Below are 111,698 nucleotides of genomic sequence, written 5' to 3'. Positions count from 1 at the left end.
CGTGCTGGGCTTCATGGGTATGACCCGTCGCATCAGCCAGGATATCGATCCTCAGTTCCACCCGATGCTGGTTGTTGCAGCCTGTGGTGCCGGTCTGATCGCCTGTGGCGTTATCTGCCAGGCCATTCAGTTCTACGTCTCCGTACGTGACCGTGAACTGAACCGTGACCTGACCGGTGACCCGTGGGGCGGCCGTACGCTGGAGTGGGCAACCTCTTCACCACCGCCGTTCTATAACTTTGCTATTGTCCCTGAAATCCAGGAACGTGATGCGTTCTGGGAAATGAAAGAGAAAGGCGAAGCGTATAAGAAACCTGCGCACTATGACGAAATTCATATGCCTAAGAACAGCGGCGCCGGTGTGGTGATTGGCTTCTTCTCGCTGGTATTTGGTTTCGCTGCGATCTGGCATATCTGGTGGCTGCTCGGTCTGTCCTTCGTGGCCATGATCGTATCCTGGATCGTTAAGAGCTTTGACGAAGACGTGGATTACTACGTTCCTGTTGCCGAGATCGAAAAAATCGAGAATCAGCACTTTGACGAAATTAGCAAAGCAGGCCTGAAAAATGTCAACTGAAACTCTGACTAAACACCACGACGCCCATGGGGACCATGGGCATCACGATGCAGGAGCCAACAAAGTCTTTGGCTTCTGGATCTACCTGATGAGCGACTGCATCATCTTCGCCACGCTGTTTGCTACCTATGGTGTAATGGTAAACAACGTCGCTGGCGGCCCGGCAGGGAAAGATATTTTTGAACTGCCGTTTGTACTGGTTGAAACCGCACTGCTTCTGTTGAGCTCCATTACCTATGGTTTTGCAGTCATCAACATGAACAACGAGAAGAAAGGTGCGGTGCTGGGCTGGCTGGCGCTGACCTTCCTGTTTGGTCTGGGCTTCATCGCGATGGAAATCTATGAATTCCATCACCTGATCAAAGAGGGCTTTGGTCCTGACCGCAGTGGCTTCCTGTCAGCCTTCTTCACGCTGGTAGGGACTCACGGTCTGCACGTGACTTCAGGTCTGATCTGGATGCTGGTGCTGATGTATCAGGTGTCTAAGCGTGGCCTGACCTCAACCAACCGTACCCGTATTATGTGCCTGAGCCTGTTCTGGCACTTCCTGGACGTGGTGTGGATCTGCGTATTCACCATTGTTTACCTGATGGGGGTGATGTAATGAGCCATTCTGCAACTGAGCATGGTGCATCTCACGGCAGCGTGAAGTCATACATGATCGGCTTTGTGCTGTCGATCATTCTGACCGGTATCCCCTTCTGGATGGTGATGGACGGTGGCGCTTCTAAAGCCACTATCCTGGCAGTGGTGCTGATCTGTGCAGTGGTTCAGGTGTTTGTTCACCTGAAGTACTTCCTGCACCTGGACAGCAAATCAGAAGGTGGCTGGAACATGGTCGCTATCGTCTTTGCTGCAATTATCATCCTGATTGTTGTTGTTGGCTCGCTATGGATCATGTGGAACCTCAACTACAATATGATGGCCCACTAACAGAGCTACTGTGATGATTAAGCAATACCTGCAAGTAACAAAACCAGGAATTATTTTCGGAAATTTAATTTCTGTTATCGGGGGATTCCTGCTGGCTTCGAAGGGCAGCATTGATTACTCCCTGTTTCTCTTCACCTTAGTCGGCGTCTCGCTGGTGGTCGCGTCAGGTTGTGTTTACAACAACTTCATCGACCGTGACATCGACAAAAAGATGGAGAGAACCAAGAATCGGGTGCTGGTTAAAGGCCTCATCTCTCCGAAATTAAGCCTGGTTTATGCAACCGTACTGGGTATTGCTGGCTTCGCGATGCTGTATTTCGGAGCAAACCCGCTGGCTATGTGGCTGGCGGTGATGGGCTTCGTGATTTATGTCGGCGTTTACAGCCTGTACATGAAGCGCAACTCCGTCTACGGCACCCTGATCGGCAGCCTGTCTGGCGCTGCACCGCCGGTGATCGGTTACTGTGCGGTGACCAACCAGTTCGATGCCGGTGCGCTGATCCTGCTGGCGATCTTTAGCCTGTGGCAGATGCCGCACTCGTACGCGATTGCGATCTTCCGCTTTAAAGATTACCAGGCTGCCAACATTCCGGTTCTGCCGGTGGTGAAAGGTATCTCTGTCGCCAAGAATCATATTACGCTCTATATCCTGGCGTTTATGATTGCCACGCTGATGCTGACCCTCGGTGGCTACGCCGGGTACAAGTATCTGGTGGTTGCGGCAGCGGTGAGCGTCTGGTGGCTGGGTATGGCACTGTCAGGTTACAAAACCTCAAACGATCGCGTTTGGGCACGTAAGCTGTTTGTGTTCTCAATCGTGGCTATCACCGCGCTCAGCGTGATGATGTCGGTCGACTTTATGACCCCGGCCTCGAATGACCTGCTGACTTACGTCTGGTAAGCGCAAGCTACATCACTGCTAAGGGCGCGATTTCGCGCCCTTTCTTTTTGTTACGACTAACTGGAAACTATTGTTTTACCCGCCCTCCCCCGCCACATAAAATAGACAAATCTGACCATTTGCTTACACAGGCAAGCCGTTTCAGGCAAGCCTTTATCCTGGTGCCTGCAGAGTAAGGCCTGGAAGAATTGAGGGTGTAATGAACGACAATAAAATGACGCCGGGCGAGCTGCGTGCCACCTGGGGTCTGGGGAGCGTTTTTTCCCTGAGAATGCTGGGCATGTTTATGGTCCTGCCGGTGCTGACCACCTACGGTATGGCACTGCAAGGTGCCAGCGAGGCGCTGATTGGCCTCGCCATTGGTATTTACGGCCTTGCACAGGCCGTTTTCCAGATCCCCTTCGGCCTGCTTTCCGACCGGATTGGCCGTAAGCCGCTGATCGTGTTTGGCCTGTTAGTCTTCGTGCTGGGCAGCATTATCGCCGCCACCACCACCTCAATCTGGGGGGTGATTCTCGGCCGTGCGCTCCAGGGTTCCGGCGCGATTGCCGCCGCCGTGATGGCGCTGCTTTCCGATCTGACCCGCGAACAGAACCGCACCAAGGCGATGGCGTTTATCGGCATCAGCTTTGGCATCACTTTTGCCATTGCCATGGTGCTGGGCCCGATTATCACCAACGCCCTCGGCCTGCACGCCCTGTTCTGGCTGATTGCGGCGCTGGCAACCGTGGGTATCGTAATCACGCTACTGGTGGTGCCTTCAGCCGCCAGCCACCAGCTGAACCGGGAATCCGGCATGGTGAAAGGCAGCATTCGTGACGTGCTGACCAACGGACGACTCATCAGGCTGAATTTCGGTATTCTCTGCCTGCACGTGCTGCTGATGTCGAGCTTTGTCGCTATGCCCGGCCAGTTTGAACAGGCTGGCTTCCCGCCGGCCGAGCACTGGAAGGTATATCTGTTCACCATGCTGATCGCCTTCGTCACCGTGCTGCCCTTTATCATCTACGCCGAAGTGAAGCGTAAGATGAAGCGGGTCTTTGTCGGTTGCGTGGCGCTGATGCTGGTGGCGGAAATCGTGCTGTGGGGTGCTGGCAACAACTTCTGGACGCTGGTTATCGGCGTCCAGCTGTTCTTTATCGGCTTTAACCTGATGGAAGCGATCCTGCCGTCACTGGTCAGCAAGGAGTCTCCGCCGGGTTATAAAGGCACGGCGATGGGCCTCTACTCCACCAGCCAGTTTATCGGTGTGGCGATCGGCGGCAGCATGGGCGGCTGGGTGTTTGGTCATATTGATGCGCAGAGCGTGTTCCTGGTCGGTGCCCTGCTGGCCGTTGTCTGGCTGGGTGTCAGCATGACCATGAAAGAGCCACCTTATGTCAGCAGCCTGCGCATCACGCTGGAGCACTGCGCCGCTGATAAAGCAGAACTTGAGCAGAAGCTGAAGGCCCATCCAGGCGTTGCCGCCGTATTTATTGTGCCGGAAGAGCAGAGTGCCTATGTCAAAATCGACAGTAAGGTCACCAGCCGCGCTGAACTTGAGATGCTAATTGCCGGACACCCGGCAGGTCAGATGGCCTGAGCATCCGGGCTTCCGGGCCGTCTGTCGCCCGGGAGCTGAAGGCCGGTCAAATCCGCCCGCACCTGAACCGCGCGGGCGGTTTGACCGCGAACAACAGAGCGTGGCAGCAGCGCAGACCGGCGGGCTGAGCATGCACACGCTGTCCGCAGAGAATCAGTCGCGGAAGTTCTTAAACTGGAACGGTTGCCCCAGCTCGCCTTTGCGCACCAGCGCCATTACGCCCTGTAGATCGTCGCGTGATTTGCCGGTGACGCGCAGTTCGTCGCCCTGAATCTGCGTCTGTACCTTCAGCTTGCTGTCTTTGATCAGCTTCACCAGCTTCTTCGCCACGTCGCTTTCAATACCTTTTTTCATTTTGGCTTCGACGCTCCAGCTCTTACCGCTGTGCTCGATCTCCTCCGGAATCTCCAGCGCCGCGCCTTCAATCCCGCGCTTGAGCAGCTTCTCACGCAGAATGTCCACCAGCTGCTTCACCTGAAAGTCAGACTCACTGAGCACCTTGATGGTCTCATTCTTCTGGTTCAGTTCAAAACTGGCCTGCACGTTGCGGAAATCGAAGCGGGTGGCCAGTTCACGGTTGGCGTTTTCCACCGCATTGAGCACTTCCTGCAAATCAATTTCGGAAACGATATCGAAAGATGGCATGATCTATTCTCCTGATACTAAAGTGACAGGCATAATACCTGCTTGCCACCGGTAAATAAAACCGCAGGCGCTGATAGCGATAATAATGAGCAGGCGGGCCGAGCGGTTAACAGCACCCGCACGCGGGAGGAATTATGAAAATTACCGTACTTGGATGCGGTGCTTTAGGGCAGCTGTGGCTGGCCGCTCTTGACCGCCAGGGCCATGAAGTGCAGGGCTGGCTGCGCGTGCCGCAGCCTTACTGTTCGGTAAACGTGATCGAGCCTGACGGAACCACGATCAACAAAACCTTTATCGCCAACGATCCGGCCTTTCTCGCCGGCAGCGATCTGCTGCTGGTAACGCTGAAGGCGTTTCAGGTCTCCGAGGCGGTAAAAAACCTGCAGTCGGTGCTGCCGGAGCAGGCGCCGGTGTTGCTGCTTCATAACGGCATGGGTACGCTGGCTGAGCTTAAGTCGCTGCCGCAGCCGCTGCTGCGCGGCGTCACCACCCATGCCGCGCGGCGTGACGGCACGGTGATCGTCCACGTCGCCTGCGGTATTACCCACATTGGCCCGATATCGCCGGCGGCGGTGGCGATGAGCGAGCTGGCGGAAATCCTGCACGCCGCGCTGCCTGACGTGGCCTGGCATAACAACGTCGCCTCAGCCGCCTGGCACAAGCTGGCGGTAAACTGTGTGATCAACCCGCTGACGGTATTTTACGACTGTACTAACGGCGAGCTGGCGCAATACCCGCAGGAGATTGCCGCCCTCAGTAACGAAGTCGCTGCCGTGATGGAGCGCGAAGGGCAACACGTGTCGCGGGAGTGGCTGATTGATTATGTCATGGAGGTGATCCGTACCACCTCCGGCAACGTCTCTTCGATGCTGCAGGATATCCGCGCCCTGCGCCGCACTGAAATCGACTATATCAACGGCTATGTGATTCGCCGCGCCCGCGCCCAGGGCCTGGCCACGCCGGAAAATAACCGTCTTTACGAATACATTAAAAGAAAGGAACAAGATTATGACCGCGAACGTATCGGTTCTGGTTTGCCTGGCGCCTGGCAGTGAAGAGACGGAGGCCGTCACCACCATCGATCTGCTGGTGCGCGCCGGCATCAACGTGGTCACCGCCAGCGTCACCAGCGACGGCAGCCGGGAAATCGTCTGCTCCCGCGGCGTGCGGCTGCTGGCCGATGCCACGCTGGTGACGGTGGCGGACGATGAGTTCGCGGCCATTGTGCTCCCCGGCGGGCTAAAGGGCGCGGAAAATTTCCGCGACAGCCCGCTGCTGATCGAGACCGTCCGTCAGTTTCACCTTTCCGGACGCATCGTCGCCGCGATCTGCGCCGCTCCCGGTACCGTGCTGATCCCACACGATCTGTTCCCGGTGGGCAATATGACCGGTTTTCCTGGCCTGAAAGAGACCATTCCGGAGGGTAAATGGATGGATCGACGCGTGGTATGGGATCGCCGGGTTAATCTGCTGACCAGCCAGGCACCGGGCACGACGATTGATTTTGCGCTGAAGCTGATCGACCTGCTGGTGGGCAGTGAAAAAGCCCGCGAAGTCGGCGAACAGCTGGTGCTGGCCGCCGGTATTTTCGACTATCGCGAGGCTTTTTAAGCGAGCGCGCGTCCGGGCCTTAACTCCTCGAAGGAGTGCGGGTACGGCCCCGGACACGGCATGATGCTGCGGCGGTGGTTCAGGGACGATAAACCTTAACGTTGGTAAAGCCCTGCTCATGCAGGTACAGCGCCTGCAGTTTGCTCATCACGCCACGCTCGCAGTACAGCAGCCAGGTTTTACTCTGATCCAGATCGGCAAACTGGGTCGCCAGCTTGTAGAACGGCAGCGCTTTAACCTCAACACCGTCAACGCTTAACGGGCTGGCATCCTGTTCATCAGCAGAACGGATATCCAGCACCGCGTCGTTAGCCGCACAGGAAGCGACGGTTTCAACTTCCACCACCTCTTCCTGAGTCTGTTCCGCAATCTCACGGATATCAACGTTGCTGGCTTCTTCCACCACCCGGTCGAGGATGGCAAAATCGAAGTTCTGCTCTTCCGCTTCGATCTTCGACTTCACCGCTTTCACCGTCGGGCTTTTTGAGATCACGCCACAGTATTCCGGCATGGTACGGGCGAAATCTTCCGTACCGATTTCACGGGCAATCTTGATGATGTGCTCTTTATCGTGCGAGATCAGCGGACGCAGGATTAGCGTGTCGCTGGCGTTGTCGATGACGCGCAGGTTGGTCAGGGTCTGACTGGAGACCTGACCCAGCGCTTCTCCGGTGACCAGCGCCTGTACGCCGTAGCGTTCGGCCATTTTCGACGCGGCGCGCACCATCATGCGCTTCAGCACCACGCCCATCTGACCATCATCAACTTTTTCCAGAATTTCACCGACCACCGGCTCAAAGTTGATCGCCACAAAGCGTACGCGGTGCGAGCTGCCAAAGCGTTTCCACAGGTAATGGGCCACCTGACGCACGCCGATTTCGTGCGCGGCACCGCCGAGATTAAAGAAGCAGTAGTGCACGCGGCAACCGCGGCGCATTAACATATAGCTGGATACGCCGGAGTCGAAGCCGCCAGAGATCAGCGACAGCACGTCCTCCTGGGTACCGATCGGGTAGCCGCCCAGCCCTTCGAAACGCGCGTTGACCAGCGTAAGGCGGTCATTGTCGATCTCCAGATTAACGGTCACTTCCGGTTTATCCAGCTGCACACGGGCGCTGGCAACGTGCTGATTCAGCCCGCCGCCTACATAGCGTTCAACGTCCTGCGAGCTGAATTCCTGCTTACCCCGGCGCTTCACGCGCACGCAGAATGACTTGCCTTCAATGCGTTCGCGGTTGGCTGCCAGCGTTTGCTCGAAGATGTCGTGCACATCGGTGTAGGCTCGATCTTCCACTTCGAGGATATGGTGGATCCCGGGCGTGCGGGTCAGTTGCCCGATAATCGCACCGCGCTGGCTTTCATCTTTCGCGCGAACTTCAACGTGATCCCAGTGACGGACCACGGCAAGGCTTTCATCGTAGTGTTTCAGTACGTTGCGAATGTTTCCGGTGAGGATTTTGATGAAACGCAGGCGGACGGACTGGCTTTTAATTGTAATTTCAGGGAATAACTTAATGATAAACTTCATGGCGGCACGGGTTCGTTAGGCAATTAAATGCTGAAAGGAAAAGCACTTAGTTGTAAAATCAGAGTCTTGCAATAAGGGGCTGGCCCCACTGCATCCAGGCGCGGGAGTATATCATCTTTGACCGCTGGCTGCTTATTCATCTGTCGATGAGGTAACCAGGCTGTAAAACCCTCTTTTTTCTGCACTGGCGCCCGCTTCTTAACGAAAGTTGCAGAGTATATTTTGCTAATCATTTCCAGTCGGATACCATGAGGGATTATCCGTAGATAAAATGATGATAAGTCAGGATCGATGATGCCGAAAAAAGCCGAACAGCCCGCCAGCTTTGAGAGCTCGCTGCAGCAGTTAGAGCAGATCGTCACCCGCCTTGAGAGCGGCAATCTGCCGCTGGAAGAGGCACTGAATGAGTTTGAACGCGGCGTACAGCTGGCCCGAGCCGGGCAGCAGACGCTGCAGCAGGCGGAACAGAGGGTGCAGATTTTACTGAGCGACGATAAAAACGCCGATCTGATGCCGTTTAACGCGGAAAACGAGTAATGAATTTCAACGTCCTGCTTGATGCGCACCACCAGCGCGTCAACGCTGCGCTAGAGCAGTTTATTATGGCCCTGCCGTTTCAGAGTTCTCCACTGGTTAACGCCATGGAGTACGGTGCATTATTGGGCGGTAAACGGCTGCGTCCTTTCCTGGTGTATGCCACCGGGCAGATGCTGCAGGCCGACGACGCGGCACTGGATGCTCCGGCAGCCGCCGTAGAGTGCATTCATGCCTATTCGCTGATTCATGACGACCTGCCAGCGATGGATGATGACAGCCTGCGGCGTGGCCAGCCCACCTGCCATATCCGCTTCGGCGAAGATACCGCAATCCTTGCCGGTGACGCCCTGCAAACGCTGGCCTTTTCAATCCTTGCCGACACGCCGATGCCCGGCGTTGACGCTAACACACGGGTAGCGATGTTATCGGAGCTGGCCAGGGCCAGCGGCGTAGCGGGGATGTGTGGCGGGCAGGCGCTCGATCTTGCTGCTGAGGGCAGGCAGGTCGATTTAGCCGCACTTGAGAAGATCCACCGCCACAAAACCGGCGCGCTGATTCGTTCAGCCGTACGTTTAGGCGCGCTGACCGCCGGAGAACGCGGACGCGCCGCGTTGCCGCAGCTTGATCGTTACGCCGCTGCGATCGGCCTGGCCTTCCAGGTGCAGGACGATATTCTGGACGTGATTGGTGACACTGCTGTACTGGGCAAACAGCAGGGGGCCGACCAGCAGCTGGGTAAAAGCACCTACCCGGCGCTGATGGGGCTGGAAAATGCGCGGGTAAAAGCCAGGGACCTGTACCTGGAATCACTCAGCGCACTGGATGAGTTGGCCGCACACTCTTACAACACTACGCCTCTGCGAGCGCTGGCCAGCTTCGTTATTGAGCGCGATAAATAACTTCCTAATGAGTCACTGATGAGTTTTGAACCTGCAAAATACCCGACCTTAGCCCTGGCAGGCTCGGTGCAAGAATTACGTTTGCTACCGAAAGAGAGCCTCCCTGCACTCTGCGATGAGCTGCGGCAGTATCTGCTCGACAGTGTCAGCCGCTCCAGCGGTCATTTTGCCTCGGGACTCGGCGTTGTTGAACTGACCGTTGCCCTGCACTACGTGTACAACACCCCGTTTGACCAGCTGGTGTGGGACGTGGGGCACCAGGCTTACCCACATAAAATTCTGACCGGCCGCCGCGATCGTATCGGCAGCATCCGGCAAAAAAATGGCCTGCACCCGTTCCCATGGCGCGATGAGAGCGAGTATGACGTGCTCAACGTCGGCCATTCTTCAACCTCGATCAGCGCCGGGCTGGGCATGGCCGTTGCCGCCGGGAAAGAGGGCAAAGGTCGCCGCACCGCCTGTATCATCGGCGACGGCGCGATCACCGCCGGCATGGCCTTCGAAGCAATGAACCACGCCGGAGATATCAAAGCGGACCTGCTGGTGGTGCTGAACGACAATGAGATGTCGATTTCTGAGAACGTTGGCGCGCTCAACAGCCGCCTGGCTCAGCTGCTGTCAGGTAAAACCTACGCCCGCCTGCGTGAAGGCGGCAAGAAAGTACTGACCGGGCTGCCACCGATAAAAGAGCTGGTCAAACGCACCGAAGAGCATCTGAAAGGGATGGTGGTACCGGGCACGCTGTTTGAAGAGCTGGGTTTTAACTATATCGGCCCGATTGATGGTCATGACGTGCTGGCGCTGGTGCAGACGCTGCGCAATATGCGCGACCTGAAAGGCCCGCAGTTCCTGCATATCATGACCAAAAAGGGTAAAGGCTACGCGCCGGCAGAGAAAGACCCTATCAGCTGGCATGCGGTACCGAAGTTTGACGTCGCCAGCGGGCAACTGCCGAAAAGCGTTGAGGGCCTGCCAAGCTATTCGCGTATCTTTGGCGACTGGCTGAGCGAAACGGCCGCGGATGATGCGAAGCTTATGGCGGTCACGCCGGCAATGCGTGAAGGTTCAGGCATGGTCAGCTTCTCCCGCGACTACCCGCAGCAGTACTTCGACGTGGCGATCGCCGAACAGCACGCGGTGACCTTTGCCGCCGGGCTGGCGATTGGCGGCTATAAGCCGGTAGTGGCGATCTACTCGACCTTCCTGCAGCGCGCTTACGATCAGGTGATCCACGACGTAGCAATCCAGAAGCTGCCGGTGCTGTTTGCCATCGACCGCGGCGGCATCGTCGGAGCGGACGGCCAGACGCATCAGGGTGCCTTCGATCTCGCCTTCCTGCGCTGCATCCCAAATATGGTAATTATGACCCCGAGCGATGAGAACGAGTGCCGTCAGATGCTCTATACCGGCTACCATTACGGTGAGGGTCCAAGCGCGGTGCGCTACCCGCGCGGTACCGGCACCGGTGCGCCGCTGCAACCTCTGGCCGCGCTGCCGTTGGGGAAAGGCGTGGTGAAACGCCAGGGCGAAGGGCTGGCAATCCTCAATTTTGGCACCCTGTTGCCAGAGGCTGCCGCCGCCGCGGAGGCGCTGAACGCCACGCTGGTGGATATGCGCTTTGTGAAGCCGCTGGATGCGTCGCTGGTGCTGGAGCTGGCCGCCACCCATGACAATCTGGTCACTCTGGAAGAAGGCGCGATCATGGGCGGGGCCGGCAGCGGCGTTAACGAACTGCTGATGGCGAAGCGTAAAGCGGTGCCGGTGCTGAACATTGGTCTGCCCGATGAGTTTATCCCGCAGGGCACTCAGGATGAGATCCGCGCGGATTACCAGCTGGACGCTACGGGTATCCGGCAGCAAATTGCCAACTGGCTGACGCTGTAGGATAACAGGCCGGTCAACCCTCAGGCACCCGTATTCAATCGGGTGCCTGACCTTTCAATTCTTCACCCTTTCTCTCGTCTGCCTGCATTATTTCACCGGATTTATGCGATATTAAAACCGCAATCTTTTATTAGACCATGCCATCTCTAATCTTAATTGGATAATTATCTATTTACTTAATACTCCAGAATTACTGATACTTCCCCTGTATTGACGTCAATTGTTGATATATACCTTAATTGAAAATAAAGAGTAAGGGAATGACATGAAAGAGTTAACTGTCGGTGAAGTTGAGCAGGTTAGCGGCGCAAGCCTGCAAAGTGTTTTTGATGGTGCTGTGACGGGTGCGGTCAGTTATGCTCTGGCTGGCGGAGTCGGAGGGGGCGCAAGCATTCTGAACCTCGGTATCGGTCAGGCCATTGGCGTGGCATTAGGGATAATCGTTGGCGGCGTGGGCGGTGGACTGTATGGCATTACGCACACCTCTGAGCAAACTGAAACTTTTTTCAAGGGCGTCATTGAAAGCATTTTCGGATAAACCATCCTCATAGTATTAAAGGAGTCATAAAGACTCCTTTTTTACTTTAATAACCAGAACACTGGATTTAATTACAGCAGCCAGTAGTTACCAATAACGTATATAATCGCAGCCGAAATAACGCCGGCAACAATATCGTCTACCATAATTCCCATACCGCCATGAACGTTGCGGTCAAACCAGCGGATCGGCCAGGGTTTCCAGATATCCAGCACGCGGAAAATGATAAAACCTGCCAGTATCCACTGCCAGCTGCTGACCGGAATGGCGATCAGCGTGATCCACATTCCGATAAACTCATCCCAGACGATGCTGCCGTGGTCGTGTACGCCCATATCTTTTGCCGTGCGGTGGCAGAGATAAACGCCAATACAGATCCCCAGCAGGATCGCCAGCGAGTAGAGGTCTCCCGGCAGGCGGTTGAGCAGAAACCAGAACGGGATCGCCGCAATGGAACCGGCGGTGCCCGGCATCCACGGGCTAAGTCCGCTGCCAAACCCGGTGGCCAGCAGATGCCACGGGTTGCTCATCTTCAGTCGGCTTTTCGCCACATCTTTTTCACGTGCCAAAGTGATCAAATCCTTTATGAGTGAAGGAGACCGGTTGGTTGTCCTCTAACAGGACCAGACCCTCCGACTGTGGGCCGATCTGGCCGATACACGTAAACGGCACGCCAAGATAGCCCAGCGCCACGTCCAGCGCGCCACGGTTAATTTCCGGTACGGTAAAGCACAGTTCGTAATCTTCACCGCCGCTCAGTGCCCACTGCAGCGCCTGCTGTCGATCAAAGTGCTGCTGCATCACCCCTGAGAGCGGCAGCGCATCAACATTCACCCGCGCCCCACAGCCGCTGGCGTCAAGGATATGGCCGAGATCGGCAAGCAGACCGTCAGAAATATCGATCGCCGAGCTGGCCAGATCGCGCAGCGCCTGGCCCTGCAGAATACGCGGCATTGGTCGCAGATGGCGCTTAATCAGCGCCTCATGGGCCACCGGGTCGTTGATTTTGACGTGGTGCTGCAGCAGTGCCAGGCCGGCCGCGCTGTCGCCGAGGGAGCCGGTAACGAAGATCCAGTCGCCGGGTTTCGCCCCACCCCGCTTCAGCGCGCGGCCGTGAGGGACCAGTCCATGAATACCCAGCGTCAGGCTCAATGGCCCGCGGGTGGTGTCACCGCCGATCAGCTGCATATCGTAATAATCCAGCAGCTCAAACAGGCTGTCGCTGAAGTCTTTCAGCCACGGCTCGCTGACCGACGGTAGCGTCAGCGCCAGCGTCAGCCAGGCCGGGTCAGCACCCATCGCCGCCAGATCGCTGAGGTTAACCGCCAGCGCTTTGTAGCCGAGATCGGCAGGATGAATATCACGCAGGAAGTGAACACCGGCCACCAGGGTGTCGGTGCTGATCGCCAGCGTCTGCTTTTCCGGCACGCTGAGCAGCGCGCAGTCGTCACCGATGCCTTTTTCCACATCGCGACGCGAGCTTGTTACGCGGTCAAAATAGCGCGCAATCAGTTCAAATTCGCCACAGGCCATAGTGCATTCCGGGATTTGATAAAGAAGAGGCCGGGTTAGCGGCCTCTGGAGGATTATTTGCGGTTAGGGCGGATCTGCGGAGCGGCTTTATCCAGCACGCCGTTGACAAACTTATGGCTGTCTTCAGCGCCAAACGTTTTGGCCAGCTCGATCCCTTCGTTAATCGCAACCTTGTAGGGAACGTCGGAACGCTTGCTCAGCTCAAACAGAGAGATGCGCAGAATCGCTTTCTCCACCTGGCCCAGCTCTTCCAGCTGGCGCGAGAGCCACGGTTTCATCAGGCCGTCGAGATAGGCACTGTTAGTGGCAACGCCGCCGACCAGCTCACGGAAATAAGCAATATCGACGTCTTTTACGTCCTGTTCCGCCAGAAACTGGTATTCGACATCAGCGATGTCGTTTTGGGAGATCTGCCACGAGTAGAGTGCCTGAACGGCACACTCACGGGCGCGGCGACGAGCAGCAGGTTTCACGAAATTCCCCTTAAAATCAGGCTTTGATGGCTTTCAATACGTTAATCATTTCCAGCGCGGTCAGAGCGGCTTCCGCCCCTTTGTTCCCCGCCTTGGTTCCGGCACGTTCAATGGCCTGCTCGATGTTTTCCGTCGTCAGCACGCCAAAAGTAACCGGGATATCGCTGTTCATTGCGACGCTGGCCAGACCGGAGCTGGCTTCGCCCGCCACGTACTCGAAGTGGGCGGTACCGCCACGGATCACCGTGCCCAGCGCCACGATCGCATCGTGTTTGCCAGCTTTCGCCAGCGTACGTGCGGTCAGTGGCAGTTCATAGGCGCCCGGCACCCATACCACGGTGATGTTCTCATCTTTCACCTGGCCGATCCGCTTCAGCGCATCGATGGCACCAGACAGCAGGCTGTCGTTGATGAAGTTGTTGAATCGCGCAATCACCAGGGCAATGCGCGCGTCAGGAGTCGCAACAGCAGCTTCGATAACGTTCATAATCTTCCTTTCAGGGTTCTGTTTGGCCCCGCAGGGGGGCGGATTCTATCATACTCTTTAGCGGTCTGCTTGTAATTGCGCAAACCTTGCGCCGCTCAGCCACGTGGCTCAGGCATAACGCGGCGTCAGCGTCAGGCGCAGGTCCGGCCCCACCTGGCGCACGTCACTGAAATCAAAGCCAGGGGCATCGGCCAGATGGGCCAGGCCCGGCAGCTGGCAGAGGCCTCGTCCGGCATCACCCAGCAGTTTCGGGGCGAGATAGACGATAAGTTCATCCACAACGCCAGCCTGCAGCAGCGCACCGGCAAACTGCGCGCCGGCCTCGACCCACAGGCTGTTAATCTGTTGTTTACCCAGCAGCATCATCATCACCACCAGGTCCAGCCGCTGATGATGCAGCGGCACGGTGAACTGGGTGACGTTATCCGGCCACGCCTGCGCGTCGCTCTGCGCGCGCGCCAGCCAGACGTCGCCGGATTGCGCAATAAGCCGGTGCTGCGGCGTGACGCGATTCTGGCTGTCGACGATAATCCGCAGCGGCTGGCGCAGCTGTTCCTGCGGATAGCAGGCACGGCTGGCGCTGTCCAGCTCGTCGTAGCGTACCGTCAGCGCCGGATCGTCCGCCAGCACGGTGGCGCTGGTGCTGAGAATGGCCGATGCCTGCGCGCGCAGGCGCTGCACGTCGCGCCGCGCCTCGGGCGAGGTGATCCACTGACTTTCGCCGCTGGCCATCGCGGTGCGGCCATCGAGCGACGCCCCCAGCTTCAGCTGCACAAACGGAAAACCGGTTCGCATGCGCTTCAGGAAGCCGCGGTTCAGCGCTTCGGCCTCTGCCATCATCAGCCCGTGGCTGACCTCAATTCCCGCCTGCTGCAGCCGGTACAGCCCGCGCCCGGCAACCTGCGGGTTTGGATCCTGCATCGCGGCCACCACCCGGCTGACGCCGGCAGCAATCAGCGCATCACAGCAAGGTGGCGTGCGCCCGTGGTGGCTGCAGGGCTCCAGCGTTACATAGGCAATGGCACCTCGCGCCTTCTCACCCGCCATTCTCAGCGCGTGGACCTCCGCATGAGGTTCCCCGGCGCGCAGATGATAGCCTTCGCCGACGATCTCGCCATTGCGCACGATCACACAACCGACGTTGGGGTTAGGCGTGGTGGTGAAACGTCCGCGGCGCGCCAGTTCCAGCGCCCGCGGCATGTAATGTTCATCTTGCATGCCGTTAATCCTGTAAGCGGGCGATCTCTTCGCCAAATTCGCGGATATCTTCAAAGCTGCGGTAGACCGAGGCGAAACGAATATAGGCGACCTTATCCAGTTTCTTCAGCTCATCCATCACCAGGCCGCCGATCTGCTTGCTGGCCACTTCCCGTTCCCCGGTGGCGCGCAGCTGGCTTTTAATATGGCTGAGCGCCGTCTCTACCGCATCGGAATTGACCGGCCGCTTCTCCAGCGCTTTCATCAGGCCGCTGCGCAGTTTGTCCTCGTTGAAGGGTTCACGCACGTCATTGCTCTTCACCACCCGCGGCATCACCAGCTCTGCCACCTCAAAGGTGGTAAAGCGCTCGTGGCAGACCAGGCACTGACGGCGGCGGCGTACCGACGTCCCTTCGCCAACCAGACGGGAGTCGATCACTTTAGTATCCACGGCGGAACAGAATGGGCAATACATGACGCGTCCTGAGATTGCTGGAAATTAAGCGTTAGTGTACCGCGATCGCGACGCTCTGCCAAAGCCGCGCCGCTAAAACCGTCACTGTTTATACACGGCGGCGCTGAAAAGAAGAGTTTAGCCGACAGGCGCTTAGCGTCGGTTTGCTCTAAGATAGAGGCAGACGTCTCCAGCACAAGGAAATGAACAATGACAACAGCTTATCTGCGGCTCTCGCTTCTCGCCTCGCTGCTGGCCCTGGCCGGTTGCGCCAGTAAGCCCGCACCGTCGCAGCTGCGCGAACTGCACCGTGAAGTGGGTAAACTCAGCCAGCAAATGCGCCAGCTGACCGATCAGGCCACCGCGCTGGAACAGCAGGGTCAGTTAAACGGCGGTTCTGCGCAAGGGGCGTGGCTGCTGCCGGCCGCCGCCACCGGCGTGATACTGAAGAGCCAGGCGGGTGAGCTGCAGCTGTCGCTGGGCCAGGTGGAAGCCGCGGCCAGCGGCAGTCGGGCGGTACTGCACATTCACAGCAAGGGTAATGCGCCGCTGCCGGCCTTCACCGCCAGCGTCGAGTGGGGTGAACTGGACGCTACCACCGGTAAACCTTTAACCGTGGACAGCCAGACGCAACAAATCGCGGTGCACGCCGCGCTGCTGCCGCGTAGCGAAGCCAGCATTCCCCTGCCGCTGAACAACCTGACGCCGCAGCAGCTCGGCTACGTTCGGGTGCATCAGGTGCTGCTGACCGATTCCGCACCGGGCGGCAACGCGCCCTGACCCTTACCCGGCGGCGCAGTGGGCTGCCGCATTAGTCACAAAAAAAGGGCCACTCGCTTGAGTGGCCCTTCTTCGTTACCGGGTTAGCATCACGGCAGGATTGAAGGCTGGTCTGCGCCCTCTTTCTCTACTTTCTGCTGGATCATATGTTCACGCTTCATGCCCAGCTTCAGCGCCAGGGCCGAAGAGACGTAAATCGATGAAATGGTACCGATGATGATACCGATCAGCATGGTCAGAGAGAAGCCCTGCAGCAGCGCGCCGCCGAACACGAACAGGATCAGCACCATCGCCAGGGTGGTACCCGAGGTGATGATGGTACGGCTCAGCGTCTGGGTCAGCGACACGTTGGTGATATCGTAAGAGGATCCGCGACGAATTTTACGGAAGTTCTCACGAATACGGTCTGACACCACGATCTTATCGTTCAGCGAGTAGCCGATCACCGACATCAGCGAGGCGACGATGGTCAGGTCAATCTCGATATGGAACAGCGAGAGCAGACCCATGGTGATGATCACGTCGTGCGCCAGCGCCAGCACCGTACCCAGCGCCAGGCGCCATTCGAAGCGGAAACCGATGTAAATCAGAATAGCGATCAGCGCCGAGAGCAGCGCCATGCCGCCCGCCGTTGCCAGGTCGCTACCCACGCTCGGGCCGACGAATTCGATACGCTTCACGGTGGCGTTCTGCTGGGTGGCCTCGTTGATGATGCCCACCACTTTCGTGCCCAGCCCGTCATTCGCATTACCCTCGTGCGGCGACATCCGCACCAGCACATCGCGGCTGCTGCCAAAGTTCTGCACCTGAGGTTCTGCGAAGCCCGCTTTCTCCAGGCTGCCACGCATCAGATCCAGATCGACGGCTTTCTCCAGGTTGATTTCAATCACCGTACCGCCGGTGAAATCCAGACCCCAGTTAAAGCCGCGCACGCCGATGATCGCCGCAGAGATGATAATCAACAGTGCGGAGATGGTGAACGCCAGCTTATCCCAGCGCATAAAGTCGATGACTTTACGCCCGTGATTCATTTGTTCAACACTATGTTCCTGTGCCACAACGCACTCCTCAGATAGACAACTTAGTAACGCGTTTGCCGCCGTACATCAGGTTCACGATGGCACGGGTACCGACAATGGCAGTAAACATCGAGGTGCCGATGCCGATAGCGGTAGTAATGGCAAAGCCTTTAATCGAGCCGGTGCCCACTGCGTACAGGATGATAACCTTGATCAGCGTGGTCACGTTGGCATCAACGATACTGGAAAACGCGCCTTTGTAACCCTCATGGATCGCCTGCTGCACGGAACGTCCGTTGCGCAGCTCTTCCTTGATACGTTCGTTGATCAGTACGTTAGCATCGACCGCGACCGCCAGCGTCAACACGATACCGGCAATACCCGGCATGGTTAGCGTGGCACCCGGCAGCAGCGACATGATACCGACGATCAGGATCAGGTTGGCGATCAGCGCACTGGTCGCTACCAGGCCCATTTTCTTATAGAACAGCACCATAAAGATGATTGAGGCAAGCAGGCCCCACAGGCAGGCTTCCAGACCCTGAGTGATATTCTGCGCACCCATGGTCGGGCCAATGGTACGCTCTTCAACAATCTGGATCGGCGCAATCAGCGCACCGGCACGCAGCAGCAGCGATAGCTGACGGGCTTCGTTCGGGTTGCCAATGCCGGTAATACGGAAGCTGTTACCCAGTCGCGACTGGATGTTAGCAACGTTAATCACCTCTTCCTGCTTCTCAAGGATCGCACGGCCGGTGGCGTCTTTCTTCCCGCTGTCTTTGTATTCAACAAACAGCGTGGCCATCGCTTTACCGACGTTATCTTTAGAGAAGTTGGACATGATATTACCGCCCGCGCTGTCCAGCGAGATATTCACCTGCGGCTGGCCGTATTCGTCGGTGCTGGAGGTTGAATCGGTAATATGGTCACCGGTCAGGATCACCCGCTTGTACAGCGCAATCGGCTGGCCATCACGGGTATCTTTCACTTCGGAATCGCCCGGCACGCGGCCGTTCGCCGCCGCAGTAGCGTCAACGTTGGTGTTCACCAGACGGAACTCGAGGGTGGCCGTCGCGCCCAGAATCTCTTTCGCGCGCGCGGTGTCCTGAATACCCGGCAGTTCAACCACAATGCGGTCAGCACCCTGGCGCTGAACTAAGGGTTCAGCCACGCCCAGCTGGTTGACACGGTTACGCAGGATGGTGATGTTCTGCTGAACCGCATATTCACGGGCTTCACGCAGGCGTTCATCGGTCATCACCGCCGTCAGCGCGTTGCTGCCGCTGCTGTTAATCACCATATCGCGATGCAGGCCGGTCAGATAAGTCACCGCATGGTTACGCGCGTCAGCGTCACGGAAACGAATTTCCAGACCCCAGTTATCGGTCTTGCGCACGTTAACGTAAGGAATGTTTTTATCGCGCAGCCCGCTGCGCAGGTTGTCGATGTTCTGCTCCTGGAGCTTGCCCAGAGCGGTATCCATATCGACTTCCATCAGGAAGTGCACGCCGCCACGCAGATCAAGGCCGAGTTTCATCGGTTCTGCGGACAGCAGGGTAAGCCAGGTTGGCGTCGCCGGAGCAAGGTTCAGCGCCACAACGTAGTTTTCACCGAGTGCTTTGGTAATCGCTTCACGGGCGCGCAGCTGCACGTCAGTGTTAGCAAAACGCGCCAGGATAGCACCGTTCTCCAGAGCGACAGATTTGCTCTGAATATTGTCTTCTTTTAATGCGTTCTGAATCTGACCCAGCGTTTGCTCACTGGCGGCGCTTCCGCGCGCGCCAGTGATCTGAACAGCCGGATCCTCACCATAAAGGTTGGGCAGCGCATACAGCAGGCCGACGAGTAATACGACGACCAGCATGATGTACTTCCACAAAGGATAACGGTTTAACACGGCAGTTCCCTTAGGGAAAACGGTAAAATTACAGCGCCTTCATCGAACCTTTCGGCAGAACGGCAGCTACGAAGTCACGTTTGACCACAACTTCAGTGGTCTCGTTCAGCGCGATAGCAACATAACCGGTTTCAGCAACTTTCGTTACACGGCCGACCAGGCCACCGGTGGTCAGCACTTCATCACCCTTGGAGATAGAGTCCATCAGTTTTTTGTGCTCTTTCGCACGCTTTTGCTGAGGGCGCAGGATCATGAAGTAGAAAATCAGACCAAATACGACCAGCATAATCACCAGAGAATACGGACTTCCCTGAGATGGAGCTGCAGCAGCCACGGCATCAGAAATGAACAAGCTCATTAAATTTCCCTCATTGTTTAATTATCAGACGTTAATGGCGGAACCGCCTTGCCCGTCCGTTGGTAGAATTCGGTAACAAAGTGCTCTAATTTACCCTCTTCAATGGCCTGACGTAAACCCGCCATTAAACGCTGGTAATAACGCAGATTGTGGATGGTGTTAAGACGCGCACCCAGAATTTCGTTACAGCGGTCAAGATGGTAAAGATAAGCACGGCTGTAATTGCGACAAGTGTAACAGTCACACTCGGCATCCAGCGGGGACGTGTCGTCTTTGTGTTTGGCGTTGCGGATTTTAACCACGCCATCGGTCACAAACAGGTGACCGTTACGCGCGTTGCGGGTTGGCATCACACAGTCAAACATATCGATACCGCGACGCACGCCTTCAACCAGATCTTCCGGCTTGCCCACGCCCATCAGGTAACGCGGCTTGTCCTGCGGCAGCTGCGGGCAGACATGCTCAAGGATCCGGTGCATATCGTCCTTCGGCTCACCCACTGCCAGGCCGCCAACAGCGTACCCATCAAAGCCGATGTCCACCAGCCCTTTCACCGAGACATCTCGTAAATCTTCGTAAACACTACCCTGAATAATGCCAAATAAGGCGTTTTTATTCCCCAGCGAGTCGTGACGGTCGCGGCTGCGCTGCGCCCAGCGTAACGACATCTCCATCGAGCGCTTGGCATAATCCCAGTCGGCCGGGTACGGGGTACATTCGTCAAAGATCATCACGATGTCAGAGCCGAGATCGAACTGGATCTCCATCGATTTTTCCGGGTCGAGGAAGATCGCATCACCGTTGATCGGATTGCGGAAGTGCACGCCCTTTTCGGTAATTTTACGAATATCGCCGAGGCTGAACACCTGGAAGCCGCCGGAATCGGTGAGGATTGGCCCTTTCCACTGCATAAAATCGTGCAGATCGCCGTGCAACTTCATGATCTCCTGGCCCGGGCGCAGCCACAGGTGGAAGGTGTTGCCGAGGATGATCTGTGCGCCGGTCTCCTGCACTTCTTCCGGGGTCATACCTTTGACGGTGCCGTAGGTGCCCACCGGCATAAAGGCCGGGGTTTCAACCACGCCACGGTCAAAGACCAGGCGGCCACGGCGCGCGCGGCCGTCGGTAGTGTCTAGTTCAAACTTCATGTTGCCTCCATCAGAGAAACAATCTGATGATTAAGTTAACCGGCGCGAATCGGGGTTCACACCGGTGGAATCAGAACCGGGCCAGCGCCCGGCTCTCAGGAAATGGGCTGACCGGGGATTTCGCTAAACGCCCGCTCGTTGCGGGTGATAAACATCGCGTCACCGTAGCTGAAGAAACGGTACTGTTCGGCGACTGCCTGCCGATAGGCGTGCATGGTGTTACGGTAACCGGCAAACGCGGAAACCAGCATAATCAGCGTTGACTCAGGCAGGTGGAAGTTAGTCACCAGCACGTCAATCACCTGATAGTGATAGCCCGGGTAGATAAAGATTTTGGTGTCGCCGAAGAACGGCGCAATCAGCGCATCGCCCGCCGCCTGCGCCGCGCTCTCCAGCGAACGTACCGAGGTGGTGCCGACGGCGATCACCCGGTTGCCGCGCGCTTTACAGGCCAGCACGGCGTCAACCACGTCCTGAGGAACCTCGGCATATTCGGCGTGCATGATATGGTCTTCAATGCTGTCCACCCGCACCGGCTGGAAGGTACCCGCGCCGACGTGCAGAGTAACAAAGGCGCTCTCCACGCCCTTTTCGCGCAGTGCAGCCAGCAGCGGCTCATCGAAATGCAGGCCGGCCGTCGGCGCGGCGACCGCACCCGGCTTCTGACTGTAAACGGTCTGATAGAGTTCGCGGTCGGCGTCTTCATCCGGGCGGTCGATATACGGCGGCAGCGGCATATGGCCGATGGCATTAAGGATATCCAGCACCGGGCGATTATCGTTAAATTCGATTTCAAACAGCGCGTCGTGGCGGGCGGTCATGGTGGCCTGCACGCTTTCATCTTCTCCCAGCAGCAGTTCGCTGCCCGGCTTCGGCGCTTTAGAGGAGCGCACGTGCGCCAGCACGCGCTTATCATCCAGCATGCGCTCGACCAGCACTTCAATTTTTCCGCCGCTGGCCTTGCGGCCAAAAATACGCGCCGGGATCACCCGCGTGTTGTTAAACACCAGCAGGTCGCCGGGATTGAGCTTGTCCAGAAGGTCCGTAAATACACCGTGCTGCAGCGCGCCATCTTCACCGTTCAGCGACAGTAAACGGCAGCCGCTGCGCTGCGCCTGTGGGTAGTGGGCAATCAGGGATTCAGGTAACTCAAAAGCAAAATCGGCAACGCGCATGGTCAGTCACAGTCAGGGAAATCAGGGCGCATATTCTAGCTGAAATCCGACTGAAAACCCAAAGAAATGGGATATAGTAAGCGGATGAACTATTTAGCCCACCTTCATCTGGCATCGCTGGCCAACAGCTCGCTGCTCGGCAATATCATGGCTGACTATGTGCGCGGCAATCCTTATACGCAGTGGTCGACCGATGTTGCCGACGGTATCGCCCTGCACCGCCGCATCGACGCGCTGACCGATTCGCTGCCGGAGGTGCGCGAGGCGCGGGGGTGGTTCCGCGCCGAAACCCGCCGCGTCTCACCGATTACCCTTGACGTGGTGTGGGACCATTTCCTGTCACATCACTGGGATAAGCTGGTACCTGAGGTGGCGTTGCCCGATTTCCTCGCCGACGCGCAGCGCACTATCACGCCCGATCTGGCCAATACTCCCGAGCGTTTTCAGCAGCTTAACCATTACCTGTGGCAGGATCGCTGGATGGAGCGCTACGCTGACGCCGGGTATTTGCAAAAGGTGCTGCAGGGTATGGCCAGCCGTCGACCGCGGCTGGCGGCGCTGGCGGAGAGCTATCAGGATTTCGCCGAGCATTATCATCAGCTTGAGGCGCTTTTCTGGCAGCTCTACCCACGAATGATGCGCCAGGCCGCCGACGGCACGCTGTGAGAAGAAGCGCAGCTTTGGCGCTTGCCCTTTTTCTTAAAAAGGTTATTTTATAAAACTGCTTTTTAATAACTCGCCTTTTGATAGGCACAGCCTATACGATCAATCGGCGGATTACGCTGGTTCCCGGCAGGATGTTACCCGTATACTTCACGCGTCTTGTCACATTTACTATCCACTAACCTTTTACAGGAGTGAACATGGTCCTGGTAACTCGCCCAGCCCCTGATTTTACTGCCGCTGCCGTACTGGGCAACGGTGAAATCGTTGAAAACTTCAACTTTAAAAAACACACCGCTGGTAAAGCCACCGTTGTGTTCTTTTGGCCAATGGACTTCACCTTCGTCTGCCCTTCTGAGCTGATCGCGTTCGACAAGCGTTATGCTGAATTCCAGAAGCGTGGCGTGGAAGTGGTTGGCGTCTCATTCGACTCCGAATTCGTACACAACGCGTGGCGTAAAACCCCGGTTGATAAAGGCGGCATCGGCGAAGTGCAGTATGCGATGGTGGCCGACATCAAACGCGAAATCCAGAAAGCTTACGGTATCGAACATCCGGATGCAGGCGTTGCGCTGCGCGGTTCGTTCCTGATCGACAAAGCCGGTGTGGTTCGCCACCAGGTGGTTAACGATCTGCCGCTGGGCCGTAACGTTGACGAAATGCTGCGTATGGTTGACGCGCTGCAGTTCCACGAAGAGCACGGCGAAGTGTGCCCGGCTCAGTGGGAAAAAGGCAAAGAAGGTATGGGCGCATCGCCGGAAGGCGTGGCTAAATACCTGTCTGAGAACGCCGCTAAGCTGTAATCTCAACGCGTTAAAAAAACCGCTACGGCGGTTTTTTTTTGCCTGATTGTCCGCGGTGCCTTTTGTCGTTCCTCTTTTTCGCCTGTCCGTTTGCCGGTGCCCTTAACGTGCTGATCCGGTCATCTGCCTGCGTATTACGTGCCTGCCTGCTGACCTGTACACGCCATTCTCGTTCGCGTTCATTGCACAATTTGTGGTCATGCTCACGGAAAGTTATTCACTGATTCATCATCATTCGCATACCCCTGCTGGTCAGGGATTTTTTGGAGCACTAATTGCACACGTGTGCAAACAGGCGCTCCCCTTTGCCCGACAGGCGGCAGTTAAACCCGGTTTACGCCTGTGCATCGCTGGCAGGAGCATCCTGCCTTCATCTGCAAGGAAAAAACATATGATAACCCGACACAAATTCTGGCCGCGCCTGATGATAATCGCGGCAACCGGCCTCGCCAGCCACGCTGCTCTGGCGGGTGACTACGTGCTGGAAAAAGTGGTGGAGATCAGCCGCCACGGCGTGCGTCCGCCAACGCCTGACAACACCAAAGCGATGGAGGCCGGCAGCGATCGCCGCTGGCCGGGGTGGCTTACCGCCGATGGCGAGTTGACCGGCCACGGCTATGCGGCAGCGGCGCTGAAGGGGCAGTATGAAGCGGCGGGCTGGCGACAGGCCGGATTGCTGACAGCGGGCTGCCCGCAGCCCGGTACGCTGTTTGTCTGGGCCAGCCCGATGCAGCGCACCCGCGCCACCGCGAAAGCGCTGACCGACGGGGCCTTCCCCGGCTGCGGGGTGGCGGTGCACAGCGTGGCGGGCGACAGCGATCCGCTGTTTCAGATCGATAAGATGGGCCTGGCACCGCTGGACAGCGCCAAAGCGCTGGCCGGCATCAACGCAGCAATGGGCGGCAGCGTCGAACAGGCACAACAGCGCGCCACCGCAGATATCGCCCGCATGAAGGCGGCGGTCTGCCTGCCCGGCACTCCCTGCCCGGTGTTTGACCAGCCCTGGTCCATTAAACAGGGCAAGGATGGTCGCTTTGACGTTAAAGGACTCTCTACCTTGTCAAATATGGCAGAGACCTTCCGCCTGGCCTGGAGTGAAAATATTCCGGCTGAACAGGTGGCATTTGGCCATGTACACTCAGCTGATGAGGTTGCCCGCCTGATGCCGTTGCTGACTGCCAAATATGACTACACCAGCGATGTCCCCTATATCGCCCGGCGTAACGGCTCGGTGCTGATGGATCAGATCGCCAAAGCGCTGGCGCAGGGCGTTACCCCACAGCAGGATGCCCCGCCGGATGTACACTGGCTGCTCTATGTGGCACACGACACCAACATCTCCTGGCTGCGCACCATGCTCGGTTTCAGCTGGCAGCTGGCCAACTATCCGCGCGGTAATATCCCGCCAGCCGGCAGTCTGGTCTTCGAACGCTGGCGCGACGGCAAGAGCGGCCAGCGCTTTATCCGCCTCTACTTCCAGGCGCAAACCCTCGACCAGATCCGCAACCTCATCCCGCTTAACGGTCCGCAGGCGCTGGTCCGGAAAGAGTTTACAGCGCAGGACTGCCGGGTGACCGATGTCGGCGTGTTGTGTCCTTATCAGAGCATGCAGAAGATGATTAACCGCAGCATTGACCGCAGCGCACTGACAACGGTCAGCTACCGGTCGGAATAATCCCCTGTTGGTTCAGCAGCCACTGCGCAAATGCCTTAAGCGGTTCACTGCTGAGTTCAATGGCCTGCGGCAGGATCAGACTGAACGTTTTAGCGACTGAGCTTGCCGCAGGCCAGGGGGCGACCAGCGTCCCCGCAGCCAGCTCGTTTTCCACGTACAGCCGCGGCACCAGCGCCACACCCAGCCCGGCCAGCGCGGCTTCGATCAGCATGGCGTGCAGATCGAAGCGGGCTCCGATGGCGGGATGGCTCAGCGGGATGCCGGTCTCCCGCGCGTAGTGTTGCCAGGCATCAGGATTCTGTCGCCGGTGCAGGCGTGGTAGTCGATCAAGCTCCTGACTTTCGCTGCCAGCCACCAGCAGTTGCGGGTGGCAGACCGGAATCAGCACCTCATGGATCAGCGGGCAGCTGACCATTCCCGTCCAGGCCGGATGCGCAAAATGAATGGCTGCGTCAAATCCGCTCTCGGCCAGCACAAAGGGGGCCATGCGTTCAGCAAGATGCACAGTAATTTGCGGATACGCCTGCCGAAAGTCTGGCAGACGCGGAATCAGCCACTTCATCGCAAACGTCGGGGTCACGGCGATCTCCAGGCTGGCGCTGTCACCGGGCTGTCCCATCAGGTACCGGCTGTCACGCTCCAGACGGTCCAACAGTTCGCGCACCTGCGCGGCGTAGCGTTCACTTCCGGGTAGCAGCCGCACGCGATTGCCGGTTCTGTCAAACAGCGCTACCCCGAGAAATTTTTCCAGCCGGGAAATCTGCCGGCTGATCGCGCCTTCCGTAAGAGAAAGCTCGCTGGCGGCACGCGCAAAGCTGCCGTGTCGCGCCGCCGCTTCGAAGGCAATAAGCGAGCTGTTGCTGGGAACTTTTCTGCGCATAAAGGGCTGACCTGTCACACCTTGATTTTTTGTCATGAATGCCTGTCAAAATATCGCTTACCGGGCTGATTTCAAAGCGTTAACCTTACAGAACATCACGCTACCTACCCGTCGCGCCATCTCTTCTAATCAGGAACCTCCCAATGACCTTAATGACACCACCCGGCATGCAGAGTGGCGACTATTCCGTTGTTGCCATCAGCGACGGCTACCTTTCCGCCAGTCTGGATCTGCTTTCGGGTATCACTTGCCAGGATGCAGCAGCCTTGCAGCAGCAAGCCGGCATCAGCGATCCCTCTGCCGTGCATATCAACTGCTATCTTTTGCGCGGCCGTGGCCGCACGGTGCTGATAGATGCCGGTGCAGGAGGGATTAATCAGTGGGGGGGCAATCTCCAGGTTAATCTTGCACGTGCTGGCGTACAACCCGCGGAGATTGACACTATTTTGCTCACCCACGCCCATCCTGACCATATCGGTGGGCTTTTGAATGCCTCAGGTGAAGCGGCGTTTCCCGGCGCTGAACTGGTGATACAGCAACGTGAGGTCACTTTCTGGCAGGATGACGCCAACCTGAGCCGGGCCAGCCAGCGGGCGCGCGGCAACTTCCTTTTCGCGCGTAAGGTGTTCGACCGCTATCGTCAGCGAACGCGCACCTTTAACGCTAATGAGGTTCTCCCCGGCATTAGCGGCATCCCCCTGCCGGGACATACTGCCGGGCATTCCGGCTATCGTATTGAGTCGGGTAATGAAAGTCTGTTGGTCTGGGGGGATATCGTCCACTTTCCTTCCGTTCAGATCGCGCATCCGGCGGTCTCAATCGCGTTTGATCTGGATCCACAGCTCGCCGCTGAAACTCGCCTGAAACTGTTAGACCAGGCCTGTTCCGAACAGCTGCTAATTGCCGGGATGCATCTTGATGAGCGCGGATTCACCCGCATTGAGCGCAGGGGCAACCGCTGGAGAATGTCATCATAAAAAAACGGCGCGAACCGGTTTCACCCGCTTCGCGCCGCATTGTTCAGCGTTAACGACAGATTACGCCGTACGGCGCTTCACCCACTGCCAGCTCAGCACCAGCAACGCTATCCACACAATACCGACATAGAGTGATATGCGGGTATCCGGGAAGTAACCAATCAGCCCGATAATCAACGCAAGGAACAGGATCCCCACCACGGCTATAGGGGTACCGCCCGGCAGGGCAAATTTCAGCGCCTTACGCTGTTCTGCGTTCAGCGAGCGGCGGAAACCGATCTGGGAAAACAGGATCATAATCCACACCCATACGGTCGCAAAGGTCGCCAGTGAAGCGATAGCCAGAAAGACTTTTTGCGGCATCAGATAATTAAGCCCCACCGCAACCAGCATCGCTGCCATCATCGTCAGCACGGTTAGCCACGGCGCCCCGTTGCGGGTTACGCGGGTAAAGGCCTGCGGTGCCTGGCGCTGCCCGGCCATGCCGTGCAGCATGCGGCCAACGCCAAATACATCGCCGTTAATCGCCGACAGCGATGCGGTAATCACCACAAAGTTGAGGATTGCCGCGGCCCCCGCAATACCCATATGCTGGAAAGTCAGCACAAACGGGCTGCCCGTGGTGCCAACCAGATTCCACGGGTAAATCGACATGATCACAAACAGCGTACCGACATAGAACACCAGAATACGCAACGGCACGGTATTGACCGCGTTGGGAATAGAAATTTCCGGGTTCTTTGCCTCACCGGCGGTGATGCCGATAATTTCAATACCGCCAAAGGCAAACATCACCACCTGCAGCGACAGCAGCGTCCCGATCCAGCCGTTAGGGAAGAAGCCACCGTTACTCCACAGGTTACTGATGCCGGTAGGCTGGCCGCCGTTACCAATGCCCCAGATAATGATGCCGAGCCCGGCTAAAATCATCAGAATAATGGTAACGACCTTGAACAGCGACAGCCAGAACTCCATTTCGCCAAACAGTTTTACCGTCGCCAGATTAAGGGCTCCGATAACCAGCACCACGCTCAATACCCAGATCCACTGCGGTACATCCGGGAACCAGAACCCCATATAGATACCGAACGCGGTAACGTCAGCAATGGCGACAATCAGGATTTCGAAGCAGTAGGTCCAGCCGGTGATATAACCGGCCAGTGGCCCCAGATAATCGTTGGCATAACGCGAGAAGGAGCTGGACTGCGGGTTATTCACCGACATTTCGCCAAGGGCCCGCATAATAAGATACGCCACCGCGCCGCCCACGATGTAGGCCAGCAGCACGCTGGGGCCGGCCATCTTAATGGCATCGGCAGAGCCGTAGAACAGCCCGGTGCCGATTGCCGAGCCCAGCGCAATAAAGCGAATGTGCCGGTTACTCAGTCCTTGCTTGAGATTGGTATTTTTCATCTTCCACCTGTCTGCCCCCTTAACCGTTGGGGGCAAGGGGGAAAATTACACGCTATTGCTGATGTGCGGTAACGGACTGGCGGGCTGACAGACGATCGTAAATCGCCACCAGCACCAACATCGCCAGAGAAGGCGGCAGCCAGGCCAGACCCTGATCGGCCAGCGGCAGATTTTGGGCGAAGGCAGGCAGCAGCTCTTTAAATGCCGTTGTTTTAATCGCATCAACAATACCGAACAGCAGGCTTACCAGCATGGTTGGTGCGATAATCCGCACGCTTTTCTTCCACCAATTCAGGGTAAAGCTTAACAGCACCAGCACGATGCACGGCGGGTAAATCGCGGTTAATACCGGAATGGAAAACTGGATTAAATGACTGAGCCCGAGGTTGGACACCACCATAGAGAACAGGCCTAGAATAAAGACCAGCTGACGATAGGTAAGTGGTAAAAGATGCTCAAAAAATTCAGCGCAGGCGCAGGTCAGGCCGACGGCGGTCACCATGCAGGCAACAAAGATCAACGCAGCGAGGAAGAAGCTGCCCATCCCGCCAAAGGTATGCTGGACGTACGCGTGCAGGATCGCCGCACCGTTAGCGGTCTGATCAACGATTGATGCGCTGTCAGAACCCAGCTTAAACAGGGCAAGATAGACCAGCGTCAGGCCGATACCGGCGATCAGACCGGCGATCACCGTATATCGGGTGAGCAGTTTCGCTTCGCTGATGCCGCGCGAACGGGCAGCGTTAACGATAACGATACCGAACACCAGCGCGCCCAGCGTATCCATGGTCAGATAGCCGTTAACAAAGCCGCTGGAGAAGGCCGCACGCTGATAATCCGCGTTTGCCGGCGCAAGGCCACCGGCTGGCCACAGCAGCGCCGCTACGCCCAGCACCGCCAGCGCAATGATTTTTAGCGGTGCCAGCACGTGGCCCACGGTATCCAGCAGTTTGCCCGGATAGAGCGAAATGCCGATCACCAGCACAAAATAGATCAGACTGTAGATAAACAGCGGCATAGCACCGTCGCCGGTCAGCGGCGCAATGCCCATTTCAAATGAAACGGTGGCGGTGCGCGGCGTGGCAAACAGCGGGCCAACGGCCAGGTAGCAGACGGTAGCCAGTACCAGGCCTGCAGCCTTGCCGATCGGTGAGCTGAGGGCATCGATGCCGCCGCCCACGCGCGCCAGCGCAATAACGGTAATGACCGGCAGGCCAACGGCGGTGATCAGAAAGCCGATCGCTGCCGTCCAGACGTGTTCACCGGACTGAATGCCAACCATCGGCGGGAAAATGATGTTTCCGGCCCCGACAAACAGGGCAAAGGTCATAAAGCCCAGAGCCAGAATATCTTTAGATGTTAAACGATGCGTCATAAGAAGCGTGCTGCCTGTACTGGTGTTAAAGATCGTGATGTCAGTTATATCGCCCTGTTTTCTCTAAAAACGTCGCCAAATCAGTTCAATGCAGTGTAATACACTTTACTGAGCGCTAACTGGCAGCGAATTTGAGGTTTTTATTCTCAATATGCAGGGGGATAACGAAAAAACGGGGCTAAGTAGAACGTTTATAGCGGAGAAAGGCAAGACGGGATCTAAAAAGCAGAAGGATATAGCGCAAAAAACCGCATACCTGGTGAATAACCGTAACTTATGCAAAGAACACGTTACATGATTTGTATTTTTTTCAACCGTAGCGGGGTTAATTTCCGCACCATTTACCCTACATATGCACAAAAGGCGCGGAAAACCGCGCCCTGTACACAAAACGGTGCAGTGGTTACCAGACGCGTTGCGCCACTTCGACCACCCGCTGCAGCTTGGCCCACTGCTGCTCTTCCGTCAGACTATTGCCCTCTTCGGTAGAGGCAAAGCCGCACTGCGGGCTGAGGCAAATCTGGTCGAGACTGACGTACTTCGCCGCTTCAGCGATGCGTTTTTCCACCGATTCCACGGCTTCCAGCTCGCCAGTTTTGGTGGTAATCAGCCCCAGCACCACCTGCTGCCTGCCCGGTTTGATGAAGCGCAGCGGCTCAAAACCACCGGCGCGCTCATTATCGTACTCAAGGAAGAAGGCGTCGATGTTCACGCCGCCAAACAGCAGTTCAGCTACCGGCTCATAGCCGCCTTCAGAGATCCAGGTCGAGCGGAAATTACCGCGGCAAACGTGCAGACCAATAATCAGATCGTCCGGTTTGCCTTCCAGCGCCTTGTTCAGTACCCGGGCATAGGTCTCAGCCAGCTGCTGCGGGTCGTCACCGCGCTCGCGGATCTGGCGTTTCTGATCGTCTGAGCACAGGTAGGCCCAGACGGTATCATCCAGCTGCAGATAGCGACAGCCTGCGTCATAAAACGCTTTGATCGCGTCCCGATACGTTTGCGCCAGGTCGTCAAAATAGACGTCCAGATCGGGATAGACCGTCTCATCAATCACCTTACGACCACCGCGGAAGTGCAGCACGCTCGGACTTGGGATAGTCATTTTCGCCACAGCATCACCGCTGATGCTCTGCAGGAAGCGGAAATCTTCCAGCATTGGATGGTTGCTGAAACCCAGCCTGCCGGTGACTTTAACGCCACGGGCTTTGGTCTGCACGCCGTTGAACTGAATGCCCTGCTCAGCTTCATAGCGCTCCACGCCGTCCAGGCCGTCGAAGAAATCAAAGTGCCACCAGGCACGGCGGAATTCACCGTCGGTCACCACCTGCAGACCGCATTCGCGCTGCTTTGCCACCACCTTGCGGATCTCCTGGTCTTCCACGCGGCGCAGTTCGGCGGCGTCAATCACGCCGGCTTCAAACTGCTTGCGCGCCTGTTTGATTGCAGCAGGACGCAGATAGCTGCCGACGACTTCGGCGCGGTACGGGGTGAAGGTGCTCATAGAATTTTCTCCTTGCTACCGGGCGCGTAATTTAGCGGCGGTATAGTTACACTGCGTTAACTATGGACGTCTGGATGTCTATATATCTGCTGTTAAGAGTGTCATGAGAAGGTCATCGCCGCAAACGAGGAAAATTCACCATAATTGAAAAAAATTCATGTTACAGGGCCGACTGACCAAAAGGCGCAGGATGCTCAGAGGCGTGCACCCTTTTCTGTATTGACCTTAGCCAGTGGCAAATAAATCAGCCCGGCGCAGCGTGCCGCCCTGCTGTAAAGAGGATGAAGAGGAGTATGAAACCGGCTACGGTCTGCAGACCGTTTGCCGTCAGAGAGTTCAGGGTTCCAGCAGCGCCAGCGCCTGCCGCCGCTGGGCTTCGGAGAGGGGCAGATAACCGGACTGGCTGACCTGCGCCTGCCCTTCGGCAGACAGCGCCAGCCGCAGGAAGGTGGCGGTCAGCGGTTCCAGCGGCTTGCCGGGCCGTTTGTTAACGTAGATGTAGAGTGGGCGCGCGTAAGGATAACGGCCGCTGCGGATATTGTCAGAGGTCGGCGCAATCCAGTCGCTGCCGCTGCGTGCCACCGGCACCGTTTTCACCCCGCTGATATGAAAACCGGCGCTGGCGTAACCAATGCCGTTCAGCGTGCCGGCAACCGCCTGCACCACTGCCGCAGATCCCGGATATTCACCGACGTCGTTGCGGAAATCACCGTTACACAGCGCCTGCTGTTTAAAGAATCCCCAGGTGCCCGAAGCCGAGTTACGACCAAAGCGCTGCAGGCTGCGCGCGGCCCACCCCGGCTGCGTCAGCTGCAGATCTCCCCAGCGGGCTGGCGAGGTGGGTGAACCGCAGTTGCGGGTCACGGAGAAGATCGCGTCCAGCTGCTCAACGTTCAGCCCCGGCAGCGGATTGTCCTGGTTCACCACCACCACCAGTGCGTCCAGCGCCACCGGCACGGCCAGCGGCAGGTAGCCGTAGCTGTCTTCAAACAGCTGGCGCTCGGCGGTCTGCATCGGGCGGCTCATCGCCCCCAGCTGCGCCGCCCCGGCCGCCAGCGCGGTGGGCGCGGTGGACGAGCCCGCCGCCTGGATCTGCACGTTAATCCCCGGGTACTGACGGCTGAAGCTTTCCCCCCAGACGGCCATCAGGTTACCGAGGGTGTCTGACCCTACGCTGGTCAGGTTACCGGCCAGCATCCCCTCGCGCGCCGGCGTCAGCGGAGTGAACAATAACATCAGTAGTGCAAACAGCGTTTTCATCAACAGCGACTCACCAGAGTTAACCCAGCGCATTCTCAACCCGATCGGCGGTAACAATCAACCTTGGCGGCAACTGAAAGCTGAAACAGGTCTCTTTGCCCGGCTGGCTGGTAATATCCAGCCGGGCGTTATGGTGGCTGAGCGCGTGCTTTACGATCGCCAGCCCCAGCCCGCTGCCGCCGGTGTTGCGCGAGCGCGCCTTATCCACCCGGTAGAAGCGTTCGGTCAGGCGCGGGATATGCTCGGCGGCAATCCCCGGCCCGTTATCCTTCACCGCAAACACCGGCCCCTGCGCGGTACGCAGCCAGCTAACGTCAATCTGCGTGCCGGATGGCGTATGGTTGACGGCGTTATAGACCAGGTTGGAGATCGCACTCCGCAGCTGATCGTCGTTGCCGAATACCTTCAGGTGCGGGTCGGTATGGAAGTGAATCTCATGGCGGCCGTTGCTCAGCGTTTCCGCCTCGCGCTGCAGGATGCGCAGCATCAGCGGCACGTCGACCTTCTCCTGCAGATCCAGCGTCGGTGCCGCTTCGATGCGCGACAACGTCAGCAGCTGGCTGACCAGGCTGTCCATGCGTTTCGCCTGCTCCTGCATGGTGTGCAGGGCCTTATCACGCAGGCTGCCCTCCAGCACCGAATCGTTCATCATCTCCAGGTAGCCCTGCAGTACCGTCAGCGGCGTGCGCAGTTCGTGGCTGACGTTGGCGAAGAAGTTACGCCGCGCGCCTTCCAGCTGGTGCTTCTGGGTCACGTCGCGGGCCACCATCAGCCACTGCCCTTCGGTGTAAGGCATCACGCGGAACTCAAGGTGGCGCTGGTTATTGAGGATCAGGGTGAGAGGACGGGAGAAATCGCGCTGGCGCAGGTAGCGGGTAAATTCAGGATAACGCAGCAGGTTGAGGATATTCTGCCCGTTGTCCTCCGGCCAGCGCAGGTTCAGCAGCTGCTGGGCGAGACCGTTACACCAGAAAATGGTGCCCTCTTCGGTGGTCAGCACCACCGCATCCGGCAGCGATTCCGCCCCGCTGCGAAAGCGTTTAATCAGATGCCCCAGCTCGCGACGACGACGACGGTTACGCGCCTGCATCTGATACAGGCCGTAAAACAGCGGTTCCCAGCTGCCGCGCCCGCTCGGCGGCGTCATGCTGCGATCCACCCACAGCCAGTGGGAAAGCCGGAGTAAATTGTTGAAATGAAAACCCAGCACGCAGAGCACTGAGACCAACAGCAGCCAGGGCAGCCAGCCCGTCAGCAGCCCGATAAAAACGGCGGGCAGGCTGGCGAGCAGCAGCTCAAGCAATAATCTCTTCCAGGAGAGGCGTTCCAACACGGTTCAGACTCCAGCATGAACACTCAATAGCGGGCAGAGAAACGATAACCTGTTCCGCGAACCGTTTGCACCATGCGATCGTGCCCGGTCAGTTCCAGCGCCTTGCGCAGCCGGCGAATATGCACGTCAACGGTGCGATCTTCAACGTAAACGTTAGTTCCCCACACGTGGTTTAGCAACTGCTCACGGCTGTAGACGCGCTCGGGGTGGGTCATAAAGAAGTGCAGCAGTTTGTACTCGGTCGGCCCCATCTCCAGCGGCTGGGTGTCGGACATCACCCGGTGCGAGGAGGGATCGAGGCTAAGCCCCTGAATTTCAATCACCTCCTCCACCGCCATCGGGGAGATGCGGCGCATCACGGCTTTAATGCGTGCCACCAGCTCCTTCGGCGAGAACGGCTTGGTAATGTAATCATCCGCGCCCACTTCCAGCCCGCGCACGCGGTCTTCCTCTTCACCGCGCGCGGTCAGCATCATCACCGGAATATCGCGGGTCATCGCTTCACGCTTAAGATGTTTGATAAACTGAATTCCGGAACCGCCGGGTAACATCCAGTCCAGCAGAATCAAATCGGGCCAGGGTTCGATCAGCAGGCTGACCGCGCTGTCATAATCCTCAGCTTCGATTGGCTGGTAGTCATTTTGCTCAAGAACGAAACACAACATCTCGCGGATTGGGGCTTCATCTTCTACTACCAGAATGCGCTTAGCCATTATTGCTCCTGCTCGGGTGACAAAAAGTCACGGGTTTATGCGGCGCCATTATGCGTCAGTTTTATGACACTTTTATGAAAAAAGCACCCGATAAATGACAGTTCACTGCGGCCCCACAGCCCACGGGTTATCAATGGTTTGCCAGCGGCACAATGTTTATAATCAGTCTCACGCTTTTCCGCCATGCAGGGAGTTTCATGCGCATCATTCATACCGCCGACTGGCATCTCGGGCAGTTTTTTTATACCAAAAGCCGGGCAGCCGAACATCAGGCCTTTCTTGACTGGCTGCTGGAGCAGGCCGAGGCGCAGCAGGCGGATGCCATTATCGTCGCAGGCGATATTTTCGACACGGGTTCACCGCCCAGCTATGCCCGCGAGCTGTACAACCGCTTTATCGTCAGGCTGCAACCCACCGGCTGCCAGCTGATCGTGCTGGGCGGCAACCATGACTCCGTCGCTATGCTCAACGAATCCCGCGAGCTGCTGGCCTGCCTGAATACCCGAGTGATAGCCGCCGCCGGTGACGACATCGCCGGGCAGGTGCTGCTGCTCAACCAGCGCGACGGGCAGCCCGGCGCGCTGCTGTGCGCCATTCCGTTCCTGCGGCCGCGCGATATCCTGCACAGCCAGAGCGGGCAGTCGGGGCGCGAGAAGCAGCTCAGCCTGCTGGAGGCGATCGCCGGACACTATCAGCAGTGCTGGCAGGAGGCGCTGGCCCGGCGTGAGGCCCTCGGCGTGACGCTGCCGATTATTGCCACCGGTCACCTGACCACCCTCGGCGTCACCAAAAGTGACGCGGTGCGCGATATCTACATCGGCACGCTCGACGCGTTTCCGGCCGACGCGTTTCCGCCCGCCGACTATATCGCCCTCGGCCATATTCACCGCGCCCAACGCATCGCCAACAGCGAGCATATCCGCTACAGCGGATCGCCCATCCCGCTAAGCTTCGATGAGCTCGGTAAGGAAAAGAGCGTCTTTCTTGTTGATTTCTCTCAGGGAAAACTCAGCAGCGTCACCCCGCTGGCCATCCCCGCGTTTCAGCCGATGCAGATGATCAAAGGGTCGCTGGCGGAGATTGAACAGCAGCTGGCCGCCGTGCAGCCGCACCCGAGCGGCAGGCCGGTCTGGCTGGATATTGAGATCGTCACCGACACCTGGCTGAGCGACCTGCAGCGCCATATTCAGCAGCTGACCGAAGCGCTGCCGGTCGAGGTGATTCTGCTGCGCCGCAGCCGCGAACAGCGGGAGAAAAACCTTGCCCGCCAGCAGAACGAAACCCTGAGCGAGCTGAGCGTGGAAGAGGTGTTCGCCCGCCGCCTGGCGCTGGAAGAGGAAACCCCGGAGCGGCTGGCACGCGCCGGCGTGCTGTTTGCGCAGACCCTGGAAGCGGTGCGCCACGAGGAACAGCCATGAAAATACTCACCCTGCGGTTTAAAAATCTCAACTCCCTCAAGGGCGAGTGGAAGATCGACTTCAGCGCAGAGCCCTTTGCCAGCAACGGGTTGTTTGCCATCACCGGCCCGACCGGGGCCGGCAAAACCACCCTGCTGGATGCGATCTGCCTGGCGCTGTACCACGAAACACCGCGCCTGAAGGGCATCACCCAGTCGCAGAACGACCTGATGACCCGCGATACGGCGGATTGCCTGGCCGAGGTGGAGTTTGAGGTCAAGGGCGAAGCCTATCGCGCTTTCTGGAGCCAGAACCGCGCGCGCGGCGCCAGCGACGGCAACCTGCAGGCCCCGCGCGTGGAGCTGGCGCGCTGCGATGACGGTAAAATTCTCGCCGAGAAGGTTAAAGACAAGCTGGAGATCACCGCCGCGCTGACCGGGCTGGACTTCGAGCGCTTTACCAAGTCGATGATGCTGTCGCAGGGGCAGTTTGCCGCCTTCCTCAACGCCGATGCCAATAAACGTGCCGAGCTGCTGGAGGAGCTGACCGGTACCGAGATTTACGGTCGCCTCTCAAGCGCGGTGTTTGAGCGCCACAAGCTGGCAAAAAGCGAGCTGGATACGCTGCGCGTTCAGGTTTCGGCGATGGAACTGTTGAACGAGGAGCAGCAGCAGGCGCTGCAACAACAGCTGGCGCAGCTTACAGAGAGTGAGCAAGCGCTCACATCAAAACAGCAGCAACAGCAGCGGGAACGGGCCGAACTCCATCAGCTCGGCCTGTTACAGCAGGAGCAGCAGCAGCTGACGCAACAGCACGCCCGGCTGGCGGAGCAGCGCCAGCAGGCGCAACAGGAGCTGGCCGCCGCTACCGACGCGCATCAGCAGGCGATTGCAGCCCAGACGCAACAGGCCGCCGTGCGACAGCAGCAGGAGACGCTGATCGCCGAACAGGTATCGCCGCTGGACCATCAGCTGGCTACCTTACGCGATCGTGCCACAGAACTGGCGCGCGAGCGAAGTGAGTACCAACAATTGCTTAGCCGCCGGCAGCAGGAACACGCGGCTAACCAGCAGCAACGTCAGCAGAAGCAGGCGGAGCAGCAGCGGCTGGCCGACTGGAGCCAGCAGCATTCGCACTATGCACGCTACGGTGAGTCGTTGCCACTGTGGCGCGAACGTTTCCGCCAGCAGCAGCAAAGTAAGCAGTCACTCACTCAGCAGCAGTTGCGGGTCAGCACACAGCAACACGCGCAACAGGATTTGCAACAGACGCAGCAACAGCTTGAACAGCAGTTCGGGCCGCTGCGCCAGCAGCTGGATGCCGCAGAACTGAGCCTGAAACAGGCGCAGCAGGCGCTGGACGCACTGCCCCAGCGCAACGATGAGCCCGCCCTGCGCGAGTCGCTGGCTACCGCCACTCGCCTGCGGCCGCAGCGCCAGCAGCTCGCCACCCTGCTGCCGCAGTGGCAGCAGCTGCGGCTGCGCCGCCAGCGTCTGGCAGAGGAGCGGACGGAGCTGGTGCAGCAGATCGCCCGCACGGGCGAGCAGTTACTGAACCTGCGCAGCCAGTGGAAAGAGAAAAATGAGCACGAACAGGATCTGAAACGGCGCTGTGAACTGGAACGGCAGATTGCCGACCTGGCTCAGCACCGCGCCCGGCTGGAGCCTGGCCAGCCCTGCCCGCTGTGTGGTTCCGAATCCCATCCGGCAGTGGCCGAGTACCAGGCGCTGCAGCTGACGGAAAATCAGCAGCGCCATGCGTTACTGCTGCAGCAGGTTCAGACGCTGAAAGAGCAAGGTACCGCCTGCGGCGAGCAGCAGAAACAGCTACAGCTGCAGGACGCACGCCTGCTGCGTGAAGAGCAGGAGGCGCAGCAGCAGGCAGAACAGTTGAGCCAGCAGTGGCAGCAGGCGGCACAGCCGTTAGAGATGCCGTTCAGTCCTGATCAAAGCGAGCAGGCCTGTGACTGGCTGCAGGCGCAGGAGCGCCAGGAGGCGGGTCAGCAGCAGCTGCTGACCGCGCTGGAGCAGGCTTTGCGCCTGTGCCAGCAGCGGAAAGAGTCCCTGCAGCAACAGCAGCTGGCGTGGCAGGCGCTGCAGCAGCGCAGCCTGCTGCTTCAGCAACAGCTGACCAGCGCTGCAGAACAGCTGCAGTCTCTACAGCAGCAACTGGAGCAGGACAGCCAGCAGGCCGCGCGCCAGCGGCAGGAACTGGCCGCATCGCTGCAGGCGCTGGGCCTGACCTTGCCGGACGGTGACGATGACGGCTGGCTGCAGCAGAGTGAACAGCACTGGCAGCAGTGGCAGCAGAACGCCGCCGCGCTGGCCGCGCTGGCACCGGAGCTGGCGACGCTGGCCAGCCGCCAGCAGGCGCTGGATGACGATGTGCAGCAGCAGCAACAGCGCCTGGCTGCCCTGGACAAGCGCCAGCAGCAGCAGCAGCAGACCCTCGATGACCTGCAGCAACAGCGCCAGCAGCTGTTTGGCCTGCGCCAGGTGAGCGAGGCGCTGCAGGCGCTGCGCGACGCTTCAGAGCAGCAGCAGCAGGCGGTTCAACAAAGTCAGCAGCGCTGGCAGCAGCAGCAGGACCAGATAAATACCCTGACCGGACAGCATAAATCACTAAATGAACAACTCATCGCGCTACAGACGCGGCTCAGTGAGGCGGAACAGCAGCTGAACCATCCTGAAAATCCGGCGGAAATGCGCGCAACGCTCGATGCCAGCCTGGCTGCGCTGACCGCGGAGCTGCGTGAAAACGCCGGCCAGCAGGGGCAGCTGCGCCAGCAGCTCGGCCAGGATTTACTGCGCCGCCAGCAGTTGCAGAACCTGCTGACGCAGATTGCGGCTAATGAGCAGCAGCTGGAGGACTGGGCGTTCCTCAACCAGCTGATCGGTTCCAGAGAGGGGGACAAGTTCCGCCGCTTTGCCCAGGGGCTGACCCTCGACCATCTGGTGTGGCTGGCTAACAACCAGCTCAACCGCCTGCACGGCCGCTATCTGCTGCAGCGAAAATCGCAGGAGGCGCTGGAGCTGGAGGTCGTGGATACCTGGCAGGCGGACGCCCGTCGCGATACCCGCACCCTCTCCGGCGGTGAAAGTTTCCTCGTCAGCCTGGCGCTGGCGCTGGCGCTCTCCGACCTGGTAAGCCATAAAACGCGCATCGAGTCGCTGTTCCTGGATGAAGGCTTTGGCACGCTGGATGCGGAAACGCTGGATAGCGCGCTGGACGCGCTGGATGCACTTAACGCCAGCGGTAAAACCATTGGTGTGATCAGCCACGTTGAGGCGATGAAGGAGCGTATTCCGGTGCAGATTCGGGTGAAAAAGATTAACGGGCTGGGCTACAGCAAGCTGGAGACGCCACAGGCGTGAAAAAACCGTATCGACAGGGATAAATCGTTGTGATGGACGATTGTCATCCAGCAAAAAGGGGAAGCAGCCCAGGCTGCTTCCCCTTTGTTTGTCGGCTTACAGCGTGGAAACCGGCTTTTTACGCGGTCCCGGCAGAATGGCACCGTTGGCGCCGCTCGCCGTTAACAGCGAGGCACCAGCAAGGACAGCAATATCGTGGCTCTTGTCGCTGATATTGCTGGCGATCTGCTTGACCGCAGCGCTAATCAGCACGCCAATAACGCCGTTATTGTTATTGTTATTGTTCTGCGCGTCAGAGGCATAGCCGCTGCCGGACCAGATCTGCCTGCCGCTGCGCAGGTCGACCAGGCGAGCGCTAGCACGCACCGCAGTGACGCTGTCAAATACCTGATATTGCGCACCATATTCGGTGACGTCGAGGTACAGCGCCGCATCGGCGTTAAAGATTTCACGCAGTTTGGCGCTGCTTACCGACTGGGCATCGGCAGCCGTTGCCAGACCGTTCTGCTCGAAGGTTTTTTCCACCACCGCCACAGGGAAAACGTAGTAACCGGACTCGGCCAGCGGACCGGTGACCACAGAGACCAGGCTATGGGCAGCGTTCACGTCCGGCGAACTGTTTTTCACCGGCAGCACCACGATCGACGCCGGTTTGCTGGCGCGAAACGCCGTGTAATCATAGGGGGCCTGCTTTGCGCAGCCGCTGAGAAGTAAGCCTGCCGCAACGGCAACCAGCGCGAGTAATTTATTCACTGCTTTTTCTCCTTATTACGCATCAGAAAGTCCATGTATGCAGCGGATTCCGGGAACTGCGTTTTCTCAGCGTTAAACTGGGCAAAGGCCAAATCAGGACGGCTGGTATCAACATAAAGCAGGCCCAGCTGCGCATGTAATCCAGGAGGTACCGGTTTATTTTTGGCTTTAGCCTGCTCCAGCACTTTATTCAGCGTATCAATTTGCTGCTGGGGAGAAACGTCGTGCTGATAATAGCTGTAAAGCGCAGGCTCGTAGTCTCCCCAATAATAGATCGGTTCAACTTTTTTGGCGCAGGCACTCATTAACAGCGCCGCCAAAGCGACGCCGATAATTTTTCCATTCATGATGTCATAATCCCTTATTATTTAGCCGGACGCCACGCGCCGGACTCAATTCCATTAACCAGATGATTTACTGCTTCACGGATGGCGAGATCCATCACCTTGCCATTCAGCGTGGAGTCATAGCTGGCGGTGCCGCCAAAGCCAATCACTTCACGATTAGACAGGCTGTACTCTCCCGCGCCCTGCACGGAATAGACCACTTCCGAGGTGGTGACATCTACCACGTTCAGATTCACTTTCGCATAGGCCACCTGGGATTTTCCACGGCCGAGAATGCCCCACAGCTGCTGATCGCCCACTTCTTTACGGCCAAATTCGGTGATATCACCGGTAATGACGTAGCTGGCGCCCTTAATCGACTGCTGGCTGCCCTTGTACTGCGCTTCGGCTTTCAGTTCTTCGAGGTTAGCGCGATCCAGCACGTTAAAGCGGCCGGTCTGCTGCAGGTGGGTAATCAGAATAGTTTTCGACTGATTGCCGAGGCGATCGACACCGTCGGAGAAGATGCCGTTCATATAGGCCGAACGGTTATCGAACTTACCGACGGCAATCGGACTTTTTACGCCCTGATATTGCGGCTGGCTGGCGGCGATCACCTGTGGTGCTTCAATGGTCCGCGAAGATTCGGTGGCGCAGCCGCTGAGCACGGCGCTGCTGAATAGGGTTAAAGCAATAAGATTTCTGGAGTTCATTTCATATCCCTGAAAGAAGTCAGCCAAACAGCGAATCAGGCCAAATAGTCTGGCAAAGCCGAATGACTTTCCGGCACAAAAGGTTTGAGGAGATGCTGGTAGCAGGCATGATGCTGCTGGCGGTAGAGACTATCATATCGAAATAAAAAACATAGCCTGAAATTTTAAATAAATTTAATGGCGCAAGGTGAATATTCACCTCCTGACAAAAAATCCGGTATAACCTGGCCTCTTTTTTGCGATGAAATAAGAAAAATCCGTTTTATTCCCTCCCGCATTCACGCGCGTTTATCACGCACGTGAATCGGACTTATTCAGATATTATTAGCCGGTTCCGGCAACATTATCACAGCGGCCACAACCACGCGGCTCCTCGGACGCCGCTGGAGTCACCGTGCACCGCCTGGCGGATTGGCGTGGTAAATTCACCGCCGAACACCCAGTTTTTGACCAGCGCCGGCACGGTCTGGTACAGGCGCTCTACGTTACTCATGCCGCCGCCCAGCACGATCATATCCGGATCCAGAATATTCACCACGTGCGCCAGCGATTTCGCCAGTCGGATTTCATAGCGGCTTAACGCCAGCTCTGCCAGCGGGTCCTGCTGCTGCTGGCGTTGCATGATCTCAGCACCGCTCAGCGCGATGCCGCTCAGGCGCTGGTAGTCGGTGGCAAACCCGGTCCCCGAAATAAACGTTTCAATACAGCCGGCGTGGCCGCAGTAACAGGGCACCTCCGCCCGGTAGCGCAGCTCATCCTCGTCCATCCACGGCAGCGGGTTGTGCCCCCATTCGCCGCCGTTGCCGTTGCCACCCGCGTGCGCCTGACCGTTCAGCGCCACGCCGGCACCGCAGCCGGTGCCAATAATCACCGCAAATACCGTCTGCTGCCCCGCCGCCGCGCCGTCCACCGCCTCGGAGACAGCCAGACAGTTAGCGTCATTGGCAATTCTGACCTCACGACCCAGCAGCCGCTGCAGATCGGCGTCCAGCGGCTGGCCATTCAGCCAGGTGGAATTGGCATTTTTCACCCGCCGCGTCAGCGATGACAGCGTCCCCGGAATACCGACGCCCACGCTGCCACGCTGGCCGGTCGCCGCCTCGGCCTGTTCGACCAGCCCGACGATGGCCGCCAGCGTCTGCGGATAATCATCACGCGGCGTGGCGACACGATGGCGGAACAGCGATTCCCCCTGGTCAGATAACGCGATCACTTCTGTTTTGGTGCCACCTAAATCGATACCGATCCGCACGGGTTAGTCCTTATGAATTAACGCTGAGACCCTTACCTTAAAAGGCGAAAGGCGGAAAGGCAATGAAACCCCGCCGCCGATTCGCTATCATGCGCGCTGACTTTGAACATGCGCGCCTTTTGCGCGCCCTGAGAGGGAATGCAGCATGCTGTGGTTTAAAAATTTGATGGTTTATCGTCTTAATCGCGACATTCCGCTGGTGGCAGATGAGATGGAAAAACAGCTCGATGCCTTCTCTTTCACCCCCTGTGGCAGCCAGGATATGGCGAAAACCGGCTGGGTCTCCCCGATTGGTCCGCGCAGCGAAGACCTGACCCACGTGACCAACGGCCAGATCCTGATCTGCGCGCGCAAGGAAGAGAAGATCCTGCCGTCGCCGGTGGTCAAGCAGGCGCTGGAGGCTAAAATCAGCCGTCTGGAAGCCGAGCAGTCGCGCAAGCTGAAGAAAACGGAGAAGGACTCGCTGAAGGAAGAAGTGCTGCACAGCCTGCTGCCGCGCGCCTTCAGCCGCTTCAGCCAGACTTATCTGTGGATCGATACGATCAATAATCTGATCATGATCGACTGCGCCAGCGCCAAAAAAGCCGAAGATACCCTCGCCCTGCTGCGTAAAAGTCTTGGTTCACTGCCGGTGGTGCCGCTGACGCTGGAGAGCCCGATTGAGCTGACGCTGACCGAATGGGTGCGCTCCGGCGATCTGCCGGCCGGGTTTACGCTGATGGATGAAGCCGAGCTGAAAGCGATCCTTGAAGATGGCGGCGTGATCCGCTGTAAAAAGCAGGATCTGGTTTGTGATGAGATCGCCAACCATATTGAAGCCGGTAAGCTGGTCACCAAACTGGCCATCGACTGGCAGGAGCGCGTTCAGCTGATCCTCTCCGACGACGGCTCGATCAAACGTCTGAAGTTCGCCGACACGCTGCGCGAACAGAATGACGATATCGATCGTGAAGACGTGACCGGACGCTTTGATGCCGACTTTGTGCTGATGACCGGCGAGCTGGCGGCACTGATCGCCAATATCGTGGAAGCCTTAGGCGGGGAAGCGCAGCGCTGATGGCGCGACAGGAGGTGAGAACCTTCTGAATCAACAGGCCGGGATGCCCCGGCCTGCAGCAAAATCAGTCTTTCAGGTAGCGACACAGATAGGCTGACGGCTCGGCGACCTGCAGATGAAACTCGCTGTGGCCCGGCACGTTGAACACATCACCCGGCTGATACAGTTTCCACTCGGCTTCACCCGGCAGCAGCACCTTCAGTGACCCACTGACCACGGTCATCTCTTCCGCCTGTGCGGTACCAAAGGCGTATTCACCTTCGGCCATCACGCCGACGCTGGCGCGACCGGTGCTGGCGCTGTCAAAACCGATCGACTTCACTTTACCGTCAAAATACTCACTAACGTTGAGCATATAAATTCCTTAAAATCAGAGACAAAGGTAAGCAGCCAGTGTAGAGGCTTTTTCGGGGAGCTGTCACCTGTTATTGCGCAGGAATGCCGCAGTTTGTTGGCGGATTTGCGAGGGTGAGCGGCAGAATGATCCCCTGAAAACCCAGGGGATATTCCGTTTTTTATTTCGGCCTCTGTGGGCCTGATACCCTGCCCGATCGAGGCGGCGCGGGACGATTGCAGATGAATCGATACAACAAGGTACTGCCAGTGCCCTGGTGAGGCGCTGCGTCCCCCCATTCAGGCAGCGACGCAGATACTACGATACCGGGTGGTGCCCGGTGGACCACAACGGGTCGCCAAACTGGCCGGCCAGTTGCTGCGTGACCTTTTTCAACGCATCCAGCCGATCCGGTTGCGGGGGAACCGGCTGGCTGCCGACGGGGAAAGCCAGGCTTAATGCAACCGTCTCTCCCCGATGTTTATTGCTGACGGTGGTAGCGACCGCACAAATCCCCTGCAGGGTTTCATTGCGGGCCAGCGACCAGCCGTGCTGACGGATTTTTGCCAGTTCGGCCAGCAGCTGTTCCAGCGTCTGAGGCGAATTTGGCGAGCTGACCTGCCAGTGATCCGCGTACAGCTTGCTGACATAATCATCGCTGTAACGGGCCAGTATCGCCCGCCCCACCGAGGTCTCCGCCGCCGGTAAACGGCTGCCGGGCGGCGTCACCACCTGGATAAACATTCGCCCCTGGAACATGCGCATGACGATAATTTCACGCCCTTCCAGCACCGAGATATAACCGGTGCAGCTGGATTCTGCCGCCAGCCGCGCCATCACTGACGATGCCCCATCCACCAGCGGCGTTGACAGATAACCACTGGCGACCGAGATCAGCATCTGTCCGGGATAAAAACAGCGCGTCAGCGGATCGCGATCCAACATCCCTTCGCGCTCCATGGTCGACAGCAGGCGCGAAACGGTGCTTTTTGGCAGCCCGAGCGCGCTGGCGACCTCGGTAAACGTCAGCCCCTGCAGGCCCTGAGACAGCCCTCTGCGGGTGAATAATTTCAGAACAGCGGTCGCATTCTCAAGAGTAGTCATTTCGATATTCCATTATCTGGAACTTCTGTTCCTGTTTTTTGATATTTTCAAACTACGACCTTGCTGCCAGGCGGTCAAGCAATTGTTTTTGATATCAGGATAAACAGAATGATGGGAGCGGTGCGGGGAGAGTCCACGGCGTCCCTGCCGCGGAAAATTACTCTTTGGAAACATCTTCATATCGCGCTTTGGCATCCAGCGCTTCGGGCTCGGTTTCGTGCTCGCTGATCAGTGAATCCGGCTTAGGGTGATCGGCGCGCAGTTCATACCAGATCACGGTTTTGCCGGGTGCCCCTTTATTCACCGGGACGATGTAGGCTTCACGTGGATAGGGTGGTCTGCCAGGCATAATGCTTCCCTCTGTTGAGTCTGTCGGCGAGGGAGCGTCAGGCGCTCCCCCAGTGATAACCAGTCAATGGCTTCACCCTAAGTGTAGACAAACTCGCTGACTTCCTGGCAGGAAGCGGCGGAAAGAGGGCAAGAGGGTGCAACCCGCGTGTAGTACCCTGCGGATCTTAGCTGGCGCGCGCCGGTGACAGCTCGTTCAGGATTTGTTCGACCACGCGGTCTGGCGACTGCATGGCGTCAATAATATGGTGTGCGGTTTGCAGATAGAGTGCTTCCCGCGCGGCCAGCACCTCACTCATCTCTTCAGCGATCGGCCGCCCGGTGAGCGTCGGACGCTGCGCGGCTTCCGGGTAAGCCTGCAGCCTGGCGGCGAGCACCTCTGCCGGTGCCTGTAAATAGATAACCCGCCCATGGTCACGCATGTACCGGCGGTTCTCTTCAGCCAGAACCATACCACCGCCGGTGGCAATCACCGTCGCGTCTGCCGTGACCAACTGCAGAGCCTGCGTCTCACGGCGACGAAATCCTGACCAGCCCTCAGCTGCCACCACCTCAGCTACCGTTTGCCCACCGATCTGCTGCAGATAACGGTCGGTGTCGATGAAGGCATAGCCCAATGCCAATGCCAGCGCTTCGCCCACGGTGCTTTTACCGCAGCCACGTGCGCCGATCAGATAAACGGGTAACGACATAACAGGGCCCTTCCTCTGGCAGACTCTGGCGTGAGCCGCATTACCGGCACCACGAGTGAATAACTGGAGCGAATAATACCGGACATTTTATCCGCGGACCAGTAGTAACGTTTTATTTACAGCTAACAGAGGGTGAACCTCATTTAATTACATAGATATTATAAGGTTAACATGTAAATAAAAAATTACACACCAGCATGGAATCGAGATAAATATCGCAACATTTGCTTACTCCAGCATAATTTACTTTCCCCCCCGTCCGATCAAAATAGAGGCATCGCCCTTTTACGGAGAACAACCATGCAAAACGAAGAGCAACATCTGATTGAAAGCCTGTTCAGCCGTTTAAAACAGGCGGAGTCACAGTCCAGCCCGCGCGACGCCGCGGCGGAAAAACTGATTCAGCAGCGGGTCCTGCAGCAGCCGGGGGCCCCCTACTATATGGCCCAGGCGATCCTGATTCAGGAAGCGGCGATGAAGCAGTTAAACAGTCGGGTCAGCGAGCTTGAAAGCCGCCTGCAGCAGCAACAGCAGGCACCGCAACAGAGCAGCGGCGGATTTCTCGCCGGGCTGTTTGGCGGCGGTAATCGTGCGCCGCAGCCGGCTCAGCAGCCCGCCTCTTCGGCCTGGGGCAGCGCCCCTGCCCAGCAGCCGGCCTCAACGGGATGGACTCCACCCCAGCCGCAACAGCCACAGCAATACGCTGCCGCCCCCGCGGCCGGGCGAGGCTTCCTCGGCGGCGCGCTGCAGACCGCGGTCGGTGTGGCCGGCGGTGTGGTGATGGCGGAGATGCTCAGCAGCATGTTTCACCATACGCAGCCGGAAGAGATTGTAAATATCATTAACGAACCGGCGCTGCCGGAACCTGATTTCGATCCGGATCAGGACACCTTTAATAATAACGATCACGGGTCGTTCTTCAGTCAGAACAGTGACCAGCCGCAGGATAACGCGGGTGACTTCGCCGGCTTCGGAAGTGATGATTTTGATAACGGCTATGACGACGACGATGACAGTTTTGTCTGACCACTGACGCAGCTCCCCCGGAGGAGTCAGGGGAGCTGTTTACCTCTGCTGTTGCAGCCATTTATCCAGTTCGTTGGCAAACTGCTGGCGATCGCGCTGGTTGAGCGTCGCCGGGCCTCCTGTCTGCACCCCGCTGGCGCGCAGGGTATCCATGAAGTCTCGCATGGTCAGGCGTTCGCGAATCGTCGCAGGGCTGTAGCGTTCACCACGCGGATTCAGCGCCACCGCCCCCTTCTCAATCACTTCGGCAGCCAGCGGAATATCGGCGGTCACCACCAGGTCGCCCGCCTGTGCACGGCGAACAATTTCATTATCCGCCACGTCAAACCCTGCCGCTACGCGCAGCGTGTGTATAAAGCGCGACGGCGGTACGCTAAGCGGCTGGTTCGCCACCAGCGTAACCGTCATCTGCGCACGCTCAGCGGCGCGGTACAGCACCTCTTTAATCACCTTCGGGCACGCATCGGCATCCACCCAGATCGGCATAGTCAGTTCCTGTTTTCCCATCGTTCAGGCTGGCGATCATCCCACCGTTTGGTTGAATAACAAAGAGAATACGTTCGGGAGAAGCAAACACTGGCGCCGCCCGACGCGTTTTTACCCGGTGCCAGCCTGCTGCAAAACCCGGCAGATCTGCCTGGTGATAATCGAAACCCAGTGCCAGAAGGTTCCAGCACGGCCTGAGCTGCGGTAAGGTGAAAGGGCATTAGCCATCTTTCAGACAGAACAGACAGGGAGAACAGGGTGGACAAGAAAATTGGTTTTATCGGCTGCGGCAATATGTCTAAGGCAATCATTGCGGGCCTGGTCGCTGGTGGGCAGATAAAAGCGGAGAATATCTGGGTTTTTGACCGCAAACCTGCCACCAATCAGGCCATGCAGCAGCAGTATGGGATTACCCCGGCGGAAAGTGCCGAACAGGTGGCGAAACAGGCGGATATACTGTTTGGTGCGGTTAAGCCTAATGTGATCCTCAACGTGCTCAAAGAGGTTGCCGGCAGCCTGAATAAAGAGACACTGGTGGTGTCGATTGCGGCGGGCGTGACCCTGGATTCGCTGGCCGGCGTGCTGGGCCATGACCGTAAAATTGTGCGGGTGATGCCGAATACCCCGGCGCTGGTGAATGAGGGGATGACGTCAGTCACACCTAACGTGCTGGTCAGCCGCGAAGAAGCTGATGAGATCGTGGCGATTTTCAATGGATTTGGTAAAGCGTCGCTGGTACCGGAGTATCTCATCCATGCCGTGGTCGGGGTGAGCGGCTCTGCGCCCGCCTACGTCTTTATGTTTATTGAGGCGATGGCCGATGCGGCGGTGCTGGGCGGTATGCCGCGTGCGCAGGCCTATCAGTTCGCCGCCCAGGCGGTGAAAGGTGCCGCACAGATGGTGCTGGAAACCGGTAAACATCCGGGAGAGCTGAAAGATATGGTCTGCTCACCGGGCGGCACCACCATTGAGGCGGTCAGGGTGCTGGAAGAGAAAGGCCTGCGCGCCGCCGTGATTGAGGCCATCCAGCAATGTATGGCCAAATCCGAGCGGATGAGTAAAGCCTGATACCGTCGGGCAGGCGCAGCGGTCATGCCAGAAACCAACCGGGTGCACAAGAATGCACCCGGTCTGAAGGAGAATTACCCGCTTAACGCCCGAGGAGCACTAGCCGTTAGCGGCCTCCCGCCATTAACCCTTTTTAAGGCAACTGCTCATAAAGGTTTTACGCTCATCCCCTTTCAGGGCTTTCTGGGTCGCATCCGCGTTACAGGTCTTCATTTTCATCTGCTGCGGCGTCATGCCCTCCATCTTTTGATCTTTCTTCAGGCAGTTGCTCATAAAGGCTTTACGATCGTCACCTTTAAGCGCTTTCTCACCCGCCTGTTTGTTACAGACCGTCATTTTTTCCTGCTGAGGCGTTTTATCTGCTGCTACAGCATTACCGGCAGCAAGCAACGACAGCAGTACAGCCGAGATCAGCATGCTAGTTTTCATACCCTTCCCATCCCTTTATTGTTTTTAAACCAACATAAAGTGTGGCACGTGAAAAGTATTCGGTGAGAAAAAAAGAGAATAATGCGGGCAAGATCGTGGCAGAAGGGATTATTTTGTCACCGTCGGTGATTCGGTGACAGCTGGGCAGGATTACTGACGTGGGTGGGTCAGCAGACGCTGAATATAATTCTCTAACAGGGTGACTTCTTCCGGATGATCGGTACCCGCATCGGAGACGGAAGCAGTATTCATCGCCGAGGTGACGCTCTCATTAATCTGGCGCAGATGCTCGCTATCGAGCTTGCGCAGCAGCGCGGTCATCACGATTTCCAGTGCCTCAACCTGAGCGACCAGTTCTTTCGATTCTGCTTCTTTTTCAGCCAGTCTGATCAGTAGCTCTGCAACAAGGTTTTTCATAACACTGTCTCAATATAATAAAGCAAGACGGTATCATCGAAGTAATGAAAAGAGAATAACCTTTTTTATTATATTTTCGCTGCTTATGCACCATAAAGGGGAGAAATGCGGGTAATGAAAAGCGAAACGTTTCGCTTATTGATTATTAAAGTTTAATCCCGGATGTTATTGCTGTTAATGAGTACCGGAGCCCTCTGTGTTGCTCCGGTTTAAACGGTCAGCTAAGCATCAGGGTGCCATGAAGCCACCGCGTGGCCCGCCGCCGCCATGGCCGCCGCCGTGACCACCACCGCCCCAACCGCCGCCGCCACCCGGTGGTGGGAACAGGCAGCCACTTAATGCTGCAACCAGCGCAACGACACTCACCGCTTTAAGAATTCGAATCATGGGATAACCTCAGTTTGTCATTTCGCGGTGATAGTAAGCGCCGTTCCAGCCGCTCACAATGCAGATTACTCTGGTTCCACGGGCTTTTTACCGGCGGTAACCGCGCTTAACATTTTCCTGCGGTTATACCGACGAAAAGCTGTAGCCGCCCTGCGCTCAAACCCATTTTCAGCGTCGATCATCGTCCGGGGGACGCAGGTGAATGACGATCGCGGCGCCTTAACGCGGGTGAGGCCGCCGATAGCGCCAGATCAGCTGCACGGTATTGACCAACACCACCAGACCGGTGGCGGCAAACACCCAGCGGAAGCCGCCACCGGCTGAAATCACGGATCCCATCAATGGACCCACCACGTTACCCAGATACATAAACGACTGGTTATAGCCAAAGATACGCCCGGTCACCTGGTCGCTGGAATAACGCAGCAGCAGCGTCTGTACCGCCGGCATCATCGCACCTTCCGCAAAGCCCAGCAGGAAGCGCAGTATCGCCAGCTGGGTGGCGCTGGTCACCCAGGACATGCCGATAAACAGCATTATTGTCAGGATCAGTGAGGCAAACAGAATGCGCTGCGCGCCAATCCGATCGCCGAGTTTACCCAGCGAGGGGGCCGAGAGCAGCGCCGACACGCCAGGGATCGCCGCAACCACGCCGCTGAGGAAGGCGATATTTTGTACGTTCGGCTCCAGTTCGCGCACAAACAGCGTTAATATCGGGCTTATGGAGCCGTTACACAGCTGGATAACCAGGGTGGTCATAAACAGGCTGATCACCAGCCCCGGCCGGCTCAGCGTGCGAAATACCATCGCGCCACTAAGCTTGTCCTCTTTCCTGACCCGCGGCGGCCCGCCCTCTTTAATCAGAAAAAGGGTGATCATAAAGCTTACCAGCAGCAAACCCGAGGTAAGCAGAAATACCGCCCGCAACCCAACCCAGTCGGCCAGCAGCCCGCCCATCAGCGGCCCCAAAATCACCCCGCAGATCTGTGCGGTAGAAACCATGCTCAGCGCCCAGCCGCTGCGCTCACGCGGCACCTGTGAGGCCACCAGCGCCATCGCGTTAGGGATATAGCCGGAGGTCAGCCCCATCAGCGCACGCAGCGCCAGCAGCTGCCAGACGTTGGTGACGAATGCCTGCAGCAAAATCACCGCGCCCATGCCAAAAGAGGCGCGTAGCAGCATCAACTTGCGCCCTTTACGGTCGGCAAGGCTGCCCCACATCGGTGAAACAATCGCAGAAATCAGAAAGGTAATGCTGAAAATCAGGCCGGACCACAGCGTCAGAGCGCCGGGATCGGTAACACCGAGTTGCTCAACGTAGAGCGGCAGAAACGGGATAATCTGACTGATGGCCAGGCCGGTAAACAGACAACCGAACCAGACTGAGATGAGGTTAACCTTCCAGGATTCCATTGTGACGGCTTTATCTTCTGGCTTCACTATGAGCCAAAAGTGTACCACGACGAGCCTGATATTTTTCCGCGCCTGAGAGCAAAAAACCCGCCAGAGGCGGGTTTTTTGTATTTCGTTGTTAACAGAACCGGTTTAACCGATTCGCTGACAACGAAGCAGGCATCACTTACAGCGCAGTAACGTTTGCAGCTGCAGGGCCTTTCTGGCCGTTCTCGATAGAGAACTCAACTTTCTGGCCTTCTTCCAGAGTTTTGAAACCCTGGTTCTGGATTGCAGAGAAGTGTACGAACACGTCTTTGCTGCCGTCAGCTGGAGAGATAAAGCCGAAACCTTTCTCAGCGTTGAACCATTTTACTAAACCAGTCATTTTGTTAGACATGTGTCTATCCTTCAATATTGTAGATAAGCCGCATAGGGCACGAGGTTTGTCAACAGGGATTACTATGAGGCACTCAAGAAGGAGGTCAGTCAGCGTTACGCTTAACTGAAGACTGCTTTACTAAAATTGCTCGCATACGTGGGTCTGTATCAAAACCGACGGACACATTTACTCATAACACCATCGCGATAACAAGCATTAATAAAACAAAAAAAGTCATTAAATGTCAGCTTATTGAATTTAAGGGGAAAAAATCAATCCTGCGCGACAAATGTGCTGCGCAAACCGCCAATGCCATCGCCACAGGGCAACCCGCTCTGGCATCCGCAGGTAGACGCCATCCGCCCCACAAGAAACGGCGAAACCTGCTGCGGATAACCTATACGAATGTTTACACGCCGAACGATTGCCATTCGTCATCACACCTTTAAGATAAGCCCCCGACCAGCGGCCGCCCCGCTCCGTTATCGCGTTGAAATAAATCAGGAGACGGCTTGTGAGCCAGTGGAACAGACGACTTTTAAAACGTGCCCGCCAGCTGTGCCAATACCTGCTGCTACCGCTGATAATCATCGTGTTAACGATTAAACTTCACGATAGCCTGCGCGCCCCGATCCTGCCGGCAGATTTCGCCACACGCTCGCTGCACACGATTGACGGGCGCGATCTGACCCTGGCCGAGCTGAGCGCTAAAAAGCCGCTGGTGGTATGGTTCTGGAACCGCTGGTGCGCCGCCTGCCAGGACGGCCTGCCGCTGATGATGCGGCTTGACGGCAAACGCATCGGGGTGCTGACGGTTGCCGTCCGCTCGGGGGATGACATCGGTATAGTGCGCTACCTGCAGGGGCATCACCTGGCCGTCCCCGTAGTCAATGACAGCCGCGGTGAACTGGCCGATAGCTGGCAGGTCACCGCCTCTCCTACCATGATTATCGTGGCGAAAGGTGAAGCGGTCAGCACCACCAGCGGCTGGACCAGCGACCTTGGCGTATGGGTACGACTTTGGTGGGTGCGTAAGTGGCAATACTGACGGACCGCTGTACAGGCCCGTCAGCGGCGATTTAACCGCAGTAAACGCTGGTGATTTTTTGCTGCTGGTCACCCATAAAGTTCAGGCGATTCAGATTAAAATCCATGGTGACCGCGGAGTTATGCGGGATAGCACGCACCGGCCCCTCGAAGCGCACGTCGTTAATCGACGAAAGCGGCTTGCCGACATACTGCTGATACTGCGACGCACCACAGCGATCCAGCTCAGGATCCACGGCGGCAGACGCCGCGCCCTTGTTGCCCGCTGACTGGCAACCTGACAGCGCCATCAGCGCCGTGACTACCGCGATTTTTCCATAAATGGTCATGTTTTCTGCTCCTCTTTTTGCGTAGATAACCAGCGATTTACTGTGAAGACTAACAGATTTAATCGCGTAAGCCGCAAGAAAAACAGCTCATATTGCTGCCTCCCTTGCCTTTTAAGGCGCACGCATCGCTCAAAAAAACCTTACCTGCGGGTTATAATTTCAAGGCTAATCCTCAAGAGAAATACAGTATGGAACTGACTCTGTTTCTGGCTTTTGCCCTGTTAATGACGCTGGTGGCGGTAAAAGTCCGTTAACCCTGTGTGCGCCTGCGCAATGATTTCCCATGCAGGCACACCATCGACAGCCCACCGTGCAGACGTTATCATCGTTGCCTCCTGGCACAGAGAACTCTGCATGACCCTACCCGGCGATCGCATCACCCATACCCTGCTCTGTGCAGGCGCACTGTTTATCTGGTATGCGATTAGCGTGCTGGTCGGTGCGCTGCCGAATTTCACTTACCTGCAGTCCAGTGGCCTGCTGATGCCGCTGCTATGTGCGCTGGAATTTGCCGCGCTGGTGCCGGTTTACCGCTGGTATGTTCGCAGTTATGACACCCCGATCCCCTCAGGCAGGCTAACGCTGCGCCAGGCGTTGCTGTTCAGCGCGATGCTAATCGCGCTGATTGCTGCACAGTCACTCTATCTGCAGCGCGAAGGCTGGACCGGTGCGCAGCAAACCGGCTCGCTGTATACCGTGGTGCTGTTCTCGCTGGCGGTGGTCTTTCTCGCACCGGTGTATGAGGAGATCCTGTTCCGCGGCTTTGTGCTGCAGGGGCTGTTACTGTGGGCACCTCGGCAGCGGCTGGCCTGTTCGCTGCTCAGTTCGCTTATTTTTGCCGCCGTGCATACCCAGTACGTGCATCTGCAAACGCTGATCGCGCTGGTGCTGCTCTCGCTGCTGCTGTGCGCGGCTCGCTTCGTTTCCAACGGACTCAGACTCCCCATTTTTCTGCATATGCTCAATAATTTCCTTGGCGTTGCACCGGGTCTGTGGCTGGCTTTTTCCCATTAATCCACAGCATCTCTGATGTTTATAACTCTTTTTGCTGGCTTATAACCATTACTCATAACGTTAGCCAATAATCTACTATGGTTATTTCGCAGGGTTAAATTACACTCGCGACAAATCTTAAGGTAAGGAAACACCATGAAATTTTTAGCTCCCTCAGTGATGGCGGTAGCCCTGGCGGCCTCCTTTACCGCGACGGCTGCCACCCCGGCTGACACGCTGGTGATCGCTCAGTCTATCGATGATGCCAGCAGCTTCGATCCGGCTGAAGGTTTTGAACTGACCTCGGTACAGGCGTTTACTAACCTCTATCAGCGCCTGGTTCAGTCTGACCCACAGAACCCGACCGACCTCAAGCCGACGCTGGCCACCAGCTGGCAGCCGGGTGCGGATAACCGCAGCATGACCTTCACCCTGCGCGATGATGCCAGATTTGCCTCCGGCAACCCGCTGCGCCCGGAAGACGTAATCTTCTCTCTTTCGCGCGTGGTAAAGCTGAACCTCGACCCGTCGTTTATTCTGACTCAGCTCGGCTGGACCAAAGACAACGTTGATGCCCAGCTGAAAAAAATCGACGATAAGCACGTGCAGATCAGCTGGAGTGCCGACGTCAGCCCGACCTATGTGCTGAGCCTGCTGGCCGCCCCGGTCTCCTCAATCGTTGACGAAAAAACCGTCGCGGCCAATGCGAAAAATGGCGACTTCGGCAACAAGTGGCTGGGCCTGCACTCTGCGGGCAGCGGCCCGTACCAGATCCGCAAGTTTATCCCCCATGAAGTGGTGCTGTTCAGCGCCAATCCGACCTCACCGGCCGGCGCACCGAAGCTGAAAAACGTGCTGATTAAGAACGTGCCGGAGCCGGCCGCACGCCGCCTGCTGCTGGAGCAGGGTGATGCCGATATCGCCCGTAACCTGGGTGCCGATCAGATGGCGGCGCTAAAGGATAAGGCCGGCGTCAAAACGCTGGCGGTGCCGATGGCCTCGCTGTACTACGTTCAGTTCAATATCGACGCTAATCCGGTGCTGAAAAACCCGGCGCTATGGGAAGCTTCGCGCTACCTGTTTGACTACAAAGGCATTGCCAACGACCTGCTGAAGGGCCAGTTCCAGGTGCATCAGTCGTTCCTGCCGGAAGGTTTCCTCGGTGCGCTGAACGATAATCCGTTCACCTATGACCCGGAGAAAGCCAAAGCGATCCTGAAAAAAGCCGGCCTGACCAACGTCAGTTTCAAGCTCTCCACCAGCAACCAGCCGCCGTATCTGGACATCGCCCAGGCGCTGCAGGCCAGCTTTGCCAAAGGTGGCGTGAAGGTTGAGGTGCAGCCGGGCATCAGCAGCGAGGTCGCAACAAGGGTTAAGGCGCACCAGTATGAGGCGACGCTAAACGCCTGGGGCGCAGACTATTTCGACCCGAACACCAACGCGGCCGCCTTCGCCTATAACCCGGAAGACGGCAGCAAAACGCTGGCCTGGCGCTCCAACTGGCATATTCCGGAGCTGAGCAAACAGACGCTGGCCGCCACCGCAGAAACCGATCCGGCGAAGCGCGTAGCGCTGTACCAGAAAATGCAGCGTGAAGTGCAGCAGCATTCACCGTATGTGGTCGGCATGCAGGCGCGTAACCTGGTGGCGCTGCGCGATAATCTGCAGGGCTATGTGCAGGGTATCAACCCGGATATGGTTTATTACAGCCAGGTCACCAAGTAATGCTGAGTGGTTCAAGCCAACGCGGGGCCCCTGACGGGGCCCGTTTGTTCTGGCGGCGCAGCAGCGGCGCGCTGGGTGCGCTGATTTCACTGGCGGTTACCCTGGTCGGGCTGCTGGTGTTCACCTTCGCCCTGTCACACCTGTCACCGGTGGATCCGGTGCTGCAGATCGCCGGCGATCACGCCAGTGAATCCACCTACGCCCAGGTACGCCGCGATCTCGGCCTCGATCAGCCGGTCTATATGCAGTTCTGGCACTATCTGACCCACCTGCTGCGCGGCGATCTGGGCATCTCCAGCATCACCAACCAGCCGGTGGCCAGCGATCTGCTGCGTACCTTCCCGGCAACCGTTGAGCTGGCCACCTGCGCGATGATTTTTGGCTCGGTGGCTGGCATCCTGCTGGCGCTGGCCGCCGCCTGGAAACCGGGCAGCGTGCTGGATAACGTCGCCAGGCTGATTTCCCTGCTTGGCTATTCGGTGCCGGTGTTCTGGCTCGGGCTGCTCGGGCTGCTGCTGTTCTATGCGGTGCTGCACTGGTCGGCCGGGCCGGGAAGGCTGGACGATATCTGGATCTACACTCTGGAGCCGAAAACTGGCCTGGTGCTGATTGACAGCTGGCTGTCTGGCGACGCGGAGATGTTCCGCAACGCCATCGCCCATCTGTGGTTGCCGGTAACGGTGCTGGGGCTGCTGTCGATGGCTACCATTACCCGCCTGCTGCGCGCCGCGATGCTGGAAGAGAGCAGCAAAGAGTATGTGACGCTGGCGCGGGCCAAAGGGGCCAGCCGCGGTCGCATCCTGCTGCTGCATATCTTTCCTAACGTGCGCGGCACGCTGATTACCGTGCTGGCGCTCTCCTATGCGTCGTTGCTGGAAGGTTCAGTGCTGACCGAAATGGTCTTCGCCTGGCCGGGCGTCGGGCGCTATATGACCACCGCGCTGTTTGCTTCAGATACGCCGGCGATCCTCGGATCCACGCTGCTGATTGGCGGCTGCTTTATCATCATCAACGCGCTGGCGGATGCGTTAACCTATCTGACCGACCCGAGAACCCGATGAGCCACACTTCAACCGTTCCACCGCGCCTGCGGCCGCAAACCGCACGGCGCAATATCACCTTAGGCATCGGCCTGACGCTGGTTGGCCTGCTGATTCTGACCGCGCTGTTCGCGCCGCTGCTGGCTCCATACGATCCTAACGCGCAGGAGATGGCCGTGCGCCTGACGCCGCCGTCCGCCGCTCACTGGCTGGGCACCGACGGCTTTGGCCGCGACCTGTTATCCCGCGTGATTTATGGCGCAAGGCCCACCCTGCTGCTGGTATCGCTGATCCTGGTGCTGACCATTCCGGTCGGCATGCTGATCGGCATCAGCGCCGGCTATCTCGGTGGCTGGAGCGAGCGGGTGCTGATGCGCATTACCGATATTTTCCTGTCGCTGCCCAATCTGGTGATCGCCCTGGCGCTGGTGGCGATGATGGGCCCCGGTCTGATGAACGGCGCGCTGGCGCTGGCGCTCACCAGCTGGCCCCCCTTTGCCCGCCAGGCTCGCGCCGAAACTCTGGCGCTGCGCCGCAGTGACTATCTGGCGGCGGCACGGATGCAGGGTATTAACGGCCTGCGCCTGATGTTTGGCCATATTCTGCCGCTGTGCCTGCCTACTGCCGTGGTACGTGCCGCGCTGAGCCTTGGCGGCATTATTCTCGCTGCCGCCGGGCTGGGATTCCTGGGCATGGGCATCCAGCCGCCGACCGCCGAATGGGGCTCGATGGTTGCCGAAGGCAGTAAGGTGATTTTCGACCAGTGGTGGGTGGCCGCCGTGCCCGGCGGCGCAATTCTGTTTGCCAGCCTGGCCTTTAACCTGACAGGCGACGGCCTGCGTGACCGACTGGATACCCGAAATGGCAACTGATACAACCGCGCCGATCGTGGCAGAGGGCCTGACGATTTATGCCCCCTCCGGATCGGCGTTAGTGAATAATATTAGCTTCACCCTTGGCCGCGAACGCGTGGCGCTGGTCGGCGAGTCCGGTTCCGGCAAATCGCTGACCGCCCGTGCGCTGATGGGGCTGCTTTCACCTTCGCTACGGCTGCGGGCCAACACCTTCAGCGTGGCCGGTGAAGATGCGCTGACGCTGAGCGAGCGCCGCTGGAGCCAGCTGCGCGGCAGCCAGCTGGGGATGGTGATGCAGGACCCGAAATATGCCCTCAATCCGATGCGCACCATCGGCTGGCAGGTCGCCGAGCCGCTGAAGCTGCACGGCCGCTTCAGCCGGGCGGAGACCAGAGAGAAGGTCTGCGAGATGCTGGATGCGGTGGGCCTGCCGCAGCCGGCCGAGCTGATGCAGCGTTACCCGCATCAGCTCTCCGGCGGCATGGGCCAGCGGGTGATGCTGGCAATGGCGCTGATCGCCGAGCCACGCTTTTTGATCGCTGATGAGCCGACCTCGGCGCTCGATCACGCGATGCGCGATCAGGTACTGGCGTTGATCCGCAAGCTGGTGGAACAGCGCGATATGGGGCTGCTGCTGATCAGCCACGACCTGCAACAGGTATCCGAACACTGCGAGCGGGTGATAGTAATGTACCAGGGCGATATTCTCGATACCCTGCAGGCCGCCGATCTGCCCCACGCTACCCACCCCTACACCCGCACGCTGTGGTCGTGCAGGCCGAACAAATCCACGCACGGTAAGCCACTGCCGGTGCTGGACCGCGCCGCGCTGCAGGCCGGAGGTCAGCATGATTGAGTTAAACCAGCTGAGCGTAGCGCACAGGCAGGGCTACGAGCTGCGCACCGTGGTGCATGATGTCAGCCTGACCATCGCTGCCGGTGAGTGCTTTGGCCTGGTCGGCCCCTCAGGCTGCGGCAAATCGTCGCTGCTGTGGGTGATGGCCGGACTGAACCCGCACTGGCAGGGCCAGATGCGGCTGGCAGGACATACGGCGCTACCCGGCAACGCCTTCACCGGGCAACTTCGCCGCGACGTGCAGATGGTGTTCCAGGATCCCTATGCCTCGCTGCACCCGCGCCATCGCCTGCGCCGCACGCTGGCAGAGCCGCTTAAGCTGCTAAAATTGGACAACATCAACGATCGCATCGATAGCGCCTTCAGCCACGTCGGGCTGGATACGGCGCTGGCGGATCGCTATCCGCATCAGCTCTCCGGCGGCCAGCGCCAGCGCGTGGCGATCGTCCGCGCGCTGCTGCTGGAACCGAAGATCCTGCTGCTTGACGAACCCACCTCGGCGCTGGATATGTCGGTACAGGCGGAGATCCTCAACCTGCTGAATCAGCTGAAACAGCAGGAGAACCTGACCATGGTGCTGGTCAGCCACGATCCCGACGTGATCGATCATATGTGCGATCGTGCGGTACATATGGATCGCGGGCGGATTGTCGGCTGATTCACCCTTCAGATACAGGGATCGGAGCAGGGAGCAGGTCAGATGATCCGGGGGAGTTACGATGACGTTACGATGACAGCGCCCGGCACCTGTGGGTGCCATTGCGATCGGACCACCAGAAACAAACCTGTTTCAGCCCCGGGTCAGCGGGGCATTCACAATATCAGGAGATCGCGGAGTCTGACGCGTGTTTGTGCTTGTCCGCTTCAAAGTGCGCTTTGAACTGCTCGTAAATCGAGATCATATTGGAGGCATCCCCCTGCAGCGGGCTGAGCTTTCCTGCGCGTACCAGTTCAATCACCAGCTGAAGTGCAGCCTGTTTTGGGCTGCTGGACGGATGTGCAATTTCGTTCGACATAAAAAATCCCGTTAAGACATTGAGTGCTAAACTTTAGCAAGTTTGGCCGGGCCGGGTGAAGCTTTTTGCTCCCTCTCACCGCAACAGTGCCGCTGTCCTCACTGGCGCTGCAATTAATCTGTACAAATAAATTTATCTTGTACAACTTTCCGAAGTTCGTTACAGTGTCTGCCTGTAACGAATTATGCATTTGCATGGCCTCGGAAAGTGCTGCTGGGTTTCCATTTTCCGAGGCAATTTTTTCCCCGCTCCCTCCCTGATTAACTTTTCGTGCCACCCCCCCTGTTTTCTTGATCGCCGACAAGGCAGAACCGGTCACGCAGGCTAAAATTTAACCACCCATTGCAAAACAGTAAGGGAGGTTAAGATGAAACGTCAGCGTGTAGCATCATCCATTATTCAGTCCATCGGGTATGACGCTGACAGGCAAATTCTGCAAGTGGAAACCTGTTCCGGTAACATGTTTACCTACTGTCACGTTCCGCTTACCGCCTGGCATTTCCTGATGGCTGCGCCCTCAAAGGGCCAGTTTTTTAATCAAAACATCAAGCATCACTACCCGACACGTTAAGTGATGGTTTTTAAGCGGCGGGGCGTTCTGCCCCCCGCCTTTGCCCGCACGCCGGACCTTTTGCGCTCCCGGTCTCATCGCCAGCCGTTCGCCGTTGCCTTATGTTTACTTTTCGCCCAATAATATGCTGACACTACCGGCCCGGCTGACTATTATCAAAGCTGAATTTACGCGCGCTCAACGGCGCTTTCGGAGGGTTAGCATGGCGGATCGTCGGGATTCTTTTAGCGTACTGCGCGCTGCACTGTTGTCCCCCTTGCTGGCGCTGCCGCTGGCGGGCTACATCCCCGCTTTATACGCGGAAAAAATTACCATCGCGCTCAGTCAGGAACAGGACGGTGGGCCTGCCGGACGGGCATGCATTTATGTTCATCAGGGTAAGGCAGAGTATCGTTTGGTGAAAGCGGGGGAAACCTGCGCGGCAGAGATTGTGGTGGAGAGCCATCAGAGCTGACGCTCAGCGGTGGCCATCCTGTGGCCACCGGTGCCGGTGAAACATCAGCCGGCGATCAGCATCAGGCTAGTAACGCGCCTCGGCAAATTTGTGCGGCTGATTGATTGCCCGCCGGGCAATCCAGTAGAGTAAAATCCGTTCGTCATCGTGATCCTGATCGGCCATCGCCAACAGTTTCAGACCCAGCGTCGCTTTGTTAACCGGTTGCCCGGTCATACTCAGGTCGACCACCGCCTTACCGATGATAGTGCACACTTCTTCGTCACTGGAAACGGGTGAATCTGATTCGCTACTCATTTTCTCCTCCTCTTTGGTCAAAGATTAAGCATAGCAAATCTGTCGCATTTGCCAGCGCATTCTTTTGAACACGATTTTGTCACGGTTCGCCTATACTCTGTAGCAACTGCATCTGTCAAAGGAGTGAGCCATGTTAATAGGTTTCGTCTTACTGGTGAGCGCATGTGGACATGATGCCTGCGACGCGTTGCCGGTGTCTGAACATATTTTTCCGACCCGTGCGACCTGCGAAGAGATGATGGCGCGTATTCATAAACGGCGCCCCGACGCCGTCCTGATGTGTGGCGAGGTCTATCGCTAATCCCCGTATTATAACGCCAGCGCGGTCGCGCTGGCGGGATCGAACAGCGACAGGCTCTCGATCTGTTCCAGCATAATCACCTTACGAAAGTCCAGCGCCGACCTTGGCTGAGAATCCAGCATGATGCCGTGCTCCGCATACCAGCGGCTGTAGTTATGCTCGATGCGCAGATTCAGCGTTTCGCTGTCGCGATAGCCGCTGAGCATCGGAATCAACACCAGATTGGCGGTGATCTCATTTTCGTAAGAAGCGGTATGGATCATACCGATATAGATACGCTTAGACTTGAGTGTGATCCACGCGAGATCTCCCTCCTCCATGCACTGAAACAGCAGCCCTTCAACGCCGTTAGCGCGCGACAGCCTCTTGTACAGCTTCTTACGGCCTTCTCCGTTGAGGCGGGCGCTGCCCGACCAGTTAGAGCGATAGAGGCAAAAAGTCACCGCGAATGCCAGCATAATCACCACCGGTGCCTGAATGCCGAGGAAGCTCCAGGTCATAAACTCGGCCTGCCACTGGTGATACTCACCGTGAGAAAGTGCCGGAATGGCATTAAAGACCGCGGAACAGGCCAGCAGCAGCAGCCAGATTAACCCGGTCGCCATCACGCCCTGCAGGACAAAGATACAGCCGTACAGCGCCACCAGAAAATAGACGTCCCAGCCGAACGAGCGTTTGATTTTGAAGCGGGTAGAGAGGTCACGGCTGGTGTACCAGTAGCCACATACCATCAGTACCATAAAGATTGCGGTACCCATCTTATGCCCTCTTCAGCGCGTTAATATGGCGAACAAAATCCTCGCGCACCGCCGGGCTGGCAATATTGACCGTCGCACCGCCGTCTTCGTTGATGATAATGCGCGCCCCCTCCTCAATAGCCTCTTCCACCTCGTCCGGGCTCATCACCTGCAGCAGGGACTCCGGGCTGGAAAAAAGTGCACGTAAAAATCGCAACATCGCCTGCTCCTTATGAGAAAAACAGTAATTCTGGCAACAGACTGGCGATGTTGCCAGGTTGAGCGGCGTCAGTCGCACGCCGCTGGCAGAGAAATCCTGTTTACTTTCCGACGGCGAATGCTAATTTCATTACTTCACACTACGGAGAGACATCATGAAGCAACTGGTGATCGATATTTTAATGAAGTTAGCCAAAATGGACGTGGATACCAAAGAGCTGACGGCCCAGGTGGAGGCGCAATCGCTGCTGATTGCCGCACTGCTGCTGACCACCGGCAAAGGGGAATCGTCCTCAATTTCAGAAAACATCAACAACGCCATCGTGACCGCTTCACGAGCGGGTGATGAATTCCTGCAGTCCGATATTGATCTATTGCTGACCCACGTGAACCGCCTGCTGGCGGTAACCCGTCAGGTCGATCAAACGGCGGCAACGCAATAACCATGTCCTCGCTGAATGATGAACTCAGTCGAGAGCGCGAACGGGTGTTCGAGACGCTGCGCGCGGCGCTCTCGGCGCTGGGTAGCGTGGTGGGGCGCGATACTGAGATTGTGCTGCACGACCTGAGCGCCCCGGAAACTTCGGTGATGGCGATTGCCAATGGCCACGTCACCGGGCGCATGGCAGGCAGCTCGGTGCTGGCGGTACCGGATCAGGATCTCGGGCTCAGCGCGCTGATTAATAGCGTGCCTGACGGCGGCGATACCACACCGCTGGTGATCCCTGATTACGCCACGCGCAACAAACAGGGGCAGACGCTGCGCAGCGCCACGGCGCTGTACCGCGACAGCAGCGGCCAGCCGTTTGCGGCGCTGTGCATAAACAGTGACCAGAACGCGCTGCTGGCCGCCCGCGAGGCGATCGACCGGCTGCTGAGCGGTCAGCCCTCCCCTGCGGTGCAGGCCGCCTCCGCGCCCGAGAGCGCCGATATGGAACAGCTGATGGCGGAAATTATCGCCGATTCACTGGTCGAACTGGAAACTGGCCCGCGTTCGGCCCGTAAGCAGGCCAAACTGGCGGCGGTACGCAGAATGCAGGAACGCGGCATGTTTATCGTCAAAGGCGGCATTGAGAAAGCCGCCGCGGCGTTGGGCGTCACCCGCTACACCATTTACAACTACCTGGAAGAGATCCGCAGCCGGGCGGAGCAGGAGTGATCTCCCTGCCAAATCGCGCAGCGACAGCCGTAGCAGATAATGGTGGTTAAGCCGGCCACGATGATAAAAAGCGGAACTCTTACAGGCAAATTCAGCCGTTTTTAATTCCCCTCGGGTACCCCATTATCTGCTTTTCAACTCTTTCGCCTTGCGCCCGTCATTTTAAGGACAATATATGACTCAACATCTCAATAAAGACACCGTACTTTGCATGTCACTGGCGGCCAGACCGGGCAATTTCGGCACCCGTTTCCATAACTATCTGTATAACGCGCTGGATCTCAACTACCTGTATAAAGCCTTTACCACCACCGATCTGGCGGCGGCCATTGGCGGCGTGCGGGCGTTGGGGGTACGCGGTTGCGCCATCTCAATGCCGTTTAAAGAGGCGGTAATCCCGATGATTGACGAGCTGGACAGTTCGGCCAAAGCCATTGACTCCGTCAACACCATAGTGAATACCGACGGCCGCCTGAAAGCGTACAATACCGACTATATCGCCATCGCCAGCCTGCTGGCGCAGTATCAGGTGTCGAATCAGCTTAGCTTTGCGCTGAACGGCAACGGGGGTATGGCCAAAGCGGTCGCCTGTGCGTTAAAAGATGCTGGTTTTCGCTACGGCCATATTATTGCGCGTAATGAGGCACGGGGACGCGAGCTGGCGGATCTGTACGGTTTCAGCTGGCAGGCAGAAGTGGGTGATCTCAAACCTGGGCTGCTCATCAACGCGACGCCCGTCGGCATGAGCGGCGGCAAGGAAGCAGAACAGCTGTCATTCAGCCCGGCGACCATCGCCAACGCCAGCGTCGTTTTCGACGTGGTGGCCCTGCCTGAACTGACGCCGCTGGTGCGTGAGGCGCGCGCGCAGAATAAAACCACCATTACCGGTAGCGAAGTGTTCGCTATTCAGGCGGTGGAACAGTTCGCCCTCTACACCGGCATACGCCCGGACGACGCGCTGTTCCGCGAAGCGGCGGCCTGGGCGCGTCAGTAAACAGAGCCTGTTCTCTGTTCTGACACTCGCACAGGCTGGCGCGCCCTGTATTGTTCACCGGGCAGTCTGCGCCGGTGAACCCGCCCCCTGGCGCGTTTGTCAGAACAGCAGCGACACCAGCCAGAAACCGGCAAAGGTCATCAGCAGTGAGCCGACAACATGGGTGAGCACTGAGACCATCGCCCAGAGATAGTTACCGGCCTGCATCAGCGTCACCACTTCCAGAGAAAAGGTGGAGAAAGTGGTCATACCGCCGCACAGGCCGGTGGTAATCAGCAGTTTCCAGGCCGGATCGAGCTGCGGGTGGCGCATAAACCACGCCATCGCGGCACCGATAATCAAGCCACCAACCAGATTAACCAGCAGCGTGCCCGGCGGCAGAGAGGGGAAAAGCGAATTCAGGCGCACGGCGAGCAGCCAGCGGATAACACAGCCGGCGCAGCCGCCGATCATTACAGCCAGTAACGGTTTCAATATAGCATCCTCAGTCAGCAGCGAGGACGGTGCCGCCAGGCGGAATACAGACGGCCCGATACACCGACCTCATGATAAAAGTCAGGGTTATCAGGCGTCATCAACCCCTAACGTTGCCGCCAGAGCAATTCGACGCGTGCGCGGGAAAAAAAGCGCCCGGGCGGGCGCTGTTAAGGCGGTCAGGCGCGCAGCGTGTCGTCGCCGAAAGCCACCCACTTATAGGTAGTCAGCGCTTCCAGCCCCATCGGGCCACGGGCGTGCAGCTTCTGGGTGCTGACCGCCACTTCCGCACCGAGGCCGAACTGGCCACCGTCGGTAAAGCGGGTGCTGGCGTTGACGTAGACCGCTGAAGAGTCAACTTCATTGACGAAACGGTCGGCGTGGTTCAGGGTGCGGGTCAGAATCGCATCGGAGTGCTGGGTGCCGTATTCGCGAATATGGGCGATCCCTTCGTCCAGGTCATCTACCAGCTTAACGTTAAGATCCAGCGCCAGCCACTCGTCGCGGTACTGAGCGTCGGTCACCGCGCTGACGGCCGCCGGGCCATTCTGCAGCAGCGGCAGCGAACGCGGATCGGCGTGCAGGGTAATCCCCTCGGCCGCCATCCGCGCGCTCAGCGCAGGCAGGAAGCTGTCAGCGATCGCCGCATCAATCAGCAGCGTCTCTACCGAGTTGCAGGCGCTCGGGCGCTGCTTCTTGGCGTTAACGATCACGTTCAGCGCCGGCTCCAGCTCGATGCTGCGATCGACATAAATATGGCACACGCCGATACCGCCGGTGATCACCGGGATGGTCGAGTTTTCTCGACACAGCTTGTGCAGCCCGGCACCGCCGCGTGGGATCAGCATATCAACGTAGCGATCCAGCTTTAGCAGCTGATTAACCAGCTCGCGATCCGGGCTTTCGATCGCCTGTACCGCGCCAGCCGGCAGCCCATGCTGCTGCAGCGCGCGTTGAATCACGCGCACGGTCGCCGCATTGGTCCGGTAGGTCTCTTTGCCGCCGCGCAGGATCACCGCGTTGCCGGTTTTCAGGCACAGGCTGGCAACGTCGACGGTCACGTTTGGCCGCGCTTCATAAATGACCCCCACCACGCCGAGGGGCACGCGGCGGCGCTCGATGCGCAGGCCGCTGTCCAGCCGGCCACCGTCGATCACCACGCCGACCGGATCGGCCAGATTGCATACCTGGCGTACGTCATCCGCGATGCCCTTCAGGCGCTGCGGGTTAAGCATCAGCCGATCCAGCAGCGCGGCGCTCATGCCGTTCTGGCGGGCATCCGCCAGATCCTGCTCGTTGGCGGCCAGAATCTCCGCGCTCAGCAACTCCAGGCTGTCCGCGATGGTCAGCAGCACGCGGTTTTTTTGTTCGGTGCTGAGTACCGAAAGCTGATATGACGCGGCCTTGGCCGCTTTACCCATTTGTTCAAGCATCTCTGTTCCTTAAGCCACAATCATATCGTCGCGGTGGATGGCCACCGGACCATATTCATAACCGAGAATATCGCTAATCTGCTGCGAGTGGTGTCCGGCAATCATGCGCATGGCATCGCTGTTGTAACGCGATACGCCGTGGGCGACGTCCCGCCCCTGCAGGTTGCGGATGCGGATCACTTCCCCGCGGGAGAAGTTGCCGCTGACCGAACGGATGCCCTTCGGCAGCAGCGAGCTGCCGCGCTCGAGGATCGCCACCAGCGCGCCGTCGTCGACCACCAGTTCACCGGCCGGCGGTGCGCCGAAGATCCAGCGTTTGCGGTTTTCCAGCGGGGTCTGGAAGGCGTGGAAGCGGGTGCCCACCGGATTAGCCGCAATCACGTCGCCAATCACGCCAGGGCGGCTGCCCGCCGCGATGATGGTGTCAATGCCGGCGCGGCAGGCCACGTCGGCCGCCTGCAGCTTGGTGGTCATGCCGCCGGTACCCAGCCCGGAAACGCTGTCGCCGGCCAGCGCCCGCAGCGCATCGTCAATAGCGTGCACGTCGCCGATCAGTTCGGCCTGCGGGTTATTACGGGGATCGGCGGTAAACAGCCCCTGCTGATCGGTCAGCAGCAGCAGTTTGTCCGCGCCGGCGAGGATCGCGGCCAGCGCCGACAGGTTGTCGTTATCGCCGACCTTGATCTCGGCGGTGGCCACCGCGTCGTTTTCGTTAATCACCGGCACAATATGGTTATCGAGCAGCGCGCGCAGGGTATCGCGGGCGTTAAGAAAACGCTCACGGTCTTCCAGGTCTGCGCGGGTCAGCAGCATCTGACCGATATGGATGCCGTAAATCGAGAACAGTTGTTCCCACAGCTGGATCAGACGGCTCTGCCCCACCGCAGCCAGCAGCTGCTTTGAGGCGATGGTAGGGGGCAGCTCGGGGTAGCCAAGATGTTCGCGCCCGGCGGCCATTGCCCCTGACGTCACAATCACAATCCGGTGGCCTGCCGCATGTTGCTGGGCGCACTGACGCACCAGTTCAACGATATGGGCCCGATTCAGCCGACGGGATCCGCCGGTCAGTACGCTGGTCCCCAGTTTTACCACCAGGGTCTGGCTGCTGCTCATTAATTTCCTGCCATATTGTAAAAAAAGAGTGCGAAGCAACGTTTTAACAGGTGTCGCGCCGGAAACCAACAGCAAGCCTGGGAAAACGACGAAAAAGCCCTGACCACTTGCTAGTCGAAAAGTTCGTTAATAACAAGAAATGTATAGAAGTGTAATAAAAGTTTAATACGAAAAGGGTAAAACGTTCCTGCCTTGAGCAGCCCCGTGGGCCGCTTACACACTTACTCTTTCGGGATTGATAGCAAAATGAAGAAAAGCGCACTGGCAATCTTAACCGCCGCACTGGCCCTCTCCACCGCAGCTCAGGCCGCAGAAGTCTATAACAAAGACGGCAACAAGCTGGACCTGTACGGCAAGGTCAAAGGCCTGCACTATTTCAGCGACAGCGACAGCAACAACGGCGATAAATCCTACGTTCGTCTGGGCTTCAAAGGCCAGACCCAGATTAATGACCTGATGACCGGTTACGGTCAGTGGGAATACCACTTCAACGCCAACAACTCCGAAAGCTCTGATGCGCAGAACGGCAACAAAACTCGTCTGGGCTTCGCTGGTCTGAAATTCGGCCAGTACGGCTCATTCGACTACGGCCGCAACTACGGCGTACTGTACGACGTGGAAGCCTGGACCGATATGTTCCCAGAGTTCGGCGGTGACGGCACGGCGCGTACCGACAACTTCATGACCGCGCGTACCACCGGCGTGGCCACCTACCGTAACACCAACTTCTTCGGCCTGGTGGATGGCCTGAAGTTCGCCCTGCAGTATCAGGGTAAAAACGACGCGGGCGGCGCTAACGACCGTACCAGCGTTGCGCGTCAGAACGGTGACGGCTACGGTATGTCTGCGGTTTACGCACTGGGCGACAGCGGCGTGAGCGTCAGCGGTGCTTACACCTCATCCGACCGTACCAACAACCAGCAGGCGCAGGCTTACGGCCACGGCGATAAAGCTGATTCCTGGGGTACCGGTCTGAAGTTTGACAACAACGGCCTGTACCTGGCGGCAATCTACACCGAAACCCGCAACATGACGCCAATCAGCGGCACCAACACCGTAACCGGTGGTAGCATCAGCGGCATGGCGAACAAAACTCAGAACATTGAATTGCTGGCACAGTACCAGTTCGACTTCGGTCTGCGTCCGTCACTGGGCTTCATCCAGACCAAAGGTAAGGATATGGAGAACGGTCTCGGCAACGAAGATTTAGTGAAATACATTGATGTGGGCGCTACCTATTACTTCAACAAGAATATGAACGCCTATGTGGATTACAAAATTAACCAGCTGGATGACGACAACAAACTGTCTCTGAATACCGACGACGTGGTTGCCGTAGGCCTGGTTTATCAGTTCTAAGCGGTCAGTGTCGACCCTGTAACACCCCTCATAATGTGTCTGAACAAAGGCCGGTGCTCTCCTCACCGGCCTTTTCTTTATTCTTTTACCGCCATGCGTTGCACTTACGCGCTCAGTTTAACCGGTTGATCGGCAAACCCGGCGGCAGGTACCAGCCCCAGCTCCAGCTCGGCCAGCTGCGCCTTCAGGCGCTCATGAAACTTGCGTAACGTCTCTTCGAGGCGGGCATTATTGTCCTTACCTTTGATCGCCGTTGGCTTCCAGTTACCCTCTTTATCAAACAGACCAAAATGGTACTCATAGGTGAAGTGGTCGCTCTGTGCTTCCAGCTCCATCCACCAGCCCCAGAACTCGCGGCTCTCCGGTGCCGGTTTGACGTTGACGCAGACGGCCAGACAGTCAAAGAAGAAGCGATCGCCTTCACATTTGCCTTCACGGATGTAAGGACCTAATGAGCCAAAGCGCTTCATTAAGCGGCTCTTAGGATGTCCACTCGGTAACGTCATCGTTTTACACTCCTTGGTTGAGCCTATAGTTGTAGCAAAGTCAGCAATTTTAGCAAATCAGGCGCGTAATCGTTGCAATAACCAGTCGCCGATTTCGTTCAATCCGCGTTCAAAACCGGCCAGCGCCGGTGAGGATTTCATCGGCAGCAGCCGCCCCTGCGCCGACGAACTGACGATCAGCCGTGACTCCTCTTCCGGGCTGAACGGATCGTCGGCCCAGTAGCCGGAGAGCATCGGCGTGGTACAGCGGCGGCCCAGCAGCCCCTGCAGCTTCAGCGAAAAGCGGCTCATTTCGGTACGCAACGCGCTGTCTGAGGTGCTGGACATACCCAGGCGGCTGGCCAGCATATCCATATACATATCCGGCACCCGATCCTGCAGGCTGGCGTCACTCAGCAGGCTGTGTACCACCGGCCCGAGACAGGCCACGCCGCGCAGGCGCTGCGGTTCCATATAGGCCAGCCGTACCGCCACATTGGCGCCGAAACGGAAGCCGAATGCCGCCACCCGGGTATGATCGATCCACGCCACCCGGTCTAGCTGGCGCAGCACCTGCTGATGCAGGAAGCTAGAGTCCTGGGTCAGCCGCCATTTGGCGGAGAAGCCGACCGACGGCACATCCAGCGTCAGCATGGCTATGCCGCGGGGCGCAAGATAGTCGTGGAATAAACGGTAGTGATCGCTCTGCAGCGAGTCGAGGTTGCCGCACAGCAGCACGGTCGGATAAGGGGCCTGCACGCCTGCGGGCATATGCAGAAAACCGGTCACCGGGCTGCCGCCGGGGATGGCAAACTCCAGCTCTTTCAGCTCGCCGGGCAGGCGGCTGGTCGCTTCCTGATAAGCACGGTTGGCCAGCAGCAGCGGTTGATCGGCCAGCACATCCTCTTTCAGGTAAGGATAGGCCGCGAGGCTGTAGAGATTCGCAGCATGCAGCCAGTGCTGGCCGGCCAGCAGATCGTCATCGCACTCACTGGCCTTCTGCTGCCACGCCGCGCCCTGGGTTGACCATTCGTAGATCCAGTTACCGCCGCGATAGCCGATCACCGTATCCAGCAGCCGATCGTCGGTGTGTTCAACGTCGCTGACCGCAATACGCGCCAGCACTTCGCTGACTTCCAGGGGTGACAACCCGCGCCAGGTCCACAGCAGCAGGTTAATCATCCGGTACCATCCGGGGCGGTTTTCCCCATCGAGGGCAGAATGAATGTTTAACGGGCGGTGATGGTGGACACGACGCACCAGCGATGACGTTTCCGGATGTTTAAAGCGCGGTTTGAACAGTTCTTCGCTGAGATTTTTCGGTGACACGGGTGGGGTCTCCTTCGGCGTGCGGATCAGACACTCAGTCTACCGCAGGCGATGGAAACAGGCGAAGCCTAAAAACAGACGCGCCCGGCATAACCGGGCGCGTTTTGACCGACATCAATCAGTTTTTAACAATCGGCGGAATATAGGCAACGCCCATGTCCCACGGCTGTTCAATCCAGGTATTCTGCGGGATATCGATAATGTAGTCGTCAACCAGCGGACGGCCGGCCGGCTTGGCGAAGATGGTAACGAAACGCGCTTTCGGGTACATATCGCGGATTGCCTGGGCGGTGCCGCCGGTATCCACCAGATCGTCAATTACGATAAAGCCTTCACCATCGCCCTCTGCACGCTTCAGCACTTTCATTTCGCGCTGGTTGTCGTGGTCATAGCTGGAGATGCACACGGTATCCACATGGCGGATGCCCAGTTCACGGGCCAGCAGGGCCGCAGGGACCAGGCCACCGCGGCTGACGGCGATAATGCCGTTCCACTGTTCAACAGGAAGCAGGCGCTGAGCCAGTTTGCGGGCATGAATTTGCAGCATGTCCCAGGTGACGACGTATTTTTCACTCATAAAGAAATCCCGGCCAACGTGATTGGCTTAAAAAATGTGCAATGGGAAAAGGTTGCGCGGAATTATAGTGATCTGACGCGCTAAAAACCAGCGTCAGAAACGCGGGTAACCGCTTTTTTGGCCGAGCGAACGAAGCAGGCGGCCGCAAAGGGTGATATTCTTGCCTCATCACGCCGGAATGCCCGGCGGGAAATGTCCAACCGATCACTGCTTCACCGCCCGCTGCGGCAGGCCGGTGCTGCTGACACAGGAGAGTCATCGTGTCTGAACTGTCTCAATTATCGCCACAGCCGCTGTGGGATATCTTTGCCAAAATCTGTTCAATTCCGCATCCGTCTTACCATGAAGAGCAGCTGGCTGCGTATATCGTCTCGTGGGCCAGCGAGCAGGGTTTCTGGAACGAACGCGACGAAGTCGGGAATATCCTGATCCGCAAGCCGGCCACCCCGGGATATGAGAACCGTAAACCGGTGGCGCTGCAGGCGCACCTGGATATGGTGCCGCAAAAAAACAGCGACACGGTACACGACTTCACCAAAGACCCGATTCAGCCGTGGATTGACGGCGAGTGGGTCAAAGCGCGCGGCACCACGCTGGGCGCGGATAACGGTATTGGCCTCGCTTCGGCGCTGGCGGTGCTGGCCGACAGCCGCGTCGAGCACGGCCCGCTGGAGGTGCTGCTGACCATGACCGAAGAGACCGGCATGGTCGGTGCCTTCGGTCTGCAGGCCGGCTGGCTGCAGGCGGATATCCTGATCAACACCGACTCTGAAGAGGAAGGCGAGATCTACATGGGCTGCGCGGGCGGCATCGACTTCACCACCACCCTGCCGCTGACCCGGGAAGCAGTGCCTGCCGGTTTCCAGACGCTGAAGCTGACGCTGAAGGGCCTGAAAGGCGGCCACTCCGGCTGTGATATTCACGTCGGCCTCGGCAACGCCAACAAGCTGCTGGCGCGCTTCCTGTTCGCTCACGCGACCGATCTCGACCTGCGCCTGATCGACTTCACCGGCGGCACGCTGCGTAACGCCATCCCGCGTGAGGCCTTCGCCACGCTGGCGCTGCCGGCCGGCAACGCTGACCAGCTGAAGGCGCTGGCGGCAGGCTACCTGACCACCCTGCAGCACGAGCTGAGCCAGGTTGAGAAAAACATCACCCTCGTCACCGAGGTGGTGGCGAGCAGCGAACAGGCGCTGACCGCGCAGAGCCGTGATGCGTTTGTCGCGCTGCTGAACAGCACGCCGAACGGCGTGATCCGCAATTCTGACGTGATGAAAGGCGTGGTGGAAACCTCACTGAACGTCGGCGTGGTGGCCTTTGAAGGTGACAGCGCGAAGATCAACAGCCTGGTACGCTCGCTGATCGACAGCGGAAAAACCTACCTGGTGGAAACGCTGACCGCGCTGGGCCAGCTGGCCGGAGCAAAAACGGTGGCCAAAGGCAGCTATCCGGGCTGGGAGCCGGACGCGACTTCGCCGGTGATGGCACTGGTACGCGATACCTACCAGCAGCTGTTCAACAAAACGCCGAACATTCAGGTGATCCACGCCGGCCTGGAGTGTGGCCTGTTCAAAGAGCCGTACCCGGAGATGGATATGGTCTCCATCGGACCGACCATTACCGGCCCGCACTCGCCGGATGAGCAGGTGCATATCGCCAGCGTCGATCTCTACTGGCAGCTGCTGACCGCGCTGCTGAAGGCGATCCCGGCGAAGTAAGCCCTACCGGCGCGGAACCTGTCTCTGACACTCCGTGCCGGCTACTTTAGCCACCGCAGGGCGGCTACAGATTTTTCGCTTAGCGCCCTGCTCTCCCCGCCCCTGCTTTACGCTGTTGTGTCCCTGCTGCAGACTATCCGCATTCATGCCAGCGAGCCCCAGGCTGCAAACCACCCACCTTATGCTACGCCTCACCAGCAGAACGGTTCGAACGGTTCGATGCATCGGCGATCGTCTACAGTCCCAACAGCAGTTGCCGCTCCAGCTGCGGGTCCAGCAGCGTGACGTGCAAACCGACCAGCCTGACGCCGCGCCCTGCGCGCCGCTCGTGCCAGGCTTTCTCCGCAACCGCAATCAAATCGTCTTTGTTCAGCACCGGCCAGACGTGTTCCTGGGTGGTGAGCTGGAAATCGTTGAACTTAAGCTTAACGCCCTGCCGGGCGATCTGGCGATCGGGCCGGATCTGCTGCAACCGCCGCTCCAGTTCGTCATACAGCCGGTCAATCACCGGCAGGCACGCCTGCCATTCATGGATATCTTCCGACAGCGTGCGCTCCACCCCCAGCGACTTGCGCTGGCGCTCCACCACCACTTCACGCTCGTCGAGGCCGTTGCTGCGCTCCCACAGCACGCGGCCAAACTTACCAAAGCGCTTTAGCAGCGTCGCAAGATCGGTTTTCTGCACGTCTGCGCAGGTATACAGGCCCAGCTCCTCAAGCTTGCGCGCCGTCACCTTGCCGACGCCGGGGATCTTCGCCAGCGGCAGGCCGAGCAGGAATGCGGGCATCTCTTCCGGAGTGATAATGAACTGCCCGTTAGGTTTGTTGATATCGGAGGCGATTTTGGCGAGAAACTTGATCGGCGCCACCCCGGCGGAGGCGGTGAGATCCAGCTCACGCTGGATGGTCTGGCGGATCTCACGGGCGATCAGCGTGGCGGAGCCGTGGCAGTGCGGGCTGTCGGAGACGTCGAGATAGGCTTCATCCAGCGACAGCGGCTCCACAAGCGAGGTATAGCGCGAGAAGATATCGCGGATATGGCTGCTGGCCTCTTTGTAAGCGTCATAGCGGCCGGGGATCACCCGCAGATGCGGACAGAGCTTCAGCGCCATCGCCGTGGACATGGCGCTGTGCACGCCATATTTCCGCGCCGGATAGTTCGCGGTGCTGATCACGCCACGCTGGGTCTGGCTGCCGCCGATGGCGATTGGGATCTCGCGCAGGGTTGGATCGTCGCGCATCTCCACGGCGGCAAAGAAGCAGTCCATATCCACGTGAATGATTTTGCGCATATCCCCTCCGACAGTACTGGATAAGTATACAGCCATATTAAGCAAATTCAATCCGGCCCCGATCGCCGTCACATCCTCGCCGGAAAAGGTTTTTATTCTTCGCAATCTTGCTAAAAAAATGGACAATGCTAATGTGTCGCTGCGATAGCGGAATTGTCCGATATTGTCAGTACCGACGCCTGCGGGCGTTGCTTTCCACCCCTCTTTTCAAGGGAAACAGAATGGCCAAAATCGCACTGCTGTTTGCGATGATTTTTATGCCCGCCGTGGTCTTCGCCAGCGCACCTGACGTGATCACGCCGCTGGCACCGGTAAGCAAAGAGTTAAAGAAACAACTGCTGGGTACACCAGTGTATCTGCAAATCTTCAAAGAAGAGCGCACGCTGGAGCTGTACGGCAAAATTGGCAACGAATTCCGCCTGCTCGACAGCTATCGCATCTGTAATTTTTCCGGTGGTCTCGGGCCGAAGCGCGTGCAGGGCGACTTTAAAAGCCCGGAGGGCTTCTACAGCGTCGGACTGTCGCAGCTGAAGCCTAACAGCCGCTTTTACCGGGCGATTAACACCGGCTTCCCGAATGAATATGACCGCCAGCAGGGCTATCAGGGCAACTACCTGATGATCCACGGCAACTGCGTGTCCGTCGGCTGCTACGCGATGACCGATGCTTATATGGACGAGATCTATCACTACGTGGAAGCGGCGCTGCGCAACGGCCAGCAGCGCGTCGAGGTCAGCATCTATCCGTTCCGCATGACCGACAGCAATATGCAGCGCCACCGCTATTCAACCTATATCAACTTCTGGAAACAGCTGCAGCCGGGTTATGCGCACTTTGTGCAAACCAAACAGCCACCAGTGGTGGCCGTTAGCGACGGAAAATACGTGTTGAGCCGCCCGATGGTGAACGGCCCGGAAAGTAACAACTCAGCCCTCGCGCTCACCCAGACAAAATAGCGCCCACTCACCGGGTTCAATTTTGTTCCAGCTCTCATTGGCCGTCAGCGGCTGGGTGGCAATCACCGTGACCACGTCGTTCGGCGTGGTCTGCTTCTGAAAATCAATCTCCACGTCCTGATCCAGCAGCTTGGCCTTGCCAAACGGCGCACGCCGGGTGACCCAGAACAGATTGGTCGAGCAGAACGCCATCAGATAGCGGCCGTCCGACAGCAGCATATTGAAAACGCCCTTCTCACGCAGCTCTGCGGCCAGCTCGGCGATATAGCGGAACACCGCCGGCCAGTTGCCCGGCGTGCGCGGATAGCGCGTGGTCAGCCTGTGCAACAGCCAGCAGAAAGCCAGCTCGCTGTCGGTTTCACCGATCGGACGGTAGCTGCCGGTTTCCAGGTTTTTATAACCCTTCAGCTGCCCGTTGTGCGCGTAGGTCCAGTTACGCCCCCACAGCTCGCGGGTAAACGGATGGGTATTTTCCAGCGACACCTCACCGCGGTTCGCCTGGCGAATGTGCGCCACCACCGAATGGGACTTGATCGGATATTCCTGCACCAGCCGCGCAATTGGCGACTGGAAGCTCGGCTGTGGATCTTTAAATGTGCGGCAGCCTTTCCCTTCATAGAAGGTAATGCCCCAGCCATCCTTATGCGGACCGGTTCCGCCCCCGCGCTGAACCAGCCCGGTAAAGCTAAAACAGATGTCCGTCGGGACGTTTGCACTCATCCCGAGCAGTTCGCACATAGTCTTACCTCAAGAAAAAACGGAAGTTATTTAACCATCTCTTTTTCGATCAGCAGCATCAGGATATGGATCACCTTAATGTGGATCTCCTGGATGCGATCGGCGTAGCCAAAATGCGGTACGCGGATTTCAATATCCGCCGTACCGGCCATTTTGCCACCGTCTTTTCCGGTCAGGGTGATCACTTTCATCCCCTTCACACGGGCCGCCTCAACCGCTTTGATAATGTTCGCGGAGTTGCCTGAGGTGGAAATGCCCAGCAGCACGTCACCTTCACGGCCTACCGCTTCCAGGTAGCGCGAAAAGACATAGTCATAACCAAAGTCGTTACTGACGCAGGAGAGGTGGCTGACGTCAGAGATGGCGATCGCCGGGTAGCCCGGGCGGTTTTCGCGGTAGCGGCCGGTCAGCTCCTCAGCAAAGTGCATCGCGTCACAGTGCGAGCCGCCGTTACCGCAGGACAGCACCTTCCCCCCGGCCTTGAAGGAGTCAGCCAGCAGCACCGCCGCCTGCTGGATGGTTTGGATATTGGCGTCGTCACTCAGAAACGTATTCAGCGTGTCTGCCGCTTCATTCAGCTCAGCGCGGATGATGTCCTGGTACATAGGGATGTCCTTTATGAGGTAAGAGTTACCCAACAAGTTTATCAAGTTGCCGGTAAGGCGAAAAGCGATCTCCCCGGCGGCAGGGTGGATTAGCCGCAAGGGCGGCGGCTTTGTGAGCCAGGTTGTAATTATTGTGTAAACAGATTGCGTCATTTCTCCTGCTGAACTAAATATAAAGCAACTGGTATGACCTCTTACTTCTTGCGACATGGAGCACTCATTATGATGGTTCTCAGTATCGTGGCGACAATCGTATTGATTAGCGCCCTGTTCTACCACCGCATCAGCCTGGCAACCGCCAGCCTGATCCTGCTGGCGTGGACCGCCGTGCTCGGCCTGGTCGGGCTGTGGACGCTGTGGCTGCTGTTGCCACTGGCGCTGCTGCTGCTGCCGTTTAACCTGCCGTCACTGCGCCAGTCGCTGTTCAGCAAACCGATGCTGGGCACCTTCCGCAAAGTAATGCCGCCGATGTCGCGCACTGAGAAAGAGGCGATTGACGCCGGTACCACCTGGTGGGAGGGCGATCTGTTTCGCGGCACGCCGGACTGGAACAAGCTGCACGCCTACCCACGGCCGGTGCTGACCGCCGAAGAGCAGGCGTTTCTGGATGGCCCGGTGGAAGAAGCCTGCCGGCTGGCCAACGACTTCAGCATTACCCACGAAATGGCCGACCTGCCCCCCGAGCTGTGGGCATACCTGAAACAGCACCGCTTTTTCGCGATGATCATTAAGAAAGAGTACGGTGGGCTGGAGTTCTCCGCCTACGCCCAGGCGCGGGTGCTGCAGAAGCTGGCCGGCGTTTCCGGCATTCTGGCGATTACCGTTGGCGTGCCTAACTCACTGGGCCCGGGCGAACTGCTGCAGCATTACGGTACGGAAGAACAGAAAAACCACTATCTGCCGCGACTGGCACGGGGCGAAGAGATCCCCTGCTTTGCGCTGACCAGCCCGGAAGCCGGCTCCGATGCCGGGGCCATTCCCGATACCGGCGTGGTCTGCATGGGCGAGTGGCAGGGTGAGCAGGTGCTGGGCATGCGCCTGACCTGGAACAAACGCTATATTACCCTGGCGCCGATCGCTACCGTGCTCGGGCTGGCGTTTAAGCTCTCTGACCCGCAGCACCTGCTGGGCGAAACCGAAGAGCTGGGGATTACCTGTGCGCTGATCCCGACCGGCACGCCAGGCGTGGAGATCGGCACCCGCCACTTCCCGCTTAACGTGCCGTTCCAGAACGGCCCGACGCGCGGCAACGATATTTTCGTGCCGATCGACTTCATTATCGGCGGCCCGGCGATGGCCGGTCAGGGCTGGCGCATGCTGGTTGAGTGCCTGTCGGTCGGCCGCGGCATTACCCTGCCCTCCAACTCCACCGGCAGCCTGAAGAGCATTGCGCTGGCCACCGGCGCTTACGCGCATATTCGTCGCCAGTTCCGTCTGCCGATCGGCAAAATGGAGGGGATTGAAGAGCCGCTGGCGCGCATCGCCGGTAACGCTTACGTGATGGACGCCGCCGCTACGCTTATCACCAGCGGCATTATGCAGGGGGAAAAACCGGCGGTGCTGTCGGCGATCGTCAAGTATCACTGCACCCACCGCGGCCAGCGGGCGATCGTCGACGCGATGGATATTGCCGGCGGTAAAGGCATTATGCTCGGCAGCAGCAACTTCCTTGCCCGCGCCTATCAGGGTGCGCCGATCGCCATTACCGTGGAAGGGGCCAATATTCTCACCCGCAGCATGATTATCTTCGGCCAGGGGGCGATCCGCTGCCACCCTTACGTGCTGGAGGAGATGGCGGCCGCGCAGAGCAACGATCTGGTCGCCTTTGACCGGGCGCTGTTCAGCCATATCGGCCACGTGGGCAGCAACAAGGTGCGCAGCCTGTGGCTGGGGCTGACCGGCGGGCTGACCAGCGTGTCGCCAACCCGTGATGCCACCCGCCGCTACTATCAGCATCTGAACCGCATCAGTGCCAACCTGGCTCTGCTCTCCGACGTATCAATGGCCTCGCTGGGCGGCAGCCTGAAACGCCGTGAACGCATCTCGGCACGGCTGGGGGATATCTTAAGCCAGTTGTACCTGGCCTCTGCGGCGCTGAAGCGCTATGAGGATGAGGGACGCAACGAGGCGGACCTGCCGCTGCTGCACTGGGGCGTGCAGGATGCGCTTAACCAGGCGGAAATCGCCATCGACGACCTGCTGCGCAACTTCCCTAACCGGCCGATCGCCATGCTGCTGCGCGGGGTGATCTTCCCGCTCGGCCGCCGCTGCCGTGCGCCGTCTGACCAGCTTGACCACCAGCTGGCGCGCATTCTGCAGGTGCCTTCCGCTACCCGCAGCCGGCTGGGTCGTGGCCAGTATCTGGCCCCGGGTGAAAATAACCCGGCCGGTCAGCTGGAACAGGCGCTACAGGACGTGATGGCCGCCGAAGCGATTCACGATCGCCTGTGCAAACAGCAGCAGCAACACTTCTCCTTTACCCGTCTGGACGCGCTGGCCGCCGAAGGGCTGGCGGCTGGCTGGGTCACGCAGGAAGAAGCGGAGGTGCTGATTCGTGCAGAAACCAGCCGCCTGCGCTCAATCAACGTCGATGAGTTTGCCGCCGATGCGCTGGCAACCCAGCCGGTAAAGCGCGAGCAGCAGCCGAAAACGGCACAGGGAACGGCGAAAGAAACGACAACAGGCGTGGCGACGGGGACAGGAACGACTGAGCAAACGACTGCAGGACGTAAAACAGAAGCGGCCTGACTGCCTTAACGCTACGTGAAGCGAAAGCGCCGTTACCCTCTGAGTACAACGTGGGAGCAGCAGCCTGAACTGAGGTTGACGTATAACAGGAGCGGCTCGAGAGCCTGATGACATAATCAACGGCCCCGGCAGATGTTCACCCTGAAGGTGACGTTTGCCGGGGCCGTTTTTTTGATTCAGCCGTTCTGGCGAATACGCATAATCAGCGCGTCGATATCCGGCACGTGGTTAGCCAGCAGGATCAGGCTGCGGCCCAGCGTAATAGCCTGACGCACGCACTCGACGCGCATCGCTTCATCGCCGATGCTCTTAATATCCGCCACCTGCGACATACCAACGGTGCGGCGAATCAGTTCGGTACCGCAGAAACCGATGGTATCGCGCCACACCTTCTGCAGAAACTCACGGGCGTAGCCCGGATACGCCAGCGCCCGGTCGCGGCTTTTCTCCGCCGCCAGCGCGAGGAAACCTTCGCTGAAGCTCAGCCACACTTCCCGCACGTCAGCCAGGCGTTTCTCGCGCCCGTCCGCCGCTTCGCGTGGCGGCAGCAGCCCCGGCAGCGCGCAGTAACCGATCAGCAGATTGCCCAGTGCGGTACCGATATCAAAACCGATCGGGCCGTAGAAGCCAAATTCGGCGTCAATCACCTTCAGGCTGCCCTCGGCGACAAAAATCGAGCCGCTGTGGATGTCACCATGCAGCAGCGCTTCGGCATGAGAGAAGAAGCGGTGCTTCAGCCCGGCCACGGCAATTTTCAGCTCTTCATCGTAACGCAGCGACGCCGCCAGGCGCTCCAGCGCTCGCGGGTAGGCGTTGCGTTCGTGCTGTTCGTAAGGTTCGTTGAAGAACAGCTCTTCGGTGATGTCGCACAGCTCCGGGTTGGTAAAGCGGATCACTTCTGCTTTCTTCTGATGCGGGTGCTGGAAGAAATCAGAGGTGTGGAACAGCGTCTGCGCCAGATACTCGCCCAGCTGCGTTGCCGCCTGCGGATACTCAACGCCTTTGACCAGCTCCCCGCGCCAGATGGCGTGATCGGAAAGATCTTCCATCACCATCACCGCCAGATCAGCATCGTAGTGCAGGATCTTCACCGTATGCTGCGGGCAGAACTTACCGTGTTCGATCAGCGTTTCCGCTTCCAGCCGGGCGCGATCGAGGGTCAGCGGCCAGGATTCGCCAACGCAGCGCACGTACGGCAGCGCCTGCTTGACGATCACCCGGCTGACGCCGTCGGTGTCGAAAATCTTGAAGACCAGGTTGAGATTACCATCGCCCACTTCCAGCGAATCCACCAGCTGGTGTGGATGTTCCACGCCGCCAAACTGGCGGGCATATTCCACGGCATCCGCGGCGGTGAAAGTACGGTATTGCGACATTACCTGATCCTCATCTTGCAAAATCGTTGTTATAAGCCGTTCAGACGTCTATACATCCATGTTGCATGTTGGCACAATATGGCGCATTAAAGCAACCGGGATTTCATTCATGCAGACACTCACCACCACCAGCCTTCAGGTTCGCGACAATCAGCTGTTGATCCTCGATCAGCAGGCCCTGCCCCAGCAAAAAATCTGGTGCCCGACACCGGACGTGGCCACGCTGGTCGGCCATATTAAAACCCTGCGCGTGCGCGGGGCGCCGCTGATTGGGCTGTCCGCCAGCCTGCTTCTGGCGCTGCTGGCCGAACAGGGGATGTCCCGAACCGGGCTGGCCGAGGCGCTGGAGGTGCTGCGCGCCTCACGCCCGACGGCGGTGAACCTGATGAACAACCTTGACCGTATGAAGCTGGCGCTGGCGCAGGACGGCCACGTCAACGCGCTGGTGAGCGAAGCGCTGCGGCTGATTGAGGAAGACAAGGCGCTGTGCGAGCGCATCGCGGCGGCCGGCAGCCCGCTGATCGTCGCGGGCAGCCGCCTGCTGACCCACTGCAACACCGGCGGCCTGGCGACCGCAGGCGTCGGCACGGCGCTGGGGGTGATCGCGCGTGGTTATACAGAAGGCAGGGTGGCCAACGTCTGGGTGGATGAAACCCGTCCGCTGCTGCAGGGCGGCCGCCTGACGGCGTGGGAACTGGGCGAGCTGGGCGTGCCTTATCAGCTGATCTGCGACTCGATGGCCGCCACGCTGATGGCGCAGGGCCAGGTCGATGCCATCTGGGTCGGCGCTGACCGCATTGCGGCTAACGGCGACGTCGCCAACAAAATCGGCACCTACAGCCTGGCGGTGCTGGCCCACTATCACCGCGTGCCGTTCTACGTCGCCGCGCCGCACACCACGCTGGATCGCGGCTGCCCGAACGGCGCGGCGATTCCAATCGAGCAGCGTGACGCCCGCGAAGTCACCGGCGTGGCCGGCAGTTTTGGTGACGTGCAGTGGGCACCGGAGAATGCGCAGGTTTATAACCCGGCGTTTGACGTTACCCCCGCCGCGCTGATTAGCGGCTGGGTGCTGGACACCGGCGTGGTGACGCCGGAAGAGGTGACGGCAGGCGCGTTTCAGCCGCGCGGCTGACAGGAACGGGAAGGGTGCAAAGCCCGGCTGTCGTTTATGCCGGGCAGCCAGCAAATAAAAAACCCGGCTCAGGCCGGGTTTTTCGCTTCAGATGCGGTCAGCCTCTGCCCGCCAGAAAAACAATCTGCACGGACCTCACGAGCAAAGCCGAATGTCTTCGTCCTTCAGCCCGGTTTGCTTTCCATAATCAGTCCAGACGCGGATAAGCATCGGCAATGTTGTCGCCGGTGAAGTTAGCGATCCAGCCTTCCTGGTTATCGAAGATGCGGATCGCGGTGAAGTGCGGTGACGATCCCATATCGAACCAGTGCGGAATGCCGGCCGGCACCGAGATCAGATCGTTCTTTTCACACAGGATCTGGTAGATGTGCCCGTCCAGATGCAGGCAGAACAGCCCGGCGCCCTCAACGAAGAAGCGTACTTCATCTTCACCATGGGTATGTTCGTTGAGGAACTTGCTGCGCAGCGTCTCTTTCTGCGGGTTATCCGCGCGCATGCTGATCACGTCCCAGCTCTGGTAGCCTTTCTCGGCCACCAGGCGATCGATAGCGTGCTGATACGCCTTGATTACCGTGTCGGAATCCGGGTTTTCACCCAGGTCGCGGTCGGCTTCCCAGCGCTCAAAACGGACTTCTTTAGCATTAAGTTTGGTGGCGATCTCTGCGGCATCGGTGCTGTGCCACACCGGGGTGGTCGCTTCGGTATCGGTAAAAATAGTCAGTGCACTCATGAGTTCAACAGCTCCTGGTTAATCTGATCAAAACCTGAAACCTGGCGATGGCGGCTCTCATTATCCGCTTCGCCACGGATTAACTGAATCGTCTGCCAGCCTGCCTGCTCTGCGGCATCCAGCTCCTGATGAATATCTGACAGGAACAGCAGCTGGCCGGTCGGCAGACCAATCTGGCTGGCGATGTTGCGGTAGGACTCCACCTCGCGCTTGGCACCGACGTGGGTATCAAAATAGCCGCTGAACAGACCGGTAATATCACCCGCGTCGCTGTAGCCAAATAACAATTTCTGCGCAGCTACTGAGCCGGATGAATAAACATACAGCGCCACACCCTGCTGCTGCCACTGTTTCAGCGCCGGCAGCACGTCCGCATACAGGTGGCCGGTAAAGCTGCCGTTCAGGTAGCCGTCACGCCAGACCATGCCCTGCAGCGCCTTCAGCGCGGTGGATTTACGATCCTGATCCATATAACCGAACAGCACGTCTATCAGCGACTGTACGTCGGCGTCAGGCTGGCCGCTTTCGGCACGCAGGTCGTCAAGCGCCTGCGCGACTGCCGGTTGCGCCTGGTTGGCGAGGATAAACGCCGGCAGGTTTTCGCGGGCGTAAGGGAACAGCACGTTGTGTACGAAGCGGATGTCGCTGGTGGTGCCTTCAATATCGGTGATTATTGCGCGGATCATCTGGCCTCCAGCAGGCGGCGCTGCAGCTCGCACTGGAACAAGAATTCCAGCCCTTCCAGATGGCGGCGCGCTTCGTTAACGTCTTTGCCCCAGCAGGTCAGGCCGTGGCCGCGCAGCAGGAAGCCGTAGCGCAGCGGCGTATGGGCGGCAAACTGTTCAATACGCTGCGCCAGGCCGTCGATGTCCTGATCGTTGTCAAACAGCGCGATCGGCACGCAGTCGAGGTGCGAGTGCTGCCCGGCGAGGGTTTTCTGCATCTCGTAGCCCTGCAGCTCCAGCGCCGCGCCCTTCTCCACGCGGGAGAGCACCGTGGAGTTTACGGTGTGGGTGTGCAGCACAGCACCGGCCTCCGGGAACAGGCGATAAATCAGCGTATGCAGCCCGGTTTCCGCTGAGGGTTTGCGTCCGGACGGCACGCGGTTGGTAGCGATATCGACCTGGATAAAGTCATCGCGGGTCAGGCTGCCTTTGTCTTTGCCGGACTCGCTCAGCAGGCAAAACTCGGCATCCTGGCGCACCGACATATTGCCACCGGTGGCCGGGGCCCAGCCGCGTTCGCCAATCCAGTGACAGGCGCTAACCAGCTGATCTAACTGAGAGTGTTGTGTCATATTTTTCCTTTCTACCTCAGACACTACTGACGGCTGTCTGTTACATATAGCCGTCTAAGCGTCTTGATTGCCAAAAAATCATCTCGTGTTATATTGGCAGAAATAGCGGATTAACACATCAATTTACTGCGTTGTAAAAGGGTTATCATTTATGAGCCGGACGTCGTTTACCCCAGAGAGCAAACTGCCTGCACTGGGCACCACCATTTTTACCCAGATGAGCGCTCTGGCGCAGCAGCACAACGCCATTAATCTGTCGCAGGGGTTCCCGGACTTTGACGGCCCTGACTACCTGCAGCAGCGCCTGGCTCACCACGTCAGCCAGGGCGCTAACCAGTACGCACCGATGATCGGCGTGGCCCCGCTGCGTGAAGCGATTGTCAGAAAGACCGCCGAACTCTACGGCTACCGCCCGGATGCCAACACGGAAGTGACCGTCACCACCGGCGCCACCGAGGCGCTGTTTGCGGCGATTACCGCGCTGGTGCGCCCGGGCGATGAAGTTATCTGTTTCGACCCGAGCTACGACAGTTATGCGCCCGCCGTGGCGCTGGCCGGCGGCGTGATGAAGCGTATTGCGCTGCAGCCTCCGGCCTTTAAGGTGGACTGGGCGGAGTTTGCCAGCCTGCTGTCGCCGAAAACCCGGCTGGTTATCCTCAACACGCCGCACAACCCGTCCGCCACCGTCTGGCAGAAAAGCGACTTTGCCGCGCTGTGGCAGGCGATTGCGGAGCAGGAAATCTACGTGCTGAGCGATGAAGTCTACGAGCACATCTGCTTTGACGCCGCCGGCCACGCCAGCGTGCTGGCGCACCCCCAGCTGCGCGAGCGGGCGATTGCCGTCTCCTCGTTCGGCAAAACCTTCCATATGACCGGCTGGAAAGTCGGCTACTGCGTGGCACCGCCGGTGCTGAGTGCCGAGCTGCGCAAGGTGCATCAGTACCTGACCTTCTCGGTGAACACCCCTGCGCAGCTGGCGCTGGCAGATATGCTGGAACAGCACCCGGAACACTACCGTGAACTGCCCGAGTTTTACCGCGCGCGTCGCGACCGCTTTACCGCCGCGCTGGCCAACAGCCGTTTTAAGATTTTGCCGTGTGAAGGGACCTATTTCCTGCTGGCTGACTACAGCGCCATCTCCGATCTGGATGACGTGGCCTTCTGCCAGTGGCTGACCCGAGAGGCCGGCGTGGCAGCGATCCCGCTGTCGGTGTTCTGCGCCGACGCCTTCCCCCATAAACTGATCCGCCTGTGCTTCGCTAAGCAGGAAGCCACGCTGGACGCTGCCGCGGAGCGCCTGTGTCAACTTTAGAAATTACCGTACTGCAACAGCCGCTGACATGGATGGACGGCGCCGCTAATCTGCGCTTCTTTGACCAGCTGCTGGCGACGATCCACGGCCGCGACCTGATCGTGCTGCCGGAGATGTTTACCACCGGCTTCGCGATGGAGGCGGCGAAAAGCTCACTGCCGGAGGCGGAGGTGATAACCTGGCTACAGGCGAAAGCCCGCCAGACCCGCGCGATGGTGGCAGGCAGCGCGGCGATCCAGGTAGAGAAAGGCGCGGTCAACCGCTTCTTCCTGGTGGAGCCGGAAGGCAAGGTCCATTTCTACGACAAGCGCCATCTGTTCCGCATGGCCGGCGAGCACGAGCACTATCTGGCCGGTGAACGCCGCGACGTGATCGAATGGCGCGGCTGGCGCATTCTGCCGCAGGTCTGCTACGACCTGCGCTTCCCGGTGTTCTCCCGCAACCAGAACGACTACGACCTGGCGCTGTACGTCGCCAACTGGCCGGCACCGCGCGCGCTGCACTGGCAGACGCTGCTGCAGGCGCGGGCGATTGAGAATCAGGCGTATATCGCCGGTTGCAACCGCGTCGGCAGCGACGGCAACGGCCACCACTACAGCGGCGACAGCCGGATCATCAGCCCGCAGGGTGAAATCCTCGCCGCCGATGAACCGCACCAGCCTGCACGGCTGGATGCCACCCTGTCGCTGGAGAACCTGCGCGACTACCGCGAGCGCTTCCCGGCGTGGCGCGACGCCGACGGCTTCAGCCTCTGACCCCATCCAGGGGCTGGCGAGCGTTCGCCAGCCCCACTTCCTCCCTGCTTACCCCTGTCCGGGGGATAAACAACGCGCACTGAAGCGCCTACACTCGACGACGCCAGACTATCCCATTAAAAGGAGTGTCCCGATGTCCGTCAGCCCGTCTCCGCTGTTTTCCGGCCTTAAGGTGCTGGATATCGCTACCTTTATCGCTGGCCCTGCCGCCGCGACCATCCTCTCTGACTTCGGTGCTGACGTGATCAAAGTAGAGTCGCCTTCCGGCGATCCCGATCGCGTGCTGTCGCAGAACCCTAATATGCCGGCCAGCGACTATAACTACGCGTGGCAGTTGACCAACCGCAACAAGCGCAGCCTGATCCTCGACCTGAAATCCCCTGAAGCACGCGAAGTACTGGTGCCGCTGATCGAGTGGGCGGACGTGGTGGTCACCAACTACCTGCCTGAGATCCGTGAACGACTGGGGCTGACCTGGCCGGGCGTGCACGCCATCAACCCGTGGGCGATTTATGCCGATATCACCGGTTACGGCGCACAGGGGCCGGACGCCAACGAACCCGGCTTTGACTCCTGCGCCTGGTGGGCGCGTAGCGGGCTGATGAACACGCTGCGCAACGCCGACGCCGAACCGGTGATGACCCTGCCCGCGTGTGGCGACCACGTTAGCGCCACCGCGCTGTATGCGGCGATCGTCACCGGCCTGCTGATGCGCGAAAAAAACGGCGAGGGAATGCAGGTTTCCACCTCGCTGATCGCCAACGGCATCTGGACCGCCGCAGAGTATGTTGAAGGCGCGCTTAACCAGGCGACGCCGGCGCGGCAGGCGGACCGTAAAGATCCGGTAAACGCGCTCTCGAACTGTTACCGCACGGCGGACGACCGCTGGCTGGTGGTAAGCGCCTTTCAGCGAAAAGACTGGCAGAAGCTGCTGGTTGCGCTGGATGCAGAGCAGTTGGGCAGCGACGAACGCTTTGCCGACGTCGCCAGCCGTATCCGCCACACCCGTGCACTGGCCGCCGAATTCACCCGGCGCTTCGCGCAAAAAACGTTGCACCAGTGGCGGACGATCCTCACACGGCACCGGATCATTTTTGGCATCGTGCAGACCTTTCCCGAGGTGGTTAGCGACCCGCAGCTGCATCTGAACGCCTGCCTGCTGCCCTATCACGATCGCCAGGGCAGGGAACGCCTCACGGTCTCGTCGCCGTTTACCCTCAGTGGCGTTAACAAGGTCACGCCGCGCCCGGCACCGGAGTTTGGTGAACACACCGACGCCATCCTGCAGTCGCTGGGGTTTACCGCACAGCGCATCGATCGGCTGAAAAAAAATGGCGTGATTATCTGACCGAGAGGGAGCGACAACATGGAACGTGAAACCGTTGACTACGATGTGGCGATTTTATGCGCTGGAGGCCGATCTTTTCCATACTGTGCCGAAACTCATCAGGCTCCTGCCCTGAGTATTCACACCTTTTGTTTATACGCCGTGGGCGAATTTGTCTAGGTTGTGCAGAGGATAAGCGTCAACAAGGTGAGTTTATGCAACCCGTCAGAAACGTATTAAGCCCGCGAGAAATCATGGTGCTGTCACTGATTGCGGCAGGCAATTCCAACAAGGAGATCGCTATTGTCCTTGCTATCACGCCCGAGACCGTCAAATCGCATATCAAGCACATTCTGATTAAGCTGACCGCCCGTAACCGGGCGCAGGCGGTATCGCTGGCGCAGCGTTCCGGGCTGCTGGCCGAAATGTCCTGAACCAGTCAGGTCAGGCAGCGCCGGCCGCTATCTTCGTAACCAATCAGGCAACGTTGCCCACAACAGATAAGGCACCGCTGCCTGGCTGGGCCTCCGTCTCAAAGGAAAAGCGGACGGGTTTATTATCCCCTGAACAGGGGTCGCGGCGGCACACGGGCGGCCGCCGCGGCTGACGGACGAACGGTTATTCTGAGCAGCGGGTGGCGAAATCGCTGACCACTTCCACGTACGCCTGCAGCGCCTGAGCGACGTCGCCCGGCAACACCGCTTCCGCCGGATGGTGGCTGATGCCGCGATCGCAGCGCACAAACAGCATGCCCACCGGCCAGCGTTCGGCCACCGCGATGGCATCATGGCCGGCACCGCTCGGCAGCGCCAGGCTGCGCCCCTGAACACGGGTCACCGCGCGGCCGAGCGCCGCCTGCAGCCCGTCATCGCAGGCGGTGGCCGGAATGCGGTAATACTCGTCTGAGCTGAAGGTCAGGCCACGACGCAGGGCGATAGCTTCCGCCTGCACCAGCAGGTCCGAGAGCAGCTCGGCCAGCGGCCGATCCTGCGGGCCGCGCACGTCCAGCGTCAGCGCCACTTCGCCGGGGATGACATTAACCGCACCCGGCTGGCACTGCAGCGTACCGACCGTCGCTACCAGCTGCGGATCGTGCTGCGGCGTGCGCTGCTCAACGTAGACCATCCACTCCGCCGCCGCCGCCAGCGCATCTTTGCGGTGGCTCATCGGCACCGTGCCGGCGTGGCCGGCCTCGCCGGTAAAGCGGCAGTTCAGGCGGCGGGCACCGTTAATCGCGGTGACCACCCCCAGCGCCAGCTGCGCCTGTTCGAGGCACGGCCCCTGTTCGATATGCAGCTCAAGATAGGCGGCAAAGTCCTCAACGTCGCGCGCCGCCTGCCACAGCAGATGCGGCTTCAGACCGATATCGCGCATCGCCTGCTCAACGGTAATGCCGTTGCCGTCCGGATGCGACATCCAGCTCTCCGGCCAGCTGCCGGTCAGCCCGCGGCTGCCGAGCAGGGTGATGCCAAAACGCGTGCCCTCTTCGTCGGCAAAGCCGATAATCTCCAGCGCCAGCGGCAGCCGCTGGCCGCGATCGTGCAGGTACTGCACGGTTTCAATCGCCGCCAGCACCCCCAGCATGCCGTCGTAGCGGCCGGCGTTGCGCACGGTATCCAGATGCGACCCGAGCAGGATCGCCTGCGCGGCCTCGGTCTGGCCTTCGTAACGGCCGCAAATGTTGCCGACGCTGTCCTGCCATACGTGCATGCCCGCCGCCTTCATCCATTTGCCCACCAGCGCGTTGGCGCGCAGATGCTCCGGCGACAGGTAGACGCGGGTCAGCATGCCCGGCGTTTCGCTGAGCTCAGCCAGCGCATCGCAGCGAGCCATCACCCGGGCGGCGGCGACCTGCGCCGCCTGTGCATTTAACAGGCAATCGCTCATCAGCAGCTCCCGCGGTAGTGATCCCAGGCCGCCTGCATCGCTGCGCCCTGGGTGGTGCGGAAGCCGAGGTGGTTCAGCACCGCTTCCAGCGCGCTCAGCGTCTGCATCACGCAGTCCTTACGCGCGTTGTAACCCATGGTGCCGATGCGCCACACTTTGCCAATCAGCGGGCCAAATGAGGTGCCAATCTCTATGCCGAAATCCTCCAGCATCAGCTTACGTACCTGGTCGCCGTTGACCCCGGCCGGGATCATCACCCCCAGCACGTTGTTCATTTTGTGCGTCAGGTCGCCGAAGGTCTCCAGCCCCATGCCCTGCACGCCTTTCAGCAGCGCGTCGCCGTGCAGCTTGTGGCGAATGATCCCGTTATCCAGCCCCTCTTCGAGGATCAGCCGGGCGCACTCGCGGGCGCCAAACAGCGCGCTGGTGGCTTCAGTGTGGTGATTGAGGCGCTCCGGCCCCCAGTAGTCCATGATCATGCCAAGATCGAAGTAGTTGGAGTAGATCATCTCGTCTTCACCGTCCTGATGGGCGTCGGTGCGAATGCCGGCCTCCACGCATTTGCGCTGGCGGATCACCGCCTCCATCTGCGGGCTGAGGGTAATCGGCGAGGTGCCGGACGGGCCACCGAGGCACTTCTGCATCCCGGCGGAGACCGCATCCAGCCCCCAGGCATCGGTCTCCAGCGCATTACCGGCAAAGGATGCCGTGGCGTCGGTGTAGAACAGCACGCCGTGGCGGCGGCAGATCGCCCCCAGCTCTTCCAGCGGCTGTAGCATGGTGGTGGAGGTGTCGCCCTGTACCGTCAGCAGCAGACGCGGTTTGACCTTTTTGATCGCGTCTTCAATCTGGTCCGGCGTAAACACCTCACCCCACGGCACCTCAATGGTGTGTACCTCAGCACGGCAGCGGCGGGCGATCTCACACAGCAGGTGGCCGAAGCGGCCAAATACCGGCACCAGCACCCTGTCGCCCGGACGGATCGCCGACAGCAGGATCGCTTCGATGCCGGCGCGCGAGGTGCCGTCGATCAGCAGCGTCCACTGATTGTCGGTGCGGAACACGGCGCGGTAGAGCGCCATCACCTCATTCATATAGTGGGTCATCGCCGGGTCATACTGACCGATCAGCTGGCTGGACATCGCGCGCAGCACGCGCGGGTCGGCGTTGATCGGGCCCGGCCCCATCAGCAGGCGCTGTGGCGGGTTGATTTGCGAAATTGTTGATAAGTCCATTAGCGTTCCTTTAGCTGATACTAAGCGTCGGCTGCGGCTCCTGCTCAGGGCGCAACCCGCGTTAAACCGTGAGGCCCGGCACACGTTGTGTTCAGGCGGTCGGGAACGGATTACAGCCCGCGCACCGACGAGATAAATTGTTTCAGTTCAGCTGTCTGCGGTGCGGCAAACAGCGTTTTGCTGTCGCCCTGCTCCCAGACGCGCCCCTGGTGCATAAACACCACGCGATCGCCCACTTCACGGGCAAAATTCATTTCGTGGGTCACCAGAATCAGGGTCATGCCCTCTTTCGCCAGCTGTTCCAGCACTTTCAGCACTTCGCCTACCAGCTCGGGATCGAGGGCGGAGGTGATCTCATCACATAACAGCACCTTTGGCGACATGGCCAGCGCGCGGGCGATCGCCACGCGCTGCTGCTGCCCGCCGGAGAGGCTGGAGGGATAGTAATCCATCCGTTCACCCAGCCCGACTTTTTCCAGCATGCGGGCGGCCAGCTCGCGGCACTCCGCCTGGCTTTTTTTCAGCACCCGGCGCGGGGCCAGCATCACGTTTTCCAGCGCGGTCATATGCGGGAACAGGTTAAAACTCTGGAACACCATGCCCACCGAGCGGCTGATTTCACGCGCCTGGCTGTCGCGATCGGTGACGGTGATACCGCCCAGCTTAATGCTGCCTTCCTGATAGCCTTCCAGCCCGTTCATACAGCGCAGCAGGGTACTTTTTCCCGAGCCGCTGCGGCCGATAATTGAGATCACTTCCCCGGCTTCAACGTCGAGATCCACGCCCTTCAGTACGTGATTATCGCCGTAATATTTCTGCACCTGATTAATGGTGATGAGCGGCATTGAATTTCTTCTCCAGATACTGGCTGTAGCGGGACAGCGGATAACACATCAGGAAGTAGCCCAGCGCCACCAGCCCGAACACTTTAAACGGTTGATAAGTGACGTTGTTAAGGATGGTTCCGGCCTTGGTCAGCTCAATGAAGCCGATAATCGACGCCAGCGCCGTCCCCTTCACCACCTGCACGGCAAAGCCGACGGTGGGGGCAATACCGGTGCGCAGCGCCTGCGGCAGCACCACGCGATACAGGGTCTGACCGAAGCTCAGCCCCAGGCAGCGGCAGGCTTCCCACTGCCCTTTCGGCAGCGCCTGCACGCTGCCGTGCCAGATATCCACCAGGAACGCGCTGGTATAGAAGGTCAGCGCCAGCGACGCGGCCGTCCACGGCGAGACGTCAATGCCGAACAGCGCCACGCCAAAGAAGGCGAGGAACAGCTGCATCAGCAGCGGCGTGCCCTGAAACAGCGCGCAGTATCCGCTAATCAGCCGGTTTGGCCAGCGGCGGCGCAGCAGGCGCACCATCACCAGCGGCAGCGCGACCAGCGTACCGCCGATAAAGGCGGTCAGCGACAGCAGCAGGGTCCAGCGTGCGGCCAGCAGCAGATTGCGCAGAATGTCCCAGTCGGTAAAGGTGTTCATCAGGGCTGTTCTCCAAACCATTTGCGCCCGGCGGCCAGCAGCAGCTGACGCATCGCTATCGACAGCAGCAGGTAGATCAGGGTGGTCACCAGGTAGACTTCAAAGCTTAAAAACGTCCGTGACTGAATCAGGTTGGCGGCGAAGGTCAGCTCCTCGTAGGAGACCTGCGATACCACCGACGAACCGAGCATCACGATAATGCACTGACTGACCAGCGCCGGGTAAATCCGCTTCATCGCCGGTGGCAGCACCACCCGCAGAAAGGTCTGGCTGCGGCTGAGGCCGAGCACCCGGCCGGCCTCCCACTGCCCTTTCGGCGTCACCTGAATGCCGGCGCGGATAATCTCGGTGCTGTAGGCACCGAGGTTAATCAGCATCGCCAGCAGCGCGGCTTCGCCCGCCGTCAGTTTCAGCCCGAGATTCGGCAGGCCAAACACGATAAAAAACAGCTGTACCACGAACGGCGTGTTGCGGATCAGCTCAACGTAGATGCCCCAGATGCGGCTCAGCAGCGAAGGCTTGCCGCTGCGCAGCGCCGCGCCGAGGATCCCCAGCCCGACGCCGCCCACCGTGGCCAGCACCGTCAGCTGGATGGTGACCCACAAGCCGGCCAGCAGCTCCGGCCAGTGGGGCCACAGGGCGGGAAAGTTCAGTTGCCCAATCATTGCTCAGCCCTTATGCGCCGAGGTCAGCGGGCAACGGCGCTTTCAGCCACTGTTCAGACAAACCGTTCAGCGTCTTATCCTGGATGGCCTGCTCAATCAGCGCGTCCACTTTCGCCTTCAGCGCCGGTTCATTTTTCTTCAGGCCGATGTAGCACGGCGAGTCCTTCAGCATAAACTGCGGTACCGGCGCTTTGTCTGCGTTCTGGCGAGAGATCGCCGCCACCACCAGATTGCCGGTCGCCACATACTGCACCTGGCCTGAGAGATATGCGGAGAGCGTGGTGTTGTTATCTTCATAACGTTTTAACTGGGCATCTTTCGGTGCCACCTCGGTCAGCACCATGTCTTCCACCGCGCCGCGGGTCACGCCGATGGTTTTGCCGCTCAGGCCGGCGGCCTCTTTCAGCGTGCCGTCTTTCGGACCAAACACGCCAAGGAAGAACGGCGCATAGGCGCGGCTGAAGTCGATCACCTTCTCACGCTCCGGATTTTTCCCCATGCTGGAGATCACCAGGTCGACCTTATCGGTCTGCAGGTAAGGGACGCGGTTGGCGCTGGTCACCGGCACCAGCTGCAACTTAAGTTTCATCTGTTTCGCCAGGTACTTCGCCATATCGATATCGTAACCCTGCGGCTGCAGATCGGTGCCGACCGAGCCAAACGGCGGGAAGTCCTGCGGTACGGCAATACGGATAACACCACGTTTTTCAATATCCTGCAGCTGATCTGCATGGGCTACCGTCGCCTGAGTGAACAGCACCGCACCGGCCAGTAATGCGAATAAACTTTTTTTCATTTTCTCTTCCCCGGTTAATACATAATGAAACGAAAGATTCTTAAAGGGATTATTTGCAACTAATGTGCCAGCGCGCGTTGACCGGGAAGATTTTCTTAGTGGCCGGACCGGGCCGGAGAGATGACGGATTTAAAATGTCTTGTCGTTCCTGATGTTGAGAGAAAATCCAACACACCATTTGCAGCGGATATCCGGCGTTCGCCGCAGGCACCGCGCAGAAACCAGCGCCGATCAGGCAATAAAAAGGGGCACATCGCGCGCCCCAAAAACATGCAAAGCACCAAAGCGGTGCCCCACTATCGCTGTTCCAGCTCGTCCAGCTGGCCGTACAGCCCGGCAATCTGATGAATACGCTGGCGGCCGTCGCTCAGCAGTTCGTGCAGCACCGCGTTGGCCAGCAGGTTGATCAGGCTGTTGGCAGCGGCGTAGCTGTCAAAGGCGGAAACGCTGTCCAGCGGCGCGCACAGCTGCCAGCGCGCCAGCGCTATCACCGACTGCGCCTGCGGTTCGCACAGCGCCAGGGTGGGGATCTGCCGCTGCTGCAGCTGCTGCAACAGCGGGCGAATAATGCGCGGACGGCGGCGGAAGGCCATCACCACCACCAGATCGTCAGGGGTCAGATCCACCAGCTCTTCCGCCAGCGTCTGGCCGGGCTGCGGCAGCACCTGCACCTGCCCGCGCGCCTGCAACAGCTGCTGCCTCAGGTGCAGCGCCAGCGGCCACGAGTTACGCATGCCAATGATAAATAAACGTTTATATCCGGCCAGTGCCTGTACCACTTCCCCCAACTGCACGCTGTCGATGCCGTTGACCCACTGGGTAAGGTTGGCCATCTCCTGCTTATAATGACGCGCCAGCAGGGTGTTACCCTGTACCGCGTCGCGATTATCGGTCAGCGGCATGCCGCTCTGGCGCAGGGTGCGCAGCTCATCGCGCATATCCTTATACTTCTCATAGCCCAGCCGCTTAAACAGCCGGCTGACGGTGGCTTTGGACACGCCGCTCAGGCGCGCCAGCTCGGCACTGTTATAGCTAATCAGATCGTCGAAGTGGTCGAAGACAAAGTCGGCAATCCGCTGCTCCTGTGGTGAGAGCTGTTCGTACTGACTGCGCAGTCGTTCATCAAGCTGCATCATGCTAGAGTCCCTGTAACTTTTGTTTCATTCACCTGATGGTATACAAAAGCCGTGCCTGAAAAAACTGGAACGGCGATTGCTTTAGTCAGGGCACCGTTGATTGAGGACGATAAACATGAACCAAAGCAATATGGCCCCGCTGGGGATGGCCGTCACCCCGCATCATCTGGCCAGCGAGAGCGCGCTGTCGGTGTTACGCGAAGGGGGTAACGCCATTGAGGCGATGGTGGCCGCCGCCGCGACCATCGCGGTGGTCTATCCGCATATGAATGGCCTCGGGGGCGATGGCTTCTGGCTGATCGTGCCGCCGCAGGGCGAGCCGGTCGCCATTGACGCCAGCGGGGCGGCCGGCTCGCTGGCGACGATTGATTTCTATCAGGGAGCGACGACCATCCCCCATCGCGGCCCGCGATCGGCGCTGACCGTCGCCGGCACGGTCAGCGGCTGGGCGGAAGCGCTGGAGGTCTCCCGCGAGCTGGGCGGCCAGCAGCGGCCGCTGGCAAGACTGCTCAGCGACGCCATCCGCTATGCGGCAGACGGTATTCCGGTTACCGAGTCGCAGGCCGCCGCCACCCTCGGCAAACGGCCCGAGCTGGCCGGTCAGCCCGGCTTCGCCAGCACCTTTCTGCCTGACGGTGAGGTACCGCGTGCCGGCAGCCGTTTCACCCAGCCGGAGCTGGCCGACACGCTGATCCACCTGAGTGAAGCGGGGCTGGAGAGTTTCTACCGCGGGCCGCTGGCGCACCGGCTGGCCGCGTCCATGGCAGAACTGGGGATGCCGATCACCCTGCAGGACCTCAATAACCAGCGGGCCAAACGCCGCACTCCGTTGCGCATCCGGCACCAGTACGGCGAGGTGTTTAATATGACCCCGCCGACCCAGGGCCTGGTGTCGCTGGCGATCCTCGCTATCACCGACCGCTTGCCAATGGCCGAGGCCAGCGAAGCGCACACCCTTCACCGCATTGTTGAAGCCACCAAGCTGGCGTTCGGGCTGCGTGACCAGTACATCACCGACCCTTTGCATATGCATGAGGAGATGCAGGCGCTGCTGGACGGCGACCGCCTGGCACAGCTGGCGGCACAGATTGACGATACCCGCGCGGCCCCGTGGGGCACCAGCAAAGGGCCGGGCGATACGGTCTGGATGGGGGTAATGGACAGCAGCGGGCTGGCCGTCTCCTTTATCCAGAGCATCTATCACGAATTTGGCAGCGGCGTGGTGCTGCCGGGCACCGGGATTACCTGGCAGAACCGCGGCGCGGCGTTCAGCCTGGATGCCAGTCATCTGCTCGCGCTGGCACCGGGCAAACAGCCGTTCCATACGCTGAACCCGGCGGCGGCGCGGCTTAACGACGGCCGTACGATGGTCTACGGTTCGATGGGCGGCGACGGCCAGCCGCAGACCCAGGCCGCGATCTTCACCCGCCACGTGGTACAGGGAATGCCGCTGCAGCAGGCGATAAGCGCGCCGCGCTGGCTGCTGGGCCGCACCTGGGGCCAGTCTTCCGACTCGCTGAAGCTGGAGGGGCGTTTCAGCGCGGAGACCGTCGCCACCCTGCGCGCCCTCGGCCATGAGGTGGAGATGCTGGCAGACTTTAGTGAAGCAGTGGGCCATGCCGGGGCGATCGTACGCCATAATAACGGCATGCTGGAAGGCGCTTTCGATCCGCGCAGCAACGGCAGCGCGGCCGGTTTTTAACAGGAGACGATCATGACGCAGTATCACGCCGACTGGGCGATCTATATCTCACAGATGGAACAGGTCCTCGGGCTTGAGCTGGACGACGCGCGCCGCGCGGAGCTGCTGGTGCAGTTTACCCGCATCGCCGGGATGGCCGGGCCGTTAATGAACTTCCCGCTCGACGACCGGCTGGAAGTGGCAGGAGTGTACAAAGCATGAGCCTGCATGACCTGTCGATTCAACAGCTGAGCGCGGCGTTCTCCGCTGGCGAGCTGAGCGCCCGCGAGATTGCCGGCCAGACGCTGGCGGCGATCCACCAGCATAATCCGGCGATCAACGCCTGGACGCACGTCACCGACGATCGCATGCTGCAGGAGGCCGATCGCCTCGATCGCCTGCGCCGCGAAGGTCAGCCGCTGCCCGCGCTGGCCGCCGTGCCCTATGCGGTAAAAAACCTGTTTGACGTTACCGGCCACAGCACGCTGGCCGGGGCCAGCCTGTTCAGCGAACGGGCACCGGCGCGGCAGGATGCCTGGGCGGTGCAGCAGCTTAACCGCTGCGGCGGCCTGCTCTCCGGCATGCTGAATATGGATGCCTACGCCTACGGTTTTACCACCGAGAACAGCCACTACGGTGCCACCCGTAACCCACACGATCTGAAGCGCATCGCCGGCGGCTCCTCCGGCGGGTCGGCGGCAGCGGTGGCCGCCGGGCTGATCCCCTTCTCGCTCGGCAGCGATACCAACGGCTCGATCCGCGTGCCGGCGTCGCTATGCGGCATCTTCGGCCTGAAACCGACCTTTGGCCGCCTGTCGCGCGGCGGCAGCCATCCGTTTGTCGCCAGCCTTGACCATATAGGACCTTTTGCCCGCCGGGTCAGCGACCTGACGCTGGTCTATGACGCCCTGCAGGGGCACGATGCTGCCGATGCCTTCCAGGCCGACGCACCGCTGCAACCGGTGATGCCGCAGCTGGAACGCAGCGGCGAAGGATTACGCTGCGGCGTGCTCGGCGGCTGGTTCAGTCAGTGGTGCGATGACGACGCGCGCAACGCGGTGGCCCGCGCCGCGCAGGTGCTGAACGCCACCGAGACCTTCGAGCTGGCGGACACCGACCTGGCGCGTACCTCGGCATTTATTATTACCGCTTCGGAGGGGGGCAGCCACTATCTGCCGGCACTGAAGCGTGCGCCGCAGGACTTCGAACCCGCCTCACGCGAGCGCCTGCTGGCGGGCGCGATGCTGCCAGGAGCCTGGTACGTACAGGCGCAGCGCTTCCGCCGCCACTGGCAACAGCAGGTGCTGCCGCTGTTTGAACAGGTCGACGTGCTGATCGCTCCGGCCACCCCGACCAGCGCCACCCCGATCGGCCAGCAGACCATGCACATCAACGGCCAGGATCTGCCAATCCGCGCCAGCATGGGGATGCTGACCCAGCCGATCTCCTTCCTCGGCCTGCCGGTGGTCAGCGTGCCGCTGCAGACGCCCGGTGGATTACCCATCGGCCTGCAGCTGATCGCCGCGCCGTTTAACGAAGCCGCCTGCCTGCGCGCCGCCCGTGCGCTGGAGCAGAGTGGACTGGCCCGGGCGGTGCTGCCCGTTATGGAGTGATGCAATGAGAACTGAAGATATCGATCGTCCGGCGGTGATTGCCGAGGTCACCGCCGCCTTCTACCGCTATGAGCAGGCGTTAGTCAGCAATGACATTGCGGTACTGGACGAGCTGTTCTGGCACGATCCGCGCACCGTGCGGCTCGGGGCCGGTGAGAATCTCTACGGCATTGACGCGATTCGGGAGTTTCGCGCCGCCCGGCCGTCGGCCGGTCTTGACCGCCAGCTGCGTAATACGGTGATCACCTGCTACGGCAACGACATGGCGGTGTGCAGCACCGAATTTACCCGTGAAGGGAACGATAATATCGGCCGCCAGCAGCAGACCTGGATCCGCCTTCCTGAGGGCTGGCGGATCGTGGCGGCGCAGGTCAGCATCATGCGCTAAGCCGCGCCGGCACTGGCCTGCGCCGAAGTCCGTAAAACTCACGGTGGCGTGCGCCAGGGGCCGGTGTTACAACTGCCCCTGTTGACCAAACAGGGAGCAAAAAATGAGCAATCATCCGCACGTTACTGTTTCTGATGCACACCCAAACCCGCAGGATGAAAACCCTCCACCTGCCAATAAAGACTGGCACCGTAATGAAATTATCTGCGCAATCCATATGACGGGAGGGTCGGTAGCGTCATTGTCACGCGCGCACGGGTTAGCCGAGGGAACGCTGGCTAACGCGCTTAACCGCCCGTGGCCGAAGGGGGAGCTGATTATCGCCAACGCGATTGGCGTCAACCCCGAACAAATCTGGCCCAGCCGCTTCTTAGCCCGCCGTGAGCGGGATCGCTTCAGGGGAAGGCAGAAGCGCAGATATCCGTAGGCGGTTTCTGCATTTTGGCAATGGAGATTAGCGTATGACTATTCAGGGATATGTGTTTTCGTCGTCACCGCTCAATTCGTCAGTCATCTTCCTGAATCTCATTATTCATTTTTTGCAATGCTATCAGTCACTTTTCACCACAGGCCCATCTTTTGATTATCAGCACCTCGCAAGAGTGGAGTTAAGGAATGAATAACCATGAATTCAAAAAAATAATTTATCCTTTTCTGTTTCTGACATCGTTCGGTGTCTATCTCTATATTGGTTATTTTTCATGGTTTTTACTTAAGACAGGCGCATCCCCGTTTCAGGCCTCAATACTTATTGGTATCACCACTTTATCCAGTCTCTTTTGGGGACCACTGGCAGGCAGGATCATAGATCGCTCTAAAAAAAACTTTTATGGCTTGTGGGTGGACAAATCCTCAGCGCACTAATCGTACTATTATTTGGCTACATATCCATATTTGAAGTAACCTTCACCAGCGCATTGGTTGTTTTGTTTTCCTTATTATTCAACCTGAACGCTATTATCGTCAGTCAATACATAATTCCACTACTTGCAGATAATTATGAGAACAGCGTTGCGCTGGAATCGAGAGTATCGGGTCTCGCGGTCCTGCTCTCCAGCCTCCTGCTGGCGTTTTTCTATGATTACAAGTGGACATTTATCTTTCACCTTACTTCTGCTATCTGCTTAGTTATATCGTCAGCGTTGATTCTTTCTCTACGGAACCTGAACATTTCTCCCGTTCAGGAGATCTATGAAAAAACAGCTGAAGAGGGCTTTCGTCATATTTATAAAAAATCTTTTCTTTTAATCAAAGAAAATGGATTCCTGGCGTTAGCCATGTGCGCTATCGCTTTTACAGAAACGTCATTCAGCGCTAACTTTGACGTTATCGCCTTTACGTTGAAAACCACACCTTACACCGTCATTTTCCTGTTCGGTGCAGTGAGTGGCATACTGGATAGTTTCGCTTCATGGTTGTATCCAAAGATTCTGAAATTCGGCAACACAAGTTTTCGCTGGTATTTTTTTCTGTGCAGCTTTCTGCTGGTCTTTGCCATTGCAGCAACGTTATCGATGTCAAACACCGCCAGCCACAGCCCTCTTTTCCTTCCGGCTGTAGTCGTTTCACTGGAATTTATCGGCGTATGGTGGGGGATTTTTATCTCTGCACGGGTCAGGGAGGCCAGTAGGGTGAATGAGTACGGGCAGACGATGGCGGCTTTTCGCATACCTCGTTCGATGATCACCTTCTTCGGAATCACCAGCATAGGTACTGCGTTGCAGTCGGGGAAAATGGAGTGGGTGTTTATTATTAACACGATCCTACTGGCTCTGGTTATCTTATTAAAACTAACCAGAGAGTCAAAAAAGCGTTAAAAGGAATACTGCAAGCGACTCATTAGATGCAGAAGCGCCACATAGCTTCTGCATCTAAACTCGAAAAAGTCAGCTTCCGAAGGGAATAATCGACTCACAGGTTTTAAAAATACTCTGCGGGATAAAGTTATTAAAGCCATTTTCGATACAATAATCCAGAAGTCCACGTTTATTACCCACGCCTGCTTTTTTATAAATCCGACAAAGCGTATCTTCCACAGTTCGGTTGGAAACGCCGATCGCTCTTTCAATCATTTTTGGCGTGAAAGACTGACACGTGTAGAAAATAACCTCCCATTCTTTAAGCGTAAATATATTATCCGGTGGCGTGAATATAAGTGAAGTCGGTATTTTAATTTTTTTAAGCCGAGTGATAGCAATCGAATCAACAGGCCTATTGTGCGCAATAATGCCAAGCACCTCACCAGACCGCCCTATTATTGGAAACTTATCACAATACCATGGCTGAAAAAAATCATCGTTTCCAATCTTATGTATTTCTATTGAGGTCATTCTGTCCCGATACTCCTCAACCTTCCTGTCATGAGCCTGAAATTCCGGTTCAAATTCATGTATTGCTACAGGCAACTCTCCATCATAACGCCCTTCAAGATTAAAACCTTCAGGAATTGTCAAAAAACGCTTGATCTCTTTATTAGCATACACAAACTGTGATTTATTGTTTTTAACCCACCAGGATTCATTGCTCCCTTCCCAATAGCGAGTCAAAGGGGCAATAATACTCTCTATCTCGGTATCTCTATCTTTATAACTCATGCTTTCATCTCCACATCCACTAATAAATAACCATTCGGTTCCAGTTCAGGAATGAGTGAGTATAAATTTTGAAGATAAAAAGTAATCAGGACGAGTAAAATTAAAGCACGAAGTGAATAGTAATCTATTGAATTAACAATTTTTGTGATGGAAAGGATAACTCGAAAAGATAAAGGACGAGCCCTCGCTCGTCCTGAACGCTTACATCACCGGGGCGGGGTGTTTTTTCATCCAGTGATCGGCGATCTGCTGGCGGGTGCAGATCCATACACGGTCGTGCTGCTGGATGTGATCGAGGAAGCGCTGCAGCGCGCGGAAGCGGCCGGGGCGGCCGAGCAGCCGGCAGTGCATGCCGATCGACATCATTTTCGGTGCCTCTTCGCCCTCTTCATACAGCACGTCAAAACTGTCGCGCAGGTAGGTATAGAACTGCTCGGCGGTGTTGAAGCCCTGCGGGGTGGCAAAGCGCATGTCGTTGGTTTCAAGGGAATACGGAATAATCAGGTGCGGCTTCACCGTGCCGTCCAGGCAGGTGACCTGGGTCCAGAACGGCAGATCGTCACCGTAGTAGTCGCTGTCGTAGGTCAGGCCGCCCTGCTCCACCACCAGCCGCCGGGTGTTCGGGCTGTCGCGGCCGGTGTACCAGCCGGTGGGCGTTTTGCCAAACAGGTCGGTCAGCGTGTCCAGCGCCAGCTGCATGTGCTGCCGCTCGGTTTTCGCATCCATCCCCTGATAGTGGATCCAGCGCCAGCCGTGGCTGACCACGTCGTAATCCGCCGCTTTAATCGCTTCAACGATTTCCGGGTGACGCGCCAGCGCCATCGCCACGCCAAATACGCTCAGCGGCAGCCCGCGTTTCTGAAACTCGTTGTGAATGCGCCAGAAACCGGCGCGGGAACCGTATTCGTACAGCGAGTCCATCGACATATGGCGCTCGGGATAGCTGGCCGCGCCGATAATATCCGAAAGAAACTGCTCGGAGCCGGCGTCGCCGTGCAGCACGTTGTTTTCCGCGCCCTCTTCGTAGTTGAGGACAAACTGCACCGCAATGCGCGCCTTCTTCGGCCAGGCCGCGTGCGGCGGCTGTCCCGCATAGCCGCGCAGGTCACGCGGATAGTTTTTGTTGAAGCCGTACTCTTTCTTTTCGGGGGTATCACTCATAACCAGCATCCTGTGTTGTCGGCGTGCGTTATCACCTTAGTTTAGGCGCTCAAACTGACCGGACAGCCTTTTTGCCACCGGATAATCCAGATCGCCGTGTTTGCTGGTGCCCAGCCCCAGCGCCAGCAGCGATTCAACCATTTTGACCGCCGCGCCCACGCCGTCGATCACCGGCAGCCCCAGTTCACGCGTCAGCTCCTGCGCCAGGTCCGCCATGCCGCCGCAGCCGAGCACGATCGCCCCGCTGCCGTCTTCGCGTTTGGCCTGGATACAACGCTGGCGCACTTTCTCCTGCGCCACGCCGCTGCCGTCTTCCAGCGCCAGCACCGGCAGGTCGATGGCGTGGATCGCGGCGCAGTGGTGCACAAAACCGTACTGCTGCAGCAGGTGCCGGGCAATCACCACCGTGCGCGGCAGCGTGGTGACGATGGAGAAACGGGTGGCCACCAGGGTGGCCACATGCATCGCCGCTTCGGCAATGCCCACCACCGGCCCGGAAGCCAGCTCACGGGCGGCCAGCAGCCCCGGATCGCCAAAGCAGGCGATCACGTGGCCGCGTGCGCCCTGCTCACGGCCGGCTTTGACCTGCTCCAGCACGCCGATGGCGGCTATCGCCTCATCAAAGTGGCCTTCGATGGAAGGCACGCCCTGTGCCGGGCACACCGCCAGAATATCGGTGTTCGCCCCGGCCACCGCCCGCGCGGCGCGGCCGATGGTTTCGGTCATCGCCAGGCTTGTGTTGGGGTTAATCACCTGGATCAGCTGTCGGTTACTCATCACTCCACTCCTTTACCTGCAAACAGCCGGGCGAAATCCGGCAGGGTTTCGCCGCCGCGTTCAAAGCGCAGGCTGGCCACAATATGATCGAAATGTTGCCGTAGTGCGTCAGTCAGCGGCACCAGCGCCCGCTCGCGCAGCAGGATCAGCAGCTGGTCGTGATCGTCACAGCGGCAGCCCTGCTTCCAGGGGGAGCCATAGGCCGCTACCACCAGCGAGGAGCGCTGGCTCAGCCGGGTGACCATTTCGGTCAGCACCTGATTGCCGGAGATCGCCTGCAGCTGGATGTGAAAGGCGGCGGAAAGACGGATCGCGGCGGCACCGTCGTGAGCGTCATGCGCCTGCTGCTCCTGGCGGATCAGCTTTTCCAGCGCCGCCAGATGCGGCGGCTGGCAGCGGGCCAGTACGTCCGCCAGGTTGGCGCACTCCAGCAGGCATCGGGTGTGGAAGATATCCTGCGCCTCTTCCACCGTCGGCGTGGCGACCTGCGCACCACGTTTGGGCGTCAGGGTGATCATTTGCACCGCTGCGAGGCGCTGCAGCACCTTACGAATGCCGGTGCGGCTGACGCCAAACACCTCAGAGAGGGCCTCTTCCGGCAATTTACTGCCCGGCGGGAGCTGGTGCTCCACAATCGCCGTCATTAGCGCCTGATAGATCGGCTCGTCCTTATCATTCAGGTCGGAGGCCGTTTTCAGCCCGGTTTCACTCTTCATTTTTCGCTCCGTCAACATCATCGCCCTGGCAAATCGTACACAGTATTCGTCATTTTTGTATACATGAAATTACGATCTGGCCTGGATCCTGCAATACCTGATGCAACCCAACCGGTTTTATCATCTCTTTGAGGAGCAGGTTTCATGCCAAACAGTCAAATGAGTTCCCAGGACGCGGCCGCAGAAGCCCGTGCCAACTACAGCCCCCGGCTGTGTAATGACGATCTCGCCCCGACCCGTGACCAGAACTGGAGCTGGTACAACATCTTTTCGTTCTGGATGTCCGATGTACACAGTATGGGTGGCTACGTGGTGGCGGCCAGCTTCTTCACCCTCGGCCTGGCCAGCTGGCAGGTGCTGTTGTGCCTGCTGGCCGGTATCTGCATCGTGCAGCTGTGCGCCAACCTGGTGGCGAAGCCCAGCCAGATAGCGGGCGTGCCCTACGCGGTGATCTGCCGCCAGGCTTTCGGCGTGTTCGGCGCCAATATCCCGGCGGTGATCCGCGGGCTGATCGCGTTTGCCTGGTACGGTATTCAGACCTACCTGGCGGCTAACGCGCTGATGCTGGTGTCGCTTAAGTTCTGGCCGGCGCTGGCGCCGATGACCCAGGTCAGCTGGCTGGGCCTGTCACAGCTGGGCTGGCTCTGCTTCGGCATTATGTGGCTGCTGCAGGCGATGGTGTTCTGGCACGGGATGAACGCGATTAAGCGCTTTATCGATATCGCCGGGCCGGCCGTGTACGTGGTGATGGGCGCGCTGGCGGGATGGATTGTATACAAAACCGGCTTTGACGGCATTTCGTTCACTCTGGCCAGCAAGTCGCTGACCGCCGGTGAGCAAACGTGGCAGATGATTACCGCCACCGCGCTGGTAGTCTCCTACTTCTCCGGCCCGCTGCTTAACTTTGGAGACTTCTCCCGCTACGGCAAAAGCATGGGCGAGATCAGACGCGGTAACCGCTGGGGACTGCCGTTCAACTTCCTGCTGTTCTCAATTGTTACCGTGGTGATCGTCTCCGGTACCCAGTCGCTGTTTGGCCGTATGATCGTTGACCCGATTGAGACCGTCAGCATGGTCGGCAGCGACCTGGCGGTGGCGATTGGCCTGTTAACCATGATTACCGCCACCATCGGCATCAACATCGTGGCCAACTTTGTCTCACCGGCCTTTGACTTCTCTAACTGCTCGCCGCAGAAGATCAGCTTCCGCACCGGCGGCATGATTGCCGCGGTAGGCTCGGTGCTGCTGACGCCGTGGAACCTGTTTAACTCACCGGAGCTGATCCACTACACGCTGGACGTGCTGGGGGCATTCATCGGTCCGCTGTTCGGTATTCTGCTGGTGGACTTCTACATCGTTAAGCGTGGGAAGGTGTCGGTGGATGATCTGTTTGACGCGACGCCGGCCGGTAAATACTGGTATCGCGGCGGCTTTAACCCGAAAGCGATTGGTGCACTGCTGCCCGCCGTGGCCATCGGCCTGGTGATCAGCTTTATCCCGTCGTTACACGCGGTGGCAAACTTCAGCTGGTTTATCGGCGTGGCGCTGGGTGCGGGTGCCTATCGCTGGATGGCGCGTGAGGAAGTGAGCCGCGAGGCCACACCGGCTTACGCTGCAAACGTCGTGATGCAGAAAGAGTGATGATGCAGTAAGAGTGATGTGAGAGAGGGCCGGTTAATCCGGTCCTTTTTTTAAGGCGCATAAAAGACAAAAGGCCGATTCCTGAGAATCGGCCTTTCTTAATACTTGGCGGAACGGACGGGGCTCGAACCCGCGACCCCCTGCGTGACAGGCAGGTATTCTAACCAACTGAACTACCGCTCCGCGCTTTATTCCCCGTCGGGAACGAGGCGAATATTACGGACAGGTACGCTATACGTCAACGCTTTTTAACCGGTTTTATCTTAAGTGCTCTTTTTTTATGCTTAACGGGCTTTTTCTGTCGCAATTTAGCCACTTACTGCGCGGCGTCCTCTGACGGGCGCCATAAACAGCTGCCGCCTTTTTTCATCACCAGGTCCAGACGGGCCTCATGCAGCGCGCACTCGTCTGCGCTGGCGCGCACCACGCGCAGACCCGACGATGGCCGCACAATGCGTTGAATGGTCTCTTCCCCTTCCTGTTTATCGCGTTCGCCCTCCATAGAAAAAGTCAGCGAGGTCTGCCCGCCGGTCATGGTCAGGAAAACTTCGGCGAGGATTTCGGAGTCAAGGAGTGCGCCGTGCAGCGTACGCTTGCTGTTGTCTATTTCATAACGTGAGCAGAGGGCGTCGAGGCTGTTGCGCTTGCCCGGAAACATCTTACGCGCCATCGCCAGGCTGTCGGTTATCTGGCAAAACGTTTCGGTTTTACCGATGCCCCGGTTCAGCTTGCTGAATTCATAGTCCATAAAGCCGATATCGAACGAGGCGTTATGGATAACAAGCTCAGCGCCGTCGATATAGGCGAGGAACTCATCGGCAACGTCGGCAAAGGTCGGTTTATCCGCCAGGAATTCATCCGCAATGCCGTGCACGCCGAACGCTTCCGGATCGACCAGCCGGTCCGGTTTCAGGTAGACGTGGAAGTTATTGCCGGTCAGGCGGCGATTGACCACTTCAACGGCACCGATTTCGATAATGCGGTGCCCCTCATAGTGGACGCCAATCATGTTCATACCGGTGGTTTCGGTATCAAGCACGATGACCCGTTCGGATGTACTCTGGAAACTCATGACGTTTACCCGGTGGTTAATCAGTCGTGGGCGCAGGCCCGCTGGAGAAAGTGTCGCAGGTGCACACCCTGCGCGATTGCCCGACAGGGTAACACCAGCCGGGCCGGTAAGTCATGCTCCTGGGGCGACAGACTGCACCGGCAGCGGCATCAACCCGTCGCGATCGCCAGTAAATGCGCTTTTTGCCATGCTCGCGGCAGCACTTTATGTCAGACTTGGCGTTTTACAGCGGGAAGACGGGCAAAAATGTTAAAGCAGGTTGAGATTTTCACCGACGGATCCTGTCTGGGTAACCCAGGCCCCGGCGGTTACGGCGCGATTTTACGTTTCGGTAAACATGAAAAGGAGTTCAGCGCCGGATTTCGGCTGACCACCAATAATCGCATGGAGATGATGGCGGCGATCGTCGCGCTGGAAGCGCTGAACGAGCAGTGCAACGTGGTACTGAGCACCGACAGCCAGTACGTGCGTCAGGGGATCACCAGTTGGATCCATAACTGGAAAAAGCGCGGCTGGAAGACCGCCGATAAAAAGCCGGTGAAAAACGTCGACCTCTGGCAGCGGCTGGACAAGGCGCTGAGCCACCATGAGATCCAGTGGAAGTGGGTTAAAGGGCACGCCGGTCACGTGGAAAATGAGCGCTGTGATGAACTGGCGCGATCGGCGGCGGGCAAACCGACCGCCGATGATATCGGATATCAGTCCGGCTCCTGATGCTTACGGAATGGGCTCGCGCTGACCGGGCTGAGCGCACGCCTGGCGGCGCTTCTCTTCGCCGGGTTTCTGGTAAGCGGGAAGGTACGCTTACGGGCGACGATCATATGCATACAGCCCAGCGCGGGCAGGTGCGTGCTGATCACCTTACCGCCTTGTCGGCTCCAGGGCAGGACCTGAAACCCGCTGCGCTGTACCACTTCGTAATTGAGCAGGCTCAGCCAGTCGAGCAGGCGCAGGGTGGTGAACATTCTGCTGTTCCAGGGCATCTTACGGTGCACGCCCGGAATAAGCTTCCCTACGCCCAGCACGCTGAACAGATTGAAACCGCTGATGATCATCCAGCCATCGTCAATCAATACCCGATCGACTTCGCGCAGAATGCGGTGCGGATCGCTGCTCCAGGCCAGCGTGTGCGCCAGCAGGCAGGCATCCACCGATTTTGACTCAAAGGGCAGGCTCAGCGGCGAGGCGATCACCTGCAGATTATCACCGCTCTCGCCGACGTTGACCTGATGTGAGATGCCACAGGCGTCGGTAGCAATCTCTGCGCTCAGGCTGCCGATTTTTAACAGGTGAAAACCGTAAAGTTTCGCCAGCGTGGGCTGCAGGTGATGGGATAGCGCATCGCGGTAAAACTCTCCGCAAGGCATCTGCGCCCATTGGGTCGGAACCGGGCGGATTTGACGTGTTTTAGCGGGCTTCATGCTTTAACATCTTCCTTCCGTTACCAGCACACAGAGGTGAATAATGAATCTTACCAGCATTCCGGCCCTGCAGGATAATTACATCTGGACCCTCAATGATGACGCAGGTCGCTGCCTGATCGTCGACCCGGGCGAAGCGCTGCCGGTACTCAGCCTGCTGGAGAAAAATCAGTGGCAGCCAGAGGCTATATTACTGACCCATCATCACCACGATCATGTCGGCGGCGTGGCGGAATTGTGTGACCGTTTTCCCGGCTTAACGGTGTACGGACCGGAAGAAACCCGCGGCAAAGGGACCAACTTTATCGTGGCAGATGGCGACGACATCACCGTATTGGGAAACAAATTCACCGTTTTTTCCACGCCGGGTCACACTTTAGGACATGTCTCATATTTCAGCTTCCCTTACCTTTTCTGCGGAGACACAATGTTTTCCGGCGGATGTGGCCGACTTTTTGAAGGCACACCCAAGCAGATGTTTGAGTCTTTTCAAGCTATTAATGCACTCCCTGCCGATACGCTGGTCTGCTGCGCCCATGAATATACATTATCCAATTTAACCTTTGCGCACACCATTGACCCTGATAATGCCGAAATAACGCAGTACTACCATAAAATTAGAGAGTTACGTGCAAAAAACCAGATAACTTTGCCGACAAAGCTGGAACTGGAAAGAAAAATTAATGTATTTCTGAGAACGCAAGATACTGAATTACAGAAGTTAATTGGCTTCGAAACATCCCCGCAACATGAGTGGCAGGTTTTCGCGACTCTACGCGAGAAGAAAGACACTTTTTGAATTTAAGGTTGTGTTGTCAGGATCGAGCACGTATCATTGCTCGTCTTTTAAGCGAACTATTGACACACACATGAAGGCTAAAGCGATATTACTCGCCTCAGTCTTGCTGGTGGGGTGCCAGGCATCAAGGCACGATGCTAACATCCCCGTACAGCATGCACAGAGTTTGTCTTCGGCAGGTCAAGGTGAAAATGGACAGTACTCAGATGAGTTGTTGTCTCCGCGCTGGCAGGATGATGGAACGACCCTGGCGCAGGGCAGAGATCTGTGGAATTTCATTAGCGACGAGCTGAAGATGAAGGTTCCGGATAATTACCGGATACGCGAACAAAAACAGAAGTACCTGAGTAACAAGAGCTATCTCCACGATGTAACATTACGGGCAGAGCCGTATATGTACTGGATAGTCGAGCAGATTAAGCAACGTAAAATGCCGATGGAACTGGTACTACTACCCATAGTGGAGAGCGCTTTTGACCCCCGCGCAACGTCTTCCGCCAATGCCGCAGGCATCTGGCAGATCGTGCCGCAGACGGGTAAAAATTATGGTCTTAAGCAGACCCAGTGGTATGACGGGCGACGTGATGTCGTGGCGTCGACCAAAGTTGCTCTGGATATGATGCAACGCCTTAACGACATGTTTGACGGTGACTGGTTACTGACCGTTGCTGCGTATAACAGTGGTGAAGGCCGCGTGATGAAGGCGATGAAGGCAAATAAAGCCCGTGGACGACCTACGGACTTCTGGTCTTTAGCGCTGCCGAGAGAAACGACGGTCTATGTGCCTAAAATGCTGGCCCTGGGGCAGATCCTCAAGAACAGCAAGCGCTATGGCGTGCGTCTGCCGACACCGAACGAATCCCGCGCTCTGGCGCGTGTAGAAGTCGGTCAGCAGATTGAGCTGACGCAGGCGGCCGAAATGGCCGGCATGTCGCTCAGCAAACTGAAGAGCTTTAATACCGGCTACAAGCGTGGCACGACGGCACCTAATGGTCCTCACTACATTATGGTACCGAAGTCTAACGTAGCCAAACTGCGCAATTCCCTGGCAACGGGTGATATTGCTGCGGTACAGCCAACTTCGCTGGCAAATAACGTCGCGTCATCTTCCTCCTATAAGGTGAGGAATGGCGATACGCTGTCGGTGATTGCCAAACGGCTGAATGTGTCGGTGAAGGACCTGCAGCGGGCAAATAATTTGCGCGGGGCCAGTATTAAACCGGGGCAGACGCTGACTATTGGCGGAAGTGGATCGAAACTGGCAGATAACGGCGACAGCATCACCTACCGCGTTCGTAAGGGTGATTCTCTGGCCAGTATCGCAAAACAGCATGGTGTGAAAATCAAGGACGTGCAACGCTGGAACAGCGTTGCAGGCAACAGCAAGAACCTGCAGCCCGGCGTGAACCTGACGCTGTTTGTTGCTGATAACACCAGGCCAGACAGTTAAGATCGGTGGCTTAAGGCCAATAAAAAACCCGTCTCCGGACGGGTTTTTTTATGCCTTTTTAGGGGCGGTCGGGTCGGGCTTCTTTGCCCTTTTACGGGCGGGTTGCTTCAATAAAGATGATGTCGGTATGAAAACTGCCATCAGGCTGCAGCTCATAGTAGCGCTGAACCTCTTCTGCCGCACTCTGCTGGTACAAACGGATAGCATCAACCAGCGTCTGTGGCGTGCGCATACGCGCGACCCAGCTGCTGAACTCCAGCCCCAGCCGCCCCTGAGTTATCGCCGAGATGCGCAGGCCGGCTTCGGTCAGCAGCGTCAACCACTCGCCCGGCCCGTAGTTACGCACGTGAGAGGTGTCGCGCAGCGCTTCGATTGTCTGCAGCCAGATGTCCAGTGGTGGGCTGCCCGGCGCGCACACGTCCATAATAATTACGCTGCCGCCCGGTTTAAGCACCCGTCGCGCTTCGCGTAAGGCGCTACCGACGTCATGCCAGTGGTGCGCCGAGTAGCGGCTGATTACGACATCAAATTCGCCGTCGGCAAACGGCAGCTGCTCAGCGTAACCCTGTCGGGTGCTAAGACGATCGTAACCCCGTTCTGCCGAGGTCTGTTTCACTACTTCCAGCATTCTCTCCGACAGATCGTACGCCACCACCTCTGAAACGTGCTGTGCCGCGACAAAGCTGGCATGCCCTGCCCCACAGCCAAGATCGAGCAAACGCGCAGCGGGAGCCTGTGACAGACGTTCTGCCAGCTGCTGTAGATCCTGCCCGCCGGCGTGAACCGCGCTGGCTAAGTAGGCTTCCGCCCGATCGCCAAACTGATGCTCAACGTGTTGATGATGTTTGATGCTCATTGACCCTCCTGGTTAAACGCGCTCAGACCACCAGACGACGAACGGGATAGCCTGCTGTGGTGTAACCTGCAGCTCAAAGCCCAAACCAGTCTGTGTAGCCTGTAGCCTGTAGCCTGTAGCCTGTAGCCTGTAGCCTGTAGCCTGACGTTACAGAGGGTTAGGGTGGAATTCAACCAGCAACGGGTTATGATCGGAGGCGCGGGTGACCAGCACCGAGGCTTCCGCCACGCCCATACCGCGATAGAAAACGAAATCCAGCGGGCGGCCAAACGCTTTACGCCGGTGATCGTCAGTAAAGCGTACCTCCCGCAGCCCCATTTCTCGGGCAAAGCGGTACAGAGCGTTAATGCGCTGGCGGCTCCAGGCGTTGAAATCTCCGGCCATGATCACCGGGCCCTGATGGTGAACGATCTGTTCGCCGATAGGCCCCAGCTGCTTGCTGTAGACATCGATACCGAGGCTGAAATTCACCGCGTGAATATTCACCACCATCAGCATCTGACCGCCGGGCAACGGATAAGCGGTGACCAGCGCCGACTTGGCCAGCCGCAGCAGCGGCTCACGCTCCCGTAACGGGCAGCAGTAAACCGGGTGGGCAGAGGCCAGCGTCATCACGCCGGAGGGGTGCTGAGGCAGCACAAAGGCCGGCACCTGGTCGGCAGCGAGGTAGTTACTGGTGGCGAAATGCACCAGTTCAGGGGTGGTTTGCGCTTCCTGCAGCAGTACCAGATGGGCATCTTTACCGAAATTCTGCAGCACAGAGAGCCACTCGGCTCGCTGCTGCTTGAAGATGTTCCAGACCAGCACCTTCAGGGTGTTTTCGGTGGTCAGCGGCGCGCCAGGTGGTAATGCCTGTCCGACATGGAGCATGGCACCCGGAGGGAAAATACGCTCCACGGGCTGCCCTGCTACGTATCTCATGGCATATGTTTTTTTCCGCACGTTACCGCCTGCACTTATTACAACAAAAGAGACCTGTTGATCAGTTATAGGGACTTTACCCCTCACTTTCAATTGTCAGGCGTGAAATTCAGTCCGGCAGAAGGTAAGTAAATGCAAAAACCAACCGTCCAGACAGGCTAAAAATGCCGTTTAGCGGCCGACTGGCAGGAAAAAGGTGAGTAAAACACAAAAGAAAAAAGCCCTGAGTCAGATGACTCAGGGCTTTCTCTGTTTAAGTGGCGGAACGGACGGGGCTCGAACCCGCGACCCCCTGCGTGACAGGCAGGTATTCTAACCAACTGAACTACCGCTCCACCGATTCTGTACTGATATCAGAAAACGTCTGA

Annotated in this window: 119 protein-coding genes and 2 tRNA genes (1 of these 121 running past the window's edge); 53 read left to right on the top strand and 68 right to left on the bottom strand. The window is 58.4% G+C overall.

The annotated features are described in order from the left end of the window. The 5 genes from cyoB to ASF13_RS06895 form a co-directional block, all read left to right on the top strand. A protein-coding gene (cyoB, locus tag ASF13_RS06915; protein WP_056233988.1) for a cytochrome o ubiquinol oxidase subunit I crosses the window boundary here: on the top strand, positions 1-577 show its end. It extends 1,415 nt beyond the left edge of the window; only the last 577 of its 1,992 coding nucleotides appear in the window; its start codon lies beyond the left edge, outside the window; the stop codon is at positions 575-577. Beyond that, positions 567-1,181, top strand: coding sequence for a cytochrome o ubiquinol oxidase subunit III (locus tag ASF13_RS06910; protein WP_056233986.1), 615 nt, complete (start codon positions 567-569; stop codon positions 1,179-1,181). The genes cyoB and ASF13_RS06910 overlap by 11 nt, the downstream gene beginning before the upstream one ends. Next, positions 1,181-1,510 (top strand): cytochrome o ubiquinol oxidase subunit IV, encoded by a 330-nt coding sequence (locus ASF13_RS06905; protein ID WP_056233984.1) that lies wholly within the window; start codon positions 1,181-1,183, stop codon positions 1,508-1,510. The genes ASF13_RS06910 and ASF13_RS06905 overlap by 1 nt, the downstream gene beginning before the upstream one ends. A 13-nt stretch (positions 1,511-1,523) precedes the next feature. Beyond that, positions 1,524-2,411: a heme o synthase gene (cyoE, locus tag ASF13_RS06900; protein WP_056233981.1), complete on the top strand. Its 888-nt coding sequence runs from the start codon at positions 1,524-1,526 to the stop codon at positions 2,409-2,411. Between the two features lie 199 nt (positions 2,412-2,610). After that, a complete protein-coding gene (locus tag ASF13_RS06895) occupies positions 2,611-3,993 on the top strand; it encodes an MFS transporter (RefSeq protein WP_056233979.1) in 1,383 nt (460 codons plus the stop codon). Positions 3,994-4,146: 153 nt separating this feature from the next. Here ASF13_RS06895 and ASF13_RS06890 read toward each other — a convergent pair whose 3' ends face one another. After that, positions 4,147-4,638, bottom strand: coding sequence for a YajQ family cyclic di-GMP-binding protein (locus ASF13_RS06890; protein ID WP_056233976.1), 492 nt, complete (start codon positions 4,636-4,638; stop codon positions 4,147-4,149). Between the two features lie 134 nt (positions 4,639-4,772). Here ASF13_RS06890 and panE point away from each other — a divergent pair, with 134 nt between their 5' ends. Together panE and yajL are read left to right on the top strand one after the other, a co-directional pair. Beyond that, positions 4,773-5,693 (top strand): 2-dehydropantoate 2-reductase, encoded by a 921-nt coding sequence (panE, locus tag ASF13_RS06885; protein ID WP_056233974.1) that lies wholly within the window; start codon positions 4,773-4,775, stop codon positions 5,691-5,693. Next, positions 5,647-6,249, top strand: a complete 603-nt coding sequence (gene yajL / locus ASF13_RS06880; protein ID WP_056233968.1) for a protein deglycase YajL — start codon at positions 5,647-5,649, stop codon at positions 6,247-6,249. Before panE ends, yajL begins: the two co-directional genes overlap by 47 nt. A 79-nt stretch (positions 6,250-6,328) precedes the next feature. On the opposite strand, the gene thiI is transcribed toward yajL, so the two are convergent. Then, on the bottom strand, positions 6,329-7,777 hold the full coding sequence (thiI, locus tag ASF13_RS06875) for a tRNA uracil 4-sulfurtransferase ThiI (RefSeq protein ID WP_056233965.1): 1,449 nt from the start codon (positions 7,775-7,777) through the stop codon (positions 6,329-6,331). Positions 7,778-8,071: 294 nt separating this feature from the next. Here thiI and xseB point away from each other — a divergent pair, with 294 nt between their 5' ends. The 4 genes from xseB to ASF13_RS06855 all read left to right on the top strand — a co-directional run bounded on the left by xseB (position 8,072) and on the right by ASF13_RS06855 (position 11,635). Further along, on the top strand, positions 8,072-8,314 hold the full coding sequence (gene xseB / locus ASF13_RS06870) for an exodeoxyribonuclease VII small subunit (protein ID WP_056233962.1): 243 nt from the start codon (positions 8,072-8,074) through the stop codon (positions 8,312-8,314). Continuing rightward, positions 8,314-9,213 (top strand): (2E,6E)-farnesyl diphosphate synthase, encoded by a 900-nt coding sequence (gene ispA / locus ASF13_RS06865; protein WP_056233960.1) that lies wholly within the window; start codon positions 8,314-8,316, stop codon positions 9,211-9,213. The genes xseB and ispA overlap by 1 nt, the downstream gene beginning before the upstream one ends. Positions 9,214-9,231: 18 nt before the next feature. Next, entirely contained in the window at positions 9,232-11,097 is a 1,866-nt protein-coding gene (gene dxs, locus ASF13_RS06860) for a 1-deoxy-D-xylulose-5-phosphate synthase (RefSeq protein WP_056233957.1), read from the top strand. A gap of 265 nt (positions 11,098-11,362) precedes the next feature. Then, positions 11,363-11,635 (top strand): hypothetical protein, encoded by a 273-nt coding sequence (locus ASF13_RS06855; protein WP_056233954.1) that lies wholly within the window; start codon positions 11,363-11,365, stop codon positions 11,633-11,635. A gap of 71 nt (positions 11,636-11,706) precedes the next feature. On the opposite strand, the gene pgpA is transcribed toward ASF13_RS06855, so the two are convergent. The 6 genes from pgpA to nrdR form a co-directional block, all read right to left on the bottom strand. Then, a complete protein-coding gene (gene pgpA / locus ASF13_RS06850) occupies positions 11,707-12,213 on the bottom strand; it encodes a phosphatidylglycerophosphatase A (protein ID WP_369814365.1) in 507 nt (168 codons plus the stop codon). Continuing rightward, positions 12,194-13,168, bottom strand: a complete 975-nt coding sequence (gene thiL / locus ASF13_RS06845) for a thiamine-phosphate kinase (RefSeq protein WP_056233952.1) — start codon at positions 13,166-13,168, stop codon at positions 12,194-12,196. The genes pgpA and thiL overlap by 20 nt, the downstream gene beginning before the upstream one ends. A 53-nt stretch (positions 13,169-13,221) precedes the next feature. Next, positions 13,222-13,641, bottom strand: coding sequence for a transcription antitermination factor NusB (gene nusB, locus ASF13_RS06840; RefSeq protein ID WP_056233950.1), 420 nt, complete (start codon positions 13,639-13,641; stop codon positions 13,222-13,224). A gap of 16 nt (positions 13,642-13,657) precedes the next feature. Then, positions 13,658-14,128, bottom strand: a complete 471-nt coding sequence (gene ribE, locus ASF13_RS06835) for a 6,7-dimethyl-8-ribityllumazine synthase (RefSeq protein WP_056233947.1) — start codon at positions 14,126-14,128, stop codon at positions 13,658-13,660. Between the two features lie 108 nt (positions 14,129-14,236). Continuing rightward, positions 14,237-15,346 carry a bifunctional diaminohydroxyphosphoribosylaminopyrimidine deaminase/5-amino-6-(5-phosphoribosylamino)uracil reductase RibD gene (gene ribD, locus ASF13_RS06830; protein ID WP_056233944.1) on the bottom strand — a complete coding sequence of 370 codons (1,110 nt, stop codon included), beginning with the start codon at positions 15,344-15,346 and terminating at the stop codon, positions 14,237-14,239. A gap of 4 nt (positions 15,347-15,350) precedes the next feature. Then, positions 15,351-15,800 (bottom strand): transcriptional regulator NrdR, encoded by a 450-nt coding sequence (gene nrdR, locus ASF13_RS06825; protein ID WP_056233942.1) that lies wholly within the window; start codon positions 15,798-15,800, stop codon positions 15,351-15,353. A gap of 189 nt (positions 15,801-15,989) precedes the next feature. Between nrdR and ASF13_RS06820 the strand changes: the two genes are divergently transcribed. Beyond that, entirely contained in the window at positions 15,990-16,559 is a 570-nt protein-coding gene (locus ASF13_RS06820) for a DUF3251 domain-containing protein (protein WP_056233939.1), read from the top strand. Between the two features lie 89 nt (positions 16,560-16,648). Here the strand turns inward: ASF13_RS06820 and secF are convergent, their stop codons facing one another. The 5 genes from secF to queA form a co-directional block, all read right to left on the bottom strand. After that, positions 16,649-17,617: a protein translocase subunit SecF gene (secF, locus tag ASF13_RS06815; protein ID WP_056233937.1), complete on the bottom strand. Its 969-nt coding sequence runs from the start codon at positions 17,615-17,617 to the stop codon at positions 16,649-16,651. Between the two features lie 10 nt (positions 17,618-17,627). Next, entirely contained in the window at positions 17,628-19,475 is a 1,848-nt protein-coding gene (secD, locus tag ASF13_RS06810) for a protein translocase subunit SecD (RefSeq protein WP_072166316.1), read from the bottom strand. A 28-nt stretch (positions 19,476-19,503) separates the two neighbouring features. Further along, positions 19,504-19,833 (bottom strand): preprotein translocase subunit YajC, encoded by a 330-nt coding sequence (gene yajC / locus ASF13_RS06805; RefSeq protein ID WP_056233931.1) that lies wholly within the window; start codon positions 19,831-19,833, stop codon positions 19,504-19,506. A gap of 17 nt (positions 19,834-19,850) precedes the next feature. Then, on the bottom strand, positions 19,851-20,981 hold the full coding sequence (tgt, locus tag ASF13_RS06800) for a tRNA guanosine(34) transglycosylase Tgt (RefSeq protein ID WP_056233929.1): 1,131 nt from the start codon (positions 20,979-20,981) through the stop codon (positions 19,851-19,853). 95 nt (positions 20,982-21,076) lie between these two features. Then, positions 21,077-22,156 (bottom strand): tRNA preQ1(34) S-adenosylmethionine ribosyltransferase-isomerase QueA, encoded by a 1,080-nt coding sequence (gene queA, locus ASF13_RS06795; RefSeq protein WP_056233927.1) that lies wholly within the window; start codon positions 22,154-22,156, stop codon positions 21,077-21,079. Positions 22,157-22,240: 84 nt separating this feature from the next. Here queA and ASF13_RS06790 point away from each other — a divergent pair, with 84 nt between their 5' ends. The 3 genes from ASF13_RS06790 to ASF13_RS06780 all read left to right on the top strand — a co-directional run bounded on the left by ASF13_RS06790 (position 22,241) and on the right by ASF13_RS06780 (position 25,297). Then, entirely contained in the window at positions 22,241-22,822 is a 582-nt protein-coding gene (locus ASF13_RS06790) for an ACP phosphodiesterase (RefSeq protein ID WP_056233924.1), read from the top strand. A 197-nt stretch (positions 22,823-23,019) separates the two neighbouring features. After that, entirely contained in the window at positions 23,020-23,622 is a 603-nt protein-coding gene (locus tag ASF13_RS06785; protein ID WP_056233921.1) for a peroxiredoxin C, read from the top strand. A 391-nt stretch (positions 23,623-24,013) separates the two neighbouring features. Continuing rightward, positions 24,014-25,297, top strand: coding sequence for a histidine-type phosphatase (locus ASF13_RS06780; RefSeq protein WP_056233919.1), 1,284 nt, complete (start codon positions 24,014-24,016; stop codon positions 25,295-25,297). Here the strand turns inward: ASF13_RS06780 and ASF13_RS06775 are convergent. Beyond that, positions 25,278-26,177: a LysR substrate-binding domain-containing protein gene (locus ASF13_RS06775; protein WP_056233917.1), complete on the bottom strand. Its 900-nt coding sequence runs from the start codon at positions 26,175-26,177 to the stop codon at positions 25,278-25,280. The genes ASF13_RS06780 and ASF13_RS06775 overlap by 20 nt on opposite strands. A gap of 143 nt (positions 26,178-26,320) precedes the next feature. Between ASF13_RS06775 and ASF13_RS06770 the strand changes: the two genes are divergently transcribed. Continuing rightward, on the top strand, positions 26,321-27,154 hold the full coding sequence (locus ASF13_RS06770; RefSeq protein ID WP_056233915.1) for an MBL fold metallo-hydrolase: 834 nt from the start codon (positions 26,321-26,323) through the stop codon (positions 27,152-27,154). Positions 27,155-27,214: 60 nt separating this feature from the next. Here ASF13_RS06770 and proY read toward each other — a convergent pair whose 3' ends face one another. The 6 genes from proY to phoB all read right to left on the bottom strand — a co-directional run bounded on the left by proY (position 27,215) and on the right by phoB (position 34,752). Further along, positions 27,215-28,567: a proline-specific permease ProY gene (proY, locus tag ASF13_RS06765; RefSeq protein WP_056233913.1), complete on the bottom strand. Its 1,353-nt coding sequence runs from the start codon at positions 28,565-28,567 to the stop codon at positions 27,215-27,217. 52 nt (positions 28,568-28,619) lie between these two features. Beyond that, entirely contained in the window at positions 28,620-29,942 is a 1,323-nt protein-coding gene (gene brnQ, locus ASF13_RS06760) for a branched-chain amino acid transport system II carrier protein (protein WP_056233911.1), read from the bottom strand. A 403-nt stretch (positions 29,943-30,345) separates the two neighbouring features. Next, entirely contained in the window at positions 30,346-31,446 is a 1,101-nt protein-coding gene (locus ASF13_RS06755) for a cobalamin-independent methionine synthase II family protein (protein ID WP_056233909.1), read from the bottom strand. A gap of 336 nt (positions 31,447-31,782) precedes the next feature. Continuing rightward, positions 31,783-32,706, bottom strand: coding sequence for a PstS family phosphate ABC transporter substrate-binding protein (locus tag ASF13_RS06750; RefSeq protein ID WP_056234013.1), 924 nt, complete (start codon positions 32,704-32,706; stop codon positions 31,783-31,785). Positions 32,707-32,725: 19 nt separating this feature from the next. Further along, complete coding sequence (gene phoR, locus ASF13_RS06745) at positions 32,726-34,039, bottom strand: phosphate regulon sensor histidine kinase PhoR (RefSeq protein ID WP_056233907.1); 1,314 nt, start codon at positions 34,037-34,039, stop codon at positions 32,726-32,728. A 23-nt stretch (positions 34,040-34,062) separates the two neighbouring features. After that, a complete protein-coding gene (phoB, locus tag ASF13_RS06740) occupies positions 34,063-34,752 on the bottom strand; it encodes a phosphate response regulator transcription factor PhoB (RefSeq protein ID WP_056233905.1) in 690 nt (229 codons plus the stop codon). A 197-nt stretch (positions 34,753-34,949) separates the two neighbouring features. Here phoB and sbcD point away from each other — a divergent pair, with 197 nt between their 5' ends. Next, complete coding sequence (gene sbcD, locus ASF13_RS06735; RefSeq protein WP_056233903.1) at positions 34,950-36,170, top strand: exonuclease subunit SbcD; 1,221 nt, start codon at positions 34,950-34,952, stop codon at positions 36,168-36,170. Further along, a complete protein-coding gene (locus ASF13_RS06730) occupies positions 36,167-39,523 on the top strand; it encodes an AAA family ATPase (RefSeq protein ID WP_056233899.1) in 3,357 nt (1,118 codons plus the stop codon). Before sbcD ends, ASF13_RS06730 begins: the two co-directional genes overlap by 4 nt. Positions 39,524-39,619: 96 nt before the next feature. On the opposite strand, the gene ASF13_RS06725 is transcribed toward ASF13_RS06730, so the two are convergent. The 4 genes from ASF13_RS06725 to mak form a co-directional block, all read right to left on the bottom strand. Next, positions 39,620-40,276: a DUF799 domain-containing protein gene (locus tag ASF13_RS06725; protein ID WP_056233897.1), complete on the bottom strand. Its 657-nt coding sequence runs from the start codon at positions 40,274-40,276 to the stop codon at positions 39,620-39,622. Beyond that, positions 40,273-40,623 carry a DUF4810 domain-containing protein gene (locus ASF13_RS06720; RefSeq protein ID WP_056233894.1) on the bottom strand — a complete coding sequence of 117 codons (351 nt, stop codon included), beginning with the start codon at positions 40,621-40,623 and terminating at the stop codon, positions 40,273-40,275. The genes ASF13_RS06725 and ASF13_RS06720 overlap by 4 nt, the downstream gene beginning before the upstream one ends. A 17-nt stretch (positions 40,624-40,640) precedes the next feature. Beyond that, positions 40,641-41,315 (bottom strand): CsgG/HfaB family protein, encoded by a 675-nt coding sequence (locus ASF13_RS06715; protein WP_056233892.1) that lies wholly within the window; start codon positions 41,313-41,315, stop codon positions 40,641-40,643. Between the two features lie 346 nt (positions 41,316-41,661). Continuing rightward, positions 41,662-42,567 (bottom strand): fructokinase, encoded by a 906-nt coding sequence (mak, locus tag ASF13_RS06710; protein ID WP_056233890.1) that lies wholly within the window; start codon positions 42,565-42,567, stop codon positions 41,662-41,664. A 145-nt stretch (positions 42,568-42,712) separates the two neighbouring features. On the opposite strand from mak, the gene rdgC reads away from it, so the two are divergent. Beyond that, entirely contained in the window at positions 42,713-43,624 is a 912-nt protein-coding gene (rdgC, locus tag ASF13_RS06705; protein ID WP_056233889.1) for a recombination-associated protein RdgC, read from the top strand. 64 nt (positions 43,625-43,688) lie between these two features. On the opposite strand, the gene ppnP is transcribed toward rdgC, so the two are convergent. The 4 genes from ppnP to aroL form a co-directional block, all read right to left on the bottom strand. Continuing rightward, a complete protein-coding gene (gene ppnP / locus ASF13_RS06700) occupies positions 43,689-43,979 on the bottom strand; it encodes a pyrimidine/purine nucleoside phosphorylase (protein ID WP_056233887.1) in 291 nt (96 codons plus the stop codon). Between the two features lie 297 nt (positions 43,980-44,276). Continuing rightward, complete coding sequence (locus ASF13_RS06695; protein ID WP_056233885.1) at positions 44,277-45,062, bottom strand: IclR family transcriptional regulator; 786 nt, start codon at positions 45,060-45,062, stop codon at positions 44,277-44,279. A gap of 157 nt (positions 45,063-45,219) precedes the next feature. Then, positions 45,220-45,411, bottom strand: coding sequence for a YaiA family protein (locus ASF13_RS06690; protein WP_056233883.1), 192 nt, complete (start codon positions 45,409-45,411; stop codon positions 45,220-45,222). 166 nt (positions 45,412-45,577) lie between these two features. Continuing rightward, positions 45,578-46,102, bottom strand: a complete 525-nt coding sequence (gene aroL / locus ASF13_RS06685; RefSeq protein WP_056233881.1) for a shikimate kinase AroL — start codon at positions 46,100-46,102, stop codon at positions 45,578-45,580. Positions 46,103-46,402: 300 nt separating this feature from the next. Here aroL and ASF13_RS06680 point away from each other — a divergent pair, with 300 nt between their 5' ends. Then, positions 46,403-47,128 carry a DUF2076 domain-containing protein gene (locus tag ASF13_RS06680; protein ID WP_056233879.1) on the top strand — a complete coding sequence of 242 codons (726 nt, stop codon included), beginning with the start codon at positions 46,403-46,405 and terminating at the stop codon, positions 47,126-47,128. 39 nt (positions 47,129-47,167) lie between these two features. On the opposite strand, the gene ASF13_RS06675 is transcribed toward ASF13_RS06680, so the two are convergent. Then, positions 47,168-47,614: a YaiI/YqxD family protein gene (locus ASF13_RS06675; protein ID WP_056233877.1), complete on the bottom strand. Its 447-nt coding sequence runs from the start codon at positions 47,612-47,614 to the stop codon at positions 47,168-47,170. 258 nt (positions 47,615-47,872) lie between these two features. Between ASF13_RS06675 and proC the strand changes: the two genes are divergently transcribed. Next, on the top strand, positions 47,873-48,682 hold the full coding sequence (proC, locus tag ASF13_RS06670; protein WP_072166314.1) for a pyrroline-5-carboxylate reductase: 810 nt from the start codon (positions 47,873-47,875) through the stop codon (positions 48,680-48,682). Between the two features lie 123 nt (positions 48,683-48,805). Here the strand turns inward: proC and ASF13_RS06665 are convergent, their stop codons facing one another. The 4 genes from ASF13_RS06665 to cspA all read right to left on the bottom strand — a co-directional run bounded on the left by ASF13_RS06665 (position 48,806) and on the right by cspA (position 51,707). Then, a complete protein-coding gene (locus tag ASF13_RS06665) occupies positions 48,806-49,111 on the bottom strand; it encodes a PsiF family protein (protein WP_056233875.1) in 306 nt (101 codons plus the stop codon). A gap of 150 nt (positions 49,112-49,261) precedes the next feature. After that, on the bottom strand, positions 49,262-49,528 hold the full coding sequence (gene iraP, locus ASF13_RS06660; protein ID WP_056233873.1) for an anti-adapter protein IraP: 267 nt from the start codon (positions 49,526-49,528) through the stop codon (positions 49,262-49,264). A 606-nt stretch (positions 49,529-50,134) separates the two neighbouring features. Further along, positions 50,135-51,328: a multidrug efflux MFS transporter gene (locus ASF13_RS06655; protein ID WP_056233871.1), complete on the bottom strand. Its 1,194-nt coding sequence runs from the start codon at positions 51,326-51,328 to the stop codon at positions 50,135-50,137. 166 nt (positions 51,329-51,494) lie between these two features. Further along, positions 51,495-51,707, bottom strand: a complete 213-nt coding sequence (cspA, locus tag ASF13_RS06650) for an RNA chaperone/antiterminator CspA (RefSeq protein WP_056233869.1) — start codon at positions 51,705-51,707, stop codon at positions 51,495-51,497. A 574-nt stretch (positions 51,708-52,281) separates the two neighbouring features. On the opposite strand from cspA, the gene ASF13_RS06645 reads away from it, so the two are divergent. Next, a complete protein-coding gene (locus ASF13_RS06645) occupies positions 52,282-52,737 on the top strand; it encodes a redoxin domain-containing protein (RefSeq protein WP_162237183.1) in 456 nt (151 codons plus the stop codon). Positions 52,738-52,768: 31 nt separating this feature from the next. Here the strand turns inward: ASF13_RS06645 and ASF13_RS06640 are convergent, their stop codons facing one another. Then, positions 52,769-53,065, bottom strand: coding sequence for an I78 family peptidase inhibitor (locus ASF13_RS06640; protein ID WP_056233865.1), 297 nt, complete (start codon positions 53,063-53,065; stop codon positions 52,769-52,771). Positions 53,066-53,419: 354 nt separating this feature from the next. Here ASF13_RS06640 and ASF13_RS06635 point away from each other — a divergent pair, with 354 nt between their 5' ends. The 6 genes from ASF13_RS06635 (at position 53,420) to ASF13_RS06610 (ending at position 59,191) form a co-directional block, all read left to right on the top strand. Then, the gene (locus ASF13_RS06635) at positions 53,420-54,079 is read left to right on the top strand and encodes a CPBP family intramembrane glutamic endopeptidase (RefSeq protein ID WP_056233863.1); all 660 of its coding nucleotides are present in this window, start codon (positions 53,420-53,422) and stop codon (positions 54,077-54,079) included. A 135-nt stretch (positions 54,080-54,214) separates the two neighbouring features. Beyond that, complete coding sequence (locus ASF13_RS06630; RefSeq protein ID WP_056233861.1) at positions 54,215-55,783, top strand: ABC transporter substrate-binding protein; 1,569 nt, start codon at positions 54,215-54,217, stop codon at positions 55,781-55,783. Further along, the gene (locus ASF13_RS06625) at positions 55,783-56,844 is read left to right on the top strand and encodes an ABC transporter permease (RefSeq protein ID WP_056233859.1); all 1,062 of its coding nucleotides are present in this window, start codon (positions 55,783-55,785) and stop codon (positions 56,842-56,844) included. The genes ASF13_RS06630 and ASF13_RS06625 overlap by 1 nt, the downstream gene beginning before the upstream one ends. Next, positions 56,841-57,695 carry an ABC transporter permease gene (locus ASF13_RS06620; protein WP_056233858.1) on the top strand — a complete coding sequence of 285 codons (855 nt, stop codon included), beginning with the start codon at positions 56,841-56,843 and terminating at the stop codon, positions 57,693-57,695. Before ASF13_RS06625 ends, ASF13_RS06620 begins: the two co-directional genes overlap by 4 nt. Further along, positions 57,685-58,533 (top strand): ABC transporter ATP-binding protein, encoded by an 849-nt coding sequence (locus tag ASF13_RS06615; protein ID WP_056233855.1) that lies wholly within the window; start codon positions 57,685-57,687, stop codon positions 58,531-58,533. Before ASF13_RS06620 ends, ASF13_RS06615 begins: the two co-directional genes overlap by 11 nt. Next, positions 58,526-59,191: an ABC transporter ATP-binding protein gene (locus tag ASF13_RS06610; RefSeq protein WP_056233853.1), complete on the top strand. Its 666-nt coding sequence runs from the start codon at positions 58,526-58,528 to the stop codon at positions 59,189-59,191. Before ASF13_RS06615 ends, ASF13_RS06610 begins: the two co-directional genes overlap by 8 nt. Positions 59,192-59,354: 163 nt before the next feature. Here ASF13_RS06610 and ASF13_RS06605 read toward each other — a convergent pair whose 3' ends face one another. Next, on the bottom strand, positions 59,355-59,549 hold the full coding sequence (locus ASF13_RS06605) for a hypothetical protein (RefSeq protein WP_056233851.1): 195 nt from the start codon (positions 59,547-59,549) through the stop codon (positions 59,355-59,357). 367 nt (positions 59,550-59,916) lie between these two features. On the opposite strand from ASF13_RS06605, the gene ASF13_RS06600 reads away from it, so the two are divergent. Together ASF13_RS06600 and ASF13_RS06595 are read left to right on the top strand one after the other, a co-directional pair. Then, positions 59,917-60,120 (top strand): KTSC domain-containing protein, encoded by a 204-nt coding sequence (locus ASF13_RS06600; protein WP_056233849.1) that lies wholly within the window; start codon positions 59,917-59,919, stop codon positions 60,118-60,120. Between the two features lie 202 nt (positions 60,121-60,322). Next, complete coding sequence (locus ASF13_RS06595) at positions 60,323-60,574, top strand: hypothetical protein (RefSeq protein WP_056233847.1); 252 nt, start codon at positions 60,323-60,325, stop codon at positions 60,572-60,574. Between the two features lie 66 nt (positions 60,575-60,640). On the opposite strand, the gene ASF13_RS06590 is transcribed toward ASF13_RS06595, so the two are convergent. Continuing rightward, positions 60,641-60,871 carry a hypothetical protein gene (locus tag ASF13_RS06590; RefSeq protein WP_056233845.1) on the bottom strand — a complete coding sequence of 77 codons (231 nt, stop codon included), beginning with the start codon at positions 60,869-60,871 and terminating at the stop codon, positions 60,641-60,643. Positions 60,872-61,001: 130 nt separating this feature from the next. On the opposite strand from ASF13_RS06590, the gene ASF13_RS24750 reads away from it, so the two are divergent. Then, positions 61,002-61,172, top strand: a complete 171-nt coding sequence (locus ASF13_RS24750) for a hypothetical protein (protein ID WP_199177648.1) — start codon at positions 61,002-61,004, stop codon at positions 61,170-61,172. Between the two features lie 8 nt (positions 61,173-61,180). Here the strand turns inward: ASF13_RS24750 and ASF13_RS06585 are convergent, their stop codons facing one another. Further along, the gene (locus ASF13_RS06585; RefSeq protein ID WP_056233843.1) at positions 61,181-61,930 is read right to left on the bottom strand and encodes a hypothetical protein; all 750 of its coding nucleotides are present in this window, start codon (positions 61,928-61,930) and stop codon (positions 61,181-61,183) included. A 1-nt stretch (position 61,931) separates the two neighbouring features. Beyond that, a complete protein-coding gene (locus ASF13_RS06580; protein WP_056233841.1) occupies positions 61,932-62,129 on the bottom strand; it encodes a hypothetical protein in 198 nt (65 codons plus the stop codon). Between the two features lie 154 nt (positions 62,130-62,283). On the opposite strand from ASF13_RS06580, the gene iraP (ASF13_RS06575) reads away from it, so the two are divergent. The 3 genes from iraP (ASF13_RS06575) to ASF13_RS06565 all read left to right on the top strand — a co-directional run bounded on the left by iraP (ASF13_RS06575) (position 62,284) and on the right by ASF13_RS06565 (position 64,281). After that, a complete protein-coding gene (gene iraP, locus ASF13_RS06575; RefSeq protein WP_056233840.1) occupies positions 62,284-62,571 on the top strand; it encodes an anti-adapter protein IraP in 288 nt (95 codons plus the stop codon). A 2-nt stretch (positions 62,572-62,573) separates the two neighbouring features. Then, positions 62,574-63,287 carry a transcriptional regulator gene (locus ASF13_RS06570; RefSeq protein WP_056233838.1) on the top strand — a complete coding sequence of 238 codons (714 nt, stop codon included), beginning with the start codon at positions 62,574-62,576 and terminating at the stop codon, positions 63,285-63,287. Positions 63,288-63,462: 175 nt separating this feature from the next. Continuing rightward, on the top strand, positions 63,463-64,281 hold the full coding sequence (locus ASF13_RS06565) for a shikimate 5-dehydrogenase (RefSeq protein ID WP_056233836.1): 819 nt from the start codon (positions 63,463-63,465) through the stop codon (positions 64,279-64,281). 99 nt (positions 64,282-64,380) lie between these two features. On the opposite strand, the gene crcB is transcribed toward ASF13_RS06565, so the two are convergent. From crcB to proB, 3 genes are all read right to left on the bottom strand, one after another. Further along, positions 64,381-64,758: a fluoride efflux transporter CrcB gene (gene crcB / locus ASF13_RS06560; protein WP_056233834.1), complete on the bottom strand. Its 378-nt coding sequence runs from the start codon at positions 64,756-64,758 to the stop codon at positions 64,381-64,383. 176 nt (positions 64,759-64,934) lie between these two features. Next, on the bottom strand, positions 64,935-66,188 hold the full coding sequence (gene proA / locus ASF13_RS06555; protein ID WP_056233832.1) for a glutamate-5-semialdehyde dehydrogenase: 1,254 nt from the start codon (positions 66,186-66,188) through the stop codon (positions 64,935-64,937). Positions 66,189-66,197: 9 nt separating this feature from the next. Next, entirely contained in the window at positions 66,198-67,301 is a 1,104-nt protein-coding gene (proB, locus tag ASF13_RS06550) for a glutamate 5-kinase (RefSeq protein ID WP_056233831.1), read from the bottom strand. Positions 67,302-67,547: 246 nt separating this feature from the next. Between proB and ompC the strand changes: the two genes are divergently transcribed. Next, entirely contained in the window at positions 67,548-68,660 is a 1,113-nt protein-coding gene (ompC, locus tag ASF13_RS06545) for a porin OmpC (RefSeq protein ID WP_056233829.1), read from the top strand. A 104-nt stretch (positions 68,661-68,764) separates the two neighbouring features. Here the strand turns inward: ompC and crl are convergent, their stop codons facing one another. The 3 genes from crl to gpt form a co-directional block, all read right to left on the bottom strand. After that, entirely contained in the window at positions 68,765-69,166 is a 402-nt protein-coding gene (crl, locus tag ASF13_RS06540) for a sigma factor-binding protein Crl (RefSeq protein ID WP_056233827.1), read from the bottom strand. A gap of 57 nt (positions 69,167-69,223) precedes the next feature. Further along, the gene (frsA, locus tag ASF13_RS06535; RefSeq protein WP_056233826.1) at positions 69,224-70,474 is read right to left on the bottom strand and encodes an esterase FrsA; all 1,251 of its coding nucleotides are present in this window, start codon (positions 70,472-70,474) and stop codon (positions 69,224-69,226) included. A 118-nt stretch (positions 70,475-70,592) separates the two neighbouring features. Continuing rightward, positions 70,593-71,051: a xanthine phosphoribosyltransferase gene (gpt, locus tag ASF13_RS06530; RefSeq protein ID WP_056233824.1), complete on the bottom strand. Its 459-nt coding sequence runs from the start codon at positions 71,049-71,051 to the stop codon at positions 70,593-70,595. Between the two features lie 260 nt (positions 71,052-71,311). On the opposite strand from gpt, the gene pepD reads away from it, so the two are divergent. Beyond that, positions 71,312-72,769: a beta-Ala-His dipeptidase gene (gene pepD / locus ASF13_RS06525; RefSeq protein ID WP_056233822.1), complete on the top strand. Its 1,458-nt coding sequence runs from the start codon at positions 71,312-71,314 to the stop codon at positions 72,767-72,769. A gap of 235 nt (positions 72,770-73,004) precedes the next feature. Here pepD and dinB read toward each other — a convergent pair whose 3' ends face one another. Beyond that, entirely contained in the window at positions 73,005-74,060 is a 1,056-nt protein-coding gene (gene dinB / locus ASF13_RS06520; protein ID WP_056233820.1) for a DNA polymerase IV, read from the bottom strand. A 221-nt stretch (positions 74,061-74,281) separates the two neighbouring features. Between dinB and dpaA the strand changes: the two genes are divergently transcribed. Then, positions 74,282-75,016, top strand: a complete 735-nt coding sequence (gene dpaA / locus ASF13_RS06515; protein WP_056233817.1) for a peptidoglycan meso-diaminopimelic acid protein amidase — start codon at positions 74,282-74,284, stop codon at positions 75,014-75,016. Here dpaA and ASF13_RS06510 read toward each other — a convergent pair. Beyond that, positions 74,987-75,754 (bottom strand): class II glutamine amidotransferase, encoded by a 768-nt coding sequence (locus ASF13_RS06510; protein WP_056233816.1) that lies wholly within the window; start codon positions 75,752-75,754, stop codon positions 74,987-74,989. The two genes, dpaA and ASF13_RS06510, sit on opposite strands and share 30 nt — an antisense overlap. A gap of 26 nt (positions 75,755-75,780) precedes the next feature. Continuing rightward, positions 75,781-76,359, bottom strand: a complete 579-nt coding sequence (gene lpcA / locus ASF13_RS06505) for a D-sedoheptulose 7-phosphate isomerase (RefSeq protein ID WP_056233814.1) — start codon at positions 76,357-76,359, stop codon at positions 75,781-75,783. Between the two features lie 222 nt (positions 76,360-76,581). Between lpcA and fadE the strand changes: the two genes are divergently transcribed. Continuing rightward, positions 76,582-79,107: an acyl-CoA dehydrogenase FadE gene (gene fadE / locus ASF13_RS06500; protein WP_082502305.1), complete on the top strand. Its 2,526-nt coding sequence runs from the start codon at positions 76,582-76,584 to the stop codon at positions 79,105-79,107. Between the two features lie 176 nt (positions 79,108-79,283). Here fadE and mtnK read toward each other — a convergent pair whose 3' ends face one another. Next, the gene (mtnK, locus tag ASF13_RS06495; protein WP_056233812.1) at positions 79,284-80,483 is read right to left on the bottom strand and encodes an S-methyl-5-thioribose kinase; all 1,200 of its coding nucleotides are present in this window, start codon (positions 80,481-80,483) and stop codon (positions 79,284-79,286) included. Between the two features lie 109 nt (positions 80,484-80,592). Between mtnK and mtnA the strand changes: the two genes are divergently transcribed. Next, entirely contained in the window at positions 80,593-81,618 is a 1,026-nt protein-coding gene (mtnA, locus tag ASF13_RS06490) for an S-methyl-5-thioribose-1-phosphate isomerase (protein ID WP_056233810.1), read from the top strand. 187 nt (positions 81,619-81,805) lie between these two features. Here mtnA and ASF13_RS06485 read toward each other — a convergent pair whose 3' ends face one another. The 3 genes from ASF13_RS06485 to ASF13_RS06475 are packed head-to-tail and all read right to left on the bottom strand — an operon-like array spanning position 81,806 to position 83,645. After that, a complete protein-coding gene (locus tag ASF13_RS06485) occupies positions 81,806-82,348 on the bottom strand; it encodes an acireductone dioxygenase (RefSeq protein WP_056233809.1) in 543 nt (180 codons plus the stop codon). Then, positions 82,345-83,034 carry an acireductone synthase gene (gene mtnC, locus ASF13_RS06480; RefSeq protein ID WP_056233807.1) on the bottom strand — a complete coding sequence of 230 codons (690 nt, stop codon included), beginning with the start codon at positions 83,032-83,034 and terminating at the stop codon, positions 82,345-82,347. Before mtnC ends, ASF13_RS06485 begins: the two co-directional genes overlap by 4 nt. Further along, complete coding sequence (locus ASF13_RS06475) at positions 83,031-83,645, bottom strand: methylthioribulose 1-phosphate dehydratase (protein WP_056233805.1); 615 nt, start codon at positions 83,643-83,645, stop codon at positions 83,031-83,033. Before ASF13_RS06475 ends, mtnC begins: the two co-directional genes overlap by 4 nt. A gap of 151 nt (positions 83,646-83,796) precedes the next feature. Here ASF13_RS06475 and ASF13_RS06470 point away from each other — a divergent pair, with 151 nt between their 5' ends. The 4 genes from ASF13_RS06470 (at position 83,797) to ASF13_RS24645 (ending at position 87,473) form a co-directional block, all read left to right on the top strand. Next, on the top strand, positions 83,797-84,957 hold the full coding sequence (locus ASF13_RS06470) for a pyridoxal phosphate-dependent aminotransferase (protein WP_056233803.1): 1,161 nt from the start codon (positions 83,797-83,799) through the stop codon (positions 84,955-84,957). Continuing rightward, on the top strand, positions 84,945-85,712 hold the full coding sequence (locus ASF13_RS06465; RefSeq protein ID WP_056233801.1) for an amidohydrolase: 768 nt from the start codon (positions 84,945-84,947) through the stop codon (positions 85,710-85,712). Before ASF13_RS06470 ends, ASF13_RS06465 begins: the two co-directional genes overlap by 13 nt. A gap of 133 nt (positions 85,713-85,845) precedes the next feature. After that, positions 85,846-87,060, top strand: coding sequence for a CaiB/BaiF CoA-transferase family protein (locus ASF13_RS06460; RefSeq protein ID WP_056233800.1), 1,215 nt, complete (start codon positions 85,846-85,848; stop codon positions 87,058-87,060). A gap of 194 nt (positions 87,061-87,254) precedes the next feature. Then, entirely contained in the window at positions 87,255-87,473 is a 219-nt protein-coding gene (locus ASF13_RS24645; RefSeq protein WP_158239890.1) for a response regulator transcription factor, read from the top strand. Between the two features lie 184 nt (positions 87,474-87,657). Here the strand turns inward: ASF13_RS24645 and hpxK are convergent, their stop codons facing one another. The 7 genes from hpxK to hpxU all read right to left on the bottom strand — a co-directional run bounded on the left by hpxK (position 87,658) and on the right by hpxU (position 94,240). After that, entirely contained in the window at positions 87,658-88,926 is a 1,269-nt protein-coding gene (gene hpxK, locus ASF13_RS06450; protein ID WP_056233796.1) for an allantoate amidohydrolase, read from the bottom strand. After that, on the bottom strand, positions 88,926-90,161 hold the full coding sequence (locus ASF13_RS06445) for an alanine--glyoxylate aminotransferase family protein (RefSeq protein ID WP_056233794.1): 1,236 nt from the start codon (positions 90,159-90,161) through the stop codon (positions 88,926-88,928). The genes hpxK and ASF13_RS06445 overlap by 1 nt, the downstream gene beginning before the upstream one ends. 110 nt (positions 90,162-90,271) lie before the next feature. Beyond that, a complete protein-coding gene (locus tag ASF13_RS06440) occupies positions 90,272-91,006 on the bottom strand; it encodes an amino acid ABC transporter ATP-binding protein (RefSeq protein WP_056233792.1) in 735 nt (244 codons plus the stop codon). Further along, positions 90,987-91,643 carry an amino acid ABC transporter permease gene (locus tag ASF13_RS06435; RefSeq protein ID WP_056233789.1) on the bottom strand — a complete coding sequence of 219 codons (657 nt, stop codon included), beginning with the start codon at positions 91,641-91,643 and terminating at the stop codon, positions 90,987-90,989. The genes ASF13_RS06440 and ASF13_RS06435 overlap by 20 nt, the downstream gene beginning before the upstream one ends. Then, a complete protein-coding gene (locus ASF13_RS06430) occupies positions 91,643-92,308 on the bottom strand; it encodes an amino acid ABC transporter permease (protein WP_056233787.1) in 666 nt (221 codons plus the stop codon). Before ASF13_RS06430 ends, ASF13_RS06435 begins: the two co-directional genes overlap by 1 nt. Positions 92,309-92,318: 10 nt before the next feature. Continuing rightward, a complete protein-coding gene (locus ASF13_RS06425; RefSeq protein WP_056233784.1) occupies positions 92,319-93,104 on the bottom strand; it encodes a transporter substrate-binding domain-containing protein in 786 nt (261 codons plus the stop codon). 296 nt (positions 93,105-93,400) lie between these two features. Then, entirely contained in the window at positions 93,401-94,240 is an 840-nt protein-coding gene (gene hpxU / locus ASF13_RS06420; RefSeq protein WP_056233782.1) for a MurR/RpiR family transcriptional regulator HpxU, read from the bottom strand. 115 nt (positions 94,241-94,355) lie between these two features. Between hpxU and ASF13_RS06415 the strand changes: the two genes are divergently transcribed. The 6 genes from ASF13_RS06415 (at position 94,356) to ASF13_RS06395 (ending at position 99,739) form a co-directional block, all read left to right on the top strand. After that, a complete protein-coding gene (locus ASF13_RS06415) occupies positions 94,356-95,942 on the top strand; it encodes a gamma-glutamyltransferase family protein (protein ID WP_056233780.1) in 1,587 nt (528 codons plus the stop codon). Positions 95,943-95,954: 12 nt separating this feature from the next. Next, positions 95,955-96,143, top strand: a complete 189-nt coding sequence (gene hpxX, locus ASF13_RS06410; protein WP_056233778.1) for an oxalurate catabolism protein HpxX — start codon at positions 95,955-95,957, stop codon at positions 96,141-96,143. Next, positions 96,140-97,534 carry an AtzE family amidohydrolase gene (locus tag ASF13_RS06405; protein WP_056233776.1) on the top strand — a complete coding sequence of 465 codons (1,395 nt, stop codon included), beginning with the start codon at positions 96,140-96,142 and terminating at the stop codon, positions 97,532-97,534. The genes hpxX and ASF13_RS06405 overlap by 4 nt, the downstream gene beginning before the upstream one ends. Positions 97,535-97,538: 4 nt before the next feature. Further along, entirely contained in the window at positions 97,539-97,922 is a 384-nt protein-coding gene (gene hpxZ, locus ASF13_RS06400) for an oxalurate catabolism protein HpxZ (RefSeq protein WP_056233775.1), read from the top strand. A 103-nt stretch (positions 97,923-98,025) separates the two neighbouring features. After that, the gene (locus tag ASF13_RS24015) at positions 98,026-98,349 is read left to right on the top strand and encodes a helix-turn-helix transcriptional regulator (RefSeq protein WP_082502303.1); all 324 of its coding nucleotides are present in this window, start codon (positions 98,026-98,028) and stop codon (positions 98,347-98,349) included. A 409-nt stretch (positions 98,350-98,758) separates the two neighbouring features. Then, positions 98,759-99,739: a hypothetical protein gene (locus ASF13_RS06395; RefSeq protein WP_056233773.1), complete on the top strand. Its 981-nt coding sequence runs from the start codon at positions 98,759-98,761 to the stop codon at positions 99,737-99,739. A 69-nt stretch (positions 99,740-99,808) separates the two neighbouring features. Here the strand turns inward: ASF13_RS06395 and ASF13_RS06390 are convergent, their stop codons facing one another. The 4 genes from ASF13_RS06390 to ASF13_RS06375 all read right to left on the bottom strand — a co-directional run bounded on the left by ASF13_RS06390 (position 99,809) and on the right by ASF13_RS06375 (position 103,170). Further along, the gene (locus ASF13_RS06390; protein WP_056233771.1) at positions 99,809-100,516 is read right to left on the bottom strand and encodes a PAS domain-containing protein; all 708 of its coding nucleotides are present in this window, start codon (positions 100,514-100,516) and stop codon (positions 99,809-99,811) included. Positions 100,517-100,717: 201 nt separating this feature from the next. Further along, complete coding sequence (gene puuE / locus ASF13_RS06385; RefSeq protein WP_056233769.1) at positions 100,718-101,677, bottom strand: allantoinase PuuE; 960 nt, start codon at positions 101,675-101,677, stop codon at positions 100,718-100,720. A 36-nt stretch (positions 101,678-101,713) separates the two neighbouring features. Beyond that, complete coding sequence (gene hpxA / locus ASF13_RS06380; RefSeq protein WP_056233768.1) at positions 101,714-102,454, bottom strand: allantoin racemase; 741 nt, start codon at positions 102,452-102,454, stop codon at positions 101,714-101,716. Beyond that, the gene (locus tag ASF13_RS06375; protein WP_056233766.1) at positions 102,454-103,170 is read right to left on the bottom strand and encodes a GntR family transcriptional regulator; all 717 of its coding nucleotides are present in this window, start codon (positions 103,168-103,170) and stop codon (positions 102,454-102,456) included. The genes hpxA and ASF13_RS06375 overlap by 1 nt, the downstream gene beginning before the upstream one ends. 144 nt (positions 103,171-103,314) lie before the next feature. Here ASF13_RS06375 and ASF13_RS06370 point away from each other — a divergent pair, with 144 nt between their 5' ends. Continuing rightward, the gene (locus ASF13_RS06370; RefSeq protein WP_056233765.1) at positions 103,315-104,811 is read left to right on the top strand and encodes an NCS1 family nucleobase:cation symporter-1; all 1,497 of its coding nucleotides are present in this window, start codon (positions 103,315-103,317) and stop codon (positions 104,809-104,811) included. A gap of 106 nt (positions 104,812-104,917) precedes the next feature. Here the strand turns inward: ASF13_RS06370 and ASF13_RS06365 are convergent. Continuing rightward, a tRNA-Asp gene (locus ASF13_RS06365) sits at positions 104,918-104,994 on the bottom strand. A gap of 133 nt (positions 104,995-105,127) precedes the next feature. Continuing rightward, positions 105,128-105,883, bottom strand: a complete 756-nt coding sequence (gene dnaQ / locus ASF13_RS06360) for a DNA polymerase III subunit epsilon (protein WP_056233763.1) — start codon at positions 105,881-105,883, stop codon at positions 105,128-105,130. 246 nt (positions 105,884-106,129) lie between these two features. Between dnaQ and rnhA the strand changes: the two genes are divergently transcribed. Continuing rightward, the gene (gene rnhA / locus ASF13_RS06355) at positions 106,130-106,597 is read left to right on the top strand and encodes a ribonuclease HI (protein ID WP_056233761.1); all 468 of its coding nucleotides are present in this window, start codon (positions 106,130-106,132) and stop codon (positions 106,595-106,597) included. Here rnhA and ASF13_RS06350 read toward each other — a convergent pair. Further along, a complete protein-coding gene (locus ASF13_RS06350) occupies positions 106,582-107,304 on the bottom strand; it encodes a methyltransferase domain-containing protein (protein WP_056233759.1) in 723 nt (240 codons plus the stop codon). The genes rnhA and ASF13_RS06350 overlap by 16 nt on opposite strands. 43 nt (positions 107,305-107,347) lie before the next feature. On the opposite strand from ASF13_RS06350, the gene gloB reads away from it, so the two are divergent. Then, positions 107,348-108,103 carry a hydroxyacylglutathione hydrolase gene (gloB, locus tag ASF13_RS06345; protein WP_056233757.1) on the top strand — a complete coding sequence of 252 codons (756 nt, stop codon included), beginning with the start codon at positions 107,348-107,350 and terminating at the stop codon, positions 108,101-108,103. 70 nt (positions 108,104-108,173) lie between these two features. Beyond that, positions 108,174-109,553 carry a murein transglycosylase D gene (gene mltD, locus ASF13_RS06340; RefSeq protein ID WP_056233755.1) on the top strand — a complete coding sequence of 460 codons (1,380 nt, stop codon included), beginning with the start codon at positions 108,174-108,176 and terminating at the stop codon, positions 109,551-109,553. Positions 109,554-109,644: 91 nt separating this feature from the next. On the opposite strand, the gene ASF13_RS06335 is transcribed toward mltD, so the two are convergent. The 3 genes from ASF13_RS06335 to ASF13_RS06325 form a co-directional block, all read right to left on the bottom strand. Then, positions 109,645-110,409 (bottom strand): class I SAM-dependent methyltransferase, encoded by a 765-nt coding sequence (locus ASF13_RS06335; RefSeq protein ID WP_056233753.1) that lies wholly within the window; start codon positions 110,407-110,409, stop codon positions 109,645-109,647. A 147-nt stretch (positions 110,410-110,556) separates the two neighbouring features. Then, on the bottom strand, positions 110,557-111,351 hold the full coding sequence (locus ASF13_RS06330; RefSeq protein WP_056233751.1) for an endonuclease/exonuclease/phosphatase family protein: 795 nt from the start codon (positions 111,349-111,351) through the stop codon (positions 110,557-110,559). 237 nt (positions 111,352-111,588) lie between these two features. Next, positions 111,589-111,665: transfer RNA gene (locus tag ASF13_RS06325), tRNA-Asp, on the bottom strand. Positions 111,666-111,698 lie beyond the last annotated feature (33 nt).

The sequence above is a fragment of the Erwinia sp. Leaf53 genome (assembly GCF_001422605.1).
In the GTDB taxonomy this organism is placed as follows: Bacteria; Pseudomonadota; Gammaproteobacteria; order Enterobacterales; family Enterobacteriaceae; genus Erwinia.
The sequence above is the reverse complement of the archived record's forward strand: the minus strand, read 5'-3'. Positions and strand labels throughout refer to the sequence as shown.

Bases quoted from the DNA above. Each gene is read 5' to 3' on its own strand.
- ASF13_RS06910 (WP_056233986.1), top strand. From the start codon at position 567: ATGTCAACTGAAACTCTGACTAAACACCACGACGCCCATGGGGACCAT.
- ASF13_RS06905 (WP_056233984.1), top strand. From the start codon at position 1,181: ATGAGCCATTCTGCAACTGAGCATGGTGCATCTCACGGCAGCGTGAAG.
- cyoE (WP_056233981.1), top strand. From the start codon at position 1,524: ATGATTAAGCAATACCTGCAAGTAACAAAACCAGGAATTATTTTCGGA.
- ASF13_RS06895 (WP_056233979.1), top strand. From the start codon at position 2,611: ATGAACGACAATAAAATGACGCCGGGCGAGCTGCGTGCCACCTGGGGT.
- ASF13_RS06890 (WP_056233976.1), bottom strand. From the start codon at position 4,638: ATGCCATCTTTCGATATCGTTTCCGAAATTGATTTGCAGGAAGTGCTC.
- panE (WP_056233974.1), top strand. From the start codon at position 4,773: ATGAAAATTACCGTACTTGGATGCGGTGCTTTAGGGCAGCTGTGGCTG.
- yajL (WP_056233968.1), top strand. From the start codon at position 5,647: ATGACCGCGAACGTATCGGTTCTGGTTTGCCTGGCGCCTGGCAGTGAA.
- thiI (WP_056233965.1), bottom strand. From the start codon at position 7,777: ATGAAGTTTATCATTAAGTTATTCCCTGAAATTACAATTAAAAGCCAG.
- xseB (WP_056233962.1), top strand. From the start codon at position 8,072: ATGCCGAAAAAAGCCGAACAGCCCGCCAGCTTTGAGAGCTCGCTGCAG.
- ispA (WP_056233960.1), top strand. From the start codon at position 8,314: ATGAATTTCAACGTCCTGCTTGATGCGCACCACCAGCGCGTCAACGCT.
- dxs (WP_056233957.1), top strand. From the start codon at position 9,232: ATGAGTTTTGAACCTGCAAAATACCCGACCTTAGCCCTGGCAGGCTCG.
- ASF13_RS06855 (WP_056233954.1), top strand. From the start codon at position 11,363: ATGAAAGAGTTAACTGTCGGTGAAGTTGAGCAGGTTAGCGGCGCAAGC.
- thiL (WP_056233952.1), bottom strand. From the start codon at position 13,168: ATGGCCTGTGGCGAATTTGAACTGATTGCGCGCTATTTTGACCGCGTA.
- ribE (WP_056233947.1), bottom strand. From the start codon at position 14,128: ATGAACGTTATCGAAGCTGCTGTTGCGACTCCTGACGCGCGCATTGCC.
- ribD (WP_056233944.1), bottom strand. From the start codon at position 15,346: ATGCAAGATGAACATTACATGCCGCGGGCGCTGGAACTGGCGCGCCGC.
- nrdR (WP_056233942.1), bottom strand. From the start codon at position 15,800: ATGTATTGCCCATTCTGTTCCGCCGTGGATACTAAAGTGATCGACTCC.
- ASF13_RS06820 (WP_056233939.1), top strand. From the start codon at position 15,990: ATGACAACAGCTTATCTGCGGCTCTCGCTTCTCGCCTCGCTGCTGGCC.
- yajC (WP_056233931.1), bottom strand. From the start codon at position 19,833: ATGAGCTTGTTCATTTCTGATGCCGTGGCTGCTGCAGCTCCATCTCAG.
- tgt (WP_056233929.1), bottom strand. From the start codon at position 20,981: ATGAAGTTTGAACTAGACACTACCGACGGCCGCGCGCGCCGTGGCCGC.
- queA (WP_056233927.1), bottom strand. From the start codon at position 22,156: ATGCGCGTTGCCGATTTTGCTTTTGAGTTACCTGAATCCCTGATTGCC.
- ASF13_RS06790 (WP_056233924.1), top strand. From the start codon at position 22,241: ATGAACTATTTAGCCCACCTTCATCTGGCATCGCTGGCCAACAGCTCG.
- ASF13_RS06785 (WP_056233921.1), top strand. From the start codon at position 23,020: ATGGTCCTGGTAACTCGCCCAGCCCCTGATTTTACTGCCGCTGCCGTA.
- ASF13_RS06780 (WP_056233919.1), top strand. From the start codon at position 24,014: ATGATAACCCGACACAAATTCTGGCCGCGCCTGATGATAATCGCGGCA.
- ASF13_RS06775 (WP_056233917.1), bottom strand. From the start codon at position 26,177: ATGCGCAGAAAAGTTCCCAGCAACAGCTCGCTTATTGCCTTCGAAGCG.
- ASF13_RS06770 (WP_056233915.1), top strand. From the start codon at position 26,321: ATGACCTTAATGACACCACCCGGCATGCAGAGTGGCGACTATTCCGTT.
- proY (WP_056233913.1), bottom strand. From the start codon at position 28,567: ATGAAAAATACCAATCTCAAGCAAGGACTGAGTAACCGGCACATTCGC.
- brnQ (WP_056233911.1), bottom strand. From the start codon at position 29,942: ATGACGCATCGTTTAACATCTAAAGATATTCTGGCTCTGGGCTTTATG.
- ASF13_RS06755 (WP_056233909.1), bottom strand. From the start codon at position 31,446: ATGAGCACCTTCACCCCGTACCGCGCCGAAGTCGTCGGCAGCTATCTG.
- ASF13_RS06750 (WP_056234013.1), bottom strand. From the start codon at position 32,706: ATGAAAACGCTGTTTGCACTACTGATGTTATTGTTCACTCCGCTGACG.
- phoB (WP_056233905.1), bottom strand. From the start codon at position 34,752: ATGGCTAAGCGCATTCTGGTAGTAGAAGATGAAGCCCCAATCCGCGAG.
- sbcD (WP_056233903.1), top strand. From the start codon at position 34,950: ATGCGCATCATTCATACCGCCGACTGGCATCTCGGGCAGTTTTTTTAT.
- ASF13_RS06730 (WP_056233899.1), top strand. From the start codon at position 36,167: ATGAAAATACTCACCCTGCGGTTTAAAAATCTCAACTCCCTCAAGGGC.
- ASF13_RS06720 (WP_056233894.1), bottom strand. From the start codon at position 40,623: ATGAATGGAAAAATTATCGGCGTCGCTTTGGCGGCGCTGTTAATGAGT.
- ASF13_RS06715 (WP_056233892.1), bottom strand. From the start codon at position 41,315: ATGAACTCCAGAAATCTTATTGCTTTAACCCTATTCAGCAGCGCCGTG.
- rdgC (WP_056233889.1), top strand. From the start codon at position 42,713: ATGCTGTGGTTTAAAAATTTGATGGTTTATCGTCTTAATCGCGACATT.
- ppnP (WP_056233887.1), bottom strand. From the start codon at position 43,979: ATGCTCAACGTTAGTGAGTATTTTGACGGTAAAGTGAAGTCGATCGGT.
- ASF13_RS06695 (WP_056233885.1), bottom strand. From the start codon at position 45,062: ATGACTACTCTTGAGAATGCGACCGCTGTTCTGAAATTATTCACCCGC.
- ASF13_RS06690 (WP_056233883.1), bottom strand. From the start codon at position 45,411: ATGCCTGGCAGACCACCCTATCCACGTGAAGCCTACATCGTCCCGGTG.
- aroL (WP_056233881.1), bottom strand. From the start codon at position 46,102: ATGTCGTTACCCGTTTATCTGATCGGCGCACGTGGCTGCGGTAAAAGC.
- ASF13_RS06680 (WP_056233879.1), top strand. From the start codon at position 46,403: ATGCAAAACGAAGAGCAACATCTGATTGAAAGCCTGTTCAGCCGTTTA.
- ASF13_RS06675 (WP_056233877.1), bottom strand. From the start codon at position 47,614: ATGCCGATCTGGGTGGATGCCGATGCGTGCCCGAAGGTGATTAAAGAG.
- ASF13_RS06665 (WP_056233875.1), bottom strand. From the start codon at position 49,111: ATGAAAACTAGCATGCTGATCTCGGCTGTACTGCTGTCGTTGCTTGCT.
- iraP (WP_056233873.1), bottom strand. From the start codon at position 49,528: ATGAAAAACCTTGTTGCAGAGCTACTGATCAGACTGGCTGAAAAAGAA.
- ASF13_RS06655 (WP_056233871.1), bottom strand. From the start codon at position 51,328: ATGGAATCCTGGAAGGTTAACCTCATCTCAGTCTGGTTCGGTTGTCTG.
- cspA (WP_056233869.1), bottom strand. From the start codon at position 51,707: ATGTCTAACAAAATGACTGGTTTAGTAAAATGGTTCAACGCTGAGAAA.
- ASF13_RS06640 (WP_056233865.1), bottom strand. From the start codon at position 53,065: ATGACCATTTATGGAAAAATCGCGGTAGTCACGGCGCTGATGGCGCTG.
- ASF13_RS06635 (WP_056233863.1), top strand. From the start codon at position 53,420: ATGACCCTACCCGGCGATCGCATCACCCATACCCTGCTCTGTGCAGGC.
- ASF13_RS06630 (WP_056233861.1), top strand. From the start codon at position 54,215: ATGAAATTTTTAGCTCCCTCAGTGATGGCGGTAGCCCTGGCGGCCTCC.
- ASF13_RS06625 (WP_056233859.1), top strand. From the start codon at position 55,783: ATGCTGAGTGGTTCAAGCCAACGCGGGGCCCCTGACGGGGCCCGTTTG.
- ASF13_RS06620 (WP_056233858.1), top strand. From the start codon at position 56,841: ATGAGCCACACTTCAACCGTTCCACCGCGCCTGCGGCCGCAAACCGCA.
- ASF13_RS06615 (WP_056233855.1), top strand. From the start codon at position 57,685: ATGGCAACTGATACAACCGCGCCGATCGTGGCAGAGGGCCTGACGATT.
- ASF13_RS06610 (WP_056233853.1), top strand. From the start codon at position 58,526: ATGATTGAGTTAAACCAGCTGAGCGTAGCGCACAGGCAGGGCTACGAG.
- ASF13_RS06605 (WP_056233851.1), bottom strand. From the start codon at position 59,549: ATGTCGAACGAAATTGCACATCCGTCCAGCAGCCCAAAACAGGCTGCA.
- ASF13_RS06600 (WP_056233849.1), top strand. From the start codon at position 59,917: ATGAAACGTCAGCGTGTAGCATCATCCATTATTCAGTCCATCGGGTAT.
- ASF13_RS06595 (WP_056233847.1), top strand. From the start codon at position 60,323: ATGGCGGATCGTCGGGATTCTTTTAGCGTACTGCGCGCTGCACTGTTG.
- ASF13_RS06590 (WP_056233845.1), bottom strand. From the start codon at position 60,871: ATGAGTAGCGAATCAGATTCACCCGTTTCCAGTGACGAAGAAGTGTGC.
- ASF13_RS24750 (WP_199177648.1), top strand. From the start codon at position 61,002: ATGTTAATAGGTTTCGTCTTACTGGTGAGCGCATGTGGACATGATGCC.
- ASF13_RS06585 (WP_056233843.1), bottom strand. From the start codon at position 61,930: ATGGGTACCGCAATCTTTATGGTACTGATGGTATGTGGCTACTGGTAC.
- ASF13_RS06580 (WP_056233841.1), bottom strand. From the start codon at position 62,129: ATGTTGCGATTTTTACGTGCACTTTTTTCCAGCCCGGAGTCCCTGCTG.
- iraP (WP_056233840.1), top strand. From the start codon at position 62,284: ATGAAGCAACTGGTGATCGATATTTTAATGAAGTTAGCCAAAATGGAC.
- ASF13_RS06570 (WP_056233838.1), top strand. From the start codon at position 62,574: ATGTCCTCGCTGAATGATGAACTCAGTCGAGAGCGCGAACGGGTGTTC.
- ASF13_RS06565 (WP_056233836.1), top strand. From the start codon at position 63,463: ATGACTCAACATCTCAATAAAGACACCGTACTTTGCATGTCACTGGCG.
- proA (WP_056233832.1), bottom strand. From the start codon at position 66,188: ATGCTTGAACAAATGGGTAAAGCGGCCAAGGCCGCGTCATATCAGCTT.
- proB (WP_056233831.1), bottom strand. From the start codon at position 67,301: ATGAGCAGCAGCCAGACCCTGGTGGTAAAACTGGGGACCAGCGTACTG.
- ompC (WP_056233829.1), top strand. From the start codon at position 67,548: ATGAAGAAAAGCGCACTGGCAATCTTAACCGCCGCACTGGCCCTCTCC.
- crl (WP_056233827.1), bottom strand. From the start codon at position 69,166: ATGACGTTACCGAGTGGACATCCTAAGAGCCGCTTAATGAAGCGCTTT.
- gpt (WP_056233824.1), bottom strand. From the start codon at position 71,051: ATGAGTGAAAAATACGTCGTCACCTGGGACATGCTGCAAATTCATGCC.
- dinB (WP_056233820.1), bottom strand. From the start codon at position 74,060: ATGCGCAAAATCATTCACGTGGATATGGACTGCTTCTTTGCCGCCGTG.
- dpaA (WP_056233817.1), top strand. From the start codon at position 74,282: ATGGCCAAAATCGCACTGCTGTTTGCGATGATTTTTATGCCCGCCGTG.
- ASF13_RS06510 (WP_056233816.1), bottom strand. From the start codon at position 75,754: ATGTGCGAACTGCTCGGGATGAGTGCAAACGTCCCGACGGACATCTGT.
- lpcA (WP_056233814.1), bottom strand. From the start codon at position 76,359: ATGTACCAGGACATCATCCGCGCTGAGCTGAATGAAGCGGCAGACACG.
- fadE (WP_082502305.1), top strand. From the start codon at position 76,582: ATGATGGTTCTCAGTATCGTGGCGACAATCGTATTGATTAGCGCCCTG.
- mtnK (WP_056233812.1), bottom strand. From the start codon at position 80,483: ATGTCGCAATACCGTACTTTCACCGCCGCGGATGCCGTGGAATATGCC.
- mtnA (WP_056233810.1), top strand. From the start codon at position 80,593: ATGCAGACACTCACCACCACCAGCCTTCAGGTTCGCGACAATCAGCTG.
- ASF13_RS06485 (WP_056233809.1), bottom strand. From the start codon at position 82,348: ATGAGTGCACTGACTATTTTTACCGATACCGAAGCGACCACCCCGGTG.
- mtnC (WP_056233807.1), bottom strand. From the start codon at position 83,034: ATGATCCGCGCAATAATCACCGATATTGAAGGCACCACCAGCGACATC.
- ASF13_RS06475 (WP_056233805.1), bottom strand. From the start codon at position 83,645: ATGACACAACACTCTCAGTTAGATCAGCTGGTTAGCGCCTGTCACTGG.
- ASF13_RS06470 (WP_056233803.1), top strand. From the start codon at position 83,797: ATGAGCCGGACGTCGTTTACCCCAGAGAGCAAACTGCCTGCACTGGGC.
- ASF13_RS06460 (WP_056233800.1), top strand. From the start codon at position 85,846: ATGTCCGTCAGCCCGTCTCCGCTGTTTTCCGGCCTTAAGGTGCTGGAT.
- ASF13_RS24645 (WP_158239890.1), top strand. From the start codon at position 87,255: ATGCAACCCGTCAGAAACGTATTAAGCCCGCGAGAAATCATGGTGCTG.
- hpxK (WP_056233796.1), bottom strand. From the start codon at position 88,926: ATGAGCGATTGCCTGTTAAATGCACAGGCGGCGCAGGTCGCCGCCGCC.
- ASF13_RS06445 (WP_056233794.1), bottom strand. From the start codon at position 90,161: ATGGACTTATCAACAATTTCGCAAATCAACCCGCCACAGCGCCTGCTG.
- ASF13_RS06440 (WP_056233792.1), bottom strand. From the start codon at position 91,006: ATGCCGCTCATCACCATTAATCAGGTGCAGAAATATTACGGCGATAAT.
- ASF13_RS06435 (WP_056233789.1), bottom strand. From the start codon at position 91,643: ATGAACACCTTTACCGACTGGGACATTCTGCGCAATCTGCTGCTGGCC.
- ASF13_RS06430 (WP_056233787.1), bottom strand. From the start codon at position 92,308: ATGATTGGGCAACTGAACTTTCCCGCCCTGTGGCCCCACTGGCCGGAG.
- ASF13_RS06425 (WP_056233784.1), bottom strand. From the start codon at position 93,104: ATGAAAAAAAGTTTATTCGCATTACTGGCCGGTGCGGTGCTGTTCACT.
- hpxU (WP_056233782.1), bottom strand. From the start codon at position 94,240: ATGATGCAGCTTGATGAACGACTGCGCAGTCAGTACGAACAGCTCTCA.
- ASF13_RS06415 (WP_056233780.1), top strand. From the start codon at position 94,356: ATGAACCAAAGCAATATGGCCCCGCTGGGGATGGCCGTCACCCCGCAT.
- hpxX (WP_056233778.1), top strand. From the start codon at position 95,955: ATGACGCAGTATCACGCCGACTGGGCGATCTATATCTCACAGATGGAA.
- ASF13_RS06405 (WP_056233776.1), top strand. From the start codon at position 96,140: ATGAGCCTGCATGACCTGTCGATTCAACAGCTGAGCGCGGCGTTCTCC.
- hpxZ (WP_056233775.1), top strand. From the start codon at position 97,539: ATGAGAACTGAAGATATCGATCGTCCGGCGGTGATTGCCGAGGTCACC.
- ASF13_RS24015 (WP_082502303.1), top strand. From the start codon at position 98,026: ATGAGCAATCATCCGCACGTTACTGTTTCTGATGCACACCCAAACCCG.
- ASF13_RS06390 (WP_056233771.1), bottom strand. From the start codon at position 100,516: ATGAGTTATAAAGATAGAGATACCGAGATAGAGAGTATTATTGCCCCT.
- puuE (WP_056233769.1), bottom strand. From the start codon at position 101,677: ATGAGTGATACCCCCGAAAAGAAAGAGTACGGCTTCAACAAAAACTAT.
- hpxA (WP_056233768.1), bottom strand. From the start codon at position 102,454: ATGAGTAACCGACAGCTGATCCAGGTGATTAACCCCAACACAAGCCTG.
- ASF13_RS06375 (WP_056233766.1), bottom strand. From the start codon at position 103,170: ATGAAGAGTGAAACCGGGCTGAAAACGGCCTCCGACCTGAATGATAAG.
- ASF13_RS06370 (WP_056233765.1), top strand. From the start codon at position 103,315: ATGCCAAACAGTCAAATGAGTTCCCAGGACGCGGCCGCAGAAGCCCGT.
- dnaQ (WP_056233763.1), bottom strand. From the start codon at position 105,883: ATGAGTTTCCAGAGTACATCCGAACGGGTCATCGTGCTTGATACCGAA.
- rnhA (WP_056233761.1), top strand. From the start codon at position 106,130: ATGTTAAAGCAGGTTGAGATTTTCACCGACGGATCCTGTCTGGGTAAC.
- ASF13_RS06350 (WP_056233759.1), bottom strand. From the start codon at position 107,304: ATGAAGCCCGCTAAAACACGTCAAATCCGCCCGGTTCCGACCCAATGG.
- gloB (WP_056233757.1), top strand. From the start codon at position 107,348: ATGAATCTTACCAGCATTCCGGCCCTGCAGGATAATTACATCTGGACC.
- mltD (WP_056233755.1), top strand. From the start codon at position 108,174: ATGAAGGCTAAAGCGATATTACTCGCCTCAGTCTTGCTGGTGGGGTGC.
- ASF13_RS06335 (WP_056233753.1), bottom strand. From the start codon at position 110,409: ATGAGCATCAAACATCATCAACACGTTGAGCATCAGTTTGGCGATCGG.